The 112937-nt window shown below is 69.5% G+C and carries 112 protein-coding genes (1 of these 112 only partly in view); 79 read left to right on the top strand and 33 right to left on the bottom strand.

What is annotated here, in order from left to right; all coding sequences use genetic code 11:
* Nucleotides 1-662, top strand: partial view of an ABC transporter permease gene (locus AB0N22_RS06855; RefSeq protein WP_364637468.1) — the 3' portion only. The gene continues 163 nt to the left of window position 1, outside the view; only the last 662 of its 825 coding nucleotides appear in the window; its start codon lies beyond the left edge, outside the window; it ends in the stop codon at nucleotides 660-662.
* Between the two features lie 58 nt (nucleotides 663-720).
* On the opposite strand, the gene AB0N22_RS06850 is transcribed toward AB0N22_RS06855, so the two are convergent.
* Nucleotides 721-2127 carry an aspartate aminotransferase family protein gene (locus AB0N22_RS06850; protein WP_364637466.1) on the bottom strand — a complete coding sequence of 469 codons (1407 nt, stop codon included), beginning with the start codon at nucleotides 2125-2127 and terminating at the stop codon, nucleotides 721-723.
* 111 nt (nucleotides 2128-2238) lie between these two features.
* Between AB0N22_RS06850 and AB0N22_RS06845 the strand changes: the two genes are divergently transcribed.
* The 3 genes from AB0N22_RS06845 (at nucleotide 2239) to AB0N22_RS06835 (ending at nucleotide 5474) form a co-directional block, all read left to right on the top strand.
* A complete protein-coding gene (locus tag AB0N22_RS06845; RefSeq protein WP_364637464.1) occupies nucleotides 2239-3675 on the top strand; it encodes a gamma-aminobutyraldehyde dehydrogenase in 1437 nt (478 codons plus the stop codon).
* Nucleotides 3676-3693: 18 nt separating this feature from the next.
* The gene (locus AB0N22_RS06840) at nucleotides 3694-5025 is read left to right on the top strand and encodes an NAD(P)/FAD-dependent oxidoreductase (RefSeq protein ID WP_364637462.1); all 1332 of its coding nucleotides are present in this window, start codon (nucleotides 3694-3696) and stop codon (nucleotides 5023-5025) included.
* An 83-nt stretch (nucleotides 5026-5108) separates the two neighbouring features.
* Complete coding sequence (locus tag AB0N22_RS06835; RefSeq protein ID WP_364637460.1) at nucleotides 5109-5474, top strand: histone-like nucleoid-structuring protein Lsr2; 366 nt, start codon at nucleotides 5109-5111, stop codon at nucleotides 5472-5474.
* A gap of 19 nt (nucleotides 5475-5493) precedes the next feature.
* Here AB0N22_RS06835 and AB0N22_RS06830 read toward each other — a convergent pair whose 3' ends face one another.
* From AB0N22_RS06830 to AB0N22_RS06820, 3 genes are all read right to left on the bottom strand, one after another.
* Nucleotides 5494-5673 (bottom strand): hypothetical protein, encoded by a 180-nt coding sequence (locus AB0N22_RS06830; protein ID WP_364637458.1) that lies wholly within the window; start codon nucleotides 5671-5673, stop codon nucleotides 5494-5496.
* 67 nt (nucleotides 5674-5740) lie between these two features.
* Complete coding sequence (locus AB0N22_RS06825; RefSeq protein WP_364637456.1) at nucleotides 5741-6397, bottom strand: response regulator transcription factor; 657 nt, start codon at nucleotides 6395-6397, stop codon at nucleotides 5741-5743.
* A 16-nt stretch (nucleotides 6398-6413) separates the two neighbouring features.
* The gene (locus tag AB0N22_RS06820; RefSeq protein ID WP_364637454.1) at nucleotides 6414-7571 is read right to left on the bottom strand and encodes a histidine kinase; all 1158 of its coding nucleotides are present in this window, start codon (nucleotides 7569-7571) and stop codon (nucleotides 6414-6416) included.
* A 130-nt stretch (nucleotides 7572-7701) separates the two neighbouring features.
* Here AB0N22_RS06820 and AB0N22_RS06815 point away from each other — a divergent pair, with 130 nt between their 5' ends.
* The 8 genes from AB0N22_RS06815 (at nucleotide 7702) to AB0N22_RS06780 (ending at nucleotide 16371) form a co-directional block, all read left to right on the top strand.
* A complete protein-coding gene (locus AB0N22_RS06815; RefSeq protein ID WP_364637452.1) occupies nucleotides 7702-8616 on the top strand; it encodes an ATP-binding cassette domain-containing protein in 915 nt (304 codons plus the stop codon).
* Complete coding sequence (locus AB0N22_RS06810) at nucleotides 8613-9401, top strand: ABC transporter permease (RefSeq protein WP_364637450.1); 789 nt, start codon at nucleotides 8613-8615, stop codon at nucleotides 9399-9401. Before AB0N22_RS06815 ends, AB0N22_RS06810 begins: the two co-directional genes overlap by 4 nt.
* A gap of 154 nt (nucleotides 9402-9555) precedes the next feature.
* The gene (dxr, locus tag AB0N22_RS06805; RefSeq protein ID WP_364637448.1) at nucleotides 9556-10758 is read left to right on the top strand and encodes a 1-deoxy-D-xylulose-5-phosphate reductoisomerase; all 1203 of its coding nucleotides are present in this window, start codon (nucleotides 9556-9558) and stop codon (nucleotides 10756-10758) included.
* Nucleotides 10755-12056, top strand: coding sequence for a M50 family metallopeptidase (locus tag AB0N22_RS06800; protein ID WP_364637446.1), 1302 nt, complete (start codon nucleotides 10755-10757; stop codon nucleotides 12054-12056). Before dxr ends, AB0N22_RS06800 begins: the two co-directional genes overlap by 4 nt.
* Nucleotides 12057-12150: 94 nt before the next feature.
* Complete coding sequence (gene ispG, locus AB0N22_RS06795) at nucleotides 12151-13296, top strand: flavodoxin-dependent (E)-4-hydroxy-3-methylbut-2-enyl-diphosphate synthase (RefSeq protein ID WP_364637444.1); 1146 nt, start codon at nucleotides 12151-12153, stop codon at nucleotides 13294-13296.
* Nucleotides 13297-13362: 66 nt separating this feature from the next.
* A complete protein-coding gene (locus AB0N22_RS06790; protein ID WP_364637443.1) occupies nucleotides 13363-14205 on the top strand; it encodes a GNAT family N-acetyltransferase in 843 nt (280 codons plus the stop codon).
* A gap of 12 nt (nucleotides 14206-14217) precedes the next feature.
* On the top strand, nucleotides 14218-14580 hold the full coding sequence (locus AB0N22_RS06785) for a hypothetical protein (protein ID WP_364637441.1): 363 nt from the start codon (nucleotides 14218-14220) through the stop codon (nucleotides 14578-14580).
* A gap of 51 nt (nucleotides 14581-14631) precedes the next feature.
* Nucleotides 14632-16371 carry a proline--tRNA ligase gene (locus AB0N22_RS06780; RefSeq protein ID WP_364639254.1) on the top strand — a complete coding sequence of 580 codons (1740 nt, stop codon included), beginning with the start codon at nucleotides 14632-14634 and terminating at the stop codon, nucleotides 16369-16371.
* A 73-nt stretch (nucleotides 16372-16444) separates the two neighbouring features.
* On the opposite strand, the gene AB0N22_RS06775 is transcribed toward AB0N22_RS06780, so the two are convergent.
* Nucleotides 16445-16846, bottom strand: coding sequence for a DUF4439 domain-containing protein (locus AB0N22_RS06775; protein ID WP_364637439.1), 402 nt, complete (start codon nucleotides 16844-16846; stop codon nucleotides 16445-16447).
* Nucleotides 16843-17328 (bottom strand): hypothetical protein, encoded by a 486-nt coding sequence (locus AB0N22_RS06770; protein WP_364637437.1) that lies wholly within the window; start codon nucleotides 17326-17328, stop codon nucleotides 16843-16845. The genes AB0N22_RS06775 and AB0N22_RS06770 overlap by 4 nt, the downstream gene beginning before the upstream one ends.
* Nucleotides 17329-17433: 105 nt before the next feature.
* On the opposite strand from AB0N22_RS06770, the gene rimP reads away from it, so the two are divergent.
* The 9 genes from rimP (at nucleotide 17434) to AB0N22_RS06725 (ending at nucleotide 26142) form a co-directional block, all read left to right on the top strand.
* The gene (gene rimP, locus AB0N22_RS06765) at nucleotides 17434-17886 is read left to right on the top strand and encodes a ribosome maturation factor RimP (protein WP_364637435.1); all 453 of its coding nucleotides are present in this window, start codon (nucleotides 17434-17436) and stop codon (nucleotides 17884-17886) included.
* A 1-nt stretch (nucleotide 17887) separates the two neighbouring features.
* A complete protein-coding gene (nusA, locus tag AB0N22_RS06760; RefSeq protein WP_364637433.1) occupies nucleotides 17888-18922 on the top strand; it encodes a transcription termination factor NusA in 1035 nt (344 codons plus the stop codon).
* A gap of 4 nt (nucleotides 18923-18926) precedes the next feature.
* Nucleotides 18927-19232 (top strand): YlxR family protein, encoded by a 306-nt coding sequence (locus AB0N22_RS06755; protein ID WP_364637431.1) that lies wholly within the window; start codon nucleotides 18927-18929, stop codon nucleotides 19230-19232.
* A 177-nt stretch (nucleotides 19233-19409) separates the two neighbouring features.
* Entirely contained in the window at nucleotides 19410-22178 is a 2769-nt protein-coding gene (infB, locus tag AB0N22_RS06750; protein ID WP_364637429.1) for a translation initiation factor IF-2, read from the top strand.
* Between the two features lie 84 nt (nucleotides 22179-22262).
* Complete coding sequence (gene rbfA / locus AB0N22_RS06745; protein WP_364637427.1) at nucleotides 22263-22700, top strand: 30S ribosome-binding factor RbfA; 438 nt, start codon at nucleotides 22263-22265, stop codon at nucleotides 22698-22700.
* Nucleotides 22693-23571, top strand: coding sequence for a tRNA pseudouridine(55) synthase TruB (gene truB / locus AB0N22_RS06740; protein WP_364637425.1), 879 nt, complete (start codon nucleotides 22693-22695; stop codon nucleotides 23569-23571). Before rbfA ends, truB begins: the two co-directional genes overlap by 8 nt.
* A 17-nt stretch (nucleotides 23572-23588) precedes the next feature.
* The gene (locus AB0N22_RS06735; protein WP_364637423.1) at nucleotides 23589-24836 is read left to right on the top strand and encodes a phospholipase D-like domain-containing protein; all 1248 of its coding nucleotides are present in this window, start codon (nucleotides 23589-23591) and stop codon (nucleotides 24834-24836) included.
* A 104-nt stretch (nucleotides 24837-24940) separates the two neighbouring features.
* Nucleotides 24941-25297, top strand: a complete 357-nt coding sequence (locus AB0N22_RS06730; protein WP_364637421.1) for a hypothetical protein — start codon at nucleotides 24941-24943, stop codon at nucleotides 25295-25297.
* Nucleotides 25297-26142, top strand: coding sequence for a serine/threonine-protein kinase (locus AB0N22_RS06725; RefSeq protein WP_364637419.1), 846 nt, complete (start codon nucleotides 25297-25299; stop codon nucleotides 26140-26142). The genes AB0N22_RS06730 and AB0N22_RS06725 overlap by 1 nt, the downstream gene beginning before the upstream one ends.
* A 72-nt stretch (nucleotides 26143-26214) precedes the next feature.
* Here AB0N22_RS06725 and AB0N22_RS06720 read toward each other — a convergent pair whose 3' ends face one another.
* From AB0N22_RS06720 to AB0N22_RS06710, 3 genes are read right to left on the bottom strand one after another with little or no spacing between them, the layout of a single operon-like run.
* On the bottom strand, nucleotides 26215-26874 hold the full coding sequence (locus tag AB0N22_RS06720; protein WP_364637417.1) for a response regulator transcription factor: 660 nt from the start codon (nucleotides 26872-26874) through the stop codon (nucleotides 26215-26217).
* Complete coding sequence (locus tag AB0N22_RS06715; RefSeq protein ID WP_364637415.1) at nucleotides 26871-28271, bottom strand: ATP-binding protein; 1401 nt, start codon at nucleotides 28269-28271, stop codon at nucleotides 26871-26873. The genes AB0N22_RS06720 and AB0N22_RS06715 overlap by 4 nt, the downstream gene beginning before the upstream one ends.
* A 6-nt stretch (nucleotides 28272-28277) precedes the next feature.
* Nucleotides 28278-28559 (bottom strand): hypothetical protein, encoded by a 282-nt coding sequence (locus AB0N22_RS06710; RefSeq protein WP_364637413.1) that lies wholly within the window; start codon nucleotides 28557-28559, stop codon nucleotides 28278-28280.
* A 111-nt stretch (nucleotides 28560-28670) separates the two neighbouring features.
* Here AB0N22_RS06710 and AB0N22_RS06705 point away from each other — a divergent pair, with 111 nt between their 5' ends.
* On the top strand, nucleotides 28671-29597 hold the full coding sequence (locus AB0N22_RS06705; RefSeq protein WP_364639251.1) for a bifunctional riboflavin kinase/FAD synthetase: 927 nt from the start codon (nucleotides 28671-28673) through the stop codon (nucleotides 29595-29597).
* 27 nt (nucleotides 29598-29624) lie between these two features.
* On the opposite strand, the gene AB0N22_RS06700 is transcribed toward AB0N22_RS06705, so the two are convergent.
* Nucleotides 29625-30530, bottom strand: a complete 906-nt coding sequence (locus tag AB0N22_RS06700; RefSeq protein ID WP_364637411.1) for an SGNH/GDSL hydrolase family protein — start codon at nucleotides 30528-30530, stop codon at nucleotides 29625-29627.
* A 43-nt stretch (nucleotides 30531-30573) separates the two neighbouring features.
* Nucleotides 30574-31425: an SGNH/GDSL hydrolase family protein gene (locus AB0N22_RS06695; protein WP_364637409.1), complete on the bottom strand. Its 852-nt coding sequence runs from the start codon at nucleotides 31423-31425 to the stop codon at nucleotides 30574-30576.
* Nucleotides 31426-31622: 197 nt separating this feature from the next.
* Between AB0N22_RS06695 and rpsO the strand changes: the two genes are divergently transcribed.
* The 3 genes from rpsO to kynU all read left to right on the top strand — a co-directional run bounded on the left by rpsO (nucleotide 31623) and on the right by kynU (nucleotide 35606).
* On the top strand, nucleotides 31623-31886 hold the full coding sequence (rpsO, locus tag AB0N22_RS06690) for a 30S ribosomal protein S15 (protein ID WP_364639248.1): 264 nt from the start codon (nucleotides 31623-31625) through the stop codon (nucleotides 31884-31886).
* Between the two features lie 226 nt (nucleotides 31887-32112).
* The gene (locus AB0N22_RS06685) at nucleotides 32113-34341 is read left to right on the top strand and encodes a polyribonucleotide nucleotidyltransferase (RefSeq protein ID WP_364637407.1); all 2229 of its coding nucleotides are present in this window, start codon (nucleotides 32113-32115) and stop codon (nucleotides 34339-34341) included.
* 74 nt (nucleotides 34342-34415) lie between these two features.
* Nucleotides 34416-35606, top strand: coding sequence for a kynureninase (gene kynU, locus AB0N22_RS06680; protein WP_364637405.1), 1191 nt, complete (start codon nucleotides 34416-34418; stop codon nucleotides 35604-35606).
* A gap of 3 nt (nucleotides 35607-35609) precedes the next feature.
* Here kynU and AB0N22_RS06675 read toward each other — a convergent pair whose 3' ends face one another.
* Nucleotides 35610-36275 (bottom strand): hemerythrin domain-containing protein, encoded by a 666-nt coding sequence (locus AB0N22_RS06675; protein ID WP_364637403.1) that lies wholly within the window; start codon nucleotides 36273-36275, stop codon nucleotides 35610-35612.
* A gap of 88 nt (nucleotides 36276-36363) precedes the next feature.
* On the opposite strand from AB0N22_RS06675, the gene dapB reads away from it, so the two are divergent.
* Entirely contained in the window at nucleotides 36364-37107 is a 744-nt protein-coding gene (gene dapB / locus AB0N22_RS06670; RefSeq protein WP_364637401.1) for a 4-hydroxy-tetrahydrodipicolinate reductase, read from the top strand.
* Here dapB and AB0N22_RS06665 read toward each other — a convergent pair.
* Genes AB0N22_RS06665 through AB0N22_RS06650 form a run of 4 tightly spaced genes read right to left on the bottom strand, consistent with a single transcriptional unit; the run spans nucleotide 37104 to nucleotide 39113 of the window.
* A complete protein-coding gene (locus AB0N22_RS06665; RefSeq protein ID WP_364637399.1) occupies nucleotides 37104-37409 on the bottom strand; it encodes an AzlD domain-containing protein in 306 nt (101 codons plus the stop codon). The genes dapB and AB0N22_RS06665 overlap by 4 nt on opposite strands.
* Complete coding sequence (locus AB0N22_RS06660) at nucleotides 37406-38077, bottom strand: AzlC family ABC transporter permease (RefSeq protein ID WP_364637397.1); 672 nt, start codon at nucleotides 38075-38077, stop codon at nucleotides 37406-37408. The genes AB0N22_RS06665 and AB0N22_RS06660 overlap by 4 nt, the downstream gene beginning before the upstream one ends.
* Complete coding sequence (locus tag AB0N22_RS06655) at nucleotides 38074-38616, bottom strand: GNAT family N-acetyltransferase (protein WP_364637395.1); 543 nt, start codon at nucleotides 38614-38616, stop codon at nucleotides 38074-38076. The genes AB0N22_RS06660 and AB0N22_RS06655 overlap by 4 nt, the downstream gene beginning before the upstream one ends.
* Nucleotides 38613-39113: a hypothetical protein gene (locus AB0N22_RS06650; protein ID WP_364637393.1), complete on the bottom strand. Its 501-nt coding sequence runs from the start codon at nucleotides 39111-39113 to the stop codon at nucleotides 38613-38615. The genes AB0N22_RS06655 and AB0N22_RS06650 overlap by 4 nt, the downstream gene beginning before the upstream one ends.
* A 50-nt stretch (nucleotides 39114-39163) precedes the next feature.
* Here AB0N22_RS06650 and AB0N22_RS06645 point away from each other — a divergent pair, with 50 nt between their 5' ends.
* Both AB0N22_RS06645 and AB0N22_RS06640 read left to right on the top strand, forming a co-directional pair.
* Nucleotides 39164-39958 carry a thymidylate synthase gene (locus tag AB0N22_RS06645; RefSeq protein ID WP_364637391.1) on the top strand — a complete coding sequence of 265 codons (795 nt, stop codon included), beginning with the start codon at nucleotides 39164-39166 and terminating at the stop codon, nucleotides 39956-39958.
* A 25-nt stretch (nucleotides 39959-39983) separates the two neighbouring features.
* Nucleotides 39984-40457 carry a dihydrofolate reductase gene (locus tag AB0N22_RS06640; RefSeq protein ID WP_364637389.1) on the top strand — a complete coding sequence of 158 codons (474 nt, stop codon included), beginning with the start codon at nucleotides 39984-39986 and terminating at the stop codon, nucleotides 40455-40457.
* A 4-nt stretch (nucleotides 40458-40461) separates the two neighbouring features.
* Here the strand turns inward: AB0N22_RS06640 and AB0N22_RS06635 are convergent, their stop codons facing one another.
* The 3 genes from AB0N22_RS06635 to AB0N22_RS06625 form a co-directional block, all read right to left on the bottom strand.
* The gene (locus AB0N22_RS06635; protein WP_364637387.1) at nucleotides 40462-41640 is read right to left on the bottom strand and encodes a mechanosensitive ion channel domain-containing protein; all 1179 of its coding nucleotides are present in this window, start codon (nucleotides 41638-41640) and stop codon (nucleotides 40462-40464) included.
* Between the two features lie 32 nt (nucleotides 41641-41672).
* Nucleotides 41673-41888, bottom strand: a complete 216-nt coding sequence (locus AB0N22_RS06630) for an amphi-Trp domain-containing protein (RefSeq protein ID WP_364637385.1) — start codon at nucleotides 41886-41888, stop codon at nucleotides 41673-41675.
* A gap of 81 nt (nucleotides 41889-41969) precedes the next feature.
* Nucleotides 41970-42779 carry a thioesterase family protein gene (locus AB0N22_RS06625; protein WP_364637383.1) on the bottom strand — a complete coding sequence of 270 codons (810 nt, stop codon included), beginning with the start codon at nucleotides 42777-42779 and terminating at the stop codon, nucleotides 41970-41972.
* A 54-nt stretch (nucleotides 42780-42833) separates the two neighbouring features.
* On the opposite strand from AB0N22_RS06625, the gene dapA reads away from it, so the two are divergent.
* From dapA to AB0N22_RS06510, 23 genes are all read left to right on the top strand, one after another.
* Complete coding sequence (gene dapA, locus AB0N22_RS06620) at nucleotides 42834-43742, top strand: 4-hydroxy-tetrahydrodipicolinate synthase (protein ID WP_364637381.1); 909 nt, start codon at nucleotides 42834-42836, stop codon at nucleotides 43740-43742.
* Between the two features lie 10 nt (nucleotides 43743-43752).
* Entirely contained in the window at nucleotides 43753-45432 is a 1680-nt protein-coding gene (locus AB0N22_RS06615; RefSeq protein WP_364637379.1) for a ribonuclease J, read from the top strand.
* 125 nt (nucleotides 45433-45557) lie between these two features.
* Entirely contained in the window at nucleotides 45558-47117 is a 1560-nt protein-coding gene (locus tag AB0N22_RS06610; protein ID WP_364637377.1) for a nitrate/nitrite transporter, read from the top strand.
* 7 nt (nucleotides 47118-47124) lie between these two features.
* Nucleotides 47125-49206: a molybdopterin oxidoreductase family protein gene (locus AB0N22_RS06605; protein WP_364637375.1), complete on the top strand. Its 2082-nt coding sequence runs from the start codon at nucleotides 47125-47127 to the stop codon at nucleotides 49204-49206.
* Nucleotides 49203-50675, top strand: a complete 1473-nt coding sequence (locus tag AB0N22_RS06600; protein ID WP_364637373.1) for an FAD-dependent oxidoreductase — start codon at nucleotides 49203-49205, stop codon at nucleotides 50673-50675. The genes AB0N22_RS06605 and AB0N22_RS06600 overlap by 4 nt, the downstream gene beginning before the upstream one ends.
* A gap of 46 nt (nucleotides 50676-50721) precedes the next feature.
* Nucleotides 50722-53298 carry a nitrite reductase large subunit NirB gene (gene nirB / locus AB0N22_RS06595; protein ID WP_364637371.1) on the top strand — a complete coding sequence of 859 codons (2577 nt, stop codon included), beginning with the start codon at nucleotides 50722-50724 and terminating at the stop codon, nucleotides 53296-53298.
* Nucleotides 53295-53642, top strand: coding sequence for a nitrite reductase small subunit NirD (gene nirD, locus AB0N22_RS06590; RefSeq protein WP_364637369.1), 348 nt, complete (start codon nucleotides 53295-53297; stop codon nucleotides 53640-53642). The genes nirB and nirD overlap by 4 nt, the downstream gene beginning before the upstream one ends.
* Entirely contained in the window at nucleotides 53639-54757 is a 1119-nt protein-coding gene (locus AB0N22_RS06585; protein WP_364637367.1) for a uroporphyrinogen-III synthase, read from the top strand. Before nirD ends, AB0N22_RS06585 begins: the two co-directional genes overlap by 4 nt.
* Entirely contained in the window at nucleotides 54754-55470 is a 717-nt protein-coding gene (locus AB0N22_RS06580; RefSeq protein ID WP_364637365.1) for a CbiX/SirB N-terminal domain-containing protein, read from the top strand. The genes AB0N22_RS06585 and AB0N22_RS06580 overlap by 4 nt, the downstream gene beginning before the upstream one ends.
* Nucleotides 55471-55733: 263 nt before the next feature.
* A complete protein-coding gene (locus tag AB0N22_RS06575) occupies nucleotides 55734-56459 on the top strand; it encodes a hypothetical protein (protein WP_364637363.1) in 726 nt (241 codons plus the stop codon).
* A gap of 136 nt (nucleotides 56460-56595) precedes the next feature.
* Nucleotides 56596-59058: a DNA translocase FtsK gene (locus tag AB0N22_RS06570; RefSeq protein WP_364637361.1), complete on the top strand. Its 2463-nt coding sequence runs from the start codon at nucleotides 56596-56598 to the stop codon at nucleotides 59056-59058.
* A gap of 3 nt (nucleotides 59059-59061) precedes the next feature.
* On the top strand, nucleotides 59062-59499 hold the full coding sequence (locus AB0N22_RS06565) for a hypothetical protein (protein WP_364637359.1): 438 nt from the start codon (nucleotides 59062-59064) through the stop codon (nucleotides 59497-59499).
* Nucleotides 59500-59529: 30 nt separating this feature from the next.
* Nucleotides 59530-60153 (top strand): CDP-diacylglycerol--glycerol-3-phosphate 3-phosphatidyltransferase, encoded by a 624-nt coding sequence (pgsA, locus tag AB0N22_RS06560; RefSeq protein ID WP_364637357.1) that lies wholly within the window; start codon nucleotides 59530-59532, stop codon nucleotides 60151-60153.
* A complete protein-coding gene (locus tag AB0N22_RS06555) occupies nucleotides 60150-60638 on the top strand; it encodes a CinA family protein (RefSeq protein WP_364637355.1) in 489 nt (162 codons plus the stop codon). Before pgsA ends, AB0N22_RS06555 begins: the two co-directional genes overlap by 4 nt.
* 33 nt (nucleotides 60639-60671) lie before the next feature.
* Nucleotides 60672-60974, top strand: a complete 303-nt coding sequence (locus AB0N22_RS06550) for a helix-turn-helix transcriptional regulator (RefSeq protein ID WP_364637353.1) — start codon at nucleotides 60672-60674, stop codon at nucleotides 60972-60974.
* Nucleotides 60975-60976: 2 nt separating this feature from the next.
* Nucleotides 60977-61171 (top strand): DUF3046 domain-containing protein, encoded by a 195-nt coding sequence (locus AB0N22_RS06545; protein ID WP_364637351.1) that lies wholly within the window; start codon nucleotides 60977-60979, stop codon nucleotides 61169-61171.
* Between the two features lie 161 nt (nucleotides 61172-61332).
* A complete protein-coding gene (locus AB0N22_RS06540) occupies nucleotides 61333-62628 on the top strand; it encodes an extracellular solute-binding protein (RefSeq protein WP_364637349.1) in 1296 nt (431 codons plus the stop codon).
* Nucleotides 62629-62755: 127 nt separating this feature from the next.
* Complete coding sequence (locus AB0N22_RS06535) at nucleotides 62756-63667, top strand: sugar ABC transporter permease (RefSeq protein WP_364637347.1); 912 nt, start codon at nucleotides 62756-62758, stop codon at nucleotides 63665-63667.
* Between the two features lies 1 nt (nucleotide 63668).
* Nucleotides 63669-64490 (top strand): carbohydrate ABC transporter permease, encoded by an 822-nt coding sequence (locus AB0N22_RS06530; RefSeq protein WP_364637345.1) that lies wholly within the window; start codon nucleotides 63669-63671, stop codon nucleotides 64488-64490.
* On the top strand, nucleotides 64487-65848 hold the full coding sequence (locus AB0N22_RS06525; RefSeq protein ID WP_364637343.1) for a GH1 family beta-glucosidase: 1362 nt from the start codon (nucleotides 64487-64489) through the stop codon (nucleotides 65846-65848). Before AB0N22_RS06530 ends, AB0N22_RS06525 begins: the two co-directional genes overlap by 4 nt.
* Complete coding sequence (locus tag AB0N22_RS06520) at nucleotides 65845-66909, top strand: LacI family DNA-binding transcriptional regulator (RefSeq protein ID WP_364637341.1); 1065 nt, start codon at nucleotides 65845-65847, stop codon at nucleotides 66907-66909. The genes AB0N22_RS06525 and AB0N22_RS06520 overlap by 4 nt, the downstream gene beginning before the upstream one ends.
* Nucleotides 66910-67084: 175 nt before the next feature.
* Nucleotides 67085-68161, top strand: a complete 1077-nt coding sequence (recA, locus tag AB0N22_RS06515; RefSeq protein WP_364637339.1) for a recombinase RecA — start codon at nucleotides 67085-67087, stop codon at nucleotides 68159-68161.
* Nucleotides 68162-68185: 24 nt separating this feature from the next.
* Complete coding sequence (locus tag AB0N22_RS06510) at nucleotides 68186-68707, top strand: regulatory protein RecX (RefSeq protein WP_364637337.1); 522 nt, start codon at nucleotides 68186-68188, stop codon at nucleotides 68705-68707.
* A gap of 54 nt (nucleotides 68708-68761) precedes the next feature.
* On the opposite strand, the gene AB0N22_RS06505 is transcribed toward AB0N22_RS06510, so the two are convergent.
* Nucleotides 68762-69310, bottom strand: coding sequence for a PadR family transcriptional regulator (locus AB0N22_RS06505; protein ID WP_364637335.1), 549 nt, complete (start codon nucleotides 69308-69310; stop codon nucleotides 68762-68764).
* Between the two features lie 49 nt (nucleotides 69311-69359).
* On the opposite strand from AB0N22_RS06505, the gene AB0N22_RS06500 reads away from it, so the two are divergent.
* Nucleotides 69360-70445, top strand: a complete 1086-nt coding sequence (locus tag AB0N22_RS06500; protein WP_364637333.1) for an exo-alpha-sialidase — start codon at nucleotides 69360-69362, stop codon at nucleotides 70443-70445.
* A 25-nt stretch (nucleotides 70446-70470) separates the two neighbouring features.
* The gene (locus AB0N22_RS06495; protein ID WP_364637331.1) at nucleotides 70471-70929 is read left to right on the top strand and encodes a hotdog fold domain-containing protein; all 459 of its coding nucleotides are present in this window, start codon (nucleotides 70471-70473) and stop codon (nucleotides 70927-70929) included.
* Here AB0N22_RS06495 and AB0N22_RS06490 read toward each other — a convergent pair.
* From AB0N22_RS06490 to AB0N22_RS06475, 4 genes are all read right to left on the bottom strand, one after another.
* Nucleotides 70926-71783, bottom strand: coding sequence for an amino acid ABC transporter permease (locus AB0N22_RS06490; RefSeq protein WP_364637329.1), 858 nt, complete (start codon nucleotides 71781-71783; stop codon nucleotides 70926-70928). The two genes, AB0N22_RS06495 and AB0N22_RS06490, sit on opposite strands and share 4 nt — an antisense overlap.
* Complete coding sequence (locus AB0N22_RS06485; protein WP_364637327.1) at nucleotides 71780-72427, bottom strand: amino acid ABC transporter permease; 648 nt, start codon at nucleotides 72425-72427, stop codon at nucleotides 71780-71782. Before AB0N22_RS06485 ends, AB0N22_RS06490 begins: the two co-directional genes overlap by 4 nt.
* Nucleotides 72428-72490: 63 nt before the next feature.
* Nucleotides 72491-73375, bottom strand: a complete 885-nt coding sequence (locus tag AB0N22_RS06480) for a glutamate ABC transporter substrate-binding protein (RefSeq protein ID WP_364637325.1) — start codon at nucleotides 73373-73375, stop codon at nucleotides 72491-72493.
* A 31-nt stretch (nucleotides 73376-73406) separates the two neighbouring features.
* Complete coding sequence (locus tag AB0N22_RS06475; RefSeq protein WP_364639245.1) at nucleotides 73407-74135, bottom strand: amino acid ABC transporter ATP-binding protein; 729 nt, start codon at nucleotides 74133-74135, stop codon at nucleotides 73407-73409.
* 142 nt (nucleotides 74136-74277) lie between these two features.
* Between AB0N22_RS06475 and AB0N22_RS06470 the strand changes: the two genes are divergently transcribed.
* The 3 genes from AB0N22_RS06470 to AB0N22_RS06460 all read left to right on the top strand — a co-directional run bounded on the left by AB0N22_RS06470 (nucleotide 74278) and on the right by AB0N22_RS06460 (nucleotide 77120).
* The gene (locus AB0N22_RS06470; protein ID WP_364637323.1) at nucleotides 74278-75312 is read left to right on the top strand and encodes a lipase; all 1035 of its coding nucleotides are present in this window, start codon (nucleotides 74278-74280) and stop codon (nucleotides 75310-75312) included.
* A gap of 48 nt (nucleotides 75313-75360) precedes the next feature.
* Nucleotides 75361-76134 (top strand): hypothetical protein, encoded by a 774-nt coding sequence (locus tag AB0N22_RS06465; RefSeq protein ID WP_364637321.1) that lies wholly within the window; start codon nucleotides 75361-75363, stop codon nucleotides 76132-76134.
* 245 nt (nucleotides 76135-76379) lie between these two features.
* A complete protein-coding gene (locus AB0N22_RS06460) occupies nucleotides 76380-77120 on the top strand; it encodes a GAF and ANTAR domain-containing protein (protein ID WP_364637319.1) in 741 nt (246 codons plus the stop codon).
* Nucleotides 77121-77123: 3 nt separating this feature from the next.
* On the opposite strand, the gene AB0N22_RS06455 is transcribed toward AB0N22_RS06460, so the two are convergent.
* Nucleotides 77124-77468: a hypothetical protein gene (locus AB0N22_RS06455; protein WP_364637317.1), complete on the bottom strand. Its 345-nt coding sequence runs from the start codon at nucleotides 77466-77468 to the stop codon at nucleotides 77124-77126.
* Nucleotides 77469-77591: 123 nt separating this feature from the next.
* On the opposite strand from AB0N22_RS06455, the gene miaB reads away from it, so the two are divergent.
* The 4 genes from miaB (at nucleotide 77592) to AB0N22_RS06435 (ending at nucleotide 82186) form a co-directional block, all read left to right on the top strand.
* Entirely contained in the window at nucleotides 77592-79055 is a 1464-nt protein-coding gene (miaB, locus tag AB0N22_RS06450) for a tRNA (N6-isopentenyl adenosine(37)-C2)-methylthiotransferase MiaB (protein ID WP_364637315.1), read from the top strand.
* A gap of 2 nt (nucleotides 79056-79057) precedes the next feature.
* On the top strand, nucleotides 79058-79807 hold the full coding sequence (locus AB0N22_RS06445; protein WP_364637313.1) for a glycoside hydrolase family 16 protein: 750 nt from the start codon (nucleotides 79058-79060) through the stop codon (nucleotides 79805-79807).
* A gap of 121 nt (nucleotides 79808-79928) precedes the next feature.
* Entirely contained in the window at nucleotides 79929-81548 is a 1620-nt protein-coding gene (locus AB0N22_RS06440) for an alpha/beta hydrolase (protein ID WP_364637311.1), read from the top strand.
* Nucleotides 81549-81628: 80 nt separating this feature from the next.
* Nucleotides 81629-82186, top strand: coding sequence for a DinB family protein (locus AB0N22_RS06435; RefSeq protein ID WP_364637309.1), 558 nt, complete (start codon nucleotides 81629-81631; stop codon nucleotides 82184-82186).
* Nucleotides 82187-82192: 6 nt separating this feature from the next.
* On the opposite strand, the gene AB0N22_RS06430 is transcribed toward AB0N22_RS06435, so the two are convergent.
* Both AB0N22_RS06430 and AB0N22_RS06425 read right to left on the bottom strand, forming a co-directional pair.
* Nucleotides 82193-84187, bottom strand: a complete 1995-nt coding sequence (locus AB0N22_RS06430) for a YhgE/Pip domain-containing protein (protein ID WP_364637307.1) — start codon at nucleotides 84185-84187, stop codon at nucleotides 82193-82195.
* Nucleotides 84187-87066, bottom strand: a complete 2880-nt coding sequence (locus AB0N22_RS06425) for an MMPL family transporter (RefSeq protein ID WP_364637305.1) — start codon at nucleotides 87064-87066, stop codon at nucleotides 84187-84189. The genes AB0N22_RS06430 and AB0N22_RS06425 overlap by 1 nt, the downstream gene beginning before the upstream one ends.
* Nucleotides 87067-87123: 57 nt before the next feature.
* On the opposite strand from AB0N22_RS06425, the gene AB0N22_RS06420 reads away from it, so the two are divergent.
* A complete protein-coding gene (locus tag AB0N22_RS06420) occupies nucleotides 87124-87753 on the top strand; it encodes a TetR/AcrR family transcriptional regulator (protein WP_364637303.1) in 630 nt (209 codons plus the stop codon).
* 35 nt (nucleotides 87754-87788) lie between these two features.
* Nucleotides 87789-88349 (top strand): HhH-GPD-type base excision DNA repair protein, encoded by a 561-nt coding sequence (locus AB0N22_RS06415; RefSeq protein ID WP_364637301.1) that lies wholly within the window; start codon nucleotides 87789-87791, stop codon nucleotides 88347-88349.
* 6 nt (nucleotides 88350-88355) lie between these two features.
* Here the strand turns inward: AB0N22_RS06415 and AB0N22_RS06410 are convergent, their stop codons facing one another.
* Nucleotides 88356-88949, bottom strand: a complete 594-nt coding sequence (locus AB0N22_RS06410) for a hypothetical protein (protein WP_364637299.1) — start codon at nucleotides 88947-88949, stop codon at nucleotides 88356-88358.
* 36 nt (nucleotides 88950-88985) lie between these two features.
* Between AB0N22_RS06410 and AB0N22_RS06405 the strand changes: the two genes are divergently transcribed.
* Entirely contained in the window at nucleotides 88986-89630 is a 645-nt protein-coding gene (locus AB0N22_RS06405) for a hypothetical protein (RefSeq protein WP_364637297.1), read from the top strand.
* Here AB0N22_RS06405 and AB0N22_RS06400 read toward each other — a convergent pair whose 3' ends face one another.
* Nucleotides 89631-89849: an antitoxin gene (locus AB0N22_RS06400; RefSeq protein WP_364637295.1), complete on the bottom strand. Its 219-nt coding sequence runs from the start codon at nucleotides 89847-89849 to the stop codon at nucleotides 89631-89633.
* Nucleotides 89850-89927: 78 nt separating this feature from the next.
* On the opposite strand from AB0N22_RS06400, the gene miaA reads away from it, so the two are divergent.
* The 7 genes from miaA (at nucleotide 89928) to galE (ending at nucleotide 99620) form a co-directional block, all read left to right on the top strand.
* Nucleotides 89928-90839: a tRNA (adenosine(37)-N6)-dimethylallyltransferase MiaA gene (gene miaA, locus AB0N22_RS06395; protein ID WP_364637293.1), complete on the top strand. Its 912-nt coding sequence runs from the start codon at nucleotides 89928-89930 to the stop codon at nucleotides 90837-90839.
* Between the two features lie 47 nt (nucleotides 90840-90886).
* Nucleotides 90887-91705: a diaminopimelate epimerase gene (gene dapF / locus AB0N22_RS06390; RefSeq protein WP_364637291.1), complete on the top strand. Its 819-nt coding sequence runs from the start codon at nucleotides 90887-90889 to the stop codon at nucleotides 91703-91705.
* Entirely contained in the window at nucleotides 91702-93096 is a 1395-nt protein-coding gene (gene hflX, locus AB0N22_RS06385) for a GTPase HflX (protein ID WP_364637289.1), read from the top strand. Before dapF ends, hflX begins: the two co-directional genes overlap by 4 nt.
* A gap of 4 nt (nucleotides 93097-93100) precedes the next feature.
* A complete protein-coding gene (locus tag AB0N22_RS06380; protein WP_364637287.1) occupies nucleotides 93101-94573 on the top strand; it encodes a glycosyltransferase family 39 protein in 1473 nt (490 codons plus the stop codon).
* Nucleotides 94574-94721: 148 nt separating this feature from the next.
* On the top strand, nucleotides 94722-96671 hold the full coding sequence (locus AB0N22_RS06375) for an ATP-dependent DNA helicase (RefSeq protein ID WP_364637285.1): 1950 nt from the start codon (nucleotides 94722-94724) through the stop codon (nucleotides 96669-96671).
* 45 nt (nucleotides 96672-96716) lie between these two features.
* Nucleotides 96717-98630 carry a carboxypeptidase-like regulatory domain-containing protein gene (locus tag AB0N22_RS06370; protein WP_364637283.1) on the top strand — a complete coding sequence of 638 codons (1914 nt, stop codon included), beginning with the start codon at nucleotides 96717-96719 and terminating at the stop codon, nucleotides 98628-98630.
* A 24-nt stretch (nucleotides 98631-98654) separates the two neighbouring features.
* A complete protein-coding gene (gene galE / locus AB0N22_RS06365) occupies nucleotides 98655-99620 on the top strand; it encodes a UDP-glucose 4-epimerase GalE (protein WP_364637281.1) in 966 nt (321 codons plus the stop codon).
* Nucleotides 99621-99635: 15 nt separating this feature from the next.
* Here galE and lexA read toward each other — a convergent pair whose 3' ends face one another.
* The gene (gene lexA, locus AB0N22_RS06360) at nucleotides 99636-100358 is read right to left on the bottom strand and encodes a transcriptional repressor LexA (RefSeq protein WP_364637279.1); all 723 of its coding nucleotides are present in this window, start codon (nucleotides 100356-100358) and stop codon (nucleotides 99636-99638) included.
* A gap of 84 nt (nucleotides 100359-100442) precedes the next feature.
* Between lexA and AB0N22_RS06355 the strand changes: the two genes are divergently transcribed.
* Nucleotides 100443-101273, top strand: a complete 831-nt coding sequence (locus AB0N22_RS06355; protein WP_364637277.1) for an SDR family oxidoreductase — start codon at nucleotides 100443-100445, stop codon at nucleotides 101271-101273.
* Nucleotide 101274: 1 nt separating this feature from the next.
* Here AB0N22_RS06355 and AB0N22_RS06350 read toward each other — a convergent pair whose 3' ends face one another.
* Nucleotides 101275-102249, bottom strand: a complete 975-nt coding sequence (locus AB0N22_RS06350) for a YihY/virulence factor BrkB family protein (protein ID WP_364637275.1) — start codon at nucleotides 102247-102249, stop codon at nucleotides 101275-101277.
* Between the two features lie 284 nt (nucleotides 102250-102533).
* Here AB0N22_RS06350 and AB0N22_RS06345 point away from each other — a divergent pair, with 284 nt between their 5' ends.
* The 4 genes from AB0N22_RS06345 (at nucleotide 102534) to AB0N22_RS06330 (ending at nucleotide 105909) form a co-directional block, all read left to right on the top strand.
* A complete protein-coding gene (locus tag AB0N22_RS06345) occupies nucleotides 102534-102917 on the top strand; it encodes a LysM domain-containing protein (protein WP_364637273.1) in 384 nt (127 codons plus the stop codon).
* Between the two features lie 168 nt (nucleotides 102918-103085).
* Nucleotides 103086-104966, top strand: a complete 1881-nt coding sequence (locus AB0N22_RS06340) for a penicillin-binding transpeptidase domain-containing protein (RefSeq protein WP_364637271.1) — start codon at nucleotides 103086-103088, stop codon at nucleotides 104964-104966.
* A 47-nt stretch (nucleotides 104967-105013) separates the two neighbouring features.
* Nucleotides 105014-105694, top strand: a complete 681-nt coding sequence (locus AB0N22_RS06335; protein ID WP_364637269.1) for a gamma-glutamyl-gamma-aminobutyrate hydrolase family protein — start codon at nucleotides 105014-105016, stop codon at nucleotides 105692-105694.
* Complete coding sequence (locus AB0N22_RS06330; RefSeq protein WP_364637267.1) at nucleotides 105691-105909, top strand: hypothetical protein; 219 nt, start codon at nucleotides 105691-105693, stop codon at nucleotides 105907-105909. Before AB0N22_RS06335 ends, AB0N22_RS06330 begins: the two co-directional genes overlap by 4 nt.
* A gap of 1 nt (nucleotide 105910) precedes the next feature.
* Here the strand turns inward: AB0N22_RS06330 and AB0N22_RS06325 are convergent, their stop codons facing one another.
* Nucleotides 105911-106831: a TIR domain-containing protein gene (locus AB0N22_RS06325; protein ID WP_364637265.1), complete on the bottom strand. Its 921-nt coding sequence runs from the start codon at nucleotides 106829-106831 to the stop codon at nucleotides 105911-105913.
* 164 nt (nucleotides 106832-106995) lie between these two features.
* A complete protein-coding gene (locus AB0N22_RS06320; protein WP_364637263.1) occupies nucleotides 106996-107565 on the bottom strand; it encodes a DNA starvation/stationary phase protection protein in 570 nt (189 codons plus the stop codon).
* Nucleotides 107566-107671: 106 nt separating this feature from the next.
* On the opposite strand from AB0N22_RS06320, the gene AB0N22_RS06315 reads away from it, so the two are divergent.
* From AB0N22_RS06315 to AB0N22_RS06300, 4 genes are all read left to right on the top strand, one after another.
* A complete protein-coding gene (locus AB0N22_RS06315) occupies nucleotides 107672-108103 on the top strand; it encodes an SRPBCC family protein (protein ID WP_364637261.1) in 432 nt (143 codons plus the stop codon).
* Between the two features lie 48 nt (nucleotides 108104-108151).
* Complete coding sequence (locus AB0N22_RS06310; RefSeq protein WP_364637259.1) at nucleotides 108152-109006, top strand: hypothetical protein; 855 nt, start codon at nucleotides 108152-108154, stop codon at nucleotides 109004-109006.
* A 307-nt stretch (nucleotides 109007-109313) separates the two neighbouring features.
* A complete protein-coding gene (gene nrdR / locus AB0N22_RS06305; RefSeq protein ID WP_364637257.1) occupies nucleotides 109314-109814 on the top strand; it encodes a transcriptional regulator NrdR in 501 nt (166 codons plus the stop codon).
* A gap of 103 nt (nucleotides 109815-109917) precedes the next feature.
* Nucleotides 109918-112830, top strand: coding sequence for a vitamin B12-dependent ribonucleotide reductase (locus tag AB0N22_RS06300; protein WP_364637255.1), 2913 nt, complete (start codon nucleotides 109918-109920; stop codon nucleotides 112828-112830).
* The last annotated feature ends 107 nt before the right edge of the window (nucleotides 112831-112937 follow it).

Below are 112937 nucleotides of genomic sequence, written 5' to 3'. Positions count from 1 at the left end.
CGACCGACAACTACACCAACGTCTGCGGGCCCAACGACCTGTGCTCCTCGGTGGCCTTGAGCGTGGGTATCGCCGCCGCAGCGACGCTCGGCGCGACGATCCTCGGCACGCTCGCCGCGTTCGCGTTGGTCCGCCACCGGTTCAAGGGCCGGTCGGCCGCCAACCTGATCATCTTCCTCCCGATGGCCTCGCCAGAGATCGTCATGGGCTCGTCGCTGCTCGCGCTCTTCGTGTCCTCGGGGTTCGCCGGCACGCTGGGCTTCGTGACGATCCTGATCGCCCACATCATGTTCTGCCTGTCGTTCGTGATCGTGACGGTCAAGGCGCGTCTCGGCGGCCTCGACGACAACCTCGAGCAGGCCGCGATGGATCTGTATGCGACCGAGTCCCAGACCTTCTGGCGGGTCACGTTCCCGCTGGTGCTGCCGGGCATCGTGGCAGCGGCGCTGCTGAGCTTCTCGCTGTCGTTCGACGACTTCATCATCACCAACCTCAACGCCGGCCAGTCCGTCACCTTCCCCATGTACGTCTGGGGTGCCGCGCAGCGCGGCGTGCCGATGCAGGTCAACGTGATCGGCACCCTGATGTTCGTCGTCGCGATCGTGATCGTGGTCGGCAACGAGATCGTCCGCCGCCGGCAGGAGAAGGCGCTGGCGCGCTAGGCACCAGGCATGCAAAGGCCCCCACCGCGGTGCGGTGGGGGCCTTTCGCGTGCATGGATCAGAGGTGGCTCTGTGCCTCGGTCAGCACCGATCGCAGGATCTGCTCCATCTCGTCGAAGTGGCTCTGGTCCGCGATGATCGGCGGCGAGAGCTGGATGACCGGGTCGCCGCGGTCGTCGGCGCGGCAGTAGAGACCGTTCTCGAACAGCGCCTTGGACAAGAACCCGCGCAGCAGGCGCTCGGACTCGTCGTCGTCGAACGTCTCCTTGGTGGTCTTGTCCTTGACCAGCTCGATGCCGTAGAAGAACCCGTCACCGCGGACGTCGCCGACGATGTCGAGGTCGAGCAGCTTCTCGAGCGTCGACCGGAACGCGCCCTCGTTCGTGCGGACGTTCTCGTTGAGCTTCTCGCGCTCGAAGATGTCGAGGTTCGCCATCGCGACGGCGGTCGACACGGGGTGCCCGCCGAACGTGTAGCCGTGGGCGAAGCTGTTGTCGCCCTGCAGGAACGGCTCCATGACGCGATCGGTCGCGATCATCGCGCCGAGGGGGGAGTAGCCCGACGTCAGGCCCTTGGCGCACGTGATCATGTCAGGCACGTAGTCGTACCGCGTGGCGCCGAACATCTCGCCGAGGCGGCCGAACGCGCAGATGACCTCGTCCGACACCAGCAGCACGTCGTGCCGGTCGCAGATCTCGCGCACCCGCTGGAAGTAGCCAGGCGGGGGCGGGAAGCATCCGCCGGCGTTCTGCACAGGCTCGAGGAACACCGCGGCGACGGTGTCGGGGCCCTCGGCGATGATCGCGTCCTCGATCTGGTCGGCGGCCCAGTCGCTGAACGCCTGCAGCTGCTTGTCCGAGTCGGCGGAGTCGCCGACGGCGTAGTCGGGCGCGCGGTAGAAGTTGGTGTTGGGCACGTGGACCGTGGAGGGCACCAGCGGCTCGAACATCTGCTTGAGCGCGGGGATGCCCGTGATGGACAGCGCACCGTGGGGGGTGCCGTGGTAGGCGATCTGGCGGCTGATGACCTTGGTCTTGAGCGGCTTGCCGGTCAGCTTGAAGTACTGCTTGGCGGCCTTCCAGGCCGTCTCGACGGCCTCACCGCCACCCGTGGTGAAGAACACCCGGTTCAGGTCGCCGGGAGCGTACGAGGCGACGCGCTCGGCGAGCTGGATCGCCGTGGGATGGGCGAAGGTCCAGAGGGGGAAGAACTCCAGCTCACCGGCCTGCTTGGCGGCCGCCTCGGCGAGCTCTTCTCGGCCGTGCCCGGCCTGGACGACGAACAGTCCCGCGAGCCCGTCGAGGTACTTGCGCCCCTTGGCGTCCCAGATGTACATCCCGTCGCCCTTGGTGATGATCGGGATGTCGTGGGACTCGTCGTAGCTGCCGTGCCGGGAGAAGTGCATCCAGAGGTGGCGCTTGCCCGCCTTCTGGAGCCGGTCGTAGTCCTCGTCGCTGTAGTTCATGTCGCCATCTTCGCAAGAGGCGCCCCCGTATGACAAGGGAATCAGTCGTACGATCTGTCATTTGATTCGGATTCCGTTGCCTCTCGCGACGAGGTGGGGTTGGATGGAGTCATGGATCGGACCTTCATGAACGTCATCAACGGGGAGCTCGTCCCCGCGGCGAGCGGGACGACGTACGAGGTGATCGACCCCTCGACCGGGCGGGTGTACGCCTCGGCGCCGCTGTCCGGGGCGGAGGACGTCGACCAGGCGTTCGGCGCTGCCGCCACGGCCTTCGAGACCTGGCGGGACACCACACCGTACGAGCGCTCGAAGATGCTGCACCAGCTCGCGCGCGCCATCGAGGAGCGGGCGCAGGAGATCGTCGACGTGGAGTCGCGCGACACCGGCAAGCCCAAGGCGCTGACGATGACCGAGGAGATCCTCGGCCAGGCGCTCGACGCGATGACGTTCTACGCCGGCGCGGCGCGCGTGCTCGAGGGAAAGTCGGCGGGGGAGTACCTGCGGGGGCACACCTCGATGATCCGCCGCGAGCCCATCGGCGTCGTGGCCCAGGTGACGCCGTGGAACTATCCCTTCGTCATGGCGATCTGGAAGATCGCGCCGGCGCTGGCCGCGGGCAACACGATCGTGCTCAAGCCCAGCGACACCACGCCCGCGTCGACGACCCTGCTGGCGGAGATCGCGCAGGAGTTCCTCCCGCCCGGTGTGTTGAACGTGGTCTGCGGCGATCGCGACACGGGCCGCGCGCTCGTGACCCACCCGACGCCGCAGATGGTCGCGATCACCGGTTCGGTGCGAGCCGGCATGGAGGTCGCCGCTGCCGCAGCGGCAGACCTCAAGAAGCCCCACCTCGAGCTCGGCGGCAAGGCTCCGGTCGTGGTCTTCGACGACGCCGATCTCGCGGCCGCAGCAGAGGCCATCGCCGGTGCCGGCTACTTCAACGCAGGTCAGGACTGCACGGCGGCGACCCGGGTGCTGGTCCACCCCAGGATCGCCGGCGACTTCACCGCTGCGCTGACCGAGGCGGCTCGCGCCACCCGCGTCGGCATGCCCGACGACGACGTCGACCTCGGCCCGGTCAACAACGCCAACCAGCTCGCGCACGTCAAGGAGTTCATCGACTCGCTGCCGGACCACGCGACGCTCGAGACCGGCGGGTCCCGGGTCGACGCCCTCGGCGACGGCTACTTCTTCGAGCCGACGGTCCTGTCAGGGCTGCAGCAGAACGACCACGCGAGCCAGGACGAGATCTTCGGCCCGGTCATCACGGTGCAGCAGTTCAGCGACGAGGACGAGGCGGTGCGCTGGGCCAACGGGGTCAAGTACGGCCTGTCGTCGTCGGTGTGGACCAAGGACCACGGGCGGGCGATGCGGGTGTCCCGGCGGCTCGACTTCGGGTGCGTGTGGATCAACACCCACATCCCGATCGTCGCCGAGATGCCCCACGGCGGCTTCAAGCACTCCGGCTACGGCAAGGACCTGTCGATGTACGGCCTCGAGGACTACACCCGCATCAAGCACGTCATGACCAACCTGGACGCCTAGCCGGGCCGGGGAGAGGTGATGGCGGAGCAGCACGACACGATCGTGGTCGGTGCCGGGGTGGCTGGGCTGACGGCGGCCCGGCTGCTGTCGCGGGCGGGCCGGCGAGTGGTCGTGCTGGAGGCCCGCGACCGTATCGGCGGCCGCGTGTGGACCGAGCGGCGGGACGGACGCGCCACGGACCTCGGTGCGTCGTGGATCCATGGGATCACCGGCAGTCCCGTCGCCGCCGCTGCGGCGGCGTTCGGGATGCGGATGCAGGAGTTCACGGTCGGTGGCTACCAGCCGGACGGCCGACCGATCGCCTACTACGGCCCGTACGGCCAGCGCCTGTCGGACGCCGAGGCCCGAGGATTCGTGGACGACATCCATGCGGTCGACGCGCTCCTGCCTGACGTCATCGCGGCCTCCGCTGCCGAGGCGTCGTACGCCGAGGTCACCGAGGACGTCCTCGCGTCGACCGGGTGGGACGACGACCGCGCCCAGCGGGTGCGTGAGTACCTCCGGCACCGTTCGGAGGAGCAGTACGGCGTGGCGAGCGAGGACCTCGCGGCGCACGGACTCGACGACGACGTGATCGACGGCGACGAGGTGGTGTTCCCAGACGGGTACGACCGCCTGCCCAAAGGGCTTGCGGCGGGCCTGGACGTCCGCCTCGGACACGTCGTGTCGCACGTGCGATGGAGCTCCAACGGTGTGGTCGTCACCGTCGGTACGAGCGAGATGTCGGCGCAGTCCGTCATCCTCACGGTGCCGGTCGGGGTGCTGCGCAGTCCCGACCTCGTCATCGAGCCCCCGCTGCCCGAGCCCGTCGCCGGCGCCCTGAGCCGGCTCCGGATGAACGCCTTCGAGAAGGTCTTCCTGCGGTTCCGGACCCGGTTCTGGGACGAGGGTGTCTACGTCGTGCGGCAACAGGGGCCCGAGGCCGCGTGGTGGCACTCCTGGTACGACCTCACCTCGTTGCATGGCGTCCCGACCCTGCTGACGTTCGCGGCCGGCCCCGCGGCGGTCGCCACGCGCGGGTGGGAGAGCTCGCGGGTCGTGGAGTCGGTGCTCGCGCAGCTGCGGCGGCTCTACGGTGACCGGGTCGAGGAGCCGGTCGAGGTGCAGGTGACCGACTGGCAGGGTGACCGCTTCGCACGCGGCTCGTACGCGTACATGGCGGTGGGGTCGACGACCGCGGACCACGACGACCTGGCCACACCGGTCGGCGGGGTCCTGCACCTCGCCGGCGAGGCCACCTGGACGGACGACCCGGCGACCGTGACCGCCGCCATGGCGTCGGGCCACCGGGCCGCGGTCAACGTCCTGCAGCGCGACATCCCGATCGAGCAGGCGTGGACGACGGGCTGAGCAGATCGCGGCGGCTCGAGCACGACACCGCACTACCTGCCCCGCCTGCACTATCCTGACCGCGTCCAGCCGAAGGAGCCCGCATGCCCAAGCGCGAGATCGTCCCTGAGCCGATCGTCACGGTGATCGACGACTACGACGGCAAGGAGCTGCATCCCGACACCCCGCCGGAGCGCTACCGGATCAACGGTCGGACGTACGACCTCTACCTCTCGGACGAGTCGAAGAAGGCCGTCGACGACTTCCTGCGGAACCTGCTGGACGGCGCCGACGAGGTCCGCGACTTCGGACCGTCGCGTCGCCGTGGCGGCAGCTCAGGAGTCACGATCCGGGACGGCTACACGATCCAGGACCTGCGTGAGTGGGCTCGGGCCAACGGCCACCAGGTCAGCGACAACCGGCGGGCGCCGTCGAAGGTCATCGAGGCGTTCAACGCGGCTCACTCCTGACCGACGCGCTGCGGAGGTCTCAGTCCGGTGGTTCGGCCGGATCGTGATCGGAGTGGATCTTCTCGCCGACCCGATCAGGGCTGGTGGGAGTGGGCTCGCCCTCGGCGTTCTCGGTGCTGGTGGGCGCCGTCGGTGCCGTGGGATCTGCCGGGGGCTGCGTCGGGTCGTCCTCGGCCGGGTCGGGGGACATCTGGCTCATGGGTCGTCCTCTCGGTTGGTGGACGAGTCGTACCCCGGGAGGCACGGTTCACCCGTGGGCCGGAAGGTCAGAGCAGCCCGGCGTCGTGCATCGCGATGGCCACCTGCACGCGGTTGGTCACGTCGAGCTTGGTGAAGATGTGCGAGATGTGCGCCTTGACGGTGGCAACGCTCATGTGAAGCTCTGCGGCGATCTCCGCGTTCGACGAACCGGCACCCACGGCGATCGCGACCTCTCGCTCGCGGTCCGTGAGACCGGCCACCCGCGACCTCGCCAACACGTCGCTCTGCTGGTCGGGCGCCGCGTCGGTCACCTGGCGGATGAGCTGCTGCGTGATCGTCGGCGAGAGCATCGGCTCGCCGGCGACGACCTTCCCGATCGCTGCCACGATCTCCGCCGGTGGCGTGTCCTTGAGCAGGAAGCCGTTGGCGCCGGCCGCCAGAGCCCGTACGACGTACTCGTCGGCGTCGAAGGTCGTCAGCACGATGACCTTCGGGGGGTCGGCGAGGGCGAGGATCCCGGACGTCGCCGCGATGCCGTCGAGCACCGGCATGCGGATGTCCATCAGCACGACGTCGATGCCACCGGCTCGCACCGCGTCGACAGCCAGCTGCCCGTCGGCGGCCTCGCCGACGACCGTGATGGTGTCCGACCCGCCGAGGATCAGTGCCAGCCCGGCCCTGACGAGGGGGTCGTCGTCGACCAACAGCACTCGTGTGGTCATGGCGCCGGTTCCGAGCTCATGCGGGCCACGGTAGCCACGCCTCGACGAGGAACTCGCGCCCAGGGGTGATGCGGTGCGTCATGCGGCCCCCGACGAGGGCCGCACGCTCGGCCAATCCGATCAGGCCGAGCCCGGACTCGGGTGCGTCGGCGCCGACCGTGCCGACCTCGAGGGGGTTGGTGACCTGGACCAGCAGACCCGCGGAGGGACTGCCCGTCACCAGCACCGTGATCAAGGTGTTGGGCGCGTGCTTGCGGGCGTTCGTCAGGCTCTCCTGCACGATCCGGTAGAGGGTCCGACCGATCGTGTCGGGGATGCCGTCGAGCTCGACGAGCTCATCGGTCTGGATGCGCATGCCGGTCCCCGCAGCCTCGGCGAGGAGCGCCGGCAGGTCGGCCGCAGAGGGCTGCGGCCGCTCGGGGCTCGCGTCGCCGGTGTCGTCGCGGAGCAGGCCCAGGACGTCGCGCAGCTCGACGAGCGCCTGGTGCGAGGCCTCCTGGATCACGCCGGCCGTCGCCCGCATCTCCTCGGCCGTGAGGTCCTCGCGGTACGTCAGCGCGCCCGCGTGCATCGTGACGAGCGAGATGCGGTGAGCCAGCACGTCGTGCATCTCGCGGGCGATGCGCCCGCGCTCGGCCGTGCGTGCCTGGGTGACTCGCGCTGCCTGCTCGGCCTCTGCCGACCGGGCGCGCTCGTGCAACGTGGCGAGCAGCTCCCGGCGCGAACCGATGTACATGCCCCAGCCGACGGTCACGGCGACGATCGCCAGGATGAACGGAACCGTGAAGGCGAGGGTGTCGCTGTTGATCGGGTTGTAGCTCTCCAGCACGAACCCGGCGACCAGCGCCAGGAGTCCGACGGGGAGGATCTCGCGCCACCGACGGCGGGTGGCCAGGGAGACCAGTGCCAGGGTCGCCGGACCTGCGGACGTCCACGACACGAAGGACGTGGCGTTGAGGACGGTGGCAACGGCCAGCGGGAACCGGCGACGCCACGCGACGATCACCAGGCCCGCGAGTCCCAGCCCGAGATCGGTCCAGAACCACCACCGGTGGTTCTCCCACTGCCACTTCGCCACCTCGAACCACGCGAGCCCCGAGACCGCCAGCATGAGCGCGTAGCGCCAGGCATGGCTCCACCAGCGGAGCCGGGGCTGGTTGTCGATGGCCTGCACGTACCAAGGCTAGGGCGGATCCGCCCCTCACACGACGGCCGAAGGGCCGGGGCGGCCTCATACTTTCGGCTATCGGATCGTGACCGCTGGGCCGATGACCGGACGCCGACGGCAGGGCAGACTCGGTGTCATGATCACAGTTGAAGGACTCACCAAGTCGTATGGCGGCTTCAAAGCCGTCGACAACGTCTCGTTCGAGTGCAGGCCCGGAGCGGTCACCGGTTTCCTCGGTCCGAACGGCGCCGGCAAGTCGACCACGATGCGCATCATGGCGGGACTGACTCCGGCCAGCTCCGGTGCCGCCCTCGTCAGTGGGGTTCACTACTCCGACATTCCCAACCCCGGCACGCAGGTCGGTGTCCTGCTCGACGCATCCGCCCAGCACGCCGGCCGAACCGGGCGCGAGATCCTCACACTCAGCGCCCTGACGATGGGCCTGCCGATGTCCCGCGTCGACGAGATGCTCCAGCTCGTCAGCCTCACGTCCGAGGAGTCGAAGCGCCGGGTGAAGAACTACTCCCTCGGCATGCGCCAGCGCCTCGGCATCGCGAACGCGCTCCTCGGCGATCCCAAGATCCTGATCCTCGACGAGCCCGCCAACGGGCTCGACCCCGCCGGCATCCACTGGATGCGCAGCCTGCTGCGCGAGTACGCCAACCGTGGCGGCACCGTGCTGCTGTCGTCGCACCTGCTGCACGAGATCGAGGTCATCGCCGACGAGATCATCGTCATCGGCAATGGTCGCATCGTGGCGCAGGGCACCAAGGCCGAGCTCCTGCAGACCGCGGGCACGTTCGTCAAGGCCGGTGACATGTCGGCGCTGGCGAATGCGCTGACCACCGCGGGCATCACGGCCTCTCCGTCCGGCGACGGCGGACTGCGAACGGAGTCCACGCCCGAGCAGGTCGGCAAGGCCGCTGCGTCTGCCGGCGTCGCCCTGATCGAGCTGAGGCCCGCCGAAGGCGCAGGCCTCGAGGAGATGTTCCTCGAGCTCACCTCCGACACCCAGCGTGAGAAGAACACACCCGAAGGAGCCCAGGCATGAGCGCCACCGCAATCGCCATCGACACCAACCGGCCCGGAGTGCCCATGAGCCGGCTCGTCAGGGTGGAGCTGCGCAAGATGTTCGACACCCGTTCGGGCTTCTGGCTCATGATGAGCATCGCCATCGTCGCGGCGCTCGCCACGATCGGCTGCATCCTTTTCGTTCCGAACGAGAATCTCGAGTTCGCCGTGTTCGGATCGGCTGTCGGCTTCCCGATGGCGATCCTGCTCCCGATCGTCGCCATCCTGGCAGTCACCGGCGAGTGGAGTCAGCGCACGGGACTCATCACGTTCACCCTGGCGCCCAATCGCGGTCAGGTCATCTTGTCCAAGGCGATCGCGGCGGTCATCGTCGGCGTTGTCTCCATGATCCTCGCCTTCGCCATCGGAGCCATCGGCAACGTCGTGGGTTCGCTCCTCAATGGCGTGGACATCGTGTGGGACGTCTCGATCGGGGACCTGCTGCTGATCATCCTCGGCAACGTCCTTGGCCTCTTGGTCGGCTTCATGCTCGGAGTGCTGATCCGCAACACCCCCGGCGCGATCGTGGCGTACTTCGTCTACTCGTTCGTCCTGCCGACGATCTTCGGCATCCTCGCCGAGCTGGTCGACTGGTTCAAGGACATCCACCTGTGGATCGATTTCGGTGCGGCCCAGACCCCGCTGTTCGACGGCGGATTCGACAATGGTGAGCAGTACGCCCAGCTGGGTGTCTCCGGCCTGATCTGGCTGGTCATCCCGCTGACGATCGGCGTCTGGTCCGTACTCAGGTCCGAGGTCAAGTAGCAGGCTCCCGGGGCGGAGGGGGCGCGGCGACAGGACATCCCTCGTCTGCCGCCGCCCCGGGGCACACCCAGGATGGCGACTCCCGCGAGGGGGTCGCCATCCTGCACGTCCGGCGCCGTAGGTCAGCGGTGGGCCATCAGGGAGAATGGGCGGCATGCGCAAGCGTGTCGCCATTCTCGGCTCAACGGGGTCCATCGGGACCCAGGCCCTCGAGGTCGTCGCCGCCAACCCCGATCGGTTCGAGGTCGTGGCACTGGCTGCCGGTGGCGCCAACCCGCGGCTGCTCGCCGAGCAGGCGATCGCGCACGACGTGCCGCTCGTGGCGGTCGCCCGGGCCAGCGCGGCCGAGGACGTCCAGCTGGCGCTCTACGCCGAGGCGCAGCGGCAGGGGTACGCCCACGGTGACCACCGCGTCCCGCGGCTGCTCGCGGGCCCCGACGCCGCCGTCGACATCGCCCGGATCGACTGCGACGTGGTCCTCAACGGCATGACGGGAGCCGTCGGTCTGCTGCCGACCCTCGCGGCGCTCGAGACCGGGACGACCTTGGCCCTGGCCAACAAGGAGTCGCTGATCATCGGCGGCGAGCTCGTGATCGGCGCCGCCAAGCCCGGGCAGCTGGTGCCCGTCGACTCCGAGCATTCTGCGCTCGCCCAAGCCATGCGGGGGGAGCGGCGCGACGAGGTCCGCCGCCTCATCGTCACCGCGAGTGGTGGCCCGTTCCGCGGGCGTACGCGCGCCGAGCTCACCGACGTCACGCCCGAGCAGGCCATGGCGCACCCGACGTGGGACATGGGACCGGTCATCACGATCAACTCGGCGACCCTGGTCAACAAGGGCCTCGAGGTCATCGAGGCCAACCTGCTGTTCGACATCGGCTTCGACCACATCGACGTCGTCGTGCACCCGCCCTCGATCGTGCACTCGATGGTCGAGTTCGTCGACGGGGCCACGATGGTCCAGGCGTCGCCGCCGGACATGAAGCTCCCCATCGCGCTCGGCCTGGCGTGGCCCGACCGCGTGCCCGAGGTCGCCGCCGGCTGTGACTGGACGCAACCAGCGACTTGGGAGTTCTTCCCGCTTGACGACGAGGCCTTTCCTGCCGTCAGCCTCGCGCGCAAGGCAGGCACCTTCGGACGTACGGGGCCGGCCGTGTTCAACGCCGCCAACGAGGTGTGCGTCGACGCGTTCGTCGGCGGGCACTTGGACTTCCTCGGCATAGTGGACACGGTGGGCGTGGTCCTCGACGAGCATCTCGGCGACCCGGACGTGGCCCGCCAGGACCTGACCCTCGATGGCGTGCTCGGCGCCGATGCATGGGCCCGCACCCGGGCCGCGGAGCTGGTGGAGAGACGATGAACGACGCAGTGATCTACGCCTTGGGTGTCGTCGCGTTCATCATCGGCGTGGCGGTCTCGATCGGGCTGCACGAGCTGGGCCACATGTACCCCGCCAAGAAGTTCGGCATCAAGGTCACGCAGTTCTTCGTCGGCTTCGGCAACACCCTGTGGTCGGTCAAACGGGGCGAGACCGAGTACGGCATCAAGTCGATCCCGCTGGGCGGCTACGTGAAGCTCGTCGGCATGCTGCCGCCGGCCAAGGACGCCGACCCGCACGAGGTGCGCAAGACCAACACCGGGCTGTTCACGCAGCTCATCTCCGACGCCCGCAGCGCCGAGTACGAGCACGTCGAGGACAAGGACCTCGACCGGCTCTTCTACCGCAAGCCGTGGTGGCAGAAGCTCATCGTCATGGCCGGAGGGCCGACGGTCAACATCCTGATCGCCGCCGCACTGTTCGCCATCGTCTTCATGGGCTTCGGGGCGATGAAGCCCACGACGACGGTGCAGGCGGTGTCCGACTGCGCGATCAGCGACGCCGAGGCCGGTCGTACCTGCCGGGCCGACGATCCCGTCACGCCGGCCAAGAAGGCGGGCCTCCTCGCCGGTGACCGCATCACCTCGTTCAACGGCCAGGAGATCTCCTCGTGGGACGACCTCACCGAGCTGATCCGTGCCAACGGGTCCCGTGAGGCGACGATCGGCTTCGAGCGAGACGGTCGCGAGCGCGAGGTCGAGGTCGCGACGTCGGTGCTGGCGCGTGCAGACGTGGACGATCCGACCAAGACCGTCAACGTCGGCTTCCTCGGGGTGATCGCGACCGAGGAGATGCAGCGTCAGGGTCCGGGCTACGTCTTCTCGACCATGGGCACGTACGTCAAGGACACCGCCGTGGCGATCGCGCACCTGCCGCAGCGCATGGTCGACGTCACCAAGGCCGCGTTCGGTGCCGATCGCGATCCCGAGGGACCCATCAGCGTCGTCGGCGCGAGCCGTGTCGCCGGCGACCTGGTGACGGTCGACGACCCGACCTGGTCCGAGCGCGTCCAGCGCATCCTGGTGCTGCTCGCTGGCCTCAACCTGTTCCTCGCCGTCTTCAACTTCATCCCGCTGCTGCCGCTCGACGGCGGCCACATCGCCGGCGCGCTCTACGAGGCCCTGCGGCGTGGCGTCGCGAAGGTGCGGGGCCGGCCCGACCCCGGCTACGTCGACGTCGCGAAGATGTTGCCCGTCGCCTACGCCGTGGGTGCCCTCCTTATGCTGATGAGTGTGATCCTGATCTACGCCGACATCGTCAACCCCGTGAAGCTGAGCTGACCACCATGACCTCACCCCACGGAACCGCTCGTGCCCTCACGCTGCGAGTCGGCCTCCCGTCGGCCGGCGCTCACACTTCCGCGGGGGCCCCGAGATGACCGATCTCGGACTCCCCGCGATGCCTCCTCCGGTGCTGGCACCTCGGCGCAAGACCCGCAAGATCAAGGTCGGCAGCGTCGATGTCGGTGGCGACGCACCGATCTCGGTGCAGTCGATGACCACGACCCTGACGTCCGACGTCAACACGACGCTGCAGCAGATCGCCGAGCTCACGGCAGCCGGCTGCGACATCGTCCGTGTCGCCTGCCCCAGCCAGGACGACGCCGACGCGCTGCCCGAGATCGCCCGACACTCCAACATCCCGGTCATCGCCGACATCCACTTCCAGCCCAAGTACGTCTTCGCGGCGATCGACGCCGGCTGTGCAGCCGTCCGGGTCAACCCGGGCAACATCCGCAAGTTCGACGACCAGGTCGGGGCGATCGCGCGGGCGGCCAAGGACGCCGGCGTGTCGATCCGCATCGGCGTCAACGCCGGCTCGCTCGACAAGCGCATCTACGAGAAGTACGGCAGGGCCACGGCGGAGGCGCTCGTCGAGTCCGCCGTGTGGGAGGCGTCGCTGTTCGAGGAGCACGACTTCCACGACTTCAAGATCTCGGTCAAGCACAACGACCCCGTCGTGATGGTGCAGGCGTACGAGCAGCTGTCCGCTCGCGGCGACTGGCCGCTGCACCTCGGCGTCACCGAGGCCGGGCCGGCGTTCCAGGGCACCATCAAGAGCGCCACGGCCTTCGGCGCGCTGCTGAGCCAGGGCATCGGTGACACGATCCGCGTGTCGCTGTCGGCGCCGCCGGTCGAGGAGGTCAAGGTCGGCCTGCAGATCCTGCAGTCGCTCAACCTGCGCGAGCGCAAGCTCGAGATCGTCTCGTGCCCGTCGTGCGGGCGCGCCCAGGTCGACGTCTACACGCTCGCCGAGGAGGTCACCGCCGGTCTCGAGGGCATGGAGGTGCCGCTCCGGGTGGCGGTCATGGGCTGCGTCGTCAACGGTCCCGGCGAGGCCCGCGAAGCCGACCTCGGCGTGGCGTCGGGCAACGGCAAGGGCCAGATCTTCGTCAAGGGCGAGGTCATCAAGACGGTCCCGGAGTCCAAGATCGTGGAGACGCTGATCGAGGAGGCCATGCGCATCGCCGAGGGCATGGAGCCCGTCGAGGGCGGCGCGCCCGCCGTCACCGTCAGCTGACCGGGGCGGTGCTGGGCGGGTGTCGGCCAGTCGTCGTACGCTGGTGACACCATCCAGGGAGGCTCTGTGCTCAAGACGACGACGCACGTCCGGCCGCTGACGACGTCGGACCTCCCCGAGCTGAACGCGCTGCTCGACCGCGACCCGCTGGTCAACCTGTTCGTCCGCAACCGCGTCGAGGCCACCAAGCTGCAGAGCCGTTGGCTGGGCGGGCAGGTCTGGGGCTACTTCGAGGACGGCGTGCTTGTGTCCGCGTGCCACGCCGGGGCCAACGTCGTGCCGGTGCAGGCGACACCTGCGGCGGTCGAGGCGTTCGCCGAGCAGGCGATCTCCGACGGCGTACGGCCCTCGTCGATCGTCGGGCCTCGCGACCCGGTCCTGGCGATGTGGAAACGGCTCGAGCCGCACTGGGGGCCCGCCCGGTCGCCGCGCCTCGACCAGCCGTTCATGGTCATCGAGCGCGACAGCAGGCTGCGGCCCGACGATCGGGTCCGGCCCGTCGTGATCGACGAGTTCGACACGGTCTACCCGGCGTGCGTCGCGATGTTCACCGAGGAGGTCGGCGTCGACCCCGAGGCCGGCAACCGCAGCGGCTATCGCGCGCGGGTCGCGCAGCTGATCTCGCAGGGGTGGGCGTTCGCGATCATCGAGGACGGCGAGGTGGTCTTCAAGGCCGAGGTCGGCGCCGCGACCGAGCACGCGTGCCAGATTCAGGGCGTCTACGTGCGACCGGACCTGCGTGGCCGCGGCATCGCGGCACCGGCGCTCGCCGCCGTCGTCCAACAGGCGCGGGCGACGGTCGCGCCGATCGTCACCCTCTACGTCAACGACCACAACACCGCGGCCCGTCGGGCGTACGAACGGGTCGGCTTCCAGCAGACCGCGACGTTCGCGTCGATCCTGCTCTGACATGCTCGCAGCATGAGTCGTGACATCAAGTTCCTCGCCACCATCTTCACCGTGTCCGGTGTCCTGCACTTCGTGACGCCCAAGACGTACGAGGCGATCGTGCCGAAGCCATTGCCTCGCAAGCGTGAGCTGGTGCAGGCCTCCGGCCTCGCGGAGATCGCGTGTGCGGGCCTGATGCTGCAGCCGCGCACCCGCCGCCTGGGCGGTCTGGCGTCGGCGGCGCTGCTCGTCGCGGTCTTCCCCGCCAACGTGCAGATGACGATCGACAGCGCCCGCGACTCGCGCAGGCCGTGGTGGTTCACGCTGGGGACCGTCGCCCGGCTCCCGCTCCAGCTGCCCATGATCCGGATCGCGATGAAGGCCGCCCGGAGCTGAGCACCGCCACCGGGGAAGCGCGGCGCCACCGATAGGCTCGGGTCCATGCGTATGTCCCGGCTCTTCCTGCGTACTCTCCGCGACGATCCGGCCGACGCCGAGGTCCCGAGCCACAAGCTCCTGGTGCGAGCCGGCTACGTCCGTCGCGTGGCGCCCGGCATCTACTCGTGGCTGCCTCTGGGCCTCAAGGTCCTGGCCAAGGTCGAGAAGATCATCCGCGAGGAGATGGAGGAGATCGGCGCTCAAGAAGTCAGATTTCCAGCGTTGCTGCCTCGAGAACCTTATGAAGCGACCAACCGCTGGGTCGAGTACGGCCCCAACGTGTTCCGCCTGAAGGACCGCAAGGGCAACGACATGATGCTCGGCCCGACGCACGAGGAGTTCTTCACGCTCCTCGTCAAGGATCTCTACTCGTCCTACAAGGACTTGCCGCTCAGCATCTACCAGATCCAGACGAAGTATCGCGACGAGGCGCGTCCGCGTGCCGGGATCCTGCGCGGCCGCGAGTTCATCATGAAGGACTCCTACTCGTTCGACGTCGACGACGCCGGCCTCGAGCGGTCCTACCAGGCACACCGCGAGGCGTACGTCCGGATCTTCGACCGGCTCGGTTTCGAGTACGTCATCGTGCACGCCCAGTCCGGTGCGATGGGTGGCTCGGCCAGCGAGGAGTTCCTCGCGGTCTCGGAGACCGGTGAGGACACGTTCGTGCGCTCGCCCGGCGGCTACGCCGCCAACGTCGAGGCCGTCACGACCGTCGTGCCCGACGCGATTCCCTACGACGACGCGCCGGCCGCTCACGCGGAGCAGACTCCGGAAACGCCGACGATCGACACCCTCGTGGACCACCTCAACGAGGCGTTCCCCCGCGACGACCGGCCGTGGGAAGCAGCCGACACGCTCAAGAACGTGCTCGTGATCCTGCGCCAGCCCGACGGCACCCGCGAGCCGCTCGCGATCGGGGTGCCCGGCGACCGCGAGGTCGACGCCAAGCGACTCGAGGCCGTGGTCTCCCCGGCCGAGGTCGAGCCGTTCGAGGCCAAGGACTTCGCTGCACATCCCGCCCTGGTCAAGGGCTACATCGGCCCCGGCGCGCTGGGCGCTGACAGTGACTCGGGGATCCGCTACCTGGTCGACCCTCGCGTCGTCGACGGCACCCGCTGGGTCACCGGCGCGAACGTCGAGGGCTCTCACGTCATCGACCTGGTCGCGGGCCGTGACTTCACCGCCGACGGCACGATCGAGGCGGCCGAGGTCAAGGCGGGCGACCCCGCCCCTGACGGCTCGGGTCCGCTCGAGCTCGCCCGCGGCATCGAGATGGGTCACATCTTCCAGCTCGGCCGCAAGTACGCCGAGGCGCTCGAGCTCAAGGTGCTCGACGAGAACGGCAAGCTCGTCACCGTGACGATGGGCTCGTACGGGGTCGGCGTCTCGCGTGCGGTCGCGGCGGTCGCCGAGTACGCCCACGATGACCTGGGCCTCGTCTGGCCCAAGGAGCTCTCGCCGTTCGACGTGCACCTGATCGTCGCCGGCAAGGACGAGGCGGTCGTGGCCGGCGCGGAGCAGGTCTACCAGGACCTCATCGGCGAGGGCCTCGAGGTGCTCTTCGACGACCGGCTCGGCAAGGTGTCGCCCGGCGTGAAGTTCAAGGACGCCGAGCTGATCGGCGTACCGACGATCGTGGTGGTCGGCAAGGGCTTCGCCGATGGCGTCGTCGAGGTCAAGGACCGAGCCACCGGCGAACGTACCGACGTGGCGCTCGCCGACCTCATGGCCCACCTCCGCGGCTGAGTCACCCAGATTCGGATCCGCGTGCACCACGCCGGACACGGCCGTGGTGCACCGGGGTACAAATCTCGGGGGATCAGGGGAGGCCGGGGAAGGCTTTCGGCTGAGCACCCCAGGTGATCTCGGCCAGAGCCGCGCGTCGGAGGCCGGCGGTCGCGTACGTCCGCAGCTCGCCGCTCGCCTCGCCGACCAGTGTCAGGCAGGCTGCCGCGATGTCGCGCTCGATCTGCCGTGCCGCGGTGATGGCGCGGGATCGGGTGCGCAGCCGGTTGACGTCGTACGACAGCGCGGTCGCGACCGGCTCGACCTCCATGTCGTGCAGGCGGGCCAGCAGCCTGTCCCGCACGTCGCGGTGCCTGCCGTACGACGCGCGGGCCCGCTCGGCGACGCCGTCGAACCGGGCACCGATGACCGGGTAGAGCCAGACCGCCTCGTGCTCCAGCGCGAGCCAGCCCTGCAGGGCCTCCGTCGAGCTCATCGCAGGTCACCCACGGCGCGCGCGCACTGGGCCAGCCCGGCCGACATCGACGCGAGGACTCGGGCGAGCGCGGGGGAGACCGCCGACTCGGCGTCGGCCGCCCGGTCCGTGGACGCCTTGGCGTACGCGTTGACCAAGGCTCGTACGGCGGTGGCGCGGTCGGCCGGCGCTCGCGCGACGTCGGGCACCGACGTCGCCCCGCCCACAGCCTTGGCGTGGGCGGTGCTGATCGTGACGAACCGGTCGAGCCGCAGGCCGCGGTGCCGCACGGCCGTCGCCTCGATCCGTGCGAGGAGGGCGTTCTGGTCGGCTGCGACGCGCTTGATGAGCCGGTCGTCCGCCGGATCCGGCTCCGGATGGGGCTCGATGCCGACGGTGCGGGCGAGGTCGTCGAGCCGGTGCCCCAGCGCGGCGCCGCCGAGACCGGCCGCGACCGCTGCGGTGGCGGCACCCGTCCCGAGGAGTGCGCGTCGGCTGATCACCACGGCAGGCTAGCCGACTCGGCGCGTTCACCGGAGGCCTGGAGGTTGGGTAGGGTGGACCCGACGCCGAAGCCGGTGCCGACAAAAGAACACGGAGGACGAGCCATGGACGAACGACTGGCGACCCTCGTGGAGCAGTGCGTGTCGGCGCTCGGACTCGACCTCGAGGCCGTCGAGCTCACCCCGGCCGGCAACAAGCGGGTCCTCCGCATCGCCCTGGACCGCGACGGCGGGGTCGGCATCGACCACATCACCGACGCCACCCGGGCGCTGTCCGAGGAGCTCGACGCGTCCGACGTGATGGGCTCTCGGCCCTACACCCTCGAGGTCACCTCGCGGGGTGTTGACCGCCCCCTCACCGAGCCCCGCCACTGGCGTCGCAACGCCGGGCGCCTCGTACGCCTGCGGCTCGCCGACGACTCGTCGATCGACGGCCGCATCGGCGAGAGCGACGACGAGGGCGTCGTCATCGAGGGCCGCACCTCCAGCCAACGGCTGGCCTACGACCAGATCAGCACCGCGCTCGTGCAAACCGAGCTCAACAGGAAGGACGCCTGACATGGACATCGACATGACCGCACTGCGCGCCCTCGAGCACGAGAAGGACATCTCGTTCGACGTTGTCGTCGAGGCCATCGAGACAGCGCTGCTGTCCGCGTACCACAAGACCCATGGGTCCCACTCGCACGCGCGGGTCGAGCTCGACCGCAAGAGTGGGCACGTCACCGTGTGGGCCAAGGAGCGCATCGAGGCCGACCCGCTGCCGGAGCCCGCCGAGGGCGAGGAGCCCCAGGAACGCCCGGCGCCCACCTTCACGGAGGAGTTCGACGACACTCCCGAGGACTTCGGCCGGTTCGCCGCCACGATCGCCCGCCAGCTCATCATGCAGCGCATCCGCGACGCGGAGGACGAGTCCAAGTACGGCGAGTTCGCCGGCAAGGTCGGCGACATCGTCTCCGGCGTCATCCAGCAGAGCCGCCCGGGAGACGTCGCGCTCGACCTCGGCCGCATCGAGGCGATCCTGGTCGCCTCCGAGAGGGTGCCCGAGGAGAAGTACGCCCACGGCGAGCGGCTCAAGGCGTACGTCTACGAGGTGGAGAAGGGGCTGCGGGGCCCGCGGGTCAAGGTCTCGCGCACGCACCCCAACCTGGTCAAGCTGCTGTTCGCCCTCGAGGCCCCGGAGATCGCGGACGGCTCGGTCGAGATCGTCGCGATCGCCCGCGAGGCCGGCCACCGCAGCAAGATCGCGGTGCGCGCCAACGTCCCCGGCGTCAACGCCAAGGGTGCCTGCATCGGTCCGATGGGGCAGCGGGTGCGCAACGTGATGCACGAGCTGCACGGCGAGAAGATTGACATCGTCGACTACAGCGACGACCCCGCCGAGTTCATCGCGCACGCCCTCTCGCCGTCGCAGGTCAAGGGTGTGACGTTGGTCGACCCGGCGACCCGCTCGGCGCGTGTCGTCGTCCCGGACTTCCAGCTGTCGCTCGCGATCGGCAAGGAGGGGCAGAACGCCCGTCTTGCCGCCAAGCTCACCGGTTGGCGCATCGACATCCGTTCGGACACCGAGGCGCCTCGGACCGCAGGCGACTGACTCGATGGCGCGACGGCTTCGCGAAACGGGTAGACTGGACGAGGTCGTTCGGACGTGCATCGGTTGCAGGCAACGTGCGGACAAGACCACTCTGGTGCGAGTCGTCGCAGTTCAGGGGCCCACGACCACGGTCGTGACACCTGATCCGCACGGCACGCTGCCGGGACGAGGGGCGCACCTGCACCCCACGCACCGGTGCCTGGAGCTCGCGACTCGCCGCAAGGCGTTCGGTCGGGCCCTTCGAGTCGAGGGGCCGCTCGACTTGGACGCGCTCGCATCGGTCGTGGAGGATCCGAAAGACACCGCTTGACCACCACCAAGGACGCACCACCCGGCGCGTTCATGACACGAAATCGGAGCATTCGCTCATGACCACACTGAACGGCCTCGGCCGATGAGTACTGCGCGATGAGTACTGCGCAATGAGCACGTTCGTCAACTAGTGGTCTGATCCTCCTTCGGGGTCGGACCCCCCTGAAGGAGAAGAGTGGCTGTAAGAGTCCACGAGCTCGCACGCGAGTTCGGTGTCGAGAGCAAGGTCGTCCTGTCCACCCTGAAAGACATGGGTGAGTACGTGAAGTCGGCCTCCTCGACCGTAGAAGCCCCCGTCGTCCGGCGCCTCAACGAGGAGCACGGCGAAGCCCTGCGCGCGCAGGGCGCCAAGAAGTCAGGTGGCAAGGCCGCCGCCAAGAAGGCCGCACCGGCCAAGGCGGCCGAGCCCGAGGCTGCTGCACCGGCTGCGGCCGAGGCCGCTGCACCGGCTGCGCCTGCCCCGACCCGTACGCCCGGCCCCACGCCGGGCCCGCGTGTCGCGCCGACCCCTGAGCCCGAGCCCGTTGCGGAGGCCCCGGCCCCCGCCGCCGAGCCCGAGGCGCCCGCCGCCGCTGCCTCGGCACCGGCGCCGGCCACCCCCGGCCCGCGGCCCGGACCCAAGGCGCCCGGCGCCCGGCCCGGCAACAACCCGTTCTCGTCGACGCAGGGCATGCAGAGTGCCCCGCGTCCGCCGGCCGCACGTGCCGGCGGCCCGACGCCAGGTGCCGCACCCGGCATGCCGCGCCCCAACCCGGCCATGATGCCGCGCCAGTCCGGCCTCGCCGGTCCTTCGACCGGTCGCGGCGCGCCCGGTCGCGGTGGACCCGGCGGTGCACCCGGTCGCGGTGGACCCGGCGGTGCACCCGGTCGCGGTGGACCCGGCGGCGGAGGCGGTGGCGGTTACGCCGGTCGTCCCGGCGGCGGCGGTGCGCCCGGTCGTGGCGCTCCCGGCGGTGGAGGCGGCTTCAGCGGTCCTCCGCGCACGGGTGGCCCCGGTGGCCGCAACACGCGTGGCGGCACCCAGGGCGCGTTCGGTCGCGCCGGTGGCCCCGTCCGTCGTGGCCGCAAGAGCAAGCGCGCGAAGCGTCAGGAATTCGACCAGATGCAGGCGCCCGCCATCGGCGGCGTCCGCGTCCGCAAGGGCAACGGCGAGACCGTACGCCTGACGCGAGGCTCGTCCCTGGCCGACTTCGCCGACAAGATCGGCGGAGACTCCGCGTCGCTCGTCGAGGTGCTGTTCCACCTGGGCGAGGTCGTCACGGCGACCCAGTCGGCCAACGACGAGACGTTGATGCTGCTCGGTGAGGAGCTCAACTACAACGTCGAGGTCATCTCGCCCGAGGACGAGGACCGCGAGCTGCTCGAGTCGTTCGACATCGAGTTCGGCGAGGACGAGGGCGACGAGGCCGACCTCACGGCACGTCCGCCGGTCGTCACCGTCATGGGCCACGTCGACCACGGAAAGACCAAGCTCCTCGACGCGCTGCGCAGCAGCAACGTCGTGGACAAGGAGGCCGGTGGCATCACGCAGACCATCGGTGCCTACCAGGTCGCCACCGAGGTCGACGGCAACGAGCGTCGCATCACCCTGATCGACACACCCGGTCACGAGGCGTTCACCGCCATGCGTGCCCGTGGTGCCCAGGCGACCGACATCGCGATCCTCGTGGTCGCGGCCGACGACGGCGTCATGCCGCAGACGGTCGAGGCGCTCAACCACGCCAAGGCCGCGGGTGTGCCGATCGTCGTCGCGGTCAACAAGGTCGACAAGCCCGACGCGGACCCGACCAAGGCCCGTGGCCAGCTCACCGAGTACGGCCTCGTGCCCGAGGAGTACGGCGGCGACACGATGTTCGTCGACGTCTCGGCCAAGGCCGGCACCGGCATGGACGACCTGCTCGAGGCCGTCATCCTGACGGCTGACGCGTCGCTCGACCTGCGCGCCAACCCCAACCAGAACGCCGAGGGCCTCGTCATCGAGGCGCACCTCGACCGCGGTCGGGGTCCGGTCGCCACGGTGCTGGTCCACCGTGGAACGCTCAAGGTCGGCGACTCGATCGTCGCCGGTCCGGCGTTCGGTCGTGTCCGCGCCATGCTCGACGAGCACGGCGAGAACATCGACGAGGCGACTCCGTCGCGTCCGGCCCTCGTGCTGGGCCTGACGGCGGTGCCCGGCGCCGGTGACAACTTCATGGTCGTCGCCGACGACCGGCTGGCTCGCCAGATCGCCGAGAAGCGTGAGGCGCGCGAGCGCAACGCGCTCCTGGCGCAGCGCACCGGCCGTCGTACGCTCGAGGACTTCATGTCCTCGATGGAGAAGGGCGAGACCGACGAGCTGCTCCTCATCCTCAAGGGTGACGGTTCCGGCTCGGTCGAGGCGCTCGAGGACGCACTGGCCCAGATCGACGTCGGCGAGGAGGTCGCACTCCGGGTCATCGACCGCGGTGTGGGTGCGATCACCGAGACCAACGTCATGCTGGCCGCCGCGTCCAACGCCGTCATCATCGGCTTCAACGTCCGCCCCCAGGGCAAGGCGACGGAGCTGGCCGACCGCGAGGGTGTCGAGATCAAGTACTACTCGGTCATCTACAACGCGATCGAGGAGATCGAGGCATCGCTCAAGGGCCTGCTCAAGCCGGAGTTCGAGGAGGCGCAGCTCGGTACCGCCGAGATCCGCGACATCTTCCGCTCCAGCAAGATCGGCAACATCGCCGGTTGCATGGTCACGAGCGGCGTGATCCGGCGCAACGCGAAGGCACGCCTGCTTCGCGACGGCTCCGTGGTCGCGGACAACCTCGACTTCTCCAGCCTGCGGCGTGAGAAGGACGACGTGTCCGAGGTCCGCGAAGGCTTCGAGTGCGGTCTCGTGCTCAAGGGCTTCAACGACATCAAGGTCGGCGACGTCGTCGAGACGTTCGAGCTGCGCGAGAAGGCCCGCGCGTAAGCACTGCTCACCTGTGTTGCGTCACAGCTTCTGAGGTCCCCGGGCCACCGAAGCTGTGACGCAACACGACTTTCAGGAGGAATCATGGCTGGACCCCGGATCCACAAGGTCGGCGACCGGATCAAGGTCATCGTGGCGCAGATGCTCGAGCGCCGGGTCAAGGATCCGCGTCTCGGCTTCGTCACGATCACCGACGTACGCATGACCGGTGACGGCCAGCAGGCGTCGGTGTTCTACACCGTCATGGGTGACGAGGCCGCTCGCGCGGACACCGCGGCAGCGCTGCGCAGCGCGACCGGGCTGATCCGGTCGGAGGTCGGCAAGCAGCTCGGCACCCGCATCACGCCGTCGATCGAGTTCTTCCTCGACGCCGTGCCGGAGACGGCCAAGGAGATCGAGGACCTGCTCGCCAAGGTCAAGCAGTCCGACGAGGAGGTCGCGTCGCGATCGGCCGGCGCGCAGTATGCCGGCGACCCCGATCCGTACAAGAAGAAGGACGACGACGCGGAGCTCGATGACTGACGCCGTCAGCGGTCTGGTCGTCGTCGACAAGCCGGCCGGCTGGACGTCGCACGACGTGGTCGGCCGCATGCGCCGCATCGCGGGCACCCGCAAGGTCGGCCACTCGGGCACGCTCGACCCGATGGCCACGGGCGTGCTGGTGCTCGGCATCAACCGGGCGACGCGACTGCTCGGTCATCTGACGCTCGCCGACAAGGAGTACGTCGCGACCATCCGCCTGGGCCAGGCCACCGTGACCGACGACGCCGAGGGAGAGATCACCGCGTCGACGCCGGCCGCGCACCTCGACGAGGCCGCGGTGCGCGCAGCGCTGCCCGCGTGGACGGGGGAGATCCAGCAGGTCCCGTCGTCCGTCTCGGCGATCAAGGTCGACGGGGTGCGCTCGTACGCCCGGGTGCGTGGCGGCGACGAGGTGAAGCTGGCGGCGCGTCCGGTGACGGTGTCCACGTTCGAGCTCACCGACTTCCGCTCAGAGGGCGATCTCGTCGACGTCGACGTGCGGGTCGTCTGCTCCAGCGGGACCTACATCCGCGCCCTCGCCCGGGACGTCGGGTCAGACCTCGGGGTGGGCGGCCACCTCACGATGCTGCGGCGGACGCGGGTCGGCGCCTTCGCGCTCGACCGGGCGCGCACGCTCGAGGAGCTCGAGGCGGAGCTCGTCGTGGCGGGGCTGGACGACGTGGCCCGCGCGAGCTTCCCGGCGTACGACCTCGAGGAGCGCGAGGCCTCCGACGTACGTTTCGGCCGCCCGCTCACCGGGATCGACCTCGGAGCACCTGGCGCGGTCGCCGTGTTCGCGCCGTCCGGGGAGTTCCTGGCCCTCTACGACCAGCGCGGCGGCGTGGCCAAGCCCGTTGCCGTCTTCGTCTGAATCGCTAGGGTCACACCATGCAGCTGCGCCGTCCCTCCACGCGGGGCATCCTCCGGCGGGCCCTGTCGATGCTGCTGACGGCGCAGTTCTTGATCGTCGTCGCGCTGATGGCGACCACCAAGGTCCGCAAGATCCTGCGCGGCAAGGGGCACGGCTCGTTCCCGGTCACCGAGCCCACCCCGCTGGCCATCGGCGACGGCAACACCGCAACCGCGTACACCTACGGCTCCGACCTCTTCGAGGACATGCTCCGGGCCATCGGTGGAGCGCGGGAGCGCATCCTGTTCGAGACCTACATCATCAAGGGTGACGAGACGGGGCGCCGCTTCAAGCAGGCGCTGATCGACGCGGCCGCCCGGGGCGTCGACGTCTACGTGATCTACGACGGGTTCGCCAACCTCGTCGTGACCCCGAGCTTCCTGCGGTTTCCCGCGCCGATCCACGTGCTGCGCTATCCGGTCTTCGCGACCGGCTGGCGGTTCTTCAGCCCCCGGCAGATGGGCCGCGACCACCGCAAGATCTTGGTCGTCGACGACGAGGTCGGCTACGTCGGCGGCTACAACGTCGGTTCGCTGTACGCCTCGGAGTGGCGCGACACGCACCTCAAGATCGAGGGGCCCTCGGTGTGGGACCTCGACAACGCGTTCGTCGACTTCTGGAACCTGCGCCGGAGCCGCAGGACCCGCATGCTCAAGGAGCGTGGCGACGCCAGCTGGGAGCCGCAGATCCGCGCGCACCGCAACGTGCCACGGCAGCTGCTCTTCCCGATCCGCGGGATGTACATCGAGGCGATCGACCGCGCCCGCGACCACATCTACATCACCGCGGCCTACTTCATCCCCGACCGCGACATCCTGCAGGGCCTGCTCGACGCCGCCGCCCGGGGCGTCCGCGTGCGGATCCTCGTCCCCGAGATCTCCAACCACGTCGTGGCCGACTGGCTGTCGAGGGGCTTCTACTCCCAGCTGCTCGACGGCGGTGTGGAGATCCTGCTCTACCAGGACTGGATGGTGCATGCGAAGACCGCGACGATCGACGGTCGCTGGACCACGGTCGGCACCGCCAACATCGACAGGCTCAGCCTGACCGGCAACTACGAGATCAACCTCGAGATCCTCGACGACGCGTTGGCGGCGCACCTGGAGAAGGTCTTCGAGACCGACGCGTCCAACGCGCGAGTGCTGACCCGCGCGGAGTGGTCGTCGCGCCCGTTGGTCGCCAAGGCCTGCGAGTGGATCCTCGCGCCGCTGCGCCCGCTGCTGTAGAGCGAGCTCCGCGACATGAGAGACCTCTCATGCGGGGCTCACGTGCGCCTCACGCGCGCTCGTCAGATTGGTGTCATCAGCAAGCACCGATCAAGGAGATGGACATGCACAAGCTCGTACGCACCGGAATCGTGACCCTCGCCGGCACCGTCGTCCTCGGCACCGCCGGGGTCGCGATCGCCGGAACCGCCCAGGCCGACGACCGCGACACGGTCGCCAAGCGCGAGGACACCTCGACGACGTGGGTCCAGTCGACGAACCTCGACGACGACCCCGAGGACGACGACCAGGCCAAGGCCGGCCAGGCCGACTCGCCGACGAACCACACCGTCAACACCAAGAACACGGCGCCGACCAAGAACACGGCGAACACCAAGAACACCGCCCCGACGAAGAACACGGCGAAGACCGTGAACACCGCGCCGACCAAGAACACGGCGCCGACCACCAGCACCAGCTGATGCCCGACACCTGGGGCCTGGCCGGGGGCGACGCGATCGCCCCCGGCCTCACGGCCGTCAAGGCGGTCGGCGGGGGCACGGTGTACGAGGCGTGGCTCGCCTTCGACGAGCGCCTCTACGCGCCCGTCATAGCGAAGATCGTTCGTCCGCGGCAGGTCGCCTCCGGACGGTCGGAGCTGGAGCGTGAGGTCGAGATGCTGCGTCGCGTCAACCATCCCGGGATCGCACGCCTCTTCGCGTACGACGACGAGGGTGAGCGGCCGTACCTCGTGCTCGAGAACGTCGACGGGCCGAGCCTGTCGTCATTGATCTCCTCCCACGGCTACGTGCCGCTGCACCAGCTGCTGCCCCTGGGCCTCGAGCTCTGCTCGGCCCTGCACTACCTGCGACAGGAGGGCATCTGCCACCTCGACCTCAAGCCGAGCAACGTCATCATGGGGGCGCCCGCGAAGCTCATCGACTTCAGCATCGCGCGGGACGCGAAGGACGCGGCCGACCTCACCGAGCCGCTGGGCAGCGACGAGTACATGGCCCCCGAGCAGTGCGCTCCGGGCGAGCGCGGCACCGTCGGGCACGCGAGCGACATGTGGGCGTTCGGCGCCACGATGTTCCGCGCCGCCGCCGGCTACCGGGCGTACGACCGCGAGCCCCGGTGGGCGCAGCTGACCGAGGAGCCGTACGCGCTGCCAGACTTCGTGCCGTCAGCCCTCGGCGACCTGTTGTACGCCTGCCTGTCGAACGACCCAGCCGACCGGCCGTTGGCCGACGAGGCGGCCCGCGCCCTCGAGCCGCTGCTCGAACGCCTCCCGCAGGCGAGGCTGTCCGGCTTCAAGATCTCCCTCTGATGCCGCGAGGTGTGACGAAGTGCCCCGTTCCAGGACGACGGAGTGGGGCGTTTCGTCACAGATCGCGGGGGGTCAGTCGACGCGGTAGCCGAGGCCGCGGACGGTGGTGACGAGGCCGGCGCCGAGCTTCTTGCGGAGATAGCCGACGTAGACGTCGACGACGTTGGAGCCCGGGTCGAAGTCGTAGCCCCACACCTGCGAGAGCAGCTGCTCCCGCGACAGCACGAGGCCGCGGTTGCGGATCAGCACCTCGGCGAGCGTGAGCTCCCGTGCGGAGAGCTCCACCTCCCGGTCGCCGACGTACGCCCGGCGGCGGCGCAGGTCCAGGCGCACATCACCCACTGACAAGTCGTCTTCGGGGGCCGGGTCGCCGGGCGTGCGCAGCCTCAGGCGTACGCGGGCCAGGAGCTCACCGAACTTGAACGGCTTGGACATGTAGTCGGCGGCGCCGCCCTCGAGAGCCGCGACGGTGTCGGTCACGGAGTCGCGGGCCGTCAGCACGATCACGGGGAGTGCGGGCCGCTCGGCCGTGACTCGCTCGAGGATGCGGAAGCCGTCGAGGCCCGGCAGGCCGATGTCGAGCACCATGAGGTCGAACTCGCCGGTCAGCGCGTAGTCGAGCCCGGTGATGCCGTCGGCCACGACGGTCGGGGTGAAGCCCTCGGCCTTGAGACCCTTGGCGACGAACGAGGCGATGCGATCCTCGTCCTCGACGATCAGGATGCGGTTCATGCGGACTCTCCGGTCGGGAGGCGGAGGCGGAAGGTCGCTCCCACCGCGGTGTCGTCGAGCACGACGTCGCCGCCGTGTGCCTCGGCGATGGCGCGGACGATCGACAGGCCGAGGCCGAATCCTTCGTCGTCGTTCTCCCCGCGGGAGAACCGTTCGAAGATCTCGGTGCGGAGCTCAGGTGCCACGCCGGGTCCGGTGTCCCGCACCCACAGCTCGAGGCGGCCCTCGTGCAGGCGCGACCCGATGCCGATCTCGTCACCGGCCTGGGTGTGCCGGGCTGCATTGTCGGCGAGCTGCAACAAGGCCTGGGTGATGCGCTGCCCGTCGAGCGCAGCGGCGGTCCGCGCGACTCCGTCGAGCAGCCACGTCCGGTCGGCGAGGGCGCGCACCCGGTCGAGCACGCCGTGGGTCAGCGTCTCGGCGTCCGTCGGCTGGAGGGTCACGAAGTCGGGGCGACGTGCCTTGGCCAGCATCAGGAGGTCGTTGACGAGGCGTGACATGCGGTCGGTCTCGTCGAGAAGCAGCGTGCGGGTCGCCGCGACGTCCTCGGGGTCGGACGCGTCGAGCACCTCGAGGTGTCCTCTGAGGATCGTCAGCGGCGTGCGCAGCTCGTGACCCGCGTCGTCGAGGAGCTGGCGCTGCGTGACGAAGGCCGACTCCAGGCGGTCGAGCATGTCGTTGAACGTCCGCTGCAGGTCGGAGAGGTCGTCGTGGCCTGTCACCTGCAGGCGACCGCCGAGGTCGCCGTCGGTGATGCCGCGCGCTGTGTCCCGCAGCCGCCGGACCGGGCTGAGCAGCCGCCCGGCGATCCACGAGGCCAGCCCGGCGATCAGGATCACCGAGACGGCGGCCAGCAGGGCGTACGTGAGCATGAGGCCACGCAGGTCCTCACGGCTCGCGGTGACGTCGTGCGTCACGACGAACGCCGAGGTGGCCCCGCCCTGCTTGACCGGCTGCACGGCGACGCGGTACTCCGAGCCGTCGACCGTGACGGTCCCCGTGCCGCCCCTGGGCTCGAGCCGCTCGACGGTCCGTCGGAACGCCGCCGAGCCGAGCAGCACGTTGTCACCCTCGGCCTGGTACGTCGGGCCGCCCGTCGCGCGGAACCCGTAGAGCGCCTCGTTCGCGTCGGGGAGATTCCGCTCCAGGAAGACCGTCAGCAACCGGTCGGACGACGTGAAGGGCTTGCGGGTCTGCGGATCGTTCTCGGCCTGCAGCGCCCGGAACTCGCCGATCTCCTGCGTGAGGCTGGCCTCGATCACCCGGTCGATGCGACGGGACTCCAGGACGTACAGGGTCGACCCGACGACGAGCAGCGCCAGCGACGTGAGCAGCGCGACCGTGACGGTGAGGCGTTGCCGCACCGACAGGCGTGACAACGTCGTGGTGAGGGGCATCAGGCCTCAGTCGTCATCGTCGCCGGGCTCCGTGTGGTCGTCGTCATCGTCGTCGGGCCCGTCGTCGTCATCGTCGTCGCGCAGCCGCGGCGTGACCTTGCCGTCGTCATCGTCGTCGGGCGTCGGTGTCGGTGTCGTCGCAGGCGTGGGATCGGGGGCGATCGTGATCGGGGTGGTGTCGCGCGGGGCCGGATCGGCGCCGGCGGACAGCCGGGAGACGATGACCGCGGTGAGCGCGAGCGCGACGACCGCGAGCACCGCCGCGGGAAGACGTCTGCGCAGGTCCATGCGTCCAGCCTGCCGCATCGCCCGCCGGCGGTCGATGAGGAGCCGATGAGAGTCTTCTTAGGTTCGGCTCCTGCCGGGCCACGAACGGGCGTGTGGCACAGTTTTCACGTGATGATCTGGCGCGACTTCCGAGGGGCTGCGACGGACTCGCGGTCCGAGCCGTCGGCGGTGACGGTCGGCAACTTCGACGGCGTCCATCGTGGCCACCAGCACGTGCTCGCCCGCACCCGAGAGCTGGCGCAGGGCCTGCCGGTCATCGCGGTCACCTTCGTCCCGCACCCGCTGGCCGTCGTGCGGCCCGACCAGGCGCCCACGAGGCTCACGACCGTCGAGCGACGGGTCGAGCTCCTGCGCGCCGCCGGCGCCGACGAGGTGCGCATCCTCAACTTCACCGCCGAGATGGCCACCTGGTCACCGCAGGAGTTCGTCGACCGGGTGCTGGTCGACCAGCTGCGCGCCGGGCTCGTCGCCGTGGGGGACAACTTCCGGTTCGGCTCCCGAGCCAGCGGCGACACTGCGTTTCTGCGCGACGCGGGGGAGCGCGCCGGCTTCGCCGTGGACGGGCTCGCCCTCGACGGCGGCGCCGTGCCCTGGTCGTCCACCCTCGTTCGTTCGCTGGTCGCCGAGGGAAAGCTGGTGGAGGCCGCCGACGTCCTGGGGCGACCGCACGAGGTCTCGGGCGTCGTGACCAAGGGTGACCAGCGCGGCCGTGAGCTCGGCTTCCCGACGGCCAACGTGCCGGTCGACGAGTCGTACGCCGTCCCGCCCGACGGGGTCTATGCCGGTCGCCTCGTCCGCGCCGACGGCGAGCGCCTGCCGGCCGCGATCTCGGTCGGCACCAACCCCACGTTCGACGGCGTCGAGCGCCGGGTCGAGTCGTACGTCCTGGACCGCACCGACCTGGAGCTCTACGGCGAGGCGATCCGCGTCGAGCTGGTGGACCGCTTGCGCGGCATGGTGAGGTACGAAGGCATCGATCCGCTGATCGCGCAGATGCAGCAGGACGTCGAGCAGGCTCGCGCGATACTCCGGGGCTGAGCCCGTCCATCGCGGTGCGGGCACGCTTCAGCGGCCCACCCCTGCACCGAGCGCGAGCTCGGTCTGGACCGCCCGGGCCACCGCAGCCATGCCGGCACGACGCGGATGGAACGCGATGCCGTCCTCGTCCCTGACGTCGGCGCCGTTGGTCCACGCCCGGTCGCCCGCGCACGCGTCGTGGCCTCGTGACGCGTCGCGCACCGAGACGTACGGCACGCCGACCTGCCGCGCGGCCGCGGCCAGCGAGCGGTCGAGCGCCTCCTCGGCTCCGGCCACGGCAGCGGTGTCCGCAGCGGGGATCCCGACGCTGGCGCACGTCCCGGAGTCGGGCATGATGCGCGGGTAGCCCACCAGCAGGACCGTCGCCTTCGGCGCTCTCGCACGTACGTCCTCGAGGACCTTGGCGATCCGGCCGACGGTCTCGTCGAGGATGGCCGGAGCCGAGTCGCGCAGGAACGGCCGACACGTCCCGCCGCCGCCGGAGCAGCTCGAGACGAGCGAAGCGAACAGGTTGCCGTCGTTGCCGCCGATGCCCACCGTGACCAGGTCCGTGCTCGGCCGGACGGCGTCGATCTGAGCCGCCGCGCCGCGGCCGGGTTGCAGCACGTCGTACGTCGTGGCGCCCGCGCAGCTGACGTCGTCGAAGGACGCCGGGCGGAGCGCGCGAGCGAGCAGCGACGGCCAGTTGTGGTCGGACCTCAGGCAGAACGCGCCGTCGTCGCGCAGCTCGGCGAGACCGGGTCCGGACGTGAACGAGTCGCCGATCGCGACATAGGAGCGCACCGCCGGCAGGTCCGGGGTTGCGCTGGGGCGGGGCGCGGGCGTCGAGGTCGTGGCCGCCGGCTCCTGCGGCTCGTCGGACGTGGACGAGCAGCCGGCGAGCAGCGCCAGGCTCACGGCCGTGACGGTGGCGAGCTGCCGGGTGATCCTCATGCCACGACGCTAGTCGGGACCGGGAAACTCGTCGGGGCGCACCTCAGCCGCGAGCCTCGACGACGCCGGCCAGGTGCTTCGCAACGGCCCGCATGGCGGCGGCGGTGGGATGCAGGTTGACGCCGTCGGCCGGGGTGTTCTCCAGCCCGTTGACCCACGCGTCGTCCTCGGCGCAGACGTCGTGGCCACGCGACATGCCCCGGAGGGAGACGAACGTGGCGCCGGCCTCGCGTGCCGCGGCCCGCTGGGTGGCCTCCAGCTGGCGCATCGCGGACGAGCCGTGGGTGACCAGGGCGCGGCTGAGACCCAGCGGGGGACAGGCGCCGTCGTCAGGGAGGATCCGGATGTAGCCGACCAGCAGCACGTCGGCGTCGGGCGCCTTCTCGGTGATCGCCTCGAGCGTCCGCACGATCTTGGTCTTGGTCGCGGCGAGGATCTCGGGTGCCTGTTCCTCGTCGAAGAACCGGCAGCCGCTGGTGGTGCGGATCGTGGGATAGATGCAGCTGTTGAACAGGCCCTCGTAGAAGTTGCCGTCGTTGCCGCCGATCCCGATCGTGACGAGCCGCGTGCTGCGGGAGACCGCGTCGAGCTGCGGTGCGATGATCCCGCCCTGGCCGGGGACTGCTTCCGGCACGTGGTCGGTGGTCGCGCCACCGCAGCTGACGTCGGCTCGCTGCTCGATCCCGAGCTCCCGGGCCAGCAGAGCGGGCCAGCTCGCGCCCGAGCGAAGGCACGCGCCGGAGTCGCCGTCGACGGGTGCGATGCCGGGTCCGCTGACGTACGAGTCGCCCATCCCGACGTACGCGGCCGCGCGGCGAGGGCTCGGCTCGCGGTCGGGTCCGCACGCCGCGACACAGCCCAGGACGAGGAGGACGGCGACCCATCGACGCATCATGGGGGCGAGCGTAGTCAACCGCCTGCGGCGTCGCCGGGCGACAGCGGCGATTCGCCCCGCAAGCACTGCCGCTGATAGTCTGGACGGTGCCGTCTGATCGGCCACGGATCCAGAGTGCCCCGGTGGACAAGCCCGGGCGCGCCGTGCAACGGAACCCCCAGAGGAGAACTGTGTCAAAGAAGACTGCTGCGCCCACGGTGGCCGGCGTTGCCAAGGAAGACATCATCAAGCAGTACGCGCTCAGTGACGGCGACACCGGATCCCCTGAGGTCCAGATCGCGCTCCTGACGGGTCGCATCTCGCACCTGACCGCGCACCTTCAGGAGCACAAGCACGACCACCACAGCCGTCGTGGTCTGCTGCTCCTGGTCGGACAGCGTCGTCGTCTGCTCAACTACCTGCAGAACAACGACATCGAGCGCTACCGCTCGCTCATCGAGCGTCTCGGTCTGCGCCGCTAGAACCCCCTGAGGCGGTCACTTCCCTGTGGAGTGACCGCCTCGTTTCACAACTGCACATCGCATCACCCACGACGAGAGTGCCCAGGCATGACGTGCTCGGTCCTCGGTAGTGGCCCTCGGGATGTTCCACCGAACGCCCGCAGGCCTCGATCGAAGACCGACAAGGTTCCACCGTCTGGCACCTCTCGTCCCAACAGGCAGGCCTAGGCCTGCGGAAGGGACTTCCATGTCGGAATCCACACTTCACACCGCTGAGACCGTCATCGACAATGGCAGCTTCGGCACCCGCACCATCCGCTTCGAGACGGGCGTCCTCGCCCAGCAGGCTGCCGGCTCCGTCGCCGCCTTCCTCGATGACGACACCATGCTGCTGTCGGCCACCACGGCCGGCAAGCACCCCAAGGACCACTTCGACTTCTTCCCCTTGACGATCGACGTCGAGGAGCGGATGTATGCCGCCGGTCGCATCCCGGGCTCGTTCTTCCGCCGTGAGGGACGCCCCAGCGAGGACGCGATCCTCACGTGCCGCCTGATCGACCGCCCCCTGCGCCCCACGTTCAAGAAGGGTCTGCGCAACGAGGTCCAGGTCGTCATCACGGTCCTGGCGCTCAACCCCGACACCCCCTACGACGTCCTGGCGATCAACGCGGCCTCCGCGTCGACGCAGATCTCGGGACTGCCGTTCACCGGCCCGGTCGGCGCCACCCGCGTCGCCCTGATCGACGGCCAGTGGGTCGGCTTCCCGACGCACAGCCAGCTCGAGAACGCGGTCTTCGACATGGTCGTCGCCGGCCGCATCGCCGGTGACGACGTCGCCATCATGATGGTCGAGGCCGAGTCGACCGAGGCCACGTGGGACCTCGTCCAAAGTGGCGTCCAGGCGCCCACCGAGGAGATCGTCGCCGGTGGCCTCGAAGCCGCCAAGGTCTTCATCAAGCAGCTCTGCGAGGCGCAGATCGCGCTCGCCGAGACCGCTGCCAAGCCGGTCCGGGACTTCCCGATCTTCCTCGACTACGAGGACGACGTCTACGAGGCCGTCGAGAACGTCGCCAAGGCCGACCTCGCCCAGGCCCTCACGATCGTCAGCAAGGCTGACCGCGAGGAGCGCGAGTCCGAGATCAAGGCCGACGTCATCGACAAGCTCGGCGAGCAGTTCGAGGGTCGCGAGAAGGAGATCGGCGCGGCTGTCCGCTCGGTCACCAAGGCCGTCGTCCGCGAGCGCGTCCTGCGCGACAAGGTCCGCATCGACGGCCGTGGCCTCGAGGACATCCGTGCCCTCAGCGCCGAGGTCGGCATCGTGCCCCGCGTCCACGGCTCGTCGCTGTTCCAGCGCGGCGAGACCCAGATCATGGGCATCACGACGCTCAACATGCTGGGCCTCGAGCAGAAGCTCGACACGCTCTCGCCCGAGACGTCGCGTCGCTACATGCACAACTACAACTTCCCGCCCTACTCGACCGGTGAGACCGGCCGGGTCGGTTCGCCGAAGCGCCGCGAGATCGGTCACGGTGCCCTTGCGGGCCGTGCGCTGCTCCCGGTCCTGCCGACGCGCGAGGAGTTCCCCTACGCGATCCGTCAGGTCTCCGAGGCGCTCAGCTCCAACGGCTCCACCTCGATGGGCTCGGTCTGCGCCTCGACGCTCGGCCTGCTCAACGCCGGTGTGCCGCTGCGCGCGCCGGTCGCCGGCATCGCGATGGGCCTCATCTCCGGTGAGATCGACGGCCAGCAGACGTTCGTCACGCTGACCGACATCCTGGGAGCCGAGGACGCCTTCGGCGACATGGACTTCAAGGTCGCCGGAACCCGTGAGTTCGTCACCGCCCTGCAGCTCGACACCAAGCTCGACGGCATCCCCGCCGACGTGCTGGCCGGCGCGCTGACCCAGGCGTACGGTGCGCGTGTCGCGATCCTCGACGTCATGGCCGAGGCCATCGACGAGCCCGACGAGATGAGTCCCTACGCCCCGCGGATCATCACGATCAAGATCCCGGTGGACAAGATCGGTGAGGTCATCGGCCCCAAGGGCAAGATCATCAACCAGATCCAGGACGAGACCGGCGCCAACATCTCGCTCGAGGACGACGGCACGGTCTACGTCGGTGCCGAGAGCGGCGAGGCTGCCGAGGCCGCGCGTGACGCGATCAACGCCATCGCCAACCCGACGATGCCCGAGGTCGGCGAGCGCTACCTCGGCACCGTCGTCAAGACGGTCGACTTCGGCGCGTTCGTGTCGCTGGCTCCCGGCCGCGACGGCCTGCTGCACATCAGCAAGCTGCGTGAGCTCAACGGTGGCCAGCGGGTCAACAACGTCGAGGACGTCGTCTCGGTCGGCCAGAAGATCCAGGTCGAGATCGCCGAGCTCGGCGACCGCGGCAAGCTCTCGCTGATCCCCGTCCTCGAGGACAAGGGTGACGCGGCTGCTCCCGCCGAGGAGCCGGTCGGCTCCGACGCCTGATCCGTACGTCTGTGAAGGGCCCCGTCGCACTGCGGCGGGGCCCTTCGCCGTCTCCCCTGTGAGAGCATCACCCGGTGACGACACCCCCTGAGGTCCTGGACGCCGCGGACCCGCTCGCCGCCTTTCGCGACAGGTTCGTGCTCGACGACGACCTGGTGGCCTACCTCGACGGCAACTCGCTCGGTCGGCTGCCGCGGTCGACGCTCGACCGGCTCGGGTCGTTCGTCCGTGACGAGTGGGGGAGCCGGCTGATCCGAGGGTGGGAGGACTCCTGGGTCGACCTTCCGGTCAGCGTCGGCGACGAGCTGGGTGCGGCCGTGCTGGGAGCCTCACCGGGCCAGACCGTCATCGCCGACTCGACCTCCGTCAACCTCTACAAGCTGCTGCACGTCGCCGCCGCGCTGCGACCCGGCCGCGACGAGATCGTGGTCGACGCGACGAACTTCCCGACCGATCGGTACCTCGTCGAGGCAGTGGCTCAGGCCCGTGGTCTGACGGTTCGCCGGCTGCAACCCGATCTCGTCGAGAACGTCACGGTGGACCTCGTCGCCGAGGTGCTCAGCGAGCGTACGGCGGTCGTGGTGCTCAGCCAGGTCGACTACCGGTCGGGGACGCTCGTCGACCTCGCCGGCGTCACCCGTGCGGTGCACGAGGCCGGCGCCGTCGTCGTGTGGGACCTCTGCCACTCGGCCGGTGTCGTGCCGGTCGACCTCGACGCGTCCGAGGTCGACCTCGCGGTCGGGTGCACCTACAAGTACCTCAACAGCGGGCCGGGCGCGCCAGCGTTCCTGTACGTCGCCGAGCGGCACCTCGCTCAGGCGACGCAGCCGATCGCCGGGTGGTGGAGCGCTGCGGACCTCTTCGCGATGTCCGACACGTACGAGGTCGCGCCCACGATCCGGCGCATGCTGAGCGGCACGCCCCCGGTCAGCGGCATGGTGGCGGTGCAGGAGGGCGTGCGCATGATCGCCGAGGCCGGCGTCGATGCCATCCGCGCCAAGTCCAAGTCGTTGACGGCGTACGCGATCGAGCTCCTCGATGCAGCCGGGCTCGAGGTCGTGACGCCCCGCGACCCGGCGCTGCGGGGCAGTCACGTGACGGTGCGCCACGGGGACGCACGCGCCGTCACCGACCGGATGATCGCGCGTGGCGTCGTGCCCGACTTCCGCGAGCCCGACCTGATCCGGCTGGGGCTGTCGCCGCTGTCGACGTCGTTCGCCGAGGTCGAGGCCGGTGTGAGAGTGCTGGTCGAGCTGTCAGGCTGAGGCTCAGCCGGGCGCGCGCAGCGAGTCGCGTTCCTTCTCGAACTGTCGGCGGCCGATGAGCTTGTAGAGCAGTCGAGCCGGTGCCGGCACGCGTGCCAGGAGGTCGGTCCGCTGCTCGGGCGTGGCATCCTCGAGGATGTAGCCGAGCTGGACCAGGCGACGATTCTTCGGGATGGCGGCGAGGCCTTCCTCACCCAGCCGGTTCCACTCGTGCTGGTACAACGAGCTCGTCGCGACCGGCAGGATGTTCTCCTCCTCCTGGCCGAGGTGGTCGTTCAGCGTCGCCGAGATGACGTCGAAGTGCGCAGCCAGCGCATCGCGGCTCTCCGCCGAGCCGGCCGCGGTCCACGTCGAGGCGAGACCATCGACCTGCTCGAGGAGCGCGGCGACCTGGGCGTGCTGCTCCTTCATGAGCCCTACGTGGATCGCACATGCCGGTGAACGCTCGACGAGGGTGTCCCAGAGGATCGTGTCCTCGCCGTGATGGTGGTGGTGCAGGCCGGTGACGAGCTGGGTGAGGAAACCCGACACCCGGATCGCCTTGTCGACGTCGCCCTCCGCCACGTTGCGCACCATCGGGCCGGCCAGGCTGAACTCTCGCCGGAACATCGCGTGGATCATCTTCATGTCATCGGTCTGGCAGCCACGCTGCGCGACGCCGTCGGTCATCTCGAGCCTCCCTGTGCGACCCCGATCCGGCCATGCTAGAGCTGGAGCGGCGGTCGCGTCCGCCGAATCGTCTCGTACGATCGATGGCATGACACGGGTCGCGGTGCTGGGTGCCAAGGGGCGCATGGGTGCGGAATCGGTCCGGGCGCTGACCGCCGCCGACGGCATCGAGGTCGTCGCCGAGGTGGACGTCGACGACTCGCTCGACCTGGTCGCCGAGTCGGGTGCCGAGGTCGCGCTCGACTTCACCCAGCCGGCCGTCGCCCTCGACCACGTCACCTGGTGCATCGAGCACGGTGTCGACGTCGTCGTCGGCACGTCGGGCTTCGACGACGCCAGGATCGACCGGGTGCGGGCCCTGCTGGGCGAGGCGCCGTCGACCGGCGTGCTGATCGTCCCCAACTTCTCGATCGGTGCGGTGCTGATGATGCGCTTCGCGGCCACCGCGGCGCCGTTCTTCGAGTCGGTCGAGGTCATCGAGCTGCACCACCCCGACAAGGTCGACGCGCCGTCGGGCACGGCCACGCGCACCGCCGAGATGATCGCGTCAGCGCGTGCCGCCGCCGGCTCGCCGCCGTTGCCCGACGCCACCACCACCGACCCCGAGGGCGCGCGGGGAGCCAAGGTCGCCGGCATCCCGGTGCACGCGGTACGCGCACGCGGGTTCACGGCGTCACAGGAGGTGCTGCTGGGCGGCCCGGGCGAGACCTTCTCGATCCGCCACGACTCGATCGACCGGTCGTCGTTCATGCCGGGTGTCGTCGCCGCCGTACGGGCCGTGTCCGGCCGGCCCGGGGTCACCATCGGTCTCGACGCCGTCCTCGGGCTCTAGAGCATCCGCACGAGCGCCGCGGTCAGCGCGGCGGCCACCACGACCGGGAGGAACGGCACCCGGAGCGCGAGCAGCACCGCGGCGACGACGAGGCCGAGCAGCCGGGCGTCCACGCGCAGCGTGTCGCCGGTGGCGAAGACCTGCACCGCGATCAGGGCACCCAGGAGGGCCACCGGGATGAGGCCCGCCGCTCGTACGGTCACCGGGTGGTCGAGCACGCGCTCGGGCACCGACAGCCCCGCGTACTTCAGCGCGAAGCAGCCGACGATCATGATGACGATGCCGAGCCACAGCGTCGTCATGTCGAGTCCTCGGGACGCCAGAGCATGCCCAGCACGACAGCAGCCGCGCCGCCGAGGATGATCGGCAACCCTGCTGCGGTCCACGGCACCAGGCCGAGTGCCACCGCGGCCCCGAAGAGGGCCACCAGGCGGGCGTGCCACGACGTCAAGCGGGGCCACAGCAGCCCGAGGAAGGCCGCACCTACGGCGGCGTCGAGGCCGTACGTCTCAGGGTCGCCGATCGCGTTGCCGGCCAGCGCACCGACGAGCGTCATGAGGTTCCACAGCACGAAGATCGAGATGCCGGTCCAGTAGAAGCCCAGGCGCGCCTGCCTGGTCGTGTCACGGGTCACCGCCATCGCGGTGGACTCGTCGATCACGAGGTGGGCCGAGGCGAGTCGCTGCGGCGCGGTGAGGTCGAGCTTCTTCGCGATGCTGAGGCCGTAGAAGAGGTTGCGGCTGCCGAGCAGGATCGCGGTCAGCGCACCGGTGACCGGGTTGCCGGCCGCGGCGACCACGCCGACGAAGGCGAACTGCGAGGCTCCGGTGAACACCAGCAGCGAGAGCACGCAGGTCTGCAGCACGTCGAGGCCATTGGTCGTCGAGATGGCGCCGAACGAGGCGCCGTATGCGCCGGTGGCCAACCCGACCCCGAGCGAGTCGGTGACGACGGATCGGTCGGTCGTCATCCGATGGCGGTGTGCAGCCGGATCTGCTTGAGGGTCTGTCCGGTCTCGGTGGCCAGCTCCCGGTGGGCGCCGTCGGCCTCCCAGCCGGACTCGGTCACGAAGCCACGCAGCACGTCGTCGGTCGAGTCGACCCACCAGACGGCACGGGTGAACCTGTCGGCGCTCAGGGTGTCGACCGCCGCCTGGAGCAGCCGGGAGCCGTGGCCGGAACGCTGGTGGGCGGGATCGATGACGAACTCCCCGATCTCGCCGTCGGCGACCTGGTCGGCGTCGGGGTCGTAGCAGGGGTGCACGAGGGTGAACCCACGCACGTCGGCGCGCTCCAGGGCCACGAGCACCCGCATGCGGGCGTCCTTGGGCGAGCTCAGCGTCGTGGCCCACCGCTCGGCCAGCTCTGCGGGGTCGAGCGCATCGATCACCTCGGCGGGGACCAGGTCGGCATAGCTGGCGCGCCAGCTCGCGAGCTGCACCCGGACGATCGACGTGGCGTCGTCGGGCCACGCCAGCCGGGCGCTGACGTCGGCGGTGGGACCGGTCATGCCTCCAGGAAGCTCTCGACGAGGTGGGACTCGGCACCCTGCGAGTCCAGCATCGCCGCGGTCATGGAGGTGTTGCGAAGGCTCGGCCAGGTCTCCCACCCGATGACGGCGAGGCCGGGGAACCCGGCGATGACCAGGGGCCATCCGCCGTAGTCGCCCACGAACGTCACGACGCCGGCCGGCAGGAGGGTGGCGAAGCAGTAGAAGAACTTCCGCACGGTCTGGGCCGCGAACACGCCGACAGCCTGGTTGCGGAGCTCGAGCGGCGGTGCGTCGGCGGGCAGCGGCGACGCGGTCAGCCAGACCCGCTCGGCGAAGAACGCGCCGATGGCGATGGGGACGACGAGGCCGATCGCGAGCCACACCGGAGGGTAGTCGGCGTCGGAGCCGCCGAACATGAAGAACAGCAGCACCAGGAAGCCGCCGACCAGCCCGATCTGCAGGAGGGCGAAGTTGCGGACCTCTTTGGGTGTGGCGTCGTACTCGGTGCTCGGCATGCTCAGAGTTTCGCACACGATCCGTCGGTCGCGATTGATAGTCTGCGGACATGCGGGCCTACCTCGATCTCGTCCAGCGGATCCTCGACGAAGGGGTCGCCAAGGGCGACCGGACGGGCACCGGCACGCGCAGCGTCTTCGGCCACCAGATGCGGTTCGACCTGAGCGAGGGCTTCCCGCTGGTGACGACCAAGAAGGTCCATCTCAAGTCCGTCGTGGCCGAGCTCCTGTGGTTCATCGCGGGCGACACCAACACCGGCTACCTGCGCGACAACGGCGTGACGATCTGGGACGAGTGGGCGGACGACAACGGCGACCTCGGCCCGGTCTACGGCTACCAGTGGCGGTCCTGGCCCGCTCCCGACGGCGAGCACATCGACCAGCTCGCCGCGGTCATCGAGCAGCTCAAGGTCAACCCCGACTCCCGCCGCCACGTCGTGAGCGCGTGGAACGTGGCCGAGCTCGACGCCATGGCGCTCATGCCGTGCCACGCGTTCTTCCAGTTCTATGTCGCCGAGGGCAGGCTCTCGTGCCAGATGTACCAACGCTCGGCCGACGTGTTCCTCGGCGTGCCGTTCAACATCGCCTCCTACGCGCTGCTGACCCACATGGTCGCCCAGGTGGCGGGCCTCGAGGTGGGCGACTTCGTGCACACGCTCGGCGACGCGCACCTCTACGTCAACCACCTCGACCAGGCTCGCGAGCAGCTGACCCGCGAGCCGCGACCCCTTCCTGAGCTGTGGCTCGACCCTTCGGTGACCTCGATCGACGACTTCACGCTCGACTCGATCAAGGTCACCGGCTACGACCCGCACCCGGCGATCAAGGCTCCGATCGCGGTATGAGGCAGAACCGAATGCCCTCAGCACCGTGACGGTCACGATCGTCGTGGCGATCGGGTCCAACGGTGTCATCGGCAACGACGGTGAGCTGCCGTGGCCGCCGACAGGCGACCTGGCGCAGTTCAAGGCGCTGACGATGGGCCATCCGATCATCATGGGCCGCACGACGTACGAGTCGATCGGTCGCCCGCTGCCCGGACGGACCTCGATCGTGCTGACTCGCAACCCCGAGTGGCAGGCCGACGGCGTCGAGGTCACGCACACCTTGACCGAGGCCCTGGCCCGGGCGCTGGATCGCGACGACGAGGCGTTCCTGATCGGCGGGGCCCAGGTCTATGCCGAGGCGCTCGCCGCGGGACTGGTGGACCGCATGGTCGTCACGCACGTGCACCTGGCACCCGACGGCGACGCCTGGTTCCCCGAGCTCGACTGGTCCACGTGGACCGAGGTGAGCCGCGAGGCGTACGACGGCTACGACATCGCGACCTACGACCGCACCTGACCGCTCAACGGGGTGGGGGGTCGGCTCGGGGCGGCAGCTCCTCCTCGATCTTGGGGATCTGGCCGGTGATCCGGGCGGCGCGTTGCTCGCCCTCGACGTCACCGCTGAACAAGCCGCCGGGCTCGGACCGGTTGCGCCTGGGTGCCGACCGCTCGACCGACTCGACGCGGAACCGGGGAAGGCCGGCCTCGTTCTTGCTCTGCAGCCAGTCGACCATGTGCTCGCGGACGAAGCAGCGCAGGTCGAACAGCGTCGGCGCGTCCTTGGCGGTGACCAGGATGCGGATCCGGACCCAGCCCCCGACGGCGTCGGTCACCTGCAGCACGTTGACCCGACCGTCCCACAGATCCGTCGTGGGCAGGATGCGTTCGAGCTCACGCCGCATGCCGTCGGGGCTGACCCGCCAGTCGACGTCGAGCTCGACCGAGCCCAGCAGCTCGGAGTGCTTGCGCGTCCAGTTCTGGAACGGTGTCGAGGTGAAGTAGGTGCACGGCAGCACCATGTTGCGGTCGTCCCACAGCCGGATCACGACATAGCTCAGCGTGATCTCGTCGACCCAGCCCCATTCGTCCTCGACGATCACCGCATCGCCGTAGCGGATCGACCCGCTGAACGCGATCTGCAGGCCGGCTATCAGGTTGCTCAGGGTCGACTGGGCGGCGACGGCCGCGACGACCGAGATCAGACCGGCGGAGGCGAGCACGCTGGTGCCGACAGCGCTCACGCCGGGCAGGCTCAGCAGCACGGCGGCGACGGCGAGGATCGCGATCACGACCACCGTCAGCCGCCGGATCACCGAGGCCTGGGTGCGCGCCCGCCGGGCGGCCAGGTTGTCGGCGACGTCGAGGCGGTAACGACGCAGGCCGAGGTCCTCCAGCGACAGGACCACCGCGGCGACCAACCACGCGACCGAGACGATGATGACGATGCGCATGCCGAGGTTGACCGCGCGCCCAGCCTCTTCGTAGGCCGACCACGGTGCATCGCGGCGGACGGCGACGGCCAGCGCGATCAGCAGCACGACGATCCGGAACGGGATCCGGGCGGTGCGCTCGAGGTGCCGAGCGACCGGCGATCGCCGGGCCAGGACGCGGATGACGAGGAACGCCACCACCATCACGGCCAGCGCGACCGCGACGGCGATGGCGACGGAGACCGTGAAGTCGGTCCAGGCGTCGCTCATGATGTCCTCGTCCCCGTCGTGGGTAGTTCAGCTCACCAGGTGAGCTCGATCTCCAGCTCGTTCTCGTCGCCGAGCTCGACCTCGACCTTGAGGTTGACCTCGTCAGGGACGCTGACGGTCACCCGGCGGCCGTCGCGCTCGAGCTCGACGGAGTTGTGTCGGGACAGGGCGTCGGCGAGGGCGTGCAGCTTGGCAGCGGCCTCCTCGCGCGACAGGCGCTGGGTGGTGTCGAGCTCGAACAGGTCCACGAGGTCTCCTGACGTCGAAGTGCGGCTTGCTCCGGACTGTACCGGTGCCCGCGAGTGGGTGTCGGACGCCGGAGCCGCCCCTCAGAACAGGATCGCCAGCTGACGGCTCTGCGCCACCAGGTTGCCGGCCTCGTCCCACAGCTCGCAGTCCTCCTCGTGAAAGCCGTTGATGACGTGACGGGTCGTCAGGCGGGTCGCGATCCAGCCCGGCACCGGACGGCGATGCAGGTGGACCGTGAGCTGGACGGTCATCGACTGGGCCTCGCCGATCTCGAGGACCGGGGGTGCGTAGGAGTCGCAGAGGAACGCCAGGGCCGGCAGGTCGATCTCGCGACCACCCGCGAGGCGCTGCCAGATCTCGGCTGTCGGGTCGCCGCTCGGCTCGCCGAGGGCCCACCCGGGCGCCGAGCCGAGTCGGTAGTCGACGCGGTCGAAGATCGTCGACGCCGGCATGGAGTCGGGGAACGCCTTGGGGTCGAGGCAGTCGTTGGGTGCGGGCAGCGCCGGGGGAGTGCCGAGCTCGAGGGAACGGCCCCCGTCACGTGCGCCGAAGCTGGCGAGCAGCTGGGCGATGTGCCGGTCGCCCTCCCAGAGCGCCGCCTCGCCGGTCTGGACCCGGCGGCCCCGCCGCAACGAGGTCGTGCGCAGCTCGGCGGGGCCGGTCTCGGGGGAGGCGAGATAGGTCACTGCGCCGACCATCGGGTCGTCGGCCACCATCTCCTCGCCGAGCCCGCGCAGCATCGCCGCGAGGATGTAGCCGCCGTTGGGCTTGCCGAGCGGCGTGTTCCACCGGTCGGTGAGGGTCAGGTCGCGGATGCCGTCGCCCCGCGGCACGGACGCCGTGTCGACGTCGTAGATGTCCTCGGAGGGGATGCCGGTGTGCTCGGTCACGTACCCATCCTGCCGGTCGCCGCCGACCCGGCCCGAAGCGGTAGCCTCGTGGGTATGACGTCGCCGCTCGCCACTGAGGCTGCGCCCTTCGGGCGTGTGCTGACCGCCATGGTCACGCCGTTCACCCGCGAGGGTGAGCTCGACCTCGACGACGCGCAGAAGGTCGCGACCTACCTGGTCGACCAGGGCAGCGACGGGCTCGCGGTGAGCGGGACGACAGGCGAGTCGCCCACCACCACGGTGGCCGAGGACGGACGGCTGCTGGCGGCCGTGCTCGAGGCTGTCGGCGACCGCGCCACGGTGCTCGCCGGGGTGGGCACCAACGACACGCGCCACTCGGTCGAGCTGGCCGAGCAGGCCAAGAAGGCCGGCGCGCACGGGCTGCTGCTCGTGACGCCCTACTACAGCAAGCCACCGCAGGCGGGCGTCCTCGCGCACATCAACGAGGTGGCCCGGGCCGGCGACGACACGCCCGTCATGCTCTACGACATCCCTGGTCGCACAGGCCTGCAGATCGCCGACGAGACCTACGCGCAGCTGGCGGACCACCCGCTCGTGATCGCGATGAAGGACGCCGTCGGTGACCTCAACCGCGGCGCCTGGCTCATGCGCGAGACCGGCATCAAGATCTACTCCGGCGACGACCCGGCCAACCTGCCGTGGCTCGCCATGGGCGCCAGCGGCGTCGTGAGCGTCGTGTCCCATGCGGCTGCGGGTGCGTACGCCCAGATGGTGGCGGCGGTCGACGCCGGCGACCTGCCCGCGGCACGAGCGATCAACGACCGACTGCTTCCCGCCGTCAAGGCGATGATGACCTACACGCAAGGTGCGATCACGTCGAAGGCTGCGCTGCAGCTCCTCGGCGTCCTCGAGCACCGCACGATGCGTTCACCCCTGCTCGAGGCCACCGAGGAGGAAGTCGCGATCGTTCGCGACGGCCTCGTGGCCTCGGGCCTTCTCTGAAAGCCCCAACATGAGCCACATGCACCTCGAGCTCGATCCGCCTCCCGCACTTCCCGAGGGCGCCCTCCGCGTCATCCCGCTCGGCGGGCTCGGCGAGGTCGGCCGCAACATGACGGTCTTCGAGTACGACGGCAAGCTCCTCGTCGTCGACTGCGGTGTCCTCTTCCCCGAGGAGCACCAGCCCGGCGTCGACCTGATCCTGCCCGACTTCGGGCCCATCCGTGATCGCCTGCAGGACATCGTCGGCATCGTCCTGACGCACGGGCACGAGGACCACATCGGCGGCGTCCCCTACCTGCTGCGCGAGCGCGAGAACATCCCGGTCATCGGCTCGCAGCTGACGCTGGCGTTCCTCGAGCCCAAGCTCAAGGAGCACCGCCTCAAGGACGCGCCCAAGTACGTCGTGAGCGAGGGCGACATCCAGTCGTTCGGCCCGTTCGAGTGCGAGTTCGTCGCGGTTAACCACTCGATCCCCGACGCCCTCGCCGTCGCGATCAAGACCCCGGCCGGCGTCGCGCTGCACACCGGCGACTTCAAGATGGACCAGCTGCCGCTCGACGGCCGCATCACCGACCTCCGCGCGTTCGCCCGCCTGGGCGAGCAGGGCGTCGACCTGTTCCTGACGGACTCGACCAACGCCGAGGTTCCCGGCTTCACCACGTCGGAGCGCAACATCACGCCGGCGATCGACGCGGTGTTCGCCAGCAGCAGCCGGCGCATCATCGTCGCGTCGTTCGCCTCCCACATCCACCGCGTGCAGCAGGTCATCGACGCCGCCGCCAAGCACGGCCGCAAGGTCGCCTACGTCGGCCGGTCGATGGTGCGCAACATGCAGATCGCGCGCGAGCTCGGCTACCTCCACGTTCCCGACGGCGTGGTCGTCGACAAGATCGACGCCGCCCCGCCGCACGAGATGGTGCTGATGTCGACCGGCTCGCAGGGTGAGCCGATGGCCGCGCTGTCGCGCATGGCCAACAACAGCCACCAGCAGGTCAGCCTCGAGCCGGGCGACACCGTGCTGCTGGCGTCGTCGCTCATCCCCGGCAACGAGAACGCGATCTACCGCGTGATCGACGGGTTGACCAAGCTGGGCGCCAACGTCGTGCACAAGGGCAACGCCCTGGTCCACGTCTCGGGTCACGCCTCGGCCGGCGAGCTGCTCTACTGCTACAACATCGTCAAGCCCACCAACGTGCTCCCGGTGCACGGCGAGATCCGGCACCTGCACGCCAACGCCAAGCTCGCGACCGCGACCGGCGTGCCCAACGTCCTGCTGGCCGAGGACGGGTTCGTGATCGACCTTGTCGACGGCCACGCCTCGATCACGGGTGCCGTGCAGTGCGGCTATGTGTACGTCGACGGCTCCTCGGTCGGCGACCTGACGGACTCCGAGCTCAAGGATCGTCGGGTTCTGGGCGAGGAGGGCTTCATCTCGGTCGTCGTGGTCGTCGACTCGACCAACGGCAAGATCGTCTCGGGTCCGGAGATCCACGCTCGCGGCATCGCCGAGGACGACTCGGCCTTCGACGAGATCCTGCCCAAGATCGTCTCGGCGCTCGAGGAGTCGATGGCTGAGGGCAACCACGACTCGCGGCAGCTGCAGCAGGTCGTGCGCCGGGTCCTCGGGTCCTTCGTCGGCCGCAAGCTCCGCCGCCGGCCGATGATCCTCCCGGTCGTCATCGAGGCCTGAGGGCTCCTCGCGCCTGCCGCGGGCGCGTTCTCACATCGCTGCATGCACGACTGTGCGGACAGTGTTACCTCGTGCTGACCGATTGACCCGATCGGGCGAAACACGCGCTGCCTAGCGTCGGGGCCATGACGAGCCTCGTGACCAAGACCGACCCGCAGCCCACACCCGGCGGCTCCCGCCGCCGCAGCACCGGCAGCTGGATCGACGAGTGGGAGCCGGAGAACCCGGCGTTCTGGGAGTCGACCGGCCGCACCGTCGCCCGTCGCAACCTGATCTGGTCGATCTTCGGCGAGCACCTGGGCTTCTCCGTCTGGCTGCTCTGGAGCGTCAGCGCGGCGCTGCTGACCCGCGCAGGCTTCGCGTTCACGCCGCAGCAGCTGTTCTGGCTCGTCGCCGTCCCGAACCTCGTGGGCTCCCTGCTCCGGCTGCCCTACACGTTCGCGGTGCCGAAGTTCGGCGGCCGCAACTTCGCGGTCTTCAGCGCGCTGATGCTGCTGCTGCCGACGTTGCTGTTCGCGTGGTTCGTGCAGCGACCCGACACCCCGTACTGGGTCTTCATCGTGATCGCCGCGACCGCCGGCGTCGGCGGTGGCAACTTCGCCTCCTCGATGGCCAACATCAACTTCTTCTACCCGACCCGGCTCAAGGGCACGGCGCTCGGGCTCAACGCTGCCGGTGGCAACTTCGGCGTCTCGGTGATCCAGTTCTTCCTGCCGATCATCGTCGGGGGCGCGGGGGCCTTCGGACTGGTCAAGGCCAGCGAGAGCGGGATCGTGCTGCAACGCGCGGGCTACCTCTACGCGGCCCTGGCGGTGGTCGCGGCGCTGACGGCGTACTTCTTCATGAACAACCTGAGCGCGGCGTACTCCAGGCCCCGCGAGCAGCTCGCGGTCGTGAGGTACAAGCACACCTGGGTCATGTCGTTCCTCTACATCGGCACGTTCGGCTCGTTCATCGGCTACTCGGCCGCGATGCCGCTGCTGATCAAGATCAACTTCTTCCGCTCGCCGATCCCGACCGAGTCGATCGGCATCAACTTCGCCTACTACGCCTTCCTCGGTGCGCTCGTCGGGTCGCTGACCCGGCCCGTGGGTGGCTGGCTGGCGGACAGGTACGGCGGTGCGCGCGTCACGTTCGTGACGTTCGTGGCGATGATCGTCGGCACGTTGACGGTGTTCTACACGCTGACGCTGCTCCGGCCGGTGCCGGTCGCTCCGCCGGAGAAGATCGCCGAGTGGACGAAGGACCCCTCGTCCTTCCCGGGCTTCTCGCCCGAGGTCGTGGTGGCGGTCGAGCACAACTCCGACATCTTCCCGTTCTTCCTCGTCGCGTTCCTGTTCGTCTTCGCGGCGACGGGGATCGGCAACGGGTCGACGTACCGCATGATCCCGCTGATCTGGAAGAGCTACGCGCTCGACGTCGGCGCGGACGGCACGCCGGAGCGCGCCGCCGCTGAGAAGAAGTCCACCAAGGAGGCCTCGGCCGTCATCGGGATCGCCGGTGCCATCGGCGCCCTCGGTGGGTTCCTGATCCCGATCACGTTCAGCTCGCCCTGGGTCGACGACCCGGTCGAGGCGGTCAAGAACGCGTTCGTCGTGTTCACCGTCTTCTACGTCATCTGCCTCGCGGTGACCTGGGCGTTCTACCTGCGGCCCAGGGCGCACATGACGAAGGTCGGAGTGTGATCTGCAGGTGACCGACACCCACTGTCCCTACTGCGCGCTGCAGTGCGCCCAGGTGCTGGGCGGCGAACCCCTTGCCGCCGAGCCGCGGGCGTTCCCCACGAACGTCGGGGGCATGTGCCAGAAGGGCTGGACCAGCGCCGAGCTGCTGCGCGCGCAGGATCGCATCACGACGCCGCTGCGGCGTACCCCGACAGGGTTCGAGCCGATCGGCTGGGACGAGGCGCTGGACGACATCGCCGCCCGCGTCCGCGCCGTCCAGGCCACCGACGGGCCGGACGGTGTCGCGGTGTTCGGCGGGGGAGGGCTGACCAACGAGAAGGCGTACCAGCTCGGCAAGTTCGCGCGGCTCGCCCTGCGGACACGCCTCATCGACTACAACGGCCGGTTCTGCATGTCGTCCGCCGCAGCGGCCGCCAACCGTACGCTCGGCGTCGATCGAGGACTGCCGTTCCCGCTGACCGACCTCAACGACGCCGACGCGGTGATGCTCTTCGGCAGCAACCTGGCCGACACGATGCCGCCGGCCGTCCAGCACCTCGGGCCCGTGCGCGAGCGCGGCGGGCTCGTCGTGGTGGACCCACGCCGCAGCGCGACCGCGAGGCTCACCGAGGACGGCGCGGGCGAGCACGTGCAGCTCGTGCCCGGCACCGATCAGGTGCTGGTCCTCGGGCTGCTGCACATCGTGTTCGCCGAGTCCCTCGCCGATCACGACTACCTGGCTGCCCGGGTCGATGGCGTCGACGGCGTACGCCGCAGCGTCGCCGAGTGGTGGCCCGAGCGGGTCGCCGCCACGACGGGCGTGCCGGAGACGCAGCTCCGCCGCATCGCCCACGCGCTCGCTGATGCGAGCCCGCACCGTGGCGGCAAGGGCGCGTTCCTGCTCACGGGCCGTGGCTCGGAGCAGCACGTGGACGGCGCGGACACGGTCACGGCGGTCATCAATCTGGCGCTGGCGCTGGGACTCGTGGGCGCCGATCGTGGCGGCTATGGCGCGATCACGGGGCAGGGCAACGGCCAGGGTGGCCGCGAGCACGGGCAGAAGTCCGACCAGCTGCCCGGCTACCGCATGATCGCCGACCCGGCGGCTCGCGAGCACGTCGCCGCGGTGTGGGGCGTCGATCCTGCCGTCATCCCGGGTCCGGGCGTTCCCGCGGTCGAGCTGCTCATGAGCCTCGGCACGCCCGGTGGTCCGCGCGCCCTGTTCGTGCACGGCAGCAACGTCCTCGTCAGCGCGCCCGACGCCGGCGTCGTACGTCGACGGATCGAGTCGCTCGACCTCGTCGTGGTGTGCGACTTCGTCCCGTCCGAGACCGCGATGCTCGCCGACTACATCCTCCCGGTGACCCAGTGGGCCGAGGAGGAGGGCACCATGACCGGCCTCGAGGGCCGCGTGCTCCGCCGACGCAAGGCGGTCGAGGCACCGGACGGCGTACGCTCCGAGCTCGAGATCTTCGCGGCGCTCGCGGACCGGCTCGACGCGCCGGGCACCTGGGCGACCGAGCCGCGAGAGGTCTACGACGAGCTTCGCCGGGCCAGCTCCGGCGGACGCGCCGACTACGCCGGCATCTCGTACGAGCGGCTCGACGCGGGCGAGGCGCTCTACTGGCCCTGCCCGACGGAGGACCACCCGGGCACGCCCCGGCTGTTCGCGGACACCTTCCCCACGCCGGACGGCCGGGCCCGGATGATCCCCGTGCGCCCGGTCGGCCCGGCCGACGCGATCCGGGCCGAGGCACCCGTGTGGTTGGTGACCGGACGGGTGCTCCAGCACTACCAGTCCGGCGCACAGACCCGGCGAGTCGCGAAGCTCAACGACTCGATGCCCCGGGCGTACGTCGAGATCCATCCCGTGCTGGCGGACCGCATCGGCATCGAGGGCATCGACGACATCACGATCACGTCCAAACGGGGCTCGATGGTCGCCCAGGCGCGCATCAGCCCCGACATCCGGCCCGACACGGTGTTCGTGCCATTCCACTTCGCGGACGAGGGCATGGTCAACGCCGTCACCAACGCGGCGACGGACCCGGTCTCCGGGATGCCGGAGTTCAAGGTGTGCGCCGTCCAGGTCGCGAGGAGCGGGGCATGAAGGTGGTGGTGATCGGCGCCGGGATGGTCGGCAACCGCTTCGTCGACGAGCTCGGACGCATCGCCCCGGAGATCGACGTCGACCTGCTGGGCGAGGAGGCGTACGAGCCCTACAACCGCGTCCTGCTGACCGAGCTCGTCGCCGGTCGTGTCGACCTCGCCGGCCTCGCACTGCCGACGCCTGACGAGGGGCGGGTCCGCGTACGTCCGGGAGTCGCCGCGCTGGAGATCGATCGTGATCGGCGGCGCGTCGTCACGGCACAGGGCGACTTCGAGTACGACCACCTCGTGCTGGCCACGGGTGCCCGCGGCCGGGTCGTCCCGATCCCGGGACTGCGTGACGGACTGCCGCGCGGCGCCCACGTGCTGCGCAGCCTCGACGACGCCCGCGACATCTCCGCGGCGGCGCTCAACGTCGACACGGCAGTCGTCATCGGTGGTGGTCCGCTCGGCATCGAGCTCGCCTGCGGGCTGGCGCACCGCGGCGTCGCGGTCACCGTCATGTCGATCATGCCCACGATGCTCGACCGAGACCTCGACCCGGCGGTGGCGCAGGTCGCGGCGGACGCCGCCATGGACCTCGGCATCGACTTCGTCGGCAGCGCGCAGATCGCATCGGTCGGCGTCACAGACGGAAGGGTCACGGCGGTACGCCTGGCGGACGGCACCTCCTACCCCGCGGGGCTCGTCGTGCTGGCCGCCGGCACGGCTCCGGAGACCGGCCTGGCTGGTGCGGCCGGTCTCGAGACCAACGTCGGCATCGTCGTCGGAGCCGACCTGCGCACGACCCAGGACCCTCGCATCTCCGCGATCGGCGACTGCGCCGAGACGCCGACCGGGTTGAGCGGGCTGGTCGCGCCGGGCTGGGCGCAGGCGCGGGCACTGGCACGCAGCATCGCGCACGACGCGGACCTCGAGCTGCCGCCGATCGCCGGCTCGGCGATGCGCCTGAAGGCCGTCGGCTTGAGCATCGTCACGATGGGCGTGCGCGCCTCGACCGCCGAGGACCGGGACCGCGTGGTGACCCTCGCCGACCCGCGCGAGCGGCGGCACGTCGAGCTCGTCGCCCGCGGCGACACCCTCGTGGGCGTCACGTGCGTCGGCGCCCCCGACCTCGCAGCACACCTGTCGACCCAGTTCGACCGGCCCGGCATGTTGCCCCGCGACCCGATGCACCTGCTGCTGGGCACTGGCTCGACCGGGGTGGTAGAGAGCGCCTCGCCGACCACGATGCCAGCCGCGACCACGGTGTGCCGCTGCAACGGCGTCACCAAGGGCGACCTGGTGCACGCCTGGGACGGCGGTGCCACGACGGTGGAGGCGCTCGCCGGTGCGACGCTTGCGACGACGGGTTGTGGGGGGTGCACGAAGCTGGTGTGCGGCATCGTCGACTGGCTCCGGGAGACCGATCCGCCCGAGATCTCACAGGGTGCCGACGCGGACCGTGAGACAACCGTTCCGTCGAGGTAACACGCGGACCGCTGACCTGAAATCTGCGCTTCCTACCGTTCGTGACATGACTCCGAAGAAGAAGCTTGCCGTGGTCGGCGCCGGCATGGTCGCGCACCGACTCGTCGAGGCGATGGTCGAACGCGGCGCCGACGAGACCTGGGACATCGAGGTCTTCGGCGACGAGACCCGTCCGCCGTACGACCGGGTTGCCCTCACGTCCTTCTTCTCGGACCGCGACCCCGAGGACCTGCTCCTCGGCGACGGCGAGCTCTGGAAGCGACCCGGGGTACGCCTCTACCGCGGCTCGGTCGTCAGCCGGATCGACCGCGAGGCCAAGCAGGTCCACGCCCGCAGCACGACGTTCGACTACGACCGGCTGGTGCTGGCTACCGGCTCATACGCGACGGTCCCTCCGGTGGAGGGCTCCGACCTGCCCGGCTGCTTCGTCTACCGCACGGTCGACGACGTCGCCGAGCTCCGGGCCTGGGTGCTCGAGCGCGAGGCGACGCTCGGCCGCGCGGTCAAGGGCGCCGTCGTCGGTGGCGGACTGCTCGGCCTCGAGGCGGCTGGGGCCCTCACGGCGCTGGGTGCCGACACCACCGTCGTGGAGTTCGCCGACTGGCTCATGCCGTTGCAGGTCGACCGGGCCGGCGGCGGCGCGCTGCGGCGCATCATCGAGCAGCTCGGTGTCTCGGTCCGCACGTCCACCGCGACCTCAAGGCTCCGCGCCGGGCGTGACGGCAAGGTGACCCGGATGCAGTTCGCCGACGGCGACGAGATTCCCGCCGACGTCGTCGTCTTCGCCACCGGCGTGCGCCCGCGCGACGAGCTGGCCCGCGACGCCGGCCTCGCCCTCGGCGAGCGCGGGGGAGTCGTCGCCGACGAGGCGTGCACCACCAGCGACGAGGCGATCTTCGCCATCGGCGAGGTCGCGCACATCGCCGGTCGGGTGTGGGGCCTCGTCGGTCCCGGCTACTCGATGGCCGAGGTCGTCGCGGACCGCCTGCTGGGCGGTGACGCCACGTTCGAGGGGGCCGACCTGTCGACCAAGCTCAAGCTGCTCGGGGTCGACGTCGCGAGCTTCGGGGACGCGTTCGCCGCGACCAACGGCTCGCTCGAGGTCGTGTACGCGGACCCGACCGCCGGCGTCTACAAGAAGCTCGTCATGAGCGACGACGCCCAGACCCTGCTCGGCGGCATGCTCGTCGGGGACGCCAGCGCGTACACGAACCTGCGGCCGATGGTCGGCCGGGCCCTGGGCAGCGACCCGACGGCGTGGCTGCTGCCCGAGGGCATGGAGCCGCCGACCGGCAGCTCGTTGCCGGACGACGCCAACGTCTGCTCGTGCAACAACGTCACCGCCGGCACGGTCCGCGGCGCGGTGACGGACCACCAGTGCACCGACATCGCCGCGGTCAAGGCGTGCACCAAGGCCGGGACGAGCTGTGGCTCGTGCGTCTCGCTGGTCAAGAAGCTCATGGAGACCCAGATGGCCGAGGAGGGCCTCGAGGTCAGCACCGCGCTGTGCGAGCACTTCTCGGTCACGCGGGCGCAGCTCTTCGACATCGTGCGGGTCAGCGAGATCTCGACGTTCAGCGAGCTGATCGCTACGCACGGCACGGGCCACGGCTGCGACATCTGCCGCCCTGTGGTCGCGTCGATCCTGGGGTCGCTCGGCAAGGGCCACGTGCTCGAGGGTGAGAACGCCACGCTGCAGGACACCAACGACCACGTGATGGCCAACCTGCAGAAGGACGGCACCTACTCGGTGGTCCCGCGCATCCCCGGGGGAGAGGTGACGCCCGCCGGGCTCATCGCGATCGGCCAGGTGGCCGCCGACTTCGGGCTCTACACCAAGATCACCGGTGGGCAGCGGATCGACCTGTTCGGCGCCCGCATCGAGCAGCTGCCCGCGATCTGGCGGCAGCTCGTCGATGCCGGCTTCGAGTCCGGGCACGCGTACGGCAAGTCGCTGCGCACCGTGAAGTCGTGCGTGGGCCAGTCGTGGTGCCGCTACGGCGTGCAGGACTCGACGACGCTCGCGATCGACCTCGAGCTGCGCTATCGCGGACTGCGGTCGCCCCACAAGCTCAAGCTGGCGGTCTCGGGCTGCGCCCGCGAGTGCGCCGAGGCCCGCGGCAAGGACGTCGGCATCATCGCGACCGACAAGGGCTGGAACCTGTACGTCGGCGGCAACGGCGGGTTCACACCGCGCCACGCACAGCTCTTCGCCGAGGACCTCACGACCGAGGAGCTCGTGCGGGCAATTGACCGGTTCCTCATGTATTACATCCGCACGGCGGACCGGCTGCAGCGCACCGCTCCGTGGCTCGAGTCGGTCGAGGGCGGGATCGACGCCGTTCGGGCCGTGGTGTTCGACGACAGCCTCGGGATCGTCGCCGATCTCGACGCCGCCATGGCCACGCACGTCGACACGTACGAGGACGAGTGGGCCGCGACGCTCGCCGACGAGGAGAAACTTCTTCGGTTCGCCTCATTCGTTAACGCGCCTGAAACACCCGACCCGGATCTTGTGTACGTCGAGGAACGCGGTCAGCGCCGGCCGGCCGACGACCAGGAGCGTGCCGTGCTGATCGCCGGTGCCACGATTCCGCTACGCGAGGAGGAGGTGACCGCATGACGACGTGGCAGCGGGTGTGCGAGCTCGAGGCGCTGGTGCCGGACCGCGGTGCCGCGGCGCTCGTCGGTGGACACCAGGTCGCGCTGTTCCGGCTGAGCGACTCCGGTGCCGTGCACGCCATTGACCATCTCGACCCGTTCAGCCAGGCCAACGTCATGGCGCGTGGCCTGGTCGGCAGCCGCAAGGACGTGCCGACCGTCGCGTCGCCGATGCACAAGCAGTCATTCGACCTGCGCACCGGGCGGTGCCTCGACGACCCCGAGGTGTCGGTCCAGGTCTGGCCGACCCGCATCGTCGACGGCTGGGTCGAGGTCCGCGTCGACGCGGGGAGCAGGGCGGCGTGACCGCGCTCGGGCCGGTGCTGGCCGGGACCCAGATCCTGGTCACGGCACAACGTCGTGCCGCCGACCTGTCCCTGGCCCTCGGACGTCGCGGTGCGAACGTCACGATCGCCGCTGCCCTCGGGGTGGAGTCTCACATCGACGAGGACACCCTGCTCGCGCAGACGCGGCAGATGATCGCGACCGGCGCCGACATCGTGGTCGTGACGACCGGGATCGGCTTCCGCGGCTGGCTCGACACCGCCGAGGCGGCCGGCATGGGCGACGAGCTGGTCGACGCGCTCCAGTCCGTGCGGCTCATCGCCCGCGGACCCAAGGCCCGCGGGGCGCTGCAGGCCGCCGGCCTGGTGCCCGACTGGGTTGCCGAGTCCGAGACCTCGGCCGAGATCGCCGACTTCCTCGCGACCGAGGGGGTCTCGGGCCTCTCGATCGCCGTCCAGCACCACGGCGCCGGCGACGACGGACTCGAGAGGCGTCTCCGGGCGGCCGGCGGCCGGCCGTTCGGCCTGGTCGTCTATCGCTGGGGCGCACCGCCCGACGCCGCCGCGGTCGAGCGGTCGGTGCGCGACGCGGCCACCGGCTCGTACGACGCCGTGGTCTTCACCTCCGCGCCGGGCGCAGCCGCGTGGCTCGCCGCGGTCGACGAGGCCGGGGTCGCCGACGACCTGCTGCGGCTCGAGAAGGACCGCAGGCTGGTCCTCGCCGCCGTCGGGCCCGTCACGGCCGACCCGCTGCGAGGAGCCGGCTTCGACCCACTGCTACCGGATCGGTTCAGGCTGGGCGCGCTGGTCCGCTCGCTCGTGATGTACCTCGGCGACGCGTCCGACAGCGTCCTGACGCCCGCGGGGCACCTGCGGATCCGTGCGACGGCGGCGACGCTCGACCACGAGACCCTCCCGGTGTCGCCGAGCGGTCTCGCGATCCTGCGCTCCCTCGCGAGCGAGCCGGGCTCCGTACGCTCGCGCGAAGAGCTGCTCGCGGTGCTGCCGGGGGACTCCGACGACCCGCACTCCGCCGAGGTCGCCGTGGCGCGCCTCCGGGAGGCCATCGGTCGGCCGATCGTGCAGACCGTCGTCAAGCGGGGCTATCGGCTCGCCGTCGCGGAGCCCGGGGCATGACGACGACTCTGGTCGCTGCGAGCCACGGCACGAGCGTCCCGGCGGCGCGTGCCTCGATCACGGCGCTCGTCGACGCGGTGCAGGAGGCCTCGCCCCGTCTCGACGTCCGCGAGGCCTTCGTCGACGTGCAGCAGCCACAGGTCGGCCGGGTGCTCCGGGACGTCGCCGGGCCGACCGTCGTCGTGCCGCTGCTGCTGGCCCCGGGCTTCCACGTGCACGTCGACATCCAGCACGCCGTCGACCGGACGACGGCCGTCGCGGCGGGCACCCTCGGCCCGGACCCCCGGCTGACCGACGTCCTGATCGACCGCCTCGCGCAGGCGGGTGCCACGCCTGACGACGTGATCGTCCTGGGCGCCGCCGGGTCGACCGACGCACGGGCCCTGCGCAGCGTCGACGCCGCCGCGCGCATGCTGGGCGCGGCCTGGGGATCGCCGGTGCCTGTCGGGCACGTCGGCGGGTCAGGGACGCCGATCGGCGAGATCGTCCGCGACATGTCGCGAGCGGGCCGCCGGGTGGTGGTCGCGAGCTACCTCATGGCTCCCGGGTTCTTCTTCGACCGGCTCCAGAGGTGCGGAGCCGACGTCGTGACGAGGCCTCTGCTCGACGGGCTCGACGTCGACCCGGCGATGGTCGCACTCGTGCTCGACCGGTTCACCGAGGCTGCTGCGACCCTCGACCATGCCGCCGTGATCGGGGCCGGCGGAATGTGAACCCAGATGTAACCCAACCTCGTCCCTGCGTTAACCGCCGCGAAACAGGTTCCCCAGAGGCTTGAGGTGCTGGTGGGGAAACCCTCGTCAACGATCGAGAGGTGAGGCATGAGCCGCGCTGACACCTCGACATCGCACGGAGGCAGTCCCCGAGCCGCAGATTCGGGAGCCTCCGCCGTTCACGCAACGGCGGAGGCGTACCGGAGCTGGTGGTTCCCTACCGTGGACATCTCGGGTTCCCCGGTCGGCCGGACGAGGGCACCGTGAACCGCACCTTGATCCTGTGCGCTCACGGTGCCGAGAGCCCGAAGGGGCGCCACGCGCTGTCTGGCCTGGTCAACGCGGTGCGGCGCGAGGCCCGCGACCTGGACGTCGTCGATGCCTTCGTCGACGTCCAGGAGCCCGTGGTCGCCGATGTCGTCGCGGAGACATCGGGTCCGCGCTCGCTCGTGCCCCTCATGCTGACGTACGACCGCCCCATCAGCGTCGACATCGTGCAGGCGTCCCACCTGGACCACGCGGTCACGGTGACACCGCCGCTGGGGCCCGACTGGGTGCTCGCCGAGGTCGGCGTGCGGCGGCTGATCGAGGCCGGCGCCCGGTCGCACGACACCATCGTGCTGGCCGCGGGGACCGCGACCGACGACCGCGCCGTCGCCGACGTCGGCAAGGCGGCACGCCTGCTGAGTGCGGTGTGGGGCGGCCGGGTGCATGTCGGGACGCTCGGGGGTCCCGACACGCCCCTCGCCGACGCGGTCGACGTCGCGCGGGCGTACGGGCAGCGCGTCGTGCTGTCGACGTACGCCTTGACGCCCGGCGGGGTCCACGACGACATTGCCGCGGCCGGCGCCGACGTCGTGACCGACCCGTTCCTCGACGGTGGGCCGCCCGACGCGCGGATCGTGAGCCTCGTGCTGGCCCGCGCCCGGTCGCGCGGCGCCTGGACCCCGGTGGGCGGCGACCCCGGCCACCGCCTCGCCCACTCCTGAAGCCCGGGCGGTGGATCCTCCACCGAATGCGAGCTCACAGGGTGGCACATCCACCGCCCGCGGCCGCGCGACCCGCTGGTCCGAGCTGCAGGCGAGCCTGCCGGGAAACCTTCGACCTGTGCTTTACCCTTTGACCATGGCGACCCGAACGTCTTCCCCGCCGCGCAAGCGGCCGTCCGGCAGCCAGGCCCGCAAGAAGCCCGCACAGAAGCGCAAGCCGCAAGCCCGCAAGCCTGCAGCCCGCCGACCCGCGGCGCGACCCAAGGGACCTGGACCGATTGCTGCTGTCTTCACCGCGCTCCTGCGCGGGTCGACGGCCATGTGGCTTGGCATCGCCGGCCTGGTGGGCGCGATAGCCCGCAGCATCGGTCACAGTGCCAAGGACCTCGACCCTGAGCAACGCCGAGACGGCGTCGGCTTCGGCTTCCTCGGCCTCGCGGTCGTTGTGGCCGGGGCCGTCTGGTCCGACATGCCCGGAGCCGTCGGCAACATCGTGCGTGACGCCGCCGCCGGTGCGGTCGGCGTCCTGGCCTGGGCCGTCCCGATCCTGCTCGTCGTGGTCGCGTGGCGCACGCTGCGCCACCCCGACCGCAACGGACCGGCGGGCCGCCAGGCCTTCGGGTGGGCAGCGATCAGCGGCGGCATCCTCGGGCTGGTGCACATCTCCCACGGCGTCCCACGTCCCGGAGACCCCGACCCCGATGCCATGCGCGAGGCCGGAGGAGCGATCGGCTTCGTGTTCTCCGCGATCCCGATGGACCTGCTCAAGAGCGCCTACGTGGTGTCGCCGATCCTGCTCCTGATCGTGGCCTTCGGCCTCCTGATCGTGACCAGCACCCCGGTCTACGCCGTGCCGACCCGCCTGCGCGAGATCCGCGACCAGGCCCTCGGACGTACGCAAGAGGCTGCGCCGGAGGCCGAGCCCAAGAAGCGCAAGCACCCCCGCACCGCCGTCGTCACCGACGACGAGCCGTACGACAACCCGCTCGTCGACGGTCCCGACGAGGACCGTCAGGTCCCGGCACGGGTGTTCGACGTCGAGGACGAGGTCGACGACGAGGACACCGGCCCGGTCGAGCGGCCGCCGATCGAGCCGATCCCCGCGCGCGCCGAGCAGCTCGCGCTGTCCGGTGACGTCGTCTACTCCCTCCCCGACAGCGCCGCGCTGCGTGAGGGCTCGCCGCACAAGGCGCGCTCCAAGGCGTCCGACGAGGTCGTCGAGCGGCTGACGGAGGTCCTCGAGCAGTTCCAGATCGACGCGACCGTGACCGGCTACACGCGTGGCCCCACGGTGACCCGCTACGAGGTCGAGCTCGGCCCCGCGGTCAAGGTCGAGAAGGTCACCGCGCTGTCCAAGAACATCTCGTACGCCGTGGCGTCCAACGAGGTGCGCATCCTGAGCCCGATCCCCGGCAAGTCCGCGATCGGCGTGGAGATCCCCAACGTCGACAAGGAGATGGTGTCGCTCGGCGACGTCCTCCGCTCGGCCAAGGCCCGCAGCGACCACCACCCGATGGTCATCGGCCTCGGCAAGGACGTCGAGGGCGGCTACGTCGTCGCCAACCTCGCCAAGATGCCGCACCTCCTGGTCGCCGGCGCCACGGGCTCGGGCAAGTCGTCGTTCGTCAACTCGATGATCGCGTCGATCCTCATGCGCGCGACGCCCGAGGAGGTGCGGATGATCATGGTCGACCCCAAGCGGGTCGAGCTCACGGCCTACGAGGGCGTGCCGCACCTCATCACACCGATCATCACGAACCCCAAGAAGGCCGCCGAGGCGTTGCAGTGGGTCGTCCGCGAGATGGACATGCGCTACGACGACCTGGCCAACTTCGGCTACCGGCACATCGACGACTTCAACAAGGCCGTCCGGGCCGGCAAGATCCGCCTGCCCGCCGGCAGCGAGCGCGTCCTGGCTCCCTATCCCTACCTGCTGGTGGTGGTGGACGAGCTCGCCGACCTGATGATGGTTGCGCCACGTGACGTCGAGGACTCGATCGTCAGGATCACCCAGCTCGCCCGCGCCGCCGGCATCCATCTCGTGCTGGCCACGCAGCGCCCGTCCGTCGACGTCGTCACCGGCCTGATCAAGGCCAACGTGCCGAGCCGCCTGGCGTTCGCGACGTCCTCGGTGACCGACAGCCGCGTGATCCTCGACCAGCCCGGCGCCGAGAAGCTCGTCGGCCAGGGTGATGGACTGTTCCTGCCGATGGGCGCCAACAAGTCGATGCGCATGCAGGGCGCCTGGATCACCGAGGCCGAGATCCACACGATCGTCGAGCACTGCAAGGCGCAGCTCCAGCCGGTCTACCGCGAGGACGTCACGGCGCCGGCCGCCGCCAAGCGTGAGCTCGACGACGACATCGGCGACGACATGGACCTCGTGCTGCAGGCCATTGAGCTGTGCGTCACGACCCAGTTCGGCTCGACCTCGATGCTGCAGCGCAAGCTGCGGGTCGGCTTCGCCAAGGCCGGGCGTCTCATGGACATCCTCGAGAGCCGCGGCATCGTCGGCCCGAGCGAGGGGTCCAAGGCCCGTGACGTCCTGGTCAAGGCCGACGACCTCGAGCAGGTCCTGGCCAGCATCCAGAACGGCTAGCCCATGCCCGACCCGTTCGAGATCCGCAGGCGCACGAGCCTCTACGTGCTGCTGGCCGTCGCGTGCTTCGCCGTGGCGGCGGGCTATGCCTGGCTGGCGTACGACCGCGGGGAGCCGCTGCTGTGGCTGTTCACCGGGGTGTTCGTGGTGCTCGGCGTCATCCACCTGCTGGGTCTGCGCGACTCCCGCACGCCGCTGTTCGTGGCCGACGACCACGGCGTACGCCTGCGCGGCCGCGAGGGCTGGGTGGGGCTGCTCTGGAGCGAGATGGGCGAGATCCGGGTCGAGCGTCGCATCGGTCTGCGCTTCGACCCGAGGGTCAAGGTCGTCAGTCGTGACGGCACGAAGTTCTACACCTCACCGCTCGGACTTGCGACGAACGTCTCACCCGGTGAGGCCGAGGTCCAGTTGGCGCGACGCCGCTCCGCTGCCGCATACTGAGACGTTGGTTCAAGCCACCGAGAGGGACTCATGGCAGCGGCACAAGAGCCCAGCAACCTGAACATCGCGAACGCGTTGACGGTGCTGCGCATCCTCGGCGTCCCGGTCTTCGGCTGGCTCCTCCTGATCGACGGCGGCCAGTCGGTCGACCACCGCATCGCCGCGTGGATCGCCTTCGTGCTGCTCATGATCACCGACAAGATCGATGGCGACCTGGCCCGCAAGCACAACCTCATCACCAACTTCGGCAAGCTCGCCGACCCGATCGCCGACAAGGCGCTGACCGGCATGGCGTTCGTCGGCATCGCGATCATCCACCCGATCTTCTGGCCTGTCGCGATCATCATCCTGGTTCGTGAGTGGGGCATCACGCTGATGCGGTTCGTCGTCAAGAAGCACGGCGTCATGCCGGCCGGTCAGGGCGGCAAGATCAAGACGACGCTCCAAGCGGTCGCGATCGCCGGCTACCTGCTTCCGTTCGACCTCTGGAATGACGCGCCGGCCGACTGGAAGGACACCCCGAGCGACATCATGATCTGGGTGACCAACATCGTCATGGCGGCGGCGCTCGCGATCACGTTGAGCACGGCTGTCCAGTACGTCCGCGACGCACGCACCCTGCGGCGCGACTCCAAGGCCGCGGCCGGGCAGTGACACCGGCGGCCGCCGTCGTCGATGCCCTGAGGTCGGCGCACGCCACCGTGGCGACGGCCGAGTCCCTCACCGGAGGTCTGGTGTGCGCGTCCCTCGTCAGCGTCAGCGGGGCGTCGGACGTCGTGCGCGGTGGGGTCGTGGCCTACGCCGCCGACGTCAAGACCGCAGTGCTGGGCGTCGATGCCGAGGTCGTCGCCGTGCAGGGGACGGTGGCGGCCGACGTGGCCCTCGCCATGGCCGTCGGCGTGCGCGAACGGCTGGGGGCGACGTACGGACTGGCGACGACGGGCGTCGCCGGACCCGGACCGAGCGAGGGCAAGCCTGCAGGCACGGTGCACATCGCGATCGCCGGCCCTCACGGCAGCTGGTCGAGGCGGCTCGACCTCACGGGAGACCGCGACATGATCCGAAGTCAGACGGTCGATGAGCTGTTGTCGTGGCTGGTCGCTAGGCTGGGGGAAGAATCTCGATCCGATCGGGGTTGAACCACACGTGCCACCCCAGGACGGAGGGACCCGATGACCGCGATGCGTCAGCTCGTCGGTGAGGTGCTCCGCGCCCGGCGCATGTCCCAAGGCCTCACATTGCGTGACGTCTCGGGCAAGGCCCGGGTCAGCCTGGGCTACATCTCCGAGGTCGAGCGCGGCCAGAAGGAAGCCAGCTCCGAGCTGCTCGCAGCCCTCGCAGCCGCCCTCGACGTGCCGCTCTCCAAGGTCCTGCTCGACGTCAGCTCGCTCCTCGAGGTCGAGGAGGCCGCCGAGGCCCAGATCGCGAGCATCTCGTCGATCACGCCCGGTGACGTCTCGGCCTCGGCCGCCTGACCTTGAAGCACAGCGAGTTCTGGCTCCGGATGGAGCAGCAGTTCGGACGCGGCTACGCCCGGGTGTGGGCGCAGAGCCACGTCATGCGCGAGCTCGACGGCCGCACCGCGACCGAGGCCCTCGACGCGGGGGAGAGCCCGAAGACCGTGTGGCGTGCCGTGCACGCCAACCTCCAGCTGCCCGCTTCCGAGCGCTGAGTTCCCTTCACCTAGCGCCTCGACGGGCCGTTCCGCCCGCGATATGTGCGTTCGGACAACTTATTTGGGAACGCTCCCAGAATTTCATTGACTTCTGCCTGTGACGTGGCTCATACTCCCATGGAAGCGCTCCCACCGAGGGAGCCGGAGGAAGGTACGACGTGAATCGCACACAGCGCATCGCCGCCGCCGCGGCCTCAGCCCTCGTGGTGGGCGTGCTCGCCGCCGGCTGCGGAGGATCCGGATCCGACAGCGAGAGCTCGGGCGGGGACGTGACCCTTCGGGTCAACCTCTTCGGCCAGTTCGGCTACAAGGACCTCTACAAGAAGTTCGAGCAGGAAAACCCCGGCGTCAAGGTCGTGGAGACCGCCGAAGGTGACCTCGGCAAGTACAACACCAAGCTGAGCCAGCAGATCGCCGCCAACGCCGCAGCAGGCGACGTCGTCGCGATCGAGGAGGGCCAGACGGTCAACTTCCTGCAGGCCTCCGACAAGTTCGTGAACCTCCAGGACCACGGCTACGGCGAGCTCAAGGACGCCTACCTGCCCTACGTCGCCAACGCGACGACGAGCGCTGACGGCAAGACGACGATCGGTCTCGGCACCGACGTCGGCGGACTCGCGATGTGCTACCGGCGCGACCTGTTCGAGAAGGCCGGCCTGCCGACGGATCGTGAAGAGGTCGCGAAGCTGTGGCCCACGTGGGAGGACTTCATCGCGACGGGTGAGAAGTTCCAGAGCGGGATCAAGGACGACAAGATCCACTTCATCGACGCTGCGACCAACGTCTACAACTCGATCCTGATGCAGGGTGGCGACGAGACGTACTTCGACCGTGACAACGAGCTGGTCGTCGACTCGAACCCCGCCGTCAAGAACGCGTGGGACCTCGCCAACGACATGATCGACGCCGACCTGACCGCCAAGGTGCAGGCCTTCACCAAGGAGTGGAACGCGGGCTTCAAGAACGGATCGTTCGCGACGATCGCGTGCCCGGCGTGGATGACCGGCTACATCAAGGGTCAGGCCGGCGACAGCTTCACGGGCAAGTGGGACATCGCGACCGTGCCCGGCGGCGGCGGCAACTGGGGCGGGTCGTGGCTCGCGGTGCCCAAGTCCAGCAAGAACCAGGAGGAAGCGATCAAGCTGATCAAGTTCCTCGCGAGCGAAGAGGGGCAGCTGGGTGCCTTCGAGGCTGAGGGTCGACTGCCGTCCCTGCCCGCCCTCTACGACACGCCGGAGCTGAAGGACGCCAAGAACCCGTACTTCAACGACGCTCCGATCGGCCAGCTGTTCGTGGCCGGTGCGAAGAACCTGGAGCCGGTCTACCTCGGTGCCAAGAACGTGCCGGTGCGTGACGCGTTCGAGAACGTGCTCCGCAGCGTGGAGAACGGTGATCGCTCGGAGTCGAAGGGCTGGCCCGAAGCGGTGAAGGCTGCCGAGAAGGCCGCCAAGTAGCCGCCGGCCGGTGCCTCGCCTCGGTGAGGCACCGGCTGCGCACGACCAACCCATACGACCCCCAGTCTCCGGTGCCTGCGCCTGTCCTCCAGCGGGCGCAGGCACCGGACCCACCAGGAGAGCTCACTTGAGGATTCGCGATCGGTTCGCCAAGACCGAGGCCCGCGTCGCCCCGTACGCCTTCGTGTCCCCCTTCTTCATCATCTTCGCGATCTTCGGATTGTTCCCGCTGGTCTACACCGCATGGGTCTCGATGCACGACTGGAGCCTGCTGGCAGGCAACCAGGGGTATGTCGGCTTCGCCAACTACCGCGAGCTCATGCAGGACTCGGACTTCTGGCGGGCACTGACCAACACCGTCGGCATCTTCTTGCTGGCCACGATCCCGCAGCTGATCCTGGCGACGGTGCTGGCCCAGGTGCTGAACGCCAGGCTCCGGGCCAAGACCTTCTGGCGCATGGGAGTGCTGCTGCCCAACGTGACGTCGGTCGCGGCCGTGGGCATCATCTTCGGGCTGATCTTCTCCCGCGACTACGGCATCGTGAACTGGGGCCTGGGCCTCGTGGGGGTCGACCCGATCGACTGGCAGGGACACCGCTGGTCGTCCTGGTTCGCCATCTCGGTCATGGTCGACTGGCGGTGGACCGGCTACAACGCCCTGATCCTGCTGGCCTCCCTGCAGTCGGTGCCCAAGGAGCTCTACGAGGCAGCCCGCATCGACGGCGCCTCCGCGTGGCGCCAGTTCTGGTCGATCACCGTGCCGATGCTCCGGCCGACCCTCATCTTCGTCTCGATCGTCGCCACGATCGGCGGCATCCAGCTGTTCACCGAGCCGCTGCTGTTCGGCTCGGGGGTCAACGCGATATCGGGCGGCAACAGCGGTCAGTACCAGACCGTGGCGATGTACCTCGTCCAGCAGGCCTTCACGGGGCAACGCTTCGGGTACGCCTCGACGGTGGCGTGGGTCCTGTTCCTCATCATCGCGGTCTTCGCGGTGATCAACGTGGCGCTGCTGCGCCGGATCAAGTCGGTGGACTGACATGAAGACCAAGAACCCGCTGCTCTACGTGGGCCTGATCGCGACGCTGATCTTCTCGGCGGGCCCCATCTACTTCATGCTCGTGATGGCGTCACGGACCAACAACGAGATCGTGTCGCTGCCGCCGCCGTTCTGGGTCGGCGGCAACCTGTCCTCCAACGTCAACCGGGTGTTCGACAACCCCGACGTGCTGTTCGGCCAGGCCCTGCTCAACAGCCTGATCGTCGCGGTCGTCGCCACGGTGTGCGTCGTGGTCACCTCGTCGCTGGCCGGCTTCGCCTTCGCGAACCTCAAGTTCCGGGGCCGCAACGCGATGCTGCTGTTCGTCATCGGCACGATGATGGTCCCGGTGCAGCTGGGCCTGATTCCGCTCTACATGCTGATGACGAAGCTCGGGCTCAACGGCGGCCTCGAGTCCGTCACGCTCCCGTTCATCGTGGCCGGCTTCGGCGTCTTCATGATGCGGCAGTTCGCCGAGCAGGCGATCCCCGACGAGATGATCGAGGCTGCGCGGGTCGACGGCGCGTCGACGTTCCGCATCTTCTTCAGCATCGTGTTCCCCGCACTCAGGCCCGCGGCCGCCGTGCTCGGCCTCCTGACGTTCATGGAGCGCTGGAACGACTTCCTCTGGCCATTCCTCACGCTCGACGCCGAGCACCCTACCGTCCAGGTGGCGCTGTCCCGGCTCTCGAGCGGCTACTACTCCGACCAGTCGCTCATCATGGCCGGCACCCTCATCGGCACCCTGCCGCTGGTCGTGGTCTTCATCGTGTTCGGTCGCCAGATCATCGGCGGCATCATGGAAGGTGGACTCAAGGCATGACGCTCGACATCTCGGCATTTCCCGCCGACTTCCTGTGGGGTGCGGCGACCTCGTCGTACCAGATCGAGGGAGCGGTCGAAGAGGACGGGCGTACGCCCTCCATCTGGGACACGTTCGCAGCGACCCCCGGGCGGGTCGACAAGGGCGACACCGGCGCCGTCGCGGTGGACCACTACCACCGCTGGTCGGAGGACGTGGACCTGATGGCCGACCTCGGCCTCAATGCGTACCGGTTCTCGGTCGCGTGGCCGCGGGTCCAGCCCGACGGCGTCGGCTCCGGCAACGCCCCCGGCATCGCGTTCTACGACCGGCTCGTCGACAGGCTGCTCGCCAAGGGCATCACGCCGTGGACGACGCTCTACCACTGGGACCTCCCGGAAGCGCTCGAGCAGGCCGGTGGCTGGCCCGTGCGCGACACCGCTGAGCGGTTCGCCGACTACACCGCGATCATCGCCGAGGCGATCGGCGACCGGGTCAAGCACTGGATCACCCTCAACGAGCCCTGGTGCGCTGCGTTCCTCGGCTACGCCAGCGGGATCCACGCCCCAGGCCGTACGGATCTCGCCGAGGCCGTCGCCGCGTCCCACCACCTCCTGCTCGGGCACGGGCTCGCGGTGCAGCGGCTCCGTGAGATCGTGCCGGACGCCGAGATCGGCTGCACCGTCAACCTCTACCCGGTCAGCCCGCTCGACGACTCGGGCCGGCACGACGACGCCGTGCGCCGCATCGACGGACTCATGAACCGCTGGTTCTTGGACCCGCTGCTCAAGGGCAGCTATCCCAAGGACGTCCTGCACGACATGTCGGCCGTCACCGACGCCGCGTTCATCCTCGACGGCGACACCGAGCTCATCGCGCAGCCGCTCGACTTCCTGGGCGTCAACTACTACACCCGTCACGTGGTGGGTGCCGGGCTGTGGCCCGGCAGCGCGGACGTCCGGTTCAACCTCGACAACGGGCTGGAGACGACCGACACCGGCTGGGACATCGACCCGCAGGGCCTCGTCGACATCCTCAGCCAGGTGCAGCGCGACTACCCGGCGATCCCGGTCTACCTGACCGAGAACGGCGCGGCGTTCGACGACGTCGCGGTCGACGGGGTCGTGCACGACGCCGACCGGATCGACTTCCTCGAGAGCCACCTCGCCTCGCTGGCCACGATGCGCGAGCAGGGCATGGACGTCCGCGGCTACTTCGCGTGGTCGCTGCTGGACAACTACGAGTGGTCGGAGGGGTACGCCAAACGGTTCGGCATCGTCCACGTCGACTACGAGACGCAGAAGCGCACGCCCAAGGACAGCGCGCACTGGTATGCCGACCTCATCAGGCGCCACCGAGCCGCGATACTGGGGACATGAGCCTCGACACCAGTGGGGGACAGCCCACGCTCGAGCAGGTCGCGGCCCGGGCCGGGGTCGGGCGTGGCACGGCGTCGCGCGTGATCAACGGCTCGCCGCAGGTCAGCGAGCGGACCCGCGCGATGGTCATGAAGGCCGTGGAGGAGCTCGGCTACGTCCCCAACCAGGCCGCGCGCACGCTGGTCACCCGGCGCACGGGCACCGTCGCGCTGGTCATCGCCGAGTCCGAGGAGCGCATCTTCGGTGAGCCGTTCTTCGCAGGCGTCGTCCGGGGGATCTCCGCGGCGCTCAACGAGGCGTCGCGCCAGCTCGTGCTGTCGTTGGTGCACAGCAACGACCAGGCGCAGCGTCTCGGTGGCTACCTCACCCGGCAGCACGTCGACGGCGTGCTGCTGCTCTCGCTGCACGACGACGAGGCCTTCCCGGTCGACCTCGACGCGCGGCGCCTGCCGGTCGTGCTGGGTGGCCGCTCGGCGCACTGGTCGGGCTCGTTCGTCGACGTCGACAACGTCGACGGTGCCCGCCAGGCTGTGGCGCACCTGGTCGAGACCGGCCGACGTACGATCGCCACGATCTCCGGGCCGCGGGCGATGGCGTCGGGCCGCGACCGGCTCGAGGGCTATGCCGCGGCGTTGCGTGACGCGGGGATCCCGTACGACGAGGACCTCGTCGTCGAAGGCAGCTTCAGCGAGGTCAGCGGCCGGACCGGCATGGACGAGCTGCTCGCGCGTCGTCCCGACATCGACGGGGTGTTTGCCGCCAGCGACCTGATGGCGATGGGCGCGATCCGGTCGTTGCGCGCTCATGATCGCCGGGTGCCCGAGGACGTGGGCGTCATCGGGTTCGACGGCACCAAGGCGTCCGAGACGACCGAGCCACCGTTGTCCACGGTCCGCCAGCCGCTCGTCGAGCTCGGTCGCGCCATGGCCGAGATGCTGCTGAGACACATCGACGACTCCGACGAGACGGTCGAGGCCGAGATCCTCCCGATCGAGCTGATCGTGCGCGAGAGCACGGTCGAAGGCCTGCCGCCGACCGTGCCCAGCGAGAGCTGCGTCTAGCGCGACACGCGGCGTGTCGCTGGCTGCCATCGAACAGACGTTCGGGTAGGCTCGTGCACAGGTTGGACGTGCGAAGGACGACATCCACAGACGGGTCGACGAGGCCCACATATGTCTGAGGGTCCTTCTAACGTCGTCGATGACCCGCCGCCCACGAGCAGAAACGGAAGCCACCATGGCACAGCCCAACAGTTCCCTCGCCACCGCCAAGGACCGTGACAAGTCCCTCGAGAACGCAATGGCCCAGATCGACCGTGCCCATGGCAAGGGTGCCGTCATGCGACTGGGTGACCAGGCCCGTGCCCCGATCGAGGTCATCCCCACCGGCGCCACGACGCTCGACATCGCGCTGGGCATCGGCGGACTGCCCCGCGGCCGCGTCGTCGAGATCTACGGCCCGGAGTCCTCGGGCAAGACGACGGTCGCGCTGCACGCGGTGGCCAACGCCCAGAAGGCCGGCGGGGTCGCTGCCTTCATCGATGCCGAGCACGCGCTCGATCCCGACTACGCCAAGAAGCTCGGCGTCGACACCGACGCGCTCCTGATCTCGCAGCCCGACAGCGGTGAGCAGGCGCTCGAGATCGCCGACATGCTGATCCGCTCCGGCGCGCTCGACATCATCGTGATCGACTCGGTGGCAGCGCTCGTGCCCCGGGCCGAGATCGACGGCGAGATGGGTGACAGCCACGTGGGCCTGCAGGCGCGGCTCATGAGCCAGGCCCTCCGCAAGATGACCGGTGCGATCAACGGCTCGGGCACGACCGCGATCTTCATCAACCAGCTCCGCGAGAAGATCGGCGTCATGTTCGGCTCGCCCGAGACCACGACCGGCGGCAAGGCGCTCAAGTTCTACGCCTCGGTCCGCATGGACGTCCGGCGCATCGAGACGCTCAAGGACGGCACCGACATGGTCGGCAACCGCACCCGCATCAAGGTCGTCAAGAACAAGCTCGCCCCGCCGTTCAAGCAGGCCGAGTTCGACATCATGTACGGCCAGGGCATCAGCCGCGAGGGCAGCCTGATCGACGTCGGTGTCGAGGCCGGCTTCGTCCGCAAGGCCGGCGCCTGGTTCACCTACGAGGGTGACCAGCTCGGTCAGGGCAAGGAGAAGGCGCGCCAGTTCCTGCGCGACAACCCTGACCTCGCCGAAGAGCTCGAGAAGCGGATCATGGAGCACCACGGGATCGGGGCCCAAGCCGACAAGCCTGCGCTCGAGGTCGTCGAGGAGCCCCCGACCGACATCGAGTTCTGAGCCTGCGTCGACGGATTCACGGCCATGCCCAAGCGGACTCCGGTCGAGGACATGACTTCCGAGGAGCTCATGAGCTTCGCCAAGGAGATCGTCGTGCGCAAGCTCAGCGAGCGGGCGCACAGCCGAAGCGACCTCGCTCAGGCACTTGCCAGGAAGCAGGTGCCTGAGGGGGTCGTCGACGCGACCCTCGCCAAGTTCGAGACGGCCGGGCTGATCGACGACGAGGAGTTCGCCCGCTCCTGGGTCCAAGCGCGCCAACGTGGCAAAGGGCTGTCGTCTCGCGCTCTGGCGATGGAGCTGCGGCGCAAGGGCGTCGACGACGAGATCTCCAAGGAGGTCCTGGCCGAGATCGACCCCGATGCCGAGGTGCAGGCGGCGCACCGTCTCGTGCAGACCAAGCTCAGGTCGATGTCACGCTTCGACGACACGACCAAGATCCGCAGGCTCACCGGCATGCTGGCGCGCAAGGGCTACTCACCCCAGCTGGCGTTCGAGGTCGTACGGCAGGAGCTCGGTGCCGAGGCGCAGGCCCTCGACAGCATGTGACCTGGTTTCTTCGCTCTGACCGCACGGCGCCACGCACCCTGTTTGCGTGAGCCGTCAGAGCGTGCGGCGCAGCTTTTCCACGATCTCGACCTCGGCGTCGTAGTAGGCCAGGCCCCAGTCGGCGACGCGGGCGGGATAGGCGAGCGCCTCGTCGTCGCCGAGCATCTCCCGCACGGCCTCGAGCTCCTTGCGGCGCTCCGCGACGGCGTCGACGTAGACGTCGAGCATCGAGACGACCTCGCCCGGCCCCATGAGGCTGCCCAGCATGAGGCGCAGCGCGATCGGGTGCTTGAGGATCGGGAACTCGTGCTCGGACGTGTGCAGCCAGGCCTCCAGCGACTCGCGCCCTTCGGCGGTGATGCGGAACCGTCTGGTGGTGCGCTTGCCCGTGGTGTCGTCGACGCCATCGACGTAGCCGTTGCGGCTGAGACGGTCGAGCTCGGTGTAGATCTGGCTCATCGCGGGGGACACCCAGTAGAACCGCAGCGTGCGGTCGGCACGCTGCTTGATCTCGTATCCGGTCAGGCCCACGTCCGAGCTCTCGCCGCCGAACACGAGAAGGCTCAGGAGGGCGTATGACGTCGTTGACAGGCTGCTGGTCACAGATCTAGCGTACTGTTCCAATTAGGAATACGTCTGGAGGCGGAGCGAGATGTCCGACACGGTCCTGTTGGCAGGAACACGCAAAGGGCTCTTCATCGGCCGCTCCGACGCCGAACGCGCATCGTGGACGTGGGACAAGCCGCTGTTCCCGATGGAGGAGGTCTACTCCGCCGCGATCGACACCCGGGGTGGGGCGACGCGGCTGCTGGCCGGGGCCACGAGCCCGCACTGGGGCCCGCAGGTGTTCCGCTCGGACGACCTCGGTCGCACGTGGGAGGAGACCAAGGGCGGCGCTGTCCGATTTCCGGAGGACACCGGCGCGGCGCTCGAGCGCGTGTGGCAGCTGCGGCCCGCGCCCGACGGCCAGGACGACGTCGTCTATGCCGGCACCGAGCCCTCGGCACTGTTCCGCTCGACCGACCGCGGCGAGACCTTCGAGATCGTCCGCTCCCTGTGGGACCACCCGCACCGGCCCAACTGGCAGCCCGGCGGCGGAGGGCAGGCGATCCACACGGTGCTGCCGCACCCGTCCGATGCCGACATCGTGACCGTCGCGATGTCGACCGGCGGCGTCTACCGCACCGAGGACTCGGGGGAGACCTGGACGCCCTACAACCGCGGCATCGGCGCCGAGTTCATCCCGGGGGAGACGCCCGAGTACGGACAGTGCGTCCACAAGGTCGCGATCGACGCCGGCGACCCTGACCGGATGTACGCGCAGAACCACGGCGGCGTGTTCCGCTCGGACGATGCGGGACGGTCCTGGCAGTCCATCGCAGAGGGACTGCCGGCCGACTTCGGCTTCCCGATCGTCGCCCATCCGCACCGGCCCGGCACGGTCTTCGTGTTCCCGCTCGTCGCCGACATCGAGCGCTTCCCGCCGTCGGGCAAGCCAGCGGTGTGGCGCTCCGACGACGCGGGCGAGACCTGGCACGAGACCGGTCCAGGCCTTCCGGCCGAGGCGCACACCGCCGTGCTGCGCGACGCCTTCGTCTCCGACCAGGCCGACCCTCTGGGGCTCTACCTCGGCACCAGACACGGCGCGATCTGGGCCAGCAACGACGAGGGCGGCACCTGGGCGGAGATCCGCAGCAACCTGCCCGACGTGCTGTGCGTGCGCGCGGCGGTGATCTGACGTTACTCACTGGTAACCTCAGGGCATGCCTTCGACTCTCGACCTGTATACCAAGTTGTCCGCCCTGCCCCAGGGCAAGCGCCTGTTCTCGATCGCGTTCGGGCAGAAGGCACCGTACTTCTCCTCGATCCACCTCGAGGTGCAGGAGATGAAGCCGCACTTCGGCCAGATCAGGATCCCCAAGCGCCGCTCGGTCAAGAACCACATCGGCACGATCCACGCCATCGCGGCGTGCAACGGCCTGGAGGCGGCGATGGGCCTGCTCGCCGAGGCGACCTGCCCGCCCGACATGCGCTGGCTGCCCAAGGGCATGGAGGTCAGCTATCTGGCCAAGTCGACGACGGCTCTGACGTGCACGGCGGAGAGCGCCGAGGCCGACTGGGCCGGCGGACCCGACGTGCCGATCAAGGTCAAGGCCGTGACGACCGACGGAACCGTCACCGTCGAGGGCACGATCCACCTATGGGTAACGCCCAAGCGCTAGTACGGACCGGGCACGGCGGCACCGCCACCTGGCTGGCTCTGGACGATCCCGCCGACCAGGTCGACCTTGGACTCGCCCCCGAACCGGCGCTGCAGCCAGACGCCGAGCAGGTAGAGCAGCAGGTTCAGGACGATGTAGATGACGGCAAGGACGATGCCGGTCTGCAGGTAGTTCTTGAACTCCCGCCAGATGCCCCGGCCGGCGAACGTCAGGCCGGGCGCGAGGATGTAGAACCCGAGGCTCGTGTCCTTGAGCGCCACGATGCACTGGCTGATGATCGACGGCAGCATGATCTTGATCGCCTGCGGCAGCAGCACGATGCGCATGACCTGGCTCTTGCGCATCCCGAGGGCGTACGCCGCTTCGGACTGGCCGGCCGGCACGGCGTTGATGCCCGCCCGGAGGATCTCTGCGAGCACCGAGCCGTTGTAGAGCACGAGGCCCAGGACCAGCGGCGTTAGCGACTCGAGGGGGTAGCCCTGCAGGGCCCAGATGAAGATGATCAGCATCAGCAGGGGCACGGCGCGGAAGAACTCCACGAACAGCCAGGCCGGCCAGCGGATGAACCAGTGGCTGGAGAGCTTCGCGACGCCGAAGAGGGAGCCGACGACCATGGCTGCGCTGATCGCGAGGAGGCCCGCGAGCAGGGTCATGAGCAGGCCCTCGAGCAACAGCTCGAGGTACGCCGGGGTGAAGAACGGCTCCCACTCGGCGTAGGCCAGCTCGCCCTCGCTCTGCAGCTTCCAGATGACGACTCCGACGATGCCGACGAGAGCCGCCGCCGTGACGACAGCCAGGATGCGGTGCCGGCGGGCCGCCTTCGGCCCGGGGATGTCGAACAGGACCTGACTCATCGCGACACCGCCCACTTGCGCTCGAAGAGATGGGCGCCGAGCGAGATGACCTCGACGATGATGACGTATCCGGCCGCGATGCCCACGAAGATCGCGACGCGGTCGGTGGCGTTGTCGTTGAGCAGACCCTTGAGCCGGAACGTCGCCTCGGCGATGCCGAAGCCGGCCGCGAGCGACGTGTTCTTCGTCAGGGCGATCAGCACGCTGGCGAGAGGGGGCACGACCAGGCGGAAGGCCTGCGGCAGCAGCACCTGGGTCATCGTCATGCCGAACGGCATGCCGAGCGACCGAGCCGCCTCGGCCTGACCAAGGGGGATCCCGTTGACGCCGGACCGGATGGCCTCGGTGACGAAGGACGCGGTGTAGATGCCCATGGCCATCGAGATGTTCCAGAAGAACCCGAAGTCGATGCCGAGCTGGGGGAGCCCGTAGTAGGCGAGGATGATGAGGACGACCAGCGGCGTGTTGCGAAAGAGCGTGACGTACGTGGCTCCGGCCGCCCGAAGGATCGGCACCGGGCTCAGTCGCGCGACCGCGACAAGTGTGCCGACGACCATCGCCAGAGCGCCGGACGCGAGCAGCAGCTTGAGCGTCTCCCTGAACCCCTTGAGGAGCAGGTCGTAGTTGTCGATCAGGGTGTCCATGTCACCTCCCTCACGTGGTGGTGGCGGGCGACCCCGAGGGGCCGCCCGCCGTCTGTGCCTGACTCAGCTGCAGGGATCGAGCGTCGGCTTCTCCGGCGCGTCGTTGCCCGACTTGCCGAGCGTCGCGTCGAACGCCTTCTGCCAGTCCCCGTCGTCGAACGACTTCGTCAACGTCTCGTTGATGAACTCGCACAGCTCGGGGCTTTCCTTGCTGTAGCCGACGCCGTAGCGCTCCTCGGAGAACGGCTCGCCGACGACCTTGAGGGCGTCCGGGTCCTCGGCGGCGTAGCCGAGGAGGATCGCACCGTCGGTCGTGACGGCGTCGACGGACTTGTTCTTGAGCTGCTCGACGCACTCGGAGTACGTGTCGAAGCCCGCCGGGGTCGCACCGTACTTGTCCTCGACGGTCGCGATCGACGTCGACCCGGTGACCGAGCAGACCTTCTTGCCCTTGAGGTCCTCCGGACCCTTGATGCTGTCGTCGTCCTTGGCCACGAGCAGGCTCTGGCCGGTGACGTAGTAGGGCCCGGCCTGGCCGACGACCTGGCGGCGCTCGTCGGTGATCGAGTATGACGCCAGGACGAAGTCGACCGTGCCCTTCTGGAGGAACGGCTCGCGGTTGTCGGAGATCGTCTCGACCCACTCGATGTTGTCGGCCTCGATGCCCAGCGCGCCGGCGATGATCTTGCCCATCTCGGGGTCGAAACCGGTCGGGGTGTCGGACGTGGCCGACTTGAAGCCGACGCCGGGCTGGTCGTACTTGACGCCGATCTTGACCTTGCCGGCCTTGTTGAGCTCGGCCATGCGGGTGCCGGCCTCGAACTTCACGTCCTTCGCGACATCGGCCTTGCCTCCGGTGTCCTCGTCACCGCCGGCGTCGCCGCAGGCGGACAGTGCAAGCACGGCTGCGGCAGCGACTGCTGCCCATTGGAGCTTACGGATGAACATGGGTGTTTCCTTCCCCTAGTGCGGTGCGGATTCAGTGGGTGAGGATCTTCGCGAGGAAGTCCTTGGCGCGTGCTGACTGCGGGTTGGTGAAGAACTGCTCCGGGGTGTTCTCCTCGACGATGCGCCCGTCGGCCATGAAGAGGACTCGGTCGGCGGCCGTGCGCGCGAAGCCCATCTCGTGGGTCACCACGACCATCGTCATGCCGCCCTTGGCGAGGTCGACCATGGTGTCGAGGACCTCCTTGATCATCTCGGGGTCGAGCGCCGAGGTCGGCTCGTCGAAGAGCATGACCTTGGGGTCCATCGCGAGGGACCGGGCGATGGCGACGCGCTGCTGCTGGCCGCCGGAGAGCTGGGCCGGGAGCTTGGCGGCCTGCGAGTCGACCCCGACCCGCTTGAGCAGCTCCATGCCGCGCTCGCTGGCCTCGGCCTTGGACTTGCCGCGGACCTTGATCGGACCGAGCGTCACGTTCTCGAGGACCGTCTTGTGGGCGAACAGGTTGAACGACTGGAAGACCATGCCGACGTCGGCGCGCAGCTGAGCGAGGTCCTTGCCCTCGGCTGGCAGGACCTTGCCGTCGACCTTGATCTCGCCCTCCTGGATGACCTCGAGGCGGTTGATCGCGCGGCAGAGCGTCGACTTGCCCGAGCCGGAGGGGCCGATCACGACGACCACCTCGCCGGGCGCGACGTCGAGGTCGATGTCCTGGAGGACGTGGAGATCGCCGAACCACTTCTGGACGCCGTGCATCGAAACCATGGGTGTCTGGTCAACCATGCGGATCAACCTAGCCCGAAAGGACTGCCTCTTGGGAACTAGGTGCGTTACGAATTGAACTCATTCGAAGTAACGCAGGTCACGCTGCCTCGTTGAGTCTGTGACATACGAGGGAGACCCACTGATGCGTCGTACGACGACCCTGATCGTGATCCATGCCTTGGCACTCGCGCTCGCCGTCCTGCTCCCGACGAGCGCCTCGGCCACGTCGCCGTACGCGCCTCTCGATCGCCCGGGGCCGAAGCTGACCGTCCCGTCGGCAACCCTCAAGGCCGCACTGCAGTGCCACGGGGACTTCGCCCGTTCGCCGCTGCAGCCGGTCCTCCTGAACCCGGCCACGGGGGTGACGGTCGACGAGAACTTCTCCTGGAACTACGAGCGGGCGTTCGCCCTGCAGAAGCGGCCCTGGTGCACGGTCGACATCCCGGCGCACACACTCGGCGACATCCAGGTCTCGGGGGAGTACCTCGTCCACGCCATCCGCGCGATGCGCGCGAAGTCGACCCGGGACATCGCCGTGCTGGGACACAGCCAAGGCGGCATGTCGATGCGATGGGCCCTGCGCTTCTGGCCAGACACCCGCCCGATGGTCGACGACGTCATCGGCATGGCGCCCTCCAACCACGGCACGACAGTGCTGCCCAGCTGCGTCGTCGGCCTCACGTCGTGCCTGCCGGCGGTCTGGCAGCAGCTCGACGAGGCCGAGTTCATCAAGGCCCTCAACAGTCGTGCCGAGACCTTCAAGGGCATCTCCTACACGCAGATCTACACGCGTACGGACGAGGTCGTGCAGCCCACCAGCTCGTCGGCCCTCACCACGGGTGAGGGTGCCATCACGAACGTCGCGACCCAGGACGTCTGCCCGCTCAACCTCTACGAGCACCTCATGGTCGGCACGATCGACGCCACGGCGTATGGGCTGGCCATGGACGCGCTCAACCACGCGGGGCCGGCTAAGCCGTCGCGGATCAGTCCGTCGGTGTGCCTGCAGCTCTACCAGCCCGGCGTGAACCCCCTGAATGTGCAGACGTACCTCAAGGTGTTGTCCGGCGCGCCGGGCCTGATCAGCGTCCCGCTGCCCAACATCAACCTGGTCGGCGTCACCATGGTGCCGCGCGAGCCGGCCCTGCGCTGCTACACCAAGGCCGCCGGCTGCTGATCCGGCCGATCGGCAGCACAACGCATCCACGACCAGCACAATGACGGGGTGACCCCCACCGAGACCCCGACGCAGACGCGCCGGGTCCAAGACACGGACCATGAGAGCTGGGCCGTCGGGTGGCTGACACTAGGTCTTCTGTTCGGACTGCTCGGTGCGTTCATCGGCGTGTTCCTCGTGCTGCGCTCGACTCGCTGGTCGACCAGGTGGAAGGCCGTCGCACTGATCCTGCCCGTCGTCGTCGGGGGCATGGCCAGGCTCGCTCCGGAAGACGGTCCCGCCTCGATGTTCGCCTGGCCGTTCTGGCTCGTCACGCTCGCGATCGCCGTCGCGGCGGCGTACGTCCTGGACGCGGCCGCGGCGCGAGGTTCGATGCAGCGTCGACCGGGTCGTTTGGCGGGCCTCGTCGCGGCTGCCGTGCTCGTCGCGTTGGCCTCGGTCCCGCTGAGCCGGCTGCACAGCATCGGGTCGTACGACTACCACGACGAGATCGTCGCCGCCGCGCGGAGCGCTGAGGCGGCAGGCGAGTCGTACGGCGTGGTGACGGAGTCCTTCCTCGACCAAGGTGACGCGGGCACGGTCGAGAGGACCGAGCGACTGGCCGGTCCCGGCAACGCGCGGTTCGTCACGATCTTCGAAGAGCTCGAGGACGAGCACGGAGGCCTCGAGACGTCGACGCTCTCGTCCAAGGATCGAGGGACCTGCTACGTCTTCCCGGTGGTTTCGTCGCGACGCGAAGGCGTCGAGAGCGTCACCCACCTGGCCCGCCAGTGCGTCGGCCCCTCGGAGGCGGGCTCGGCGCTCTCGATCAGTGACCGCTGATCCTCGACACGTACGTTTGTCGCCCGGTTGCGCCGGGTACCTGCCCGGTCCCCGACCTTGAGGAGATCTGATGCTGTTCTTCAGCAACCGGCTCGGCTGCCTCGGCTCACTGGCCGTGACCGCCATCGGCACGGCCGTGGTCGTCCTGCTGTTCTGGCGCTGATCTTCGTCCTCCCGCGACCCTCGCCGAGCGTATGATGCGAGGGCGGTCCGCGTTGCGGAGCGTGGGCGAGAGGCACACCAGCATGTCGAGCCAGGATCCGACGGTCTTCGGGAGCCTTGCCGAGTCCTTGGCCGACGTCGAGGGCGTCACGGAGACGATCGACCAGATCGTGGGCTATGCGGTCGAGGCGATGGAGACGTCCTACGGCGGCATCACCCTCATCCAGTCCGGTGGTCGCTCGTTCGAGACCGTCGGAGCCACCCATCCCTCTGTCGCCGAGGCGGATCGGATGCAGTACGAGCTGCGTGAGGGCCCGTGCGTGGACGCTGCCGTCGACACGAAGATCGTCGTGTCCGACCGACTCACCACCGACGACCGGTGGCCGGAGTGGGGACCGAGAGCCAGCGCCTTCGGGTTCAACAGCATCCTGTGCGCGGAGCTGCATGCGCGCGGCCGGCGCATCGGCGCCCTCAACCTCTACGGCACGGACGAGGCGACCTTCAGCCCCGAGGACATCGAGCTGGCAGCGCTCTTCGCTCGGCAGGGAGCGCTCGCTCTGGGCTACGCCCGGAGCGAGGAGGGCTTGCGCGAGGCGCTCGCGACCCGGACGGTCATCGGACAGGCTCAAGGCCTGCTGATGGAGCGATTCGGTGTGGACGCCGACCGAGCGTTCTCCACGCTCCAGCGCTACTCGCAGCACCACAACATCAAGCTGAAGGTGCTGTGTCGTCAGCTGGTCGCGACCCGCGTGCTGCCCGACGGCCCGGCAGGGACGAGCACGGCCACGACGGAGCCCGTCGCGGCCGTGCCCGAACCCGCCTGACGCTCAGAACGTCCGGTCGTTGCCCCGGCTGGAGTGGAAGCGGGCCAGCCCGCGGTTGATGAACAGGCCGATAGTCAGCAGGGTGACGTAGAACCAGGCCTCGGAGGCGGTGAAGCCCGCTCCGTCGTCCTCGTCGATGATCGCCGACGTCACGAAGATGCCGAGCACGGCGAGGACGTAGAGGATCATCTCGATCGTGATGAACGCCGACTGCGAGCCGGTGGACACCTTGAGGTCGCCGAGGGGGTTGGACCCGCTGCTGGTGTCCCTGCCGCCGGAGTCCCGGCCGCCCAAGGGAATCTCCCTGGTGTGCTCGTGCTGCGGATCGATCGGTTCGTTCGTGCTCATCTCATGCCTTCCTGATGGCGTCATGGACGCGAGCCAGCGGCTCGTCTTGAGGACTACCCGGCGGGCCACCCCGCAAACACGGGCGCTGGGGGTGCGGCACCGGCCACGTACGATTGACCAGTCATGACGAAGACCTACGAAGTGCGCACCTACGGCTGCCAGATGAACGTGCACGACAGCGAGCGGCTGTCGGGCCTGCTGGAGACCGCCGGCTACGCCAAGGCGGACGAGGGCACGCCCGACCTGGTCGTGTTCAACACCTGCGCGGTGCGCGAGAACGCCGACAACAAGCTCTACGGCAACCTCGGCCACATCGCGTCGGTCAAGGAGCAGAATCCCGGCATGCAGATCGCCGTCGGTGGCTGCCTGGCGCAGAAGGACCGCGACACGATCACGAAGCGTGCACCGTACGTCGACGTCGTGTTCGGCACCCACAACATCGGCTCGCTGCCGGTGCTGCTGGAGCGGGCGCGCATCGCCGAGGAGTCGCAGGTCGAGATCCTCGAGTCGCTCGAGGTCTTCCCATCGACGCTGCCGACCAAGCGCGACTCGGTGTTCGCCGCCTGGGTGTCGATCAGCGTGGGCTGCAACAACACCTGCACGTTCTGCATCGTCCCGAGCCTGCGCGGCAAGGAGAAGGACCGGCGTCCCGGCGAGATCCTCGCCGAGATCGAGGCACTCGTCGCCGACGGCGTCGTCGAGGTCACCCTGCTGGGCCAGAACGTCAACTCGTACGGCGTGGAGTTCGGCGACCGGCAGGCGTTCGGCAAGCTCCTGCGCGCTTGCGGCGAGATCAAGGGCCTCGAGCGCGTACGGTTCACCAGCCCGCACCCCAAGGACTTCACCGACGACGTCATCGCGGCGATGGCCGAGACCCCCAACGTCATGCCGCAGCTGCACATGCCGTTGCAGTCCGGCTCCGACCGCGTGCTCAAGGCGATGCGCCGGTCGTACCGGCAGGAGAAGTTCCTGGGCATCATCGACCGCGTCCGCGCGGCGATGCCCGACGCGGCGATCACGACCGACATCATCGTGGGCTTCCCGGGCGAGACCGAGGAGGACTTCCTGCAGACGATGGAGGTCGTGCGCAGGGCGCGGTTCACCAGCGCGTTCACGTTCCAGTACTCGCAGCGCCCCGGCACGCCGGCCGCCGACCTGCCCGACCAGCTGCCCAAGGCCGTGGTCCAGGAGCGCTACGACCGGCTCATCGAGGTCGTCAACGAGGTGGCGTGGGACGAGGCCAGGAAGCAGGAGGGCCGGGTCGTCGAGCTGCTCGTCGCCGACCACGAGGGCAAGAAGGACGGCGCGACGCACCGGCTGACCGGCCGGGCCCGCGACAACCGCCTCGTGCACTTCGTGCCCGGTGACCATTCCGTACGACCGGGCGACATGGTCGAGGCGCGCATCACGTACGCCGCCCCCCATCACCTGGTGAGCGATGACGCGCCGATCAGTGTCCGCCGCACGCCCGCCGGTGATGCGTGGGAGTCGCGGCAGGGCAGGACCGAGGTGCGCTCGGTCGGCCTCGGCATGCCGTCGTTGGGCGTTCCCGCACCGCTGCCACCGGCCCCGGCCTGCGCGATCTGAGCATGCACGAGACGTTCGACGGCGACCGGCTCGACCGGGAGCGCTGGCTGCCGCACTACCTGCCGCAGTGGTCCTCGCGGGCGGAGTCCGCGGCGACGTACGAGGTGGCCGGCTCCGAGCTGCGCCTGAGCATCCCGCTCGACCAAGGCCTGTGGTGCCCGGACACCCATACGAAGCCGTTGAGGGTCTCCGGCGTCCAGTCCGGCGTCTACTCGGGACCGGTGGGCAGCACGATCGGCCAGCAGCCGTTCGCCGACAGCCAGGTCGTACGGGAGGAGCAGCCCGCGTGGTGGGGGTGGACACCCCACCACGGCCGCATCGCCGTGCGCGCCCGCATGGAGCTGTCGCCGACCTCGATGGCCTCGGCGTGGATGGTGGGTCTCGAGGACAGTCCCGAACGCTGCGGCGAGATCTGCCTGTTCGAGGTGTTCGGCAGCACGATCACCCCAGACGGCTCGCGCGCCGACGTGGGCACCGGGCTGCATCCGTTCCGCGACCCGGCGCTCGTCGAGGAGTTCTCCGCCGACACGCAGGACATCGACGTGCGGCAGCCTCACACGTACGCGGTGGAGTGGCGGCCCGACGGGATCGACTTCCTGCTCGACGACGAGGTCGTGCGCTCGTCGCAACAGTCCCCGGCCTATCCCATGCAGATGATGATCGCCGTCTTCGACTTCCCCGAGCCGGGTGCCGACGCCACGCACGTGCCGGTCCTGGCGGTCGACGGCGTCCGCGCCGACCCGCTCTCGTGAATGAAGGCGGTTCGCGCGACCTCGAATCGACACCCGCAAACCGTTGCGCATCACAACGAGAAGGGCGCAGGATGAGGGATCTTCTGCTCGACCGAGCAGCTGCTTCCTTTGGGGGGAACACATGCGCAAGACCTTGTCCTGTGCGGCAGCGGCGATCTCGCTGACCGCACTGACGCTCACGGTGCCGTCACTGGCACAGGCGGAGCCGGCCACCGCGGCCACCGCGACGGCCGCGTCGTCCATCAGCTGGGGCACCTGCTCGAGCCAACGTCTCCAGGCCGCCGGCGCACAGTGCGCCAAGGTGTCGGTGCCGCTCGACTGGTCCAAGCCGTCCGGCACCCGCATCAAGCTGGCGATCTCCCGCATCAAGCACACGGTGCCTGCCAGCCAGTACCAAGGCGTCATGCTGGTCAACCCCGGTGGTCCCGGCGGATCCGGCCTGGGTCTCTCGGTGCTCGGCGAGTACGTGCCGGAGTACGCCGGCAAGAACGTCGGCGGGGCGTACGACTGGATCGGCTTCGACCCGCGCGGCGTGGGCTCGAGCGAGCCGGCCGTGTCGTGCGACGACGACTACTTCGGCTTCAACCGGCCGCGCTACGTGCCGACGACCAAGGCCATCGAGACGGCGTGGAAGGGTCGCACCAACAGCTACACCGATGACTGCGACGCCAAGAACGGCGCGATCCTGTCGCACCTGACCACGATCGACTCGGCCAAGGACATGGACGCCATCCGCGCTGCGCTCGGCGTCTCGCAGATCAACTACTACGGCTTCTCCTACGGGACCTACCTCGGCCAGGTCTATGCGACCCGCTACCCGACGCGGGTGCGCCGCCTGGTCTTCGACGGCACGGTCGACCCCCGGGGGGTCTGGTACAAGGCCAACCTCGCCCAGGACGTCGCGTTCGACAAGAACATCAACACGTGGTTCAGCTGGCTCGCCAGCCACGACGACCACTACCACCTGGGCGACACCGGTCCCGAGGTCAAGGCGCTGTTCTACGACACGCAGGAGGCGCTCTACCAGAACCCCGTCGACGGGCCGGAGGGCAAGATCGGCGGGAGCGAGTGGAACGACTCGTTCATCTACGCGGGCTACTACCAGTCGACGTGGCTCGACCTGGCCCAGGTCTTCGCGGGCTACGTCAACGACAACGACGTCGAGTCGCTGAGCAATGCGTTCATCGACGCGAACGGGCTCGGCGACGACAACGGCTACGCCGTCTACACCGGCGTGCAGTGCACCGACACGGCGTGGCCCAAGAGCTGGGCCACGTGGAAGGCCGACAACGACAAGATCCACGCGGTCGCGCCCTTCCTGACCTGGGGCAACGCCTGGTACAACGAGCCGTGCCGTCACTGGCCCGCTCCGTCCCGGACCCTGCAGCCCATCACGTCCGGCAACAAGGCCAAGCTGCTGATGCTCAGCGAGACCGATGACGCCGCGACGCCCTACCCGGGCAGCATCGAGGTCCGCAAGCGGTTCCCGCTGGCCGCGCTGGTCACGACGCTGGGTGGCACGACGCACTCGAACTCGCTGAACGGCAACGCGTGCATCGACGACACGATCGCGCGGTTCCTCTACAACGGTTCCCGGCCGCACCGGAAGGCCGGCAACTACTCCGACAAGTACTGCACGGCACCGCCCAAGCCGGATCCCGGTGCAGAGGCCCGGAAGAGTGCCCCGTCCAAGGTGGACAGGCTGCTCAAGGACGCGCAGAAGTCGGCGCTGCGCTTCTAGCGCCGACGTGACCGATGGGCCGTCCCGTGTTGCCGGGGCGGCCCATCGACGTTGTCTGACCGGGACGGCAGGATCGACTCATGAACGACATCAAGCACGACCTGCAGGCCAAGCTCCGCGACAAGCGTGCCGCTCTGCTGGCGTCGTTGGACGGCCTGGGGGAGTACGACCTGCGCCGGCCGATGACCCCGACCGGCACCAACCTGCTGGGCCTGGTCAAGCACCTGGTGGGCGTCGAGCACGTCTACTTCGGTGACTCGTTCGACCGGACCCCGCCCGACGTGCTGCCCTGGAACGCCGACGGCTCGGTGTGGGAGGGCGCCGACATGTGGGCCAGGGCCGACGAGTCCAGCGACGACATCCTCGATCTGTATCGACGGGCGTGCGAGCACAGCGACACGACGATCGAGCAGCTCGACATCGCCGCGCCCGGCCGAGTGCCCCACTGGCCCGCTCCGGACACGACCTTGGGCTACCTGCTGGTCTGGGTCCTGGACGACACGGCGCAGCACGCCGGTCACGCCGACATCGTGCGCGAGCTGATCGACGGGCGCACGGGCTCGGACACCGCGACGAGTGACACGGACTGGTCGACGTACGTGCAGCGCATCCAGGCGGCGGCCGACACGTTCAGGTGACGACCGTCAGACCAGCAAGGTCGGGTGCAGGCGGGCCATCGTGACGGTCTGCCGTCGTCGTGCCGCGATCACCGTCACCGACAGGGCCAGCACCGTGAACAGCGCCAGCACGACGAAGTCCCGTGTGACGCCGGTGCCGCCGCCCGCCGTGGCGGCGCGGAAGCCGTGCACCGCGTACGTCATCGGCATGACGTCGTGCAGCAGGTTGAAGAACCGCGGCGCCGTCTCGATCGGGTACGTCCCGCCGGCGGCGGTCAGCTGCAGGCACACGAACACCAGAGCGACGAATCGGCCGGCGCCGCCGAACAGCGCGACGAACATCTGGTTGATGGCCGTGAAGACCGCACCGGTCGCGAGGGCGACGCCGAGCAGCAGGAGCGGGCTGGCCGCGTCGATCCGCAGGACCCCCAGCAGCACGGCCAGCAGCAGCACGACCTGGACGAACGACAGCACCAGCCCGGGGACATAGCCGGCCAGGGCGGTGCGGATGCTGCCGGTCGTCGAGGCGATGGCTCGCGCCGACAGCGGGCGCAGCAGGAGGTAGATCGCCATCGCGCCGACCCACAGCGCCAGGGCGATGAAGTACGGCGCGAGTGCCTCGCCGTAGTTCTTGACCGGGTTGACCCGGTCCGGTGCCTCGGTGATCGGGGTCGCCGCGGTGCGGGCCAGCTGCTCCCGCTCGGACTTGTCGTAGTCGGGCACCTGCTCGCTGCCGTCGTCGAGGCCGCTGACCAGCTTGAGGGCACCGGCCGAGAGCTGGTCGGCGCCACCCGAGAGCTGATCGGCGCCCTTGGCGGCCTCGGCCGCACCGCTGCTGAGCTGTGACGTACCGCTGGCCAGCTGCTGGGCGCCGTCCGACGCCTTGCCGATCGCATCGACGAGCTGAGGCACGTTGGCAGCGAGCTCGGCGTTGCCGGCCGCGACCTGGGCGGCACCGTCGGAGAGCTTCTTGGTCTGCCCGGCGTACCCGTCGGCCTGGTCGGCCAGGTCGTCGACGACACCGGCCAGGCCCGCAGTGCGATCGGCCGCGGCGTCGAGCTCGGCGCACTGTGGAGGATCGGGGTCGGCCTGGCGGCAGCTCTCCGCGGCGGACCGCAGGCTCGCGACGAGCTGATTGATCTGCGCCTTCGCGGCTCCGGTCGAGCCGTTGATGCCCGATGTCACGCCCTGGACGAGCTGGTTGATCTGGGCGACCCCGGCGGCGACCTGCTGGGCGCCGTCCGCGAGCTGTCGGGTCTGGCCGGGCAGGGCGGACGTACGGGAGTCGAGCTGCGACAGGCCTCCGGCGAGCTGTTGGGCACCGGAGTCGAGCCGGCCGGCGCCGTCGGCGAGCTGTCGGTTGCCGTCGGCGAGGTCGCTGGCGCCGGCGGCGAGCTGGTCGGCACCGTCCGACAGCTTGCCTGCACCGTCCGCGGCCTCGGAGAGGGCCATCTTGATGTCCGAGAAGCTGAGGTAGATGTTGTCGAGGTAGGTCTCGGTGACCTGGGCGTTCAGCGAGGTCTTGGCAGCCTTGAGGATCGTCTGGGCGATCGTGCCGTTGATGTAGTTGACCGCGTCGTTGGTGCGCAGGTCGAGGTTGCCCTGCACCGCCTCGGCCGGGTCGCCGCTGGTCGAGGTCGCCGCCTTCGACAGGTTGCTGGGGATCGTCAGGACGGCCTTGTAGCTGCCGTCCGACAGGCCGGCCTCGGCGTCCTTGGCGTCGGTGAGGACCCAGTCGTAGTTGTCCTTGTCGTCGTTGCTGACGAGGTTGCCGGCGAGCTGTCGGCCGACGGCGACGGGCTGCTTCTTGCCGTCCCGGCCGGTGATCTCGACGACCTTGTCCTCGTTGACGACCGCAGCGCGTACGTGGTCGAGGTGGCCGGTCGGGTTGATGTTGGCCCAGACGTACAGCGCGCCGTAGAACAGCGGGACCATCATGACCGCGACGATCGCGGCCCGCGTGAGGCGGCTGCGTCGGAACCGGGCGAGCTCGAACCAGGGCAGCGTGGGGGAGGGAATCATCAGAGCATCAACTCGCGGAGGGTGCGTGACGTGTCCAGCTCCAGGTGGTGGAGCCGGCTGGACGGTTCGGGTGCGGACGACGCGGACTGGACGCTGGCCACGAGGGTGACGGTGCTCTCCTCGAGCAGCCACGCGAGCGCGGCCCAGAGCAGCTCGATGTCCTCGGCGGCGCGCAGGTCGTCCGCGTCGTCGACGACGAGGATCTTCGGGCGCTCGGTCAGGGCCAGGACGGCACCCAGCATCTTGCGCTCCAGGCGGGTCAGGGTCGACACGATCGCGGTGCCGGGCAACGGGTCGTACGTCAGCCCGCCCTCCTCGTGCGCCCGCTGGAGCGCGTGGTTGAGCTGGTCGAGGACCGGGGTGATGGCACTGCGGGAGACCCAGAGGCCGAACGAGCGGATCGAGAGGCGTTCGGCGATGTGCTGGTCGATCGTGAGGTTGTCCTCGAGGTCGTTGACCCCGGGCAGCTCGGCGAGCGCGACGTCGTGCCGCACGGCCGAGGCCTCCTGGGGCAGGAGGTGTCCGGCGACCCGCAGGCGCCCGCTGTCGAACGCCATGCGGCCGGCGAGCGTGAGCAGCAGGGCGGTCTTGCCCGATCCGCTCGGTCCGTGGACGACGAGCCAGTCACCCGCCTCGACCTCGACCCAGACGTCGTTGAACACCGTGCCCTCGGGGCCGGCCGTCGTGAGGCTCGCCGCCGTGATGGCGGCCGTCGACTCACGCCGAGGCCAGGCCTGCAGCTGCACCCGGCGGTGCAGCCCTTCGCCCTCGACGTCGACGTGCGGCACGTGGCGGTCGAGCCAGGCGGGGAGGGTCCAGGAGCGCCGGCCGAACAGCTCCAGGACGGCCGGGGCGAACAGCATGCGGATGAGGAACGCGTCGACGAACACGCCGATGGCCAGCGCGAACGCCACCGGCTTGATGTTGGGATCGCCCTCGGGCACGAACGCCGCGAAGACCGCGAGCATGATGACGGCCGCGGCCGTCACGACCCGGGAGCTGCCGACGAACCCGTCGGCGATCGCCCGGTGCGGGTCGTCCGAGCGGACGTACTCCTCCTTCATGCGCGACATGAGGAACACCTCGTAGTCCATCGACAGCCCGAACAGCACCGCCATCAAGATGATCGGCAGGAAGCTGATGAGCGGCCCGGTCTGGTCCAGGTGCACGACGGAGGCCAGCCAGCCCCACTGGAACACCGCGACCACGGCGCCGAACGACGCCCCGGTGGACAGGATGAACCCGAGGGTCGCCTTGAGGGGCACGACGAGCGACCGGAACACGATGAGGAGCAGGAGCACCGACAACCCGACGACGACCAGGCCGAAAGGCAGCAAGGCGTCCTGCAGGCGGTCGGACACGTCGATGCCGCCGGCCGTCAGCCCGGTGACCGAGACGTCGACGCCGTGCTCCTCCTGCCACCCCGGCTCACGGTCGCGGATCTCCCGCACCAGCGCTGCCGTGCGCTCGTCCGTGGCACCGGTCGACGGGATGACCTGGACGATGCCGGTGTCGGCCGTACGGTTGGGCGTCGCGAGCCCGATCGCCTCGACCCCCTTCATCGAGCGCAGGTCGGACTCGATGTCGTTGACGACGCCGACCGGGTCGGTCGTCGAGATGATGTCGATGCTGACCAGCAAGGGTCCGTTGAAGCCGGGCCCGAAGTGCTCCTCGACGAGGTCGTAGGCGACGCGCTGGGTGCTGCCGGCCACGGCGGTGCCGTTGTCGGGAAGGGCGAGCCGCAGGTCCTTGGACGGGATCGTGGCGACGGCGAGGCCGACCACGACGATCGCGATCGCGATCAACGGGAAGCGGGTGGTGACCGCGACCCACTTGCGGGAGAACCCGCCGGGCGGGCGATCGCCGGCGGGCGCGAGCTTGGCTCCCGAGCGACCGAGCAGGGCCGGGAGCACGGTCAGGGCGACCGCGACCGCGATGACGACCGACAGTGCGGCGACGGCTCCCATGACGGTGAGGAACGGGATGCGGGCGATCGCGAGCCCCAGCAACGCGATGATGACGGTCAGACCTGCGAAGACGACCGCGGAACCGGCCGTCGCCACGGAACGGGCGGCGGCCTCCTCGGGGTCGAGCCCTTCGGCGAGCTGCTCCCGGTGGCGGGACACGATGAACAGGGCGTAGTCGATGCCGACCGCCAGGCCGATCATCAGGGCCAGCAGGGGAGCGGTGGCCGAGATCGTGACGAACCCGGTGGCCGCGATGGTGAGGGCGCTCGTGACCAGGACGCCCAGCAGGGCGGTGACGATCGGGATGACGGCGGCCCGCAGGGACCGGAACATCAGGTAGAGCACGATGAACGCGACCACCACGCCGATGACCTCGATGATCGAGAGCTGTGGCCCGGTGTTGCTGAACACGTCTCCACCGAACGACGCGGTGTAGCCGGCCTTGCGCAGCTCGTTGCCGGTGTCGATCAGCTGCTCGCGCTCGCCGGCGGTGACGGCGGTCAGCTCGCGGTCGAACTGCAGCTGCACCTGGGCGGCCGTGCGGTCCTTCGAGATGCCGATCGTGGTCTGGTCGGAGTAGGGCGACACGACCTCGGTGACGCCCTCGACCTTCTTCATCCCCGCGATGGCGTCGGCGACGAGCTGCCTCGTCCGCTCGTCGTCGACCGTACGTCCGTCGGGTGCCACGACGACGAGGTAGGCCGATGCGCCGCTGAGCTCGGGGAACGTACGTCCGAGGGAGTCGATGGCCTCCTGTGACTCGGTGCCGGGGATGTCGAAGGAGTTCTTGGTGCCCGTGCCCAGGCCCAGTGCGGCAGCCCCCGCGAGCACGAGGATCACGACCCACGCGGTGAGCACCCGGCGGTGATGGCGGTAGGCCCAGCGGCCCAGAGCGTACAAGGAGGTCGACACACCTCGACGATACATTTGTGTATTGAGTACAGCAATGTATCGAGTATCGTGTGCGACGTGACAAGCGACACGGCCCCCGCCACCCGATCCCGCGCCGCGACCCGCGAGCGCCTGCTGGACGCGGCCCGCGCCGTCCTGGCCGCGGAGGGCATCCAAGGTGCCTCGGTCGAGCGCATCTGCGACGAGGCAGGCTTCAGCCGGGGCGCGTTCTACTCGAACTTCTCGAGCAAGGACGACTTGGTGCTCGCGCTCTTCCGCCGCGAACGGGAGTCGATGATGTCGCTCCTGCAGGAGGCCGCGGATCCCCAGGCGTACGCCGGCATGGACCCCGTCGAGGCGGTCGGCGTCATCATCGACCGGTTCGTGCTGCTGCAGCCGCCCGATCGTGAGTGGTACCTCGTGCACGCCGAGTTCGAGCTCAGGGGAGTGCGGGACGACGCCGTCGGGCGGGAGTTCAACGATGCGTGGCGCGAGGTCAAGGCCGAGTTCGAGGCCGTCATGGTGACGCTGCTGCGGCAGATCGGCCTCGAGCTGACGGTGGAGACCGGGCACGCCTCGGCGATCCTCATGGGCACCTACGACACGGCGCTGCGCGAGGCGCTGATCGAGCGCCGGCCGCTCGACCTCGACCTCCTCAAGGTCACCGTGCCGATCGTGATGCTGTCGGTCACCCGCCCCGTCAGCTGAGCGGGCGGCACCGGCCGGGGTGGCAGGATGAGGCCATGGCCATCCGCATTGCCCAGGACCCGCACGCCGACGAGGTCCTGACCAACGACTCGTTCGCCCTGCTCGCCGGGATGCTGCTCGACCAGCAGTTCCCGATGGAGCGGGCGTTCGCCGGGCCCGCCAAGGTGCTCGACCGGTTCGGCACGCTCGACCCCGCGAAGATCGCCGAGGCCGACCCCGAGGCGTTCGCCGACCTGTGCGCCACACCGCCGGCGATCCACCGCTACGGCCGGTCGATGGCCGGTCGGCTCCAGGCGCTCGCCAAGGTCGTCGCGGACGAGTACGACGGTGACGCGTCGCGCATCTGGACCGAGGCGCGCACGGGTGAGGCGCTGATGAAGCGGCTGCGCGCCCTGCCGGGCTTCGGCGAGCAGAAGGCCAAGATCTTCACGGCGCTCCTGGCCAAGCAGCTCGGCGTCAAGCCTGCGGGATGGACGACGGTCGTGGGCGACTACGGCAAGAAGGGCTTCCGCTCGGTCGCCGACGTGGTGGATGCCGACTCGCTCGCCAAGGTGCGGGCGTTCAAGCAGCAGGCCAAGGCCGCCGCGCGAGCCTGAGCTGTCTCAGACGTCCGAGGCGTCGTCGGGGAACGGGTCGAGCAGCTCCACGGGCACCTCGCACGTCGACTCGGTGAGGAACACGTCGTCCATCCGCACCCAGATGTCCTCGCCGCGATCGTCGGTCGGGATGTCGAGGTCGGGGAACGAGCCCCGCAGCATCTCCTCGACGTACGCATTGCGCGCCCGGACGAGGCGGCCCCAGTCCGTGAGCCACTCGTCGACCGGAGGATCGCTTGCGAGCAGCTCCGGCCCGACCGAGCGGATGCCGTCGACCATCTCCTCGATCGCCGCGTTCTGGGCGCTGATGGCCTTGGCCTGGCTCTCCGGACTGCCCTCGATCGTCAGGGACTCGACCTCGGACGTCATCTGCTCGCACTCCCGCTCGATGACCGAGATCAGCTCCGCGTCGTCGATCAGTCCCGGGGTGCCGGCCGATCCGACCGCGATGACGGTGACCAGCCCGCCTGCGGTGGCGACGAGGCCGAGGACCATCGCTGCGATCGCCACCCACTTCCACCGTCGCGAGACGGGCGGCGGGGGGAACTCCCAGGCGTTGTGCGGCGGCGGGTAGTCAGGCAGGCCCCGGGAGTCGAACACCGTCTCATGGTGTCATGGCCGGGTAGCCTCTGACCCGTGATCATCGCAGCGGCTGTGTGTCCCCACCCGCCGATGATCGTCCCCGCGGTCGCCAGTGGAGCCGCGGACGACCTGGCTTCCCTGCGCGAGGCCTGCGACTCCGCGGTGTCAGCCCTGCTGGCAGCCGGTCCCGAGCGCGTCGTCGTGCTCGGATCCGGCAGCCTCGACGGAGACCGGGACGAGTCGGCAGGGGGGACCTTCGGGCCGTACGGCGTCGACCTGCACGCGGGAGGCCCGGGCTCCGACCTCCCGTTGAGCCTGACGGTCGGGGCGTGGCTGCTGGACCGGGCCGGCTGGTCGGGCCCCCGGACGTACTCGACCGGTACGCCTGACATCGGCGACCGGACGGGCCTGCTCGTGATGGCCGACGGGAGCGCCAGACGATCGACCTCGGCGCCGGGCTTCCTCGACGAGCGGGCCGAGGGATTCGACGCCTCGATCGCGACGGCGCTGGCTCGCGGTGACGCCGCGGCGCTGGCCTCGCTCGACCTCGACCTGGGGGCCGCGCTCTGGGCCGCCGGGACGCCGGCGCTACGGGTGCTCGGCGAGCTGACGAAGGGCACCGACATCGGCGCGAGTCTTCGCGTCGACGTGGCGCCCTTCGGTGTCGGCTACTGGGTCGCCGACTGGGTCATGGGCTAGCTAGGACTTCCCGTCCTCGGCGAGCTTGTCGACGCCCTCCTGCGCCTTGGCGGCGGCGTTGTCGATCTTGGCCTCGTACTTGCCCTTGGTGGCCTTGTTGACGGCGTCGGCGGCCTTGTCGATCCCGGCGTCGATCTTGTCGTTCTGGCTCGCGGCGAGATCCGCGGCCTTCTTCTTGAGCTCCGGTGCCTTCTTCTTGAACGTGTCGAGGAAACCCATGGTCTCCCTCCTTGATTCATGAGGAATGGGGACAGCCGCCCCCGCGTGGTCCCACACCTTACTGCGAGACTTTGTCGCATGTCCGTGCCCGACCGAGTCGTGAGCGTCGTCGGCCCGACGGCGTCCGGCAAGTCGTCGCTCGCGGTGGGACTGGCTCAGCGACTGGGTGGCGAGATCGTCAACGCCGACTCGATGCAGCTCTATCGCGGCATGGACATCGGCACCGCGAAGCCATCGGTCGAGGAGCGCGCGAGCGTGCCCCATCACCTGTTCGACGTGCTCGACGTGACGGAGCCCGCGGCGGTCGCCGAGTTCCAGGGCCAGGCCCGAGCGGCGATCGCGGACTGCCTGGCGCGCGGTGCGACGCCGGTCCTCGTCGGCGGATCTGCCCTGTACGTCCGCGCGGTGGTCGACCGGCTCGACTTCCCCGGGACCGATCCACAGGTCCGCGACCACTGGAAGGCCGAGCTCGCCGCGCGTGGCCCGGAGGCGCTGCACGCCGAGCTGGCACGCCGCGACCCCGCGGCGGCGGCACAGATCCTGCCGACCAACGACCGGCGGGTGGTGCGCGCGCTCGAGGTCATCGACCTGACCGGTGAGCCGTTCGCCGCGACGATGCCGGCGTACGAGTCGGTGTTCGAGCACCTCACGATGCTGGGGCTCGACGTGCCGAGGGAGGTGCTCGACGTACGCCTGACCGAGCGCGTCGACCAGATGTGGGCTGCAGGATTCGTCGACGAGGTCCGGGCGCTGCGCGATGCCGGCCTCGAGGACGGGCCGACGGCCGAGCGGGCCATCGGCTACCAGCAGATCCTGGCCTTCCTGCGCGGCGAGACGACCGAGGCCGAGGCCCGCGAGGCGACGGTGACCGGGACCCGGAAGTTCGCCCGGCGGCAGGACCGGCTGTTCCGCAAGGACCCGCGCATCCACTGGCTGCCGTACGACGCTCCGGACCTCGTCGACCGCGCGCTGGCGATCGTCGTGGGCTGAGCAGTGGAAAGGACACCGTGTCGGCGCAGAGACGTAGACTGGAACCCATGACTTTTCCATGGCTCAAGGGGCACGGCACGGAGAACGACTTCGTGCTGTTCCCGGACCATGACGGCACGATCCACGGCGAGCTGGAGGGTGCCTTCGTGGCCGCCCTCTGCGACCGCCGGCGCGGCATCGGTGCCGACGGCGTCATGCGTGTGATCCGCACCGAGGCGCTCGGCGAGACGTCCGCCGGCGAGTGGTTCATGGACTACCGCAACGCCGACGGCTCGGTCAGCGAGATGTGCGGCAACGGCATCCGGGTCTTCGCCCTGCACCTGATGCAGGAGGGCCTCGTCGATCCCGCCGCGCCGCTGGTGATCGGCACGCGCGACGGTGACAAGACCGTCACGGTCGCCGACGGTGCGTTCAGCGTCGACATGGGCACCCCCGAGGTGCTCGGCGTCTCCAAGGTCAGCGCCGCCGGGAACACCTGGGAGGCCCAGGATGTTCGTACGGGCAACCCCCATGCTGTTGCCTTCGTCGACCGGCTCGGCGACGTCGGGAGCCTGCTGACGCAGCCTGACTACGACGAGTCGGTCTATCCCGAGGGCGTCAACATCGAGTTCGTCGTCCGCGAGGGCGAGCGCCACGTCGCGATGCGGGTGCACGAACGAGGCTCGGGGGAGACGCGTTCCTGCGGCACCGGCGCGTGCGCCGTCGCCGTGGCCACCGCGGTCGCCGACGGTGCCGATCGACCCACGACCTACCGGGTCGACGTCCCCGGCGGCACGCTGCACGTGACCTGGGGCGTCGACAACCACATCGTGCTCACCGGCCCTGCCGAGATCGTCGCGCAGGGCACCATGGATTGGATTGCATGACCGAATCAACGTACGAACCGACGGCTCAGGGCACTGAGGGTCTCGAGCTCGAGGAGCGCAACTCGCTCAGGCGCGTCGCCAACCTGCGCACCGAGCTCGAGGACATCACCGAGGTCGAGTACCGCCAGCTCCGCCTCGAGCGGGTGGTGCTGGTCGGCGTGTGGACCGAGGGCACGGCCGAGGACGCCGACAACTCGCTCGCCGAGCTCAAGCTGCTCGCCGAGACCGCCGGCTCAGAGGTGCTCGACGCGCTGATCCAGCGACGCCAGAAGCCCGACCCCGCGACCTACATCGGCAGCGGCAAGGTCGAGGACCTGCGCGCCGCCGTCGTCGCGACCGGCGCCGACACGATCATCTGCGACGGCGCGCTCGCGCCGAGCCAGCTGCGCAACCTCGAGGACCGCTGCAAGGTCAAGGTCGTCGACCGCACCGCGCTGATCCTCGACATCTTCGCCCAGCACGCCAAGTCCAAGGAGGGCAAGGCGCAGGTCGAGCTCGCCCAGCTCCAGTACCAGACCCAGCGGCTCCGCGGCTGGGGCGGCAACCTGTCCCGCCAGGCCGGTGGCCAGGCGGCCGGCGGTGAGGGCATCGGTGGCCGCGGACCCGGTGAGACCAAGCTCGAGACCGATCGCCGCCGCATCCAGCAGAAGATGGCCAAGCTGCGCCGCGAGCTCAAGGAGCTCGGCAAGGCCCGCCAGACCAAGAAGGCCAACCGCAAGCGGCACGACATCCCGTCGGTCTCGATCGCCGGCTACACCAACGCCGGCAAGTCCAGCCTGCTCAACCGGCTGACCGACGCCGGCGTGCTCGTCGAGGACGCCCTGTTCGCGACGCTCGACCCGACGACCCGCCGCACCCAGACCTCCGACGGTCGCGTCTACACGATGTCGGACACCGTCGGGTTCGTCCGCAACCTGCCGCACCAGCTCGTCGAGGCCTTCCGGTCGACGCTCGAGGAGATCGCCGAGTCCGACCTGATCCTGCACGTCGTCGACGGGTCGCACCCGGACCCCGAGGGTCAGATCGCCGCTGTGCGCAGCGTGCTGGCCGACGTCGACGCCCTCGACGTGCCGGAGATCATCGTGATCAACAAGGCGGACGAGGCCGACCCGCTGGTGGTCAAGAACCTGCTCGCGCGCGAGCCCCACGCGGTCGTGGTCAGTGCTCGCACCGGCGAGGGCATCGACGAGCTGCTCAGCGCGATCGAGGCCGACCTGCCCCAGCCGGCGACCCTGGTCGACGTGATGCTGCCCTACGCCCGTGGCGACCTGCTCAACCAGATCCACACGCAGGGCGAGATCGAGACGCTCGACCACGAGTCCGAGGGCACGCACGTCATCGCCCGCGTGCACGGCCACCTGGCCAGCGAGCTCGAGCCCTACGCGGTCTGATCGCATGACCCGGACGGCGGCGTGGCGGCCGCTGCTGCTGGTGTCCGGGGCGGTCGGCCTGCTCCTGCTGGCGTTCGCCGGTCGCTACGGCTACCACCGCGACGAGCTCTACTTCCTCGTCGCGGGGGAGCACCCGGCGTTCGGCTACGTCGACCAGCCGCCGCTGGTCCCGCTCCTGGCACAGCTCATGCACACGCTCGGCGGCGGTTCGTTGGTCGTGCTGCGGGCGCCGTCGGCGATCGCCGCCGCCTTGGTCGTGCTGCTCACCGGCCTGATCGCGCACGAGCTCGGCGCGACGCGACGGGCTCAGGTGCTGGCGGCCGGCTGCATGGGGGCGGGCGCGGTCACGTACGCCGTCGGGCACCTGATGTCCACGTCGACCTTCGACCTGCTGGCCTGGACCCTGCTGAGCTACCTGCTGGTGCGAGCGGTGCGTGACGACGGTCGGATCTGGCTGTGGGCCGGGCTCGTCGCCGGGATCGGCATGCAGGTCAAGATCCTGATGGCGTTCTTCCTCGTCGGGCTCGCCGCAGGTTTGCTGATCAGCGGACCGCGCGCGGTCCTGCGTTCGCGGTGGCTGTGGGGCGGCGTGGCGATCGCCGTGGCCATCGCGGCGCCGCACGCGATCTGGCAGGCGGTCAACGGGTGGCCCCAGCTCGACCTCGCCGAGGCGATCGCCGACGGCGGTTCGGCCTCCAGCGAGCCGCGCTGGGCCTATGTGCCGTTCCAGCTGGTGCTGGTCAGTCCCTTGCTCTTTCCCATCTGGATGGCCGGGCTCTGGCAGCTCTTCCGCTCCGAGGCACTACGCCCGTGGCGGTTCTTCGCGGTTGCGTACGTCGTGCTGGTCGTCGTCTTCGTGGTCACCGGCGGCAAGCCCTACTACCAGGCCGGCTTCTACCCGGTCCTGCTCGCTGCCGGCGCCGCCCCCACGCTCGCGTGGGTCGCCCGTCGGCGCTCCCGGTTGCGTGGGGCCGTGGTCGCCGGAGCGCTGGCCGCCGCGGTGGCCTCGTCGGCCTTCCTGTTCCTGCCGATCGTGCCCACGGCGCAGCTCCAAGGCTCTCCGATCGTCGAGGTCAACTCCGACGCCGGCGAGACCGTCGGCTGGCCCCGCTTCGCCGACTCAGTGGCCGATGTCGTCGACGCCAACACCGAGGGTGGCGTGCAGCCCGTGGTGCTCACGGGCAACTACGGCGAGGCCGGAGCGGTCCTGCGCCACCGTCCCGACGTCGCGGAGGTGCACAGCGGCCACAACTCGTTCTGGACGTGGGGGCCGCCGCCGGCCGACACCGAGGTGGTCGTGGCGGTCGGCATCCGCCGGACCCAGCTCGAGAGGTGGTTCGGCGACGTCCGCAGGGCCGGCACGATCGACAACGGGCTCGGACTGGACAACGACGAGCAGGGCACGCCGATCTGGGTCTGCACGTCACCTCTGCGGTCCTGGCCCGATCTGTGGCCCGAGGTGCGGCACCTCAACTAGTCAGCGGTGGATCGGCAACCGAATGGCGCCGCATTCGGTTGCCGATCCACCGCCGGCGCCGCAGAAGGTTGCCGATCCACCGGCCCGCGGGTGAGCCGGCTGTGGATGCGCGTCGGGTGTCGGGCCGGAGCGCGACTAGCCTTGCGCCATGCCCTCCACCCCTGACGTCCGCGCGGTCCTGCACGCCGCGGTCGAGGCAGTCGGGGGAGAGGACCGGCCGGGCCAGATCGAGATGGCCGAGGCCGTCCAGCACGCCCTCGAGACCGGGGACCACCTGCTCGTGCAGGCCGGCACCGGCACCGGCAAGTCCCTCGGCTACCTCGTCCCGAGCCTCCTGCACGGCAAGCGCGTCGTCGTCGCGACCGCGACGCTCAACCTGCAGCACCAGCTCGTCGAGCGCGACATCCCCGCCCTCAAGGACGCTGCCCGGGCCACGCTTGACGCCGTCCCGCACCACGCCGTCGTCAAGGGTCGCGGCAACTACGCCTGCCTGCACCGCATCCGCGAAGGGGCGCCGGACGACCAGGGGACCCTCGTCGAGGTGCCCGAGGGGTCACTCGGTGCGGAGGTTCTCGAGCTGCGCGAGTGGGCCGAGGAGCAGGCCGAGGGCGGCCACATGGCCGATCGTGACTCCGCCCCGGCGCACACCGAGCGCGCCTGGCGACAGGTCAGCGTCAACCACCGCGAGTGCCTCGGGGCCTCGCGCTGCGCCCACGCCCTCGAGTGCTTCGCCGAGCGGGCCCGCGAGGACGCGCACACCGCCCAGCTCGTCGTCACCAATCACGCGCTGCTGGCAATCGACGCGATCGATGGAGTGCCGATGCTGCCGGAGTACGACGCGGTGGTCGTCGACGAGGCCCACGAGCTCGCCGCGCGGGTGACCCAGGCATCGACCGACGAGCTCGACCCCGTCGTGGTCGAGCGTGCGGCCCGCCGGGCGCGTGCGCAGGTCGAGGGCAAGGAGGCCGACGACCTCACCGACGCCTCCGACGCGCTCGCTGACGTCCTGGCTCGCACCGAGGAGGGCCGCATCGACGACCCACCGCAGCCGCTGCGCGAGGTGCTGGCCTTCGTGCGGGACACGGCGCGTGCGTGCCTCTCGGCGTTCCCCAAGGACAAGGACAAGGGCGAGCCCGACCCCGCCCGGCAGCAGTCGCGCGGCATGGTCGACGACGTCCGCAAGATCGCCGAGCGCATGGCCGCCAAGGCCGAGACCGAGGTGCTCTGGATGAGCGACAACCGGGGCAACAAGCAGCTGCACATCGCGCCGATCGACGTCTCGGCAAGCCTCCGCGACAAGCTCTTCAGCGACAAGACCGTGGTGCTCACCAGTGCGACGCTCAAGCTGGGTGGCGGCTTCGACCCCGTGGCCCGGTCGCTCGGCCTCGAGCCCGGCGACGACTCGTGGAGCTCGCTCGACGTCGGGTCGCCGTTCGACTACCGCAAGCAGGGCATGCTCTATGTCGCTCGCGATCTTCCGCTGCCGGGCCGCGACGGTCTCGAGGAGGCGCAGCTCGCGGAGATCACGGCGCTCGTCGAGGCGGCCGGCGGACGTACGCTCGGCCTCTTCTCGTCACGACGGGCCGCCGAGAAGGCCGCCGAAGAGGTCCGTACGAGACTGCCGGACATCGACATCTGGTGCCAAGGCGATGCGCAGCTGCCCGAGCTCGCGCGCCGGTTCGCCGAGACGCCGAGCACGTGCCTGTTCGGCACGCTGAGCCTGTGGCAAGGCGTCGACCTGCCGGGCGACACCTGCCAGCTGGTGATCATCGACCGGGTGCCGTTCCCGCGGCCGGACGACCCGTTGATGAGTGCCCGCCAACGGCTCGTCGAGAAGCGCGGCGGCAACGGCTTCATGAGCGTCGCCGCGAGCCACGCCGCACTTCTGCTGGCCCAGGGCACGGGGCGGCTGATCCGTCGCGCGACCGACAAGGGGGTCGTCGCGATCCTCGACCCGCGCATCGTCACCGCCCGCTACGGCTCGTTCCTGGCCGCCTCGTTGCCGGACATGTGGCGCACCACCGACCGCGACGTGGCGCTCGGCGCCCTGCGGCGACTGGACGATGCGGCGAATGCGATTCCGACGCCTGAAGTTTGATAACCTGTCGCAGATTGTCTTCTGCTGCCAAGCCCCGGGGATTCCATGAAGTTGCGCCTCACTGCTCTGCTGTTCGCCATCCCCGCGCTGGTCGCCGGACTGCTGGTGACCTCCCCGGCCGAGGCGGCGAGCAACAACGCATCCGTGCGCACCAAGTCCATCGCGGTCTACCCGTCGGGCACGGTCGGCGCCGGCAAGGTGCTGGTGAAGTGCAGCTCCAGCCAGACGTGCAAGGGCACGCTGCAGTTCACCGACGACACCGGCAACCCCTACAAGCGCTCCTACTCGGTCCGAGGCCGCTCGTCGGCGTACGTGACGGTGCTGATGCACAAGTCCGCGCCGATGTACCCCTACACGACGGCCAACAGCGTCGACCGCGGTGACTACCGCGACGTCCGCAACGTCCGGCTCACGATCAACGAGAGCTCGCCGTCGAACTCCAAGCCCCGCACCTACACCGACATCATCACCGAGACCAAGCTGACCAAGCAGCAGATCTCCGGCACCGTGGCCTCGGTCGGCGGGTCCGGCAACATGAGTGACCTGCGGGTCGAGCTGGTCCGCGTGGTGCGCGGCGGCAACACCCAGCTGGTGGGGTCGCGCGACGTCACCGAGGGCGGCAGCTACTCGTTCGACGTGGCTCTCGGCGTCAACAACGCGCCCTCCAGCGTCTACCGGGTCAAGATCCGCGGCGTGGACAAGGACGACGAGGCCCGCTCGTGGTACTACCGCGGCGCCGACGGCACGCCCGCCGGTGGCGGTCGCTATCTCCGTGACGCGACGCCGGTCCAGGCCCGCAAGGCCGGCAACTACGACGCCCACTTCCGCTACGCCTCGATCTTGGGCAATGCGATCGCCAACGCGCAGGTCACCATCGCCGCCCCGCCGCCGTCCTTCTCGGGCAACTCGCTCTCGCTGCGCGAGCTCGACTACCCGCGTTGCGCCGACGTCTTCGGACACACCACGGCGAGCGGCACCGGCGCCTACCGCGTCGACTTCCTCCCGGCGACGACCAGCACCAACAACCGCTACATGGTCGGCCTGAAGTCGCCCGGCGGCTCCGTCGAGGTCTGGTACGGCGAAGGCAGCACGCCCTACGGCAGCTGCTACGACGCCACCAAGTACGCGTACTCCAAGGGCAACCTCCTCACGCTCGCCAGCTCGAGGAACCTCGGCAGCCAGCAGGTCCGGAGCAGCAACCTCAACATGACGGTCCAGGCCAAGTACTCCTCGCGCTTCAAGCCCACGGCCTCCGACCGCTGGATCCGCATCCGCGAGAAGGTCCCGGGCGTCCAGATCCTCGACGCACCGGTCGTCGCCGAGCTCCAGGCCGGCAGCTCCAACTCGCGCCTGTTCACCGATCTCCCGCAGGGCACCTTCTGGATCGAGGTCGGCCGCCAGACCGGCTGCTCGGACTGGTACGCCAGCCGTTACCCCGACAACCGGGCCTACTTCAGCGGACCCGACCGTGGTGCCGAGCGCTGGAAGACGGTCTCGGGCAAGTACGCCGAGTACCAGAAGTCGTACGACATGGGGTTCAAGCCCAAGACGCCGCCGAGCGGCTACAAGGGCTGGATGTACCGCGCCTACTGCAAGGCCTACGGCACGGGCGTCTACACCTACCGGTCGACCAGCGGCTACGACAACAACTACGAGGCCAACATGGCCACCAACGGCAAGGGCGCCATCGTCAAGGGCCGCGTCAGCCGCTCGGGTGGCCGGACCAACAAGGAGATGCTCGTCCGCCTGTCGTCCACCGACGGCAAGCGGGTGCTCCGCACGGACTACACCGACAGCAGCGGCAACTTCTACATCGCGGGTCTGCCCTCGGGCAACTGGACCATCTCGGTCAACTCCGACTCGTGGCGTGGCATCGGTCGTACGTTCACCGGCAAGCACTCGATCCGGGTGTCGGCCGGCGGCACCTACAGCGCCGGGACCCTCCGCTTCAAGGGCTAGCACCGCTCTGACAGGCTGCTCGTCATGACTGTCCTCGTCACCGGCGGCGCCGGCTACATCGGCTCGCACATCGTCCGGGCCTTCCGCCTGGCCGGTCTCGACTGCGTCGTCGTCGACGACCTCTCGAGCGGGCATCGGGAGTTCGTGCCGGACGAGGTCGAGCTGATCGACACCAACATCCTCGACAGCACGCTCGTCGCCAAGGCGATGGTCGAGCACGAGGTCGAGGCGGTCGTGCACCTCGCGGGGTTCAAGTACGCCGGGGTGTCCGTGCAGCGGCCCCTGCACACGTACGAGCAGAACGTGCAGGGCACCGTCAGCCTGCTGCAGGCGATGCACGAGGCCGACGTCGACAAGATCGTGTTCTCCTCGAGCGCAGCCGTCTACGGCACGCCCGACGTCGACATCGTCACCGAGGCGACCACGACGGCGCCGGAGTCGCCCTACGGCGAGAGCAAGCTGATCGGTGAGTGGCTGCTGCGGGATGCCGAGCGGGCGTTCCCGATGCACCACACGTCACTGCGCTACTTCAACGTCGTCGGGTCCGCCGTCCCCGATCTCTACGACACCAGCCCGCACAACCTCTTCCCGCTGGTCATCGAGGCGCTGCTGGAGGGACGTACGCCGCGGATCTTCGGCGACGACTACCCGACACCCGACGGCACGTGCGTCCGCGACTACATCCACGTCGCGGACCTCGCCGACGCACACGTCGTCGCCGCGCAGAAGCTGCTCGCCGGCGAGCGCCTGGAGCCGGTCTACAACCTGGGCAGCGGCGACGGGGTGTCGGTGCGCGAGATCATGACTGCGGTCGCCGCGGCGACGGGCATCGACTTCGAGCCCGAGGTCGTCGAGCGCCGGCCCGGCGACCCGGCGCGCATCGTGGCGTCGGGCGAGCTGGCCCAGCGTGACCTCGACTGGGCGATGCGGCACTCGTTGGCCGACATGGTCAGCAGCGCGTGGAACGCGCGGCAGAACCACCCGGTCTGAGCAGGACGACGCCGGTCAGACCTTGCGCAGGACCGCCGTGACGATGCCGAGGATCGTGGCGTGGTTGCCGTCGATCGGGTCGTACGCCTCGTTGTGCGGCAGCAGCCAGACCTGGCCGTCCTTGCGCTGGAAGGTCTTGACCGTGGCCTCGCCATCGAGCAGCGCCGCGACGATGTCGCCGTTGTTGGCGGTCTGCTCCTGCCGGATCACGACGTAGTCGCCGTTGCAGATCGCGGCATCGATCATCGAGTCGCCGGACACCTCGAGCAGGAACAGCGTGCCGTCGCCGACGAGCGACTTGGGCAGCGGGAAGACCTCCTCGACCTGCTCGGTGGCCAGGATCGGGCCACCGGCGGCGATGCGGCCGACCAGCGGGACGTTGGTGGCCTGGGGGAGGGCGTCGCCGATGCCCGTCTCGTCGAACGTGCTCTCGACGGCGGCGCCCATCGAGCGGCGGGCGGCCATGACGTCGGGCAGGAAGATCTCGAGGGCGCGAGGCCGGTTGGGATCGCGCTTGACGTAGCCGAGTGCCTCGAGGGCGCGCAGCTGGTGCGCGACGGACGACGTGCTGGTCAGGCCGACGGCCGCGCCGATCTCGCGCATGCTCGGCGGGTAGCCGCGCTTCTCGATCTCGTCGCGCAGGAACTCCAGCACCTTGCGCTGTCGCGCGGTGAGCCCGGTGGCGTCGGCGGGCCCGTCGGGGAGCTCGGTGACTTCGGCGTTGCGGTCGTCGGTCATGCGGGCAGCGTAACCCGGATCGAGCGGTCAGTTCAAACATATGTTCGATGGCGTGTCGCGGCGCGTCACGTCTAGGTTGGGGCGGTGCCGAAGCCCCTCGTGAAGCCCGGAAAGCCCCGTTCTGCCGTCGTCACCGGTGCCGGGAGGGGCATCGGAAGGGCCATAGCGGCCGAGCTGGTGGGCCGTGGGTTCGAGGTCGTGGTCACCGATCTTGACGGCGCAGCTGCGGAGATCGCCGCCAAGGAGATCGGCGCGGTGCTGGGGCTCGCCCTCGACGTGACGGACCCCGAGGCCAACCGTGACATCGCGGCACGGGCCAGGGAGATCGCGCCGCTGGGTGCCTGGGTCTGCAACGCCGGTGTCCTGGCCGAGGGTGACCTGACGACGCTGTCGGTCGGCCAGGTCCGCGCGATGGTCGAGGTCAACGTGCTCGGCGTGATGTGGGGCGTACGGGCAGCGGCCGACGCCTTTCGTGACCAGAGCGACGCGACCGGGGGAGACATCGGCATCCTCGCGTCGCTCAGCTCGCATGCGCCGGTGCCGGGTCTCAGCGTCTACGCCGCGAGCAAGGCAGCCGTGCTCTCCTTGACCACGTCGCTCGCGTCCGAGCTGCACCGCGACCGGGTCAGGGTTCACGCGGTGTGCCCCGACGGCGTCGACACCGCGATGGTCCAGACGATGGACGCTGACGGTGACGTGCGTGCGGCCCTCGCTGCGGGCGTGCTGCTCACGCCGGCGCAGGTCGCGCGCGAGCTGGTCGACATGTTCGGCACTGGCCGGGTCTACCGGACGCTGCCGGCCTGGCGCGGCGTCGTCGCGCGTACGGCTTCGATGGCCCCGCGCGCAGCGGTGCACGTCGACCCGTGGGTGCGGCGGCTGGGGGCCCGCCGGCTCAAGAAGGCCGGCAAGCGCTGACTCAGCGCCGGCGCGTCTTGCGGGTGAACAGCGAACGGAGGCGGGACGTGGGCTCCGGCGTGGGCTCCGGCTCGTGGACGACCTCGGCGGGCACGGTCTCGCCCTCCACCTCCGCGGTGCGCCACTCGGCGATCTCCGAGTCCTCCTCGACGGTCTCCTCGGTCACCACCTCCTCGCGAACGGCCTCGACGCAGGCGCCGAGCAGGATCGCGAACAGGCCGATCCAGAGCCACAGCAGCAGGACGACGACACCGGCGAGCGCGCCGTACGTCTTGCCGTAGCTGCCGAAGTTGTCGACGTACAGCGAGAACCCCACCGACACGAGCAGCCACAGGGCCGTGGCCACGAGGACGCCCTTGGAGACCAGCGGTGACCGGGGGGTGCGGTTGGGTGCGAGCCTGAACAGTATGCCGATGCCGACCGTGACCGCCGCGAGCAGCAGGATCCAGCGGCCGGCCTCGAAGGCCGCGCGCACGCCCGGCACGATGTCGACCTTGTCGAGCACCGCGGGAGCCACGGCCACGAGACCGACGACGAGCACGACGAAGACGATCGCGCCGAGGGTCAGGAGGAGGGCCAGCGCCTTGCGCTTGATGAAGCTGCGCGTCTCGGCGAGACCGAACATCGCGTTGATCGCGGTGATGAGGTTGCCGACCCCGCCGGCGGCACCGTAGATCGCCAGCACGAGCGCGATCGCCAGGCCCAGGCCGAGGGAGTCGGTGGACGTCCCGATCAGCGCGTCCATCTGACCGGTGACGACGGACGCGGCATCGGCGGGCAGCGCCTCGGCGATGTCGCTGGACTGCTTGGCGACGGTCTCCGGCGAGGCCACCAGCCCGTACGTCATGATCGCCGCGATCATGGCCGGGAACAGCGAGAGGAAGGCGTAGAACGCGACGCCCGCGGCCAGCAGCGGAGCCTGCCGGGCCGACCCCTGCTTCCACGCGGTCTTGACGCTGGCGAGCCGAGAAGTCATGCACCGACCGTATGCCCGGAGCACGTGCTTCGCGCGATGAGCGCGGCGGCATGACGGAAGACACACTCGAATCTGACGACGACTTTCCACTGGAATTGCAGTGACCCTGCGCCCTTGATCGAAATTGTGTTCGACAGGTGCTTCCTTTTGTCAGAGGCGTCCCCTATCGTCGTACATGTGTTCGATCGAACGCCTGTTCGCACCATCGAATGACATCGAGAACAGCGTTTGATCGACCACACCACAGCTTCACATCAGCCCTCACTTCCCCCTCGGAGGCCATCATGAGCAGCATCGCCATCAACCGTCACGACCACGGCGCTCGTCCCGTTCGCCACCTTCGTGCCGTGCCCGCCGCACAGCCCGCCCCGCGCGTCCGACTGACCCGCCGTGGCAAGGCCGTCGTCCTGGCCATCGCCGTCGCGGTGATCGCCATGCTCGTGGTCCTGTTCGGCTCGTCGTCGTTCGCCGGTGACCAGGCCGGATCGGCGCCCGAGACGACCTCGGTCCGGGTACTGCCCGGCCAGACCTTGTGGCAGATCGCCGCCGAGGCCAACCCCAACGGCGACATCCGCAAGACGGTCGACGAGATCGTGCGGCTCAACTCTCTTCCGAACGCCTCGGCACTGCAGCTGGGCTCGGAGATCGCGGTGCCGGTCTACAGCTAGACCCACCATCGCAACACCCACCGACGTCCGCGGTGCACCTTGGGGAAGGGGTGCCGCGGACGTCGGTGTCTTGTCGGGGCGTCGGCCGTTGACCCGGGGGAGCGGCACCTGTTTGACTGCTCCTTCCGCCTGTCGGCGAAAGCCTGACGCGATCTCGAGGGGATCCACGTGACTCTGCCCGTACGCCGTGCGCTTGCCGCCGTCTGCGCCACCGCGATGACGGGCGGCGTCCTGAGTGCCTGCACGTCCGGGCCTCCCGATCCTGACCAGGCCGCCGAAGCGCTGGCCAAGGGCCTGACGAAGCAGGACCTCAAGGGCGTCGAGGTGGTCGACGGCGGACGCGTCCCGCAGGAGGACCTCGAGCGCATCGTCAAGGGGATGGGCTCCGCTCGAGCCAAGGTCACCGTCGGCGAGATCGAGCAGGACGACGAGCAGGCCACGGCAACGCTCAAGACGACGTGGGCGTTCAAGGGCACCGACTGGACCTACACGACGCCGGCCAGGCTGGCCTACGAGGACGACGAGTGGCGGGTGAGGTGGAGCCCGGCGATCGTCGCCCCGCGTCTGAAGGCCGACGAGAGGCTCGGGATGCGCACAGCGCCCGGCGACCGCGGCGACATCCTCGGAGCCGGCGGTGAGGCGCTCGTCATCGAGCGGCGGGTCGAGCGCATCGGCATCGACAAGTCGCGGATCTCGCCGGACGAGGCTGCAGACTCCGCGCGTGCGCTGGCGCAGGTGCTCGACATCGACGCCGATCGCTACGTCAAGGCGGTCGAGGCGGCCGGCCCGCAGGCGTTCGTCGTGGCTCTGGTCGTGCGGGCCGACTCCGACGACACGCTCAGCCGTGACCAGCTCGCGGCGATCCCGGGGGCGGTGCAGCTCGGGGCGGAGATCCCGCTCGGCCCGACGAAGGGGTTCGGCCAGCCGCTTCTCGGCGCCGTCGGCGAGGCCACGGCCGAGATCGTGGCGAAGTCCAAGGGCTCGGTCGAGGCGGGCGATCTGGTCGGACTGTCAGGACTGCAGCAGCGCTACGACAGCAGGCTCCGCGGCTCGCCCGGGGTGACGGTCGTCGCCGGGAGCGAGTCCGCCACCCGCGAGCTGTTCAAGAGCTCGCCCCGGGCAGGCAAGGCGCTGCGCACCTCGATCGACCTGGACCTGCAGGGCGCGGCTGACGAGATCCTGGCTGACGTGAAGCCGGCCAGCGCGATCGTGGCGATCCGGCCGTCCTCGGGCAAGATCGTGGCGCTCGCGAGCGGTCCGGGCGGCAAGGGCGCCGACACCGCCGCGACCGGGCACTACGCGCCGGGCTCGACGTTCAAGCTGGTCACCGCGCTGACCTTCCTGCGGAACGGCTTGAAGCCGGCCACCACCGTGCCCTGCACCCCGACCGTCACGGTCGACGGTCGCCGGTTCAAGAACTACTCGGACTATCCCGCCGGCGCGATCGGCGACATCCCGCTGGGCGCCGCGATCGCCAACTCGTGCAACACCGCGCTGATCGCGACCCGCGACAAGGCGCCCCAGGACGAGCTGGCCGGCGCCGCGGCAGCGCTCGGCCTCGGTCCGGACCTCGATCTCGGCTTCCCGGCCTACCTCGGGTCCGTGCCCACCACCGCTGAGGGCACCGAACGCGCCGCCTCGATGATCGGTCAGGGCAAGATCGAGGCCTCGCCGCTGTCGATGGCCGTCGTCGCAGCCTCGATCACCAAGGGCTCCAGGGTCACGCCGACGTTGCTGGACCACCAGCCCACCAAGCCCGCGGCGGAGGCGGCAGACCCGCTCAGCAAGGTCGAGGCGAAGCAGCTCCAGGAGCTGTTCCGCGGGGTCGTCACCGGCGGCAGTGGCGCGTTCCTGTCGGACGTACCCGGTGATCCGGTCTCGGCCAAGACCGGCACCGCCGAGTACGGCAACGACAACCCCCTGCGTACGCACGCGTGGATGATCGCCAGCCAGGGAGATCTCGCGGTCGCGGTGTTCGTCGAGGACGGCGAGTCCGGTTCGCAGACCGCCGGCCCGCTGCTCGAGGACTTCCTCCGCAGCGTCCAGTGACGACCGCTCCTCGAGCTGGTCGAATGGACAACCGGCACAATGAGCACATGCGCATTCACGTGGTCGCGGACGAGGCCGACAAGGACGGTGGCCATTTCCACGAGCGGCTGCTCCTGGTCGGTGCCGAGCTGATCGAGCTCGACCGTGACGACCTGCCGGCGTATGGCGCCATCGGCGACACCGACCTGATCTTCCTGCTCGGCTCCGACAAGGCGGCCCACGAGCCCAAGTGGAAGGACGCCGTCGAGGCGGAGTCGCAGCTCGTACGCTCCGCGCTGCGAGCCGGCACCCCGGTGATGGGCATCTGCTACGGCGCCCAGCTCATGGCCCGCGCCCTCGGCGGCACGTCGTGGCGCGCCGACGCTCCGGAGCTCGGCTGGCAGCGCGTCGACACGACCGATCCGATCCTGTGCCCCGAGGGACCGTGGGGGCAGATGCACAAGGACGTGTTCGCGCCCGGTCAGACGTCGAAGGTCATCGGCACGTCGTGGCGCGGGCCGCAGTGCATCATCGACGAGGCGCACGGTGCGCGCGCGATCGCGTGGCAGTTCCACCCCGAGGTCACCGCGACGACGTACGAGCGGTGGGTGCTGGAGGGCTACTACGGGGACGCCGGCGTCGACACCAAGGAGCTCATCCGGCAGGCGCACGCCAACGCAGCCTCCAGCCGCAACCGGGCCCACGCGCTGGTCGACTCGGCGCTGACCTACCTGCGGGTCGGCACGTGAAGGGCCGCCCGAGCGGGTTCGAGTGGGTGGTGCGCGGCAAGGAGGTCGTCATCTCCCACCACGGGCGAGTGGCGACGGTGCTGCGCGGTGAGAAGGCGCGGGCGTTCGTCCAGGAGGCCGAGACCAGCGACGCGCAGCTGCTGATGGCGCGGCTGACCGGCAACTACAAGCGCGGCAACGAGCGCATGTCCAGGCAGCACCCCCGCAACCGCTGACTCACCCGTTCGCGATCGCCCGCCACTCGTCGAGGCGCTGCGCGATGAGGGCTGAACGGCGTTCAGCGTCGTTCGCGTCGAGCACCGCCAGGTCGGCAGGATCTGCCCGCACGTAGACCCCGGACGTACGCTCGTTGAGCGTCACGTCGTTGCCGGACCGGGTGACCCAGAACCCCGCGGCACGATCAGCGCTCTCGATGCGGATCTCGGCATCGCCCTCCAGCTGGGGAGCCTTCGGGTCGCGCGGGCGCTCGCCCTTCCAGAAGTAGCGGATGCCGGCCGGGTCCTTGGTCTCCCGCGCGGCCTCGCTCCAGTAGCGCACAGAGAGGGTGCCGTCCTCCTGCCACCCGCGGCCGTTGACCTCGAGCGCTCCGGAGCGGTCGCGGGAGACCCGCAGCAGGCTCACCGCCGATGGCTCGTCGGCGTTGCGGGCGGTGAGGGAGTACTGCCACCACAGGCCCTCGATCGACGACGTACGACTCTCGAGCGCGACCTCGATCGCCTTGCGCAGCTTCTGGTTGATGGTCCGGGTCTCGGCGGGCGTCGTCGGCACGTCGTAGCGGATGCACGTCAGGCCCAGCAGGTCGCTCGGCAGCTTGGCGCCGTTGGCGTGCAGGATGAACGTCCGCCGCATGCCGAGGACGCCGCCGAACAGCCCGGCCTCGAACACGACGTTGTCCCGCGGCGATGCCTGCGCCGGTGCGGGTGTGTCGTTGGCGGTCCAGTCGTCCTGGGCGAACACGAACGCGGCGAAGTCGACCTCGTGCGTCAGCTCGACGAGCCGTTCAAGCGTCGACGTGCCGGGGTTGAAGACCGTGGTCCACGGCTCGACCTCGGCCACCTCCTGCAGCCCGCGGGTCAAGGCCTGTAACAGCTTCTCCTGCTTGCCGGAGGAGCCGAGAAAGATCCGAGGCTTGCTCATCCCGTCATCCTAGAGCCGCCGGAGCCCCCAGTTTTTGAAGAGTTGCGGACCACATTCGGCCGGTTCGTGGGCCCCAACGCTTCAAAAGTTGTCGGAAGACCACCCCAGAACGTCACGAAGCCCCGGCGGACCTGGGAATCGCCGGGGCTTCGCCTCAGTGAGGTCTAGTCAGTGACGTCAGCGGCGTCGCTGGCCTGGATGGCGGCCTCGGCCTCGGAGGTCGCGCCCTCCGTCGACAGCGCGCCGCCGGAGTTCTCCAGGTGCGCGCGGACGAACCAGTGGAACAGCTCGAGCTGCTTGGCCTGGCCGATGATCATGTCCTCGGTGACCGGGTCGATCTCCGAGACGGCTTCCTGCACCTTGCGGTGGTCAGCGATCAGGCGGACGTACACCTCGTCGAGCGCACCGAGGTGCTCGTTGGTGGTGGCGCGCTGCAGCGAGTAGTCGTCCCAGCTGCGGCCCTTGACGATGGCGCCGGGCGTGCCCAGGGGAGAGGCGCCGAGGGTCGCGATGCGCTCCGCGGTCTCGTCGACCATCGCGATGACCTCGTCGACGTGCGGGTCGATCATCTCGTGAACCGCGATGAAGTGCGGGCCGACGACGTTCCAGTGCACGTGCTTCAGGGTCAGGTGCAGGTCGATCAGCGCGTTGAGGCGCTCCTGCAGGATGCCGGCGAGCTTCTCGCCCTCGTCGGTGGTGAGTCCGGGAATCGTGTACTTGGGTGAAGTAGGCATGTTCGTCTCGTACCCACCTCGCTCGCGGCTACACGGAGGCGTACGCCACGCCGCCGCCGCGAATTTCGGTCTGCACGATCTCAGAACCGTGCATAGCGTTGAAGGCATGAAGAGCATCAATCGTCAGTTCACCGTCGACAAGCCGGCCCGCCTGGTGTGGGACTACCTCTCGGACTTCCGCAGCACGAACGACTGGGATCCCGGCACCAAGCAGACGACCCGCGAGTCAGGCGACGGGGGAGTCGGCACGGTCTACAAGAACGTGTCGGAGTTCGCCGGCAACGAGGTCGAGATCACCTACACCGTCACCGACGTCACGCCAGGCAGCTCGATCACCCTCGCAGGCGAGAGCAAGTCGTTCACCTCGACCGACACCATCACCGTCGAGGGCTCCGAGACCCAGACTCAGGTCACGTACGTCGCGGAGTTCGACTTCCACGGCCTCGCCAAGCTGGCCGAGCCCTTCGCTGGCCCGCCGCTCAAGAAGCTCGGCAGCGATGCCGAGGAGCAGATGCTGCGCGAGCTCAAGAAGATCTGAGCCGTACGCCCTGACCGGCCCGCGAGCACGTCGGCATACGGTGGCTGCATGGCCCTGATCGTGTGTCCGTTGTGCGTCCGCGAGGACGACGTCGTGGTGCTGCGCACCCTGCCCGACGGGCGCAAGGAGGCCGAGTGCACCGACTGCAAGTTCACGTTCCCGTTCGGCTCGCCCACGCCTGAGGCCAAGCCCGCGGCCCGTGCCCGTACGACTCGCAGCGCCCCGCGCAAGGCCAGCACCGTGGTCGCACCGCGCCCCATCGCGTACGTCGAGCCGCAGTTCCCCAAGGCCGCTGCCGTCGATGCCGGTGCGGTGGCACGGGTCGAGGCCCTCAGGCAGGAGTTCCTGCAGAACCCGTACGAGCCGGACCCGATCGTGGCGCGGCACTGGGCGAAGTTCCGCTGGGTGTTCTCCGCCGACGGCATCGACAAGGCGACGATCTACGACCTCAAGCTGTTCGCCGACGACCCGACCGGGATGAGCACGGGGGACCCGACCGAGTTCGACAAGGCGTGGGTCCTGCTCGGCGAGCTCGAGGGCGCCCGCCGCGTGCGCGCCGCGACCAACCACCTCCTGCGCGGGCCGGGGGAGCTCGAGGACCGGCTGAGCAACCTCGTCGACCAGGGCTTCGCGTTCTCGATGCCCGGTTGGGGCGAGGCGCTGCTGACCAAGCAGCTCGCGGTGTCCGACCCCGACCGGTTCCTGCCGATCCCGACGTACGCCGACAAGCGCGCGCTCGTCTCCGGCCTGTTCGGCCTCGAGCTGCCCGACACCGATCTCACGGCGCTGACGATCGGCCGGGTCGGAGTGTGGAGCAACGACCTGCTGGTCGACGTGCTGGGCGACGGATTCGCCGACCTCCATCACGCCGCCGGGTTCCTCCGCTGGGCGTCCCGCCAGTAGCCCTCCGGGGGCCCTCGACACGCGTGTCGCGTGTGACTGCTGTGACTCGAATTGGCTCTGACCTGCGCCGATGCAACCGGCTGGAAAAAAGTTCGCGGACCTTGCCGAGTTGATTGCAAACCGTCGTACCCCCGGCGTACAGTAACCACTACATCTAGTACTTACACCGATGTAGTTCTCCACATGTGGGTCCACAGAAACCGGGCCTTACGCACAGAGAATGCCCCCACTGCACAGCTCGATCCACAGTTTCGTCCCCAGTCACTGGCACGATCGAGCTCCTCGAACCACCGGAAGGAGAGCACCCATGCACTGCCCGTTCTGCAAGAACACCGACACCAAGGTGCTCGACAGCCGCGTGGCCGACGAGGGCGGAGCGATCCGGCGTCGCCGGGTGTGCTCGGAGTGCGAGAAGCGCTTCACCACGATCGAGCAGATGCAGCTCATGGTCGTCAAGCGGTCCGGTGCCACCGAGCCGTTCGTCCGCGACAAGGCCATCGCCGGAGTCGCCAAGGCGTGCAAGGGTCGCCCGGTCTCGACCGACGACCTGGCCCGTCTGGGTCAGCAGGTCGAGGACTCGCTGCGTGACCGCGGCGCGGCCGAGATCCCCGCGCACGAGGTTGGCATGGCCATCCTCGAGCCCCTCAAGGTGCTCGACGAGGTGGCCTACCTCCGCTTCGCGAGCGTCTACAAGTCGTTCGAGTCCGCCGACGACTTCGCCGCCGAGATCGCGACGCTCATGGTCGCCACGGCCGACGGCGAGCTGGCAGAGGAGTCCCGCAACCGGACTCCCGACACCGGCAGCTGACGAAACATCCGGGGCCCTCAGGTTGTTCTACTGAGTGACCCCGTTGCACCCCAGAACATCTGAAATTGCAGCACACATCCACCGCACACACAGGAGCAGCACGATGACGGAGACAGTCAGCGGGTCCACGGGATCCTCTCGCAAGTCAGGCGCCAAGAAGGGCAACGCCCTCAAGATCCAGCGCGTCTACACGACCGAGGGGGTGCACCCGTACGACGCCGTCACCTGGGAACGTCGCGACGTCGTGCAGACCAACTGGAAGACCGGCGAGAACGTCTTCGAGCAGCGCGGTGTGGAGTTCCCCGACTTCTGGAGCGTCAACGCCTCCACGATCGTCACGACCAAGTACTTCCGTGGCGCCGTCGGCTCCGCCGAGCGTGAGCAGAGCCTCAAGCAGCTCCTCGACCGCGTCGTGCTGACCTACACCCAGGCCGGCCGCGACCACGGCTACTTCGCCACCGAGGATGACGCGACGATCTTCGAGCACGAGCTGACGCACATGCTCCTGCACCAGGTCTTCAGCTTCAACAGCCCGGTGTGGTTCAACGTCGGCACGTCGAGCCCGCAGCAGGTCAGCGCCTGCTTCATCCTCGCGGTGGATGACTCGATGGACTCAATCCTCAACTGGTACAAGGAAGAGGGCCTGATCTTCAAGGGCGGCTCCGGTGCCGGCCTCAACCTGAGCCGCATCCGCTCGTCCAAGGAGCTGCTCCGCTCCTCGGGCGGCACCGCCTCGGGCCCCGTCTCGTTCATGCGCGGCGCCGACGCCTCCGCCGGCACCATCAAGTCCGGTGGCGCCACGCGTCGCGCGGCCAAGATGGTCGTGCTCGACGTCGACCACCCCGACATCCAGGAGTTCGTCGAGACCAAGGCCAAGGAGGAGGACAAGATCCGCGTCCTCCGTGACGCCGGCTACGACATGGACCTCGGCGGCGCCGACATCACGTCGGTCCAGTACCAGAACGCCAACAACTCGATCCGCGTCAACGACGAGTTCATGCGGGCCGTCGAGCAGGGCACCGAGTTCGGGCTCCGCGCCCGTACGACCGGCGAGATCATCGAGACCGTCGACGCCCGCAAGCTGTGGGAGGACATCGCGCACGCCGCCTGGGCGTGTGCCGATCCTGGCATCCAGTACGACGGCACGATCAACGACTGGCACACCTCGCCCGAGGCCGGCCGCATCACGGCGTCCAACCCGTGCTCCGAGTACATGCACCTCGACAACTCGTCGTGCAACCTCGCCAGCCTCAACCTGCTGAAGTTCCTCAAGGACGACGGCTCGTTCGACACCGAGACGTTCGTCAAGGCGACCGAGTTCATCATCACCGCGATGGACATCTCGATCTGCTTCGCGGACTTCCCGACCGAGGCCATCGGCGACACCACGCGCGCCTACCGCCAGCTCGGCATCGGCTTCGCCAACCTCGGCGCGCTGCTCATGGCGTCCGGCCTGGCCTACGACTCCGACGGTGGCCGCGCCCTCGCCGGTGCGATCACGTCGCTGATGACCGGTACGTCCTACCGTCGCTCGGCCGAGCTCGCCGGCGTCGTCGGCCCCTACGACGGCTTCGCCCAGAACGCCTCGGCGCACGAGCGCGTCATGCGCAAGCACCAGGCCGCCAACGACGAGATCCGCACGCTGCACTCGATCGACATCGCGGTGCACCGTGAGGCTGCCAAGCAGTGGAAGCTCAACCTCGAGATCGGCCAGAAGAACGGGTGGCGCAACAGCCAGGCCTCCGTCCTCGCGCCGACCGGCACCATCGGCTTCATGATGGACTGCGACACGACCGGCATCGAGCCGGACTTCTCGCTGGTCAAGTTCAAGAAGCTCGTCGGTGGCGGCTCGATGCAGATCGTCAACCAGACGATCCCGGCAGCCCTCAAGAAGCTCGGCTACACCAACGAGACGATCGAGGCGATCGTCGAGTACATCGCCGACAACGGTCACGTCGTCGACGCGCCCGGCCTCAAGACCGAGCACTACGAGGTGTTCGACACCGCGATGGGTCAGCGCTCCATCAAGCCGATGGGCCACGTGCTGATGATGGCGGCCTGCCAGCCGTTCCTCTCCGGTGCGATCTCCAAGACGGTCAACCTGCCCGAGACCGCCACGGTCGAGGAGATCCAGGACGTCTACTTCCAGGGCTGGAAGCTCGGCCTCAAGGCGCTCGCGGTCTACCGCGACAACTGCAAGGTCGGCCAGCCGCTCAGCGACGGCAAGGAGGCCAAGAGCTCGGGGTCCACGGACACCAAGGTCGAGGTCAAGGAAGTCATCGTCGAGAAGCCGATCCGTCGCCGCCTGCCGAAGTCGCGCCAGTCGATCACGACGTCGTTCTCCGTCGGCGGTGCCGAGGGCTACATGACCTCGGGCGCTCACCCCGACGGCTCGCTCGGCGAGATCTTCATGAAGCTCGGCAAGCAGGGCTCGACCCTCGCCGGCATGATGGACGCCTTCTCGATCGCCATCAGCATCTCGCTGCAGTACGGCGTGCCGCTGGAGACGTTCGTGCAGAAGTTCACCAACATGAAGTTCGAGCCGGCCGGTCTGACCGACGACCCGGACGTCCGCATGAGCCAGTCGATCATGGACTACACGTTCCGCCGCCTGGCCTTGGACTACCTGGACTTCGAGACTCGCTCGGCCCTCGGCATCCACTCGGCCGAGGAGCGCCAGCGCTACCTCGACACGGGTTCGTACGAGCCGATCAACACCGGCGGCACCACCGCCGCCGAGCTCGTCGAGACGGTCGTCGAGCCGGTCGAGGCGGCCACGGTCGAACCGGCCGAGCACGCCACGGCGGGGGAGACCCAGTCGGTCTCCGGCGACAGCCACGAGGCCTCGGCCTCCAAGCCCGCCCCGGCAACGGCTCACACGAGCGCCGAGCTCCTGGAGACCCTCACCGGCTCCGCAGTCGACTCGCCGCTCTGCATGACCTGCGGCACCAAGATGCGCCCCGCCGGCTCCTGCCACGTCTGCGAAGGCTGCGGCAGCACCAGCGGCTGCAGCTGATCAAGCAGTGATGAGGGCGGCGCCCGGACCAACTTTCCTGGCGCCGCCCGATTCTCGACCTACAGCAACAGGGGGCATCTGAATACGGGCCGGCAAAGTCGACTTCG

The sequence above is a fragment of the Aeromicrobium sp. NPDC092404 genome (assembly GCF_040684095.1).
GTDB lineage: Bacteria > Actinomycetota > Actinomycetes > Propionibacteriales > Nocardioidaceae > Aeromicrobium.
The sequence above is the reverse complement of the archived record's forward strand: the minus strand, read 5'-3'. Positions and strand labels throughout refer to the sequence as shown.

Coding starts and splice junctions, on each gene's coding strand:
- AB0N22_RS06520 (WP_364637341.1), top strand. CDS start 65,845: ATGAGCCTCGACACCAGTGGGGGACAGCCCACGCTCGAGCAGGTCGCG.
- nrdR (WP_364637257.1), top strand. CDS start 109,314: ATGCACTGCCCGTTCTGCAAGAACACCGACACCAAGGTGCTCGACAGC.
- miaA (WP_364637293.1), top strand. CDS start 89,928: ATGTCCGTGCCCGACCGAGTCGTGAGCGTCGTCGGCCCGACGGCGTCC.
- AB0N22_RS06675 (WP_364637403.1), bottom strand. CDS start 36,275: ATGACCGACGGCGTCGCGCAGCGTGGCTGCCAGACCGATGACATGAAG.
- AB0N22_RS06510 (WP_364637337.1), top strand. CDS start 68,186: ATGCCCAAGCGGACTCCGGTCGAGGACATGACTTCCGAGGAGCTCATG.
- rimP (WP_364637435.1), top strand. CDS start 17,434: ATGGACGAACGACTGGCGACCCTCGTGGAGCAGTGCGTGTCGGCGCTC.
- AB0N22_RS06580 (WP_364637365.1), top strand. CDS start 54,754: ATGACGACGACTCTGGTCGCTGCGAGCCACGGCACGAGCGTCCCGGCG.
- AB0N22_RS06455 (WP_364637317.1), bottom strand. CDS start 77,468: ATGAGCACGAACGAACCGATCGATCCGCAGCACGAGCACACCAGGGAG.
- AB0N22_RS06495 (WP_364637331.1), top strand. CDS start 70,471: ATGCCTTCGACTCTCGACCTGTATACCAAGTTGTCCGCCCTGCCCCAG.
- AB0N22_RS06800 (WP_364637446.1), top strand. CDS start 10,755: ATGAACGACGCAGTGATCTACGCCTTGGGTGTCGTCGCGTTCATCATC.
- AB0N22_RS06415 (WP_364637301.1), top strand. CDS start 87,789: ATGGCCATCCGCATTGCCCAGGACCCGCACGCCGACGAGGTCCTGACC.
- AB0N22_RS06835 (WP_364637460.1), top strand. CDS start 5,109: ATGCCCAAGCGCGAGATCGTCCCTGAGCCGATCGTCACGGTGATCGAC.
- rbfA (WP_364637427.1), top strand. CDS start 22,263: ATGGCTGGACCCCGGATCCACAAGGTCGGCGACCGGATCAAGGTCATC.
- AB0N22_RS06320 (WP_364637263.1), bottom strand. CDS start 107,565: ATGCCTACTTCACCCAAGTACACGATTCCCGGACTCACCACCGACGAG.
- AB0N22_RS06370 (WP_364637283.1), top strand. CDS start 96,717: ATGAAGTTGCGCCTCACTGCTCTGCTGTTCGCCATCCCCGCGCTGGTC.
- AB0N22_RS06810 (WP_364637450.1), top strand. CDS start 8,613: ATGAGCGCCACCGCAATCGCCATCGACACCAACCGGCCCGGAGTGCCC.
- AB0N22_RS06840 (WP_364637462.1), top strand. CDS start 3,694: ATGGCGGAGCAGCACGACACGATCGTGGTCGGTGCCGGGGTGGCTGGG.
- AB0N22_RS06845 (WP_364637464.1), top strand. CDS start 2,239: ATGGATCGGACCTTCATGAACGTCATCAACGGGGAGCTCGTCCCCGCG.
- AB0N22_RS06325 (WP_364637265.1), bottom strand. CDS start 106,831: ATGAGCAAGCCTCGGATCTTTCTCGGCTCCTCCGGCAAGCAGGAGAAG.
- AB0N22_RS06695 (WP_364637409.1), bottom strand. CDS start 31,425: ATGATGCGTCGATGGGTCGCCGTCCTCCTCGTCCTGGGCTGTGTCGCG.
- pgsA (WP_364637357.1), top strand. CDS start 59,530: ATGGCAGCGGCACAAGAGCCCAGCAACCTGAACATCGCGAACGCGTTG.
- AB0N22_RS06310 (WP_364637259.1), top strand. CDS start 108,152: ATGGCCCTGATCGTGTGTCCGTTGTGCGTCCGCGAGGACGACGTCGTG.
- dapA (WP_364637381.1), top strand. CDS start 42,834: ATGACGTCGCCGCTCGCCACTGAGGCTGCGCCCTTCGGGCGTGTGCTG.
- AB0N22_RS06490 (WP_364637329.1), bottom strand. CDS start 71,783: ATGAGTCAGGTCCTGTTCGACATCCCCGGGCCGAAGGCGGCCCGCCGG.
- AB0N22_RS06785 (WP_364637441.1), top strand. CDS start 14,218: ATGAGTCGTGACATCAAGTTCCTCGCCACCATCTTCACCGTGTCCGGT.
- AB0N22_RS06830 (WP_364637458.1), bottom strand. CDS start 5,673: ATGAGCCAGATGTCCCCCGACCCGGCCGAGGACGACCCGACGCAGCCC.
- AB0N22_RS06530 (WP_364637345.1), top strand. CDS start 63,669: ATGAAGACCAAGAACCCGCTGCTCTACGTGGGCCTGATCGCGACGCTG.
- AB0N22_RS06375 (WP_364637285.1), top strand. CDS start 94,722: ATGCCCTCCACCCCTGACGTCCGCGCGGTCCTGCACGCCGCGGTCGAG.
- AB0N22_RS06705 (WP_364639251.1), top strand. CDS start 28,671: ATGATCTGGCGCGACTTCCGAGGGGCTGCGACGGACTCGCGGTCCGAG.
- AB0N22_RS06660 (WP_364637397.1), bottom strand. CDS start 38,077: ATGACGACCGACCGATCCGTCGTCACCGACTCGCTCGGGGTCGGGTTG.
- AB0N22_RS06350 (WP_364637275.1), bottom strand. CDS start 102,249: ATGACTTCTCGGCTCGCCAGCGTCAAGACCGCGTGGAAGCAGGGGTCG.
- AB0N22_RS06400 (WP_364637295.1), bottom strand. CDS start 89,849: ATGGGTTTCCTCGACACGTTCAAGAAGAAGGCACCGGAGCTCAAGAAG.
- miaB (WP_364637315.1), top strand. CDS start 77,592: ATGACGAAGACCTACGAAGTGCGCACCTACGGCTGCCAGATGAACGTG.
- AB0N22_RS06475 (WP_364639245.1), bottom strand. CDS start 74,135: ATGGTTTCGATGCACGGCGTCCAGAAGTGGTTCGGCGATCTCCACGTC.
- AB0N22_RS06710 (WP_364637413.1), bottom strand. CDS start 28,559: ATGGACCTGCGCAGACGTCTTCCCGCGGCGGTGCTCGCGGTCGTCGCG.
- AB0N22_RS06600 (WP_364637373.1), top strand. CDS start 49,203: ATGAAGGTGGTGGTGATCGGCGCCGGGATGGTCGGCAACCGCTTCGTC.
- AB0N22_RS06730 (WP_364637421.1), top strand. CDS start 24,941: ATGCACAAGCTCGTACGCACCGGAATCGTGACCCTCGCCGGCACCGTC.
- AB0N22_RS06470 (WP_364637323.1), top strand. CDS start 74,278: ATGCGTCGTACGACGACCCTGATCGTGATCCATGCCTTGGCACTCGCG.
- dxr (WP_364637448.1), top strand. CDS start 9,556: ATGCGCAAGCGTGTCGCCATTCTCGGCTCAACGGGGTCCATCGGGACC.
- AB0N22_RS06565 (WP_364637359.1), top strand. CDS start 59,062: ATGCCCGACCCGTTCGAGATCCGCAGGCGCACGAGCCTCTACGTGCTG.
- AB0N22_RS06550 (WP_364637353.1), top strand. CDS start 60,672: ATGACCGCGATGCGTCAGCTCGTCGGTGAGGTGCTCCGCGCCCGGCGC.
- nirB (WP_364637371.1), top strand. CDS start 50,722: ATGACTCCGAAGAAGAAGCTTGCCGTGGTCGGCGCCGGCATGGTCGCG.
- AB0N22_RS06815 (WP_364637452.1), top strand. CDS start 7,702: ATGATCACAGTTGAAGGACTCACCAAGTCGTATGGCGGCTTCAAAGCC.
- AB0N22_RS06380 (WP_364637287.1), top strand. CDS start 93,101: ATGACCCGGACGGCGGCGTGGCGGCCGCTGCTGCTGGTGTCCGGGGCG.
- AB0N22_RS06485 (WP_364637327.1), bottom strand. CDS start 72,427: ATGGACACCCTGATCGACAACTACGACCTGCTCCTCAAGGGGTTCAGG.
- AB0N22_RS06315 (WP_364637261.1), top strand. CDS start 107,672: ATGAAGAGCATCAATCGTCAGTTCACCGTCGACAAGCCGGCCCGCCTG.
- recA (WP_364637339.1), top strand. CDS start 67,085: ATGGCACAGCCCAACAGTTCCCTCGCCACCGCCAAGGACCGTGACAAG.
- truB (WP_364637425.1), top strand. CDS start 22,693: ATGACTGACGCCGTCAGCGGTCTGGTCGTCGTCGACAAGCCGGCCGGC.
- AB0N22_RS06440 (WP_364637311.1), top strand. CDS start 79,929: ATGCGCAAGACCTTGTCCTGTGCGGCAGCGGCGATCTCGCTGACCGCA.
- AB0N22_RS06700 (WP_364637411.1), bottom strand. CDS start 30,530: ATGAGGATCACCCGGCAGCTCGCCACCGTCACGGCCGTGAGCCTGGCG.
- AB0N22_RS06665 (WP_364637399.1), bottom strand. CDS start 37,409: ATGACGACGCTGTGGCTCGGCATCGTCATCATGATCGTCGGCTGCTTC.
- AB0N22_RS06610 (WP_364637377.1), top strand. CDS start 45,558: ATGACGAGCCTCGTGACCAAGACCGACCCGCAGCCCACACCCGGCGGC.
- AB0N22_RS06500 (WP_364637333.1), top strand. CDS start 69,360: ATGTCCGACACGGTCCTGTTGGCAGGAACACGCAAAGGGCTCTTCATC.
- galE (WP_364637281.1), top strand. CDS start 98,655: ATGACTGTCCTCGTCACCGGCGGCGCCGGCTACATCGGCTCGCACATC.
- AB0N22_RS06480 (WP_364637325.1), bottom strand. CDS start 73,375: ATGTTCATCCGTAAGCTCCAATGGGCAGCAGTCGCTGCCGCAGCCGTG.
- AB0N22_RS06775 (WP_364637439.1), bottom strand. CDS start 16,846: ATGAGCTCGACGGAGGCCCTGCAGGGCTGGCTCGCGCTGGAGCACGAG.
- AB0N22_RS06645 (WP_364637391.1), top strand. CDS start 39,164: ATGCGGGCCTACCTCGATCTCGTCCAGCGGATCCTCGACGAAGGGGTC.
- hflX (WP_364637289.1), top strand. CDS start 91,702: ATGACCGAATCAACGTACGAACCGACGGCTCAGGGCACTGAGGGTCTC.
- AB0N22_RS06650 (WP_364637393.1), bottom strand. CDS start 39,113: ATGCCGAGCACCGAGTACGACGCCACACCCAAAGAGGTCCGCAACTTC.
- lexA (WP_364637279.1), bottom strand. CDS start 100,358: ATGACCGACGACCGCAACGCCGAAGTCACCGAGCTCCCCGACGGGCCC.
- AB0N22_RS06525 (WP_364637343.1), top strand. CDS start 64,487: ATGACGCTCGACATCTCGGCATTTCCCGCCGACTTCCTGTGGGGTGCG.
- AB0N22_RS06635 (WP_364637387.1), bottom strand. CDS start 41,640: ATGAGCGACGCCTGGACCGACTTCACGGTCTCCGTCGCCATCGCCGTC.
- AB0N22_RS06345 (WP_364637273.1), top strand. CDS start 102,534: ATGAGCAGCATCGCCATCAACCGTCACGACCACGGCGCTCGTCCCGTT.
- AB0N22_RS06755 (WP_364637431.1), top strand. CDS start 18,927: ATGGCGCGACGGCTTCGCGAAACGGGTAGACTGGACGAGGTCGTTCGG.
- AB0N22_RS06430 (WP_364637307.1), bottom strand. CDS start 84,187: ATGATTCCCTCCCCCACGCTGCCCTGGTTCGAGCTCGCCCGGTTCCGA.
- AB0N22_RS06850 (WP_364637466.1), bottom strand. CDS start 2,127: ATGAACTACAGCGACGAGGACTACGACCGGCTCCAGAAGGCGGGCAAG.
- AB0N22_RS06655 (WP_364637395.1), bottom strand. CDS start 38,616: ATGACCGGTCCCACCGCCGACGTCAGCGCCCGGCTGGCGTGGCCCGAC.
- ispG (WP_364637444.1), top strand. CDS start 12,151: ATGACCGATCTCGGACTCCCCGCGATGCCTCCTCCGGTGCTGGCACCT.
- AB0N22_RS06615 (WP_364637379.1), top strand. CDS start 43,753: ATGAGCCACATGCACCTCGAGCTCGATCCGCCTCCCGCACTTCCCGAG.
- AB0N22_RS06460 (WP_364637319.1), top strand. CDS start 76,380: ATGTCGAGCCAGGATCCGACGGTCTTCGGGAGCCTTGCCGAGTCCTTG.
- AB0N22_RS06720 (WP_364637417.1), bottom strand. CDS start 26,874: ATGAACCGCATCCTGATCGTCGAGGACGAGGATCGCATCGCCTCGTTC.
- AB0N22_RS06570 (WP_364637361.1), top strand. CDS start 56,596: ATGGCGACCCGAACGTCTTCCCCGCCGCGCAAGCGGCCGTCCGGCAGC.
- dapF (WP_364637291.1), top strand. CDS start 90,887: ATGACTTTTCCATGGCTCAAGGGGCACGGCACGGAGAACGACTTCGTG.
- AB0N22_RS06335 (WP_364637269.1), top strand. CDS start 105,014: ATGCGCATTCACGTGGTCGCGGACGAGGCCGACAAGGACGGTGGCCAT.
- AB0N22_RS06715 (WP_364637415.1), bottom strand. CDS start 28,271: ATGCCCCTCACCACGACGTTGTCACGCCTGTCGGTGCGGCAACGCCTC.
- nusA (WP_364637433.1), top strand. CDS start 17,888: ATGGACATCGACATGACCGCACTGCGCGCCCTCGAGCACGAGAAGGAC.
- dapB (WP_364637401.1), top strand. CDS start 36,364: ATGACACGGGTCGCGGTGCTGGGTGCCAAGGGGCGCATGGGTGCGGAA.
- AB0N22_RS06685 (WP_364637407.1), top strand. CDS start 32,113: ATGTCGGAATCCACACTTCACACCGCTGAGACCGTCATCGACAATGGC.
- AB0N22_RS06780 (WP_364639254.1), top strand. CDS start 14,632: ATGTCCCGGCTCTTCCTGCGTACTCTCCGCGACGATCCGGCCGACGCC.
- AB0N22_RS06445 (WP_364637313.1), top strand. CDS start 79,058: ATGCACGAGACGTTCGACGGCGACCGGCTCGACCGGGAGCGCTGGCTG.
- AB0N22_RS06825 (WP_364637456.1), bottom strand. CDS start 6,397: ATGACCACACGAGTGCTGTTGGTCGACGACGACCCCCTCGTCAGGGCC.
- AB0N22_RS06725 (WP_364637419.1), top strand. CDS start 25,297: ATGCCCGACACCTGGGGCCTGGCCGGGGGCGACGCGATCGCCCCCGGC.
- nirD (WP_364637369.1), top strand. CDS start 53,295: ATGACGACGTGGCAGCGGGTGTGCGAGCTCGAGGCGCTGGTGCCGGAC.
- AB0N22_RS06735 (WP_364637423.1), top strand. CDS start 23,589: ATGCAGCTGCGCCGTCCCTCCACGCGGGGCATCCTCCGGCGGGCCCTG.
- AB0N22_RS06300 (WP_364637255.1), top strand. CDS start 109,918: ATGACGGAGACAGTCAGCGGGTCCACGGGATCCTCTCGCAAGTCAGGC.
- AB0N22_RS06435 (WP_364637309.1), top strand. CDS start 81,629: ATGAACGACATCAAGCACGACCTGCAGGCCAAGCTCCGCGACAAGCGT.